Annotated in this window: 94 protein-coding genes, 3 pseudogenes and 1 riboswitch; of the genes and pseudogenes, 41 read left to right on the forward strand and 56 right to left on the reverse strand. The window is 72.1% G+C overall.

The window, feature by feature from the left end:
• Positions 1-255 precede the first annotated feature (255 nt).
• The 4 genes from AB0F82_RS23310 to AB0F82_RS23325 all read right to left on the reverse strand — a co-directional run bounded on the left by AB0F82_RS23310 (position 256) and on the right by AB0F82_RS23325 (position 5,075).
• Positions 256-930: a GntR family transcriptional regulator gene (locus AB0F82_RS23310; protein ID WP_362630957.1), complete on the reverse strand. Its 675-nt coding sequence runs from the start codon at positions 928-930 to the stop codon at positions 256-258.
• 202 nt (positions 931-1,132) lie between these two features.
• Entirely contained in the window at positions 1,133-1,933 is an 801-nt protein-coding gene (locus AB0F82_RS23315) for a M23 family metallopeptidase (protein WP_362630958.1), read from the reverse strand.
• Between the two features lie 13 nt (positions 1,934-1,946).
• A riboswitch (cyclic di-AMP (ydaO/yuaA leader) is annotated at positions 1,947-2,105 on the reverse strand.
• A 214-nt stretch (positions 2,106-2,319) separates the two neighbouring features.
• Positions 2,320-3,687, reverse strand: a complete 1,368-nt coding sequence (locus AB0F82_RS23320) for a M16 family metallopeptidase (RefSeq protein WP_362631132.1) — start codon at positions 3,685-3,687, stop codon at positions 2,320-2,322.
• Positions 3,688-3,707: 20 nt separating this feature from the next.
• Positions 3,708-5,075, reverse strand: coding sequence for a M16 family metallopeptidase (locus AB0F82_RS23325; protein ID WP_356810410.1), 1,368 nt, complete (start codon positions 5,073-5,075; stop codon positions 3,708-3,710).
• Between the two features lie 241 nt (positions 5,076-5,316).
• Here AB0F82_RS23325 and AB0F82_RS23330 point away from each other — a divergent pair, with 241 nt between their 5' ends.
• From AB0F82_RS23330 to AB0F82_RS23340, 3 genes are all read left to right on the forward strand, one after another.
• Positions 5,317-7,773, forward strand: coding sequence for a DNA gyrase/topoisomerase IV subunit A (locus AB0F82_RS23330; protein ID WP_362630960.1), 2,457 nt, complete (start codon positions 5,317-5,319; stop codon positions 7,771-7,773).
• Between the two features lie 107 nt (positions 7,774-7,880).
• Positions 7,881-9,971: a restriction endonuclease gene (locus tag AB0F82_RS23335; protein ID WP_362630962.1), complete on the forward strand. Its 2,091-nt coding sequence runs from the start codon at positions 7,881-7,883 to the stop codon at positions 9,969-9,971.
• Between the two features lie 2 nt (positions 9,972-9,973).
• The gene (locus AB0F82_RS23340; RefSeq protein WP_362630964.1) at positions 9,974-10,495 is read left to right on the forward strand and encodes a hypothetical protein; all 522 of its coding nucleotides are present in this window, start codon (positions 9,974-9,976) and stop codon (positions 10,493-10,495) included.
• Between the two features lie 583 nt (positions 10,496-11,078).
• On the opposite strand, the gene AB0F82_RS23345 is transcribed toward AB0F82_RS23340, so the two are convergent.
• Positions 11,079-12,173 (reverse strand): CobW family GTP-binding protein, encoded by a 1,095-nt coding sequence (locus AB0F82_RS23345; protein WP_390077156.1) that lies wholly within the window; start codon positions 12,171-12,173, stop codon positions 11,079-11,081.
• Between the two features lie 24 nt (positions 12,174-12,197).
• Positions 12,198-13,358, reverse strand: coding sequence for a citrate synthase/methylcitrate synthase (locus AB0F82_RS23350; protein ID WP_436842137.1), 1,161 nt, complete (start codon positions 13,356-13,358; stop codon positions 12,198-12,200).
• 80 nt (positions 13,359-13,438) lie between these two features.
• Between AB0F82_RS23350 and AB0F82_RS23355 the strand changes: the two genes are divergently transcribed.
• From AB0F82_RS23355 to AB0F82_RS23365, 3 genes are all read left to right on the forward strand, one after another.
• Complete coding sequence (locus AB0F82_RS23355; RefSeq protein ID WP_362630968.1) at positions 13,439-14,674, forward strand: citrate synthase; 1,236 nt, start codon at positions 13,439-13,441, stop codon at positions 14,672-14,674.
• Positions 14,675-14,758: 84 nt separating this feature from the next.
• Positions 14,759-16,360: a sensor histidine kinase gene (locus AB0F82_RS23360; RefSeq protein WP_356810417.1), complete on the forward strand. Its 1,602-nt coding sequence runs from the start codon at positions 14,759-14,761 to the stop codon at positions 16,358-16,360.
• A gap of 38 nt (positions 16,361-16,398) precedes the next feature.
• Positions 16,399-17,058 (forward strand): DUF7342 family protein, encoded by a 660-nt coding sequence (locus AB0F82_RS23365; RefSeq protein WP_436840722.1) that lies wholly within the window; start codon positions 16,399-16,401, stop codon positions 17,056-17,058.
• 9 nt (positions 17,059-17,067) lie between these two features.
• Here AB0F82_RS23365 and AB0F82_RS23370 read toward each other — a convergent pair whose 3' ends face one another.
• From AB0F82_RS23370 to AB0F82_RS23380, 3 genes are all read right to left on the reverse strand, one after another.
• The gene (locus AB0F82_RS23370; protein WP_356810419.1) at positions 17,068-18,660 is read right to left on the reverse strand and encodes a solute symporter family protein; all 1,593 of its coding nucleotides are present in this window, start codon (positions 18,658-18,660) and stop codon (positions 17,068-17,070) included.
• Positions 18,657-19,142 (reverse strand): DUF485 domain-containing protein, encoded by a 486-nt coding sequence (locus AB0F82_RS23375; protein WP_362630971.1) that lies wholly within the window; start codon positions 19,140-19,142, stop codon positions 18,657-18,659. Before AB0F82_RS23375 ends, AB0F82_RS23370 begins: the two co-directional genes overlap by 4 nt.
• A 176-nt stretch (positions 19,143-19,318) precedes the next feature.
• Positions 19,319-21,439 (reverse strand): DNA gyrase/topoisomerase IV subunit B, encoded by a 2,121-nt coding sequence (locus AB0F82_RS23380; RefSeq protein ID WP_362630973.1) that lies wholly within the window; start codon positions 21,437-21,439, stop codon positions 19,319-19,321.
• Positions 21,440-21,886: 447 nt separating this feature from the next.
• Here AB0F82_RS23380 and AB0F82_RS23385 point away from each other — a divergent pair, with 447 nt between their 5' ends.
• Positions 21,887-22,120, forward strand: coding sequence for a DUF7455 domain-containing protein (locus AB0F82_RS23385; RefSeq protein ID WP_030028922.1), 234 nt, complete (start codon positions 21,887-21,889; stop codon positions 22,118-22,120).
• A gap of 106 nt (positions 22,121-22,226) precedes the next feature.
• On the opposite strand, the gene AB0F82_RS23390 is transcribed toward AB0F82_RS23385, so the two are convergent.
• The 8 genes from AB0F82_RS23390 to AB0F82_RS23425 form a co-directional block, all read right to left on the reverse strand.
• A complete protein-coding gene (locus AB0F82_RS23390; RefSeq protein ID WP_362630975.1) occupies positions 22,227-23,153 on the reverse strand; it encodes a S1 family peptidase in 927 nt (308 codons plus the stop codon).
• A gap of 136 nt (positions 23,154-23,289) precedes the next feature.
• A complete protein-coding gene (locus AB0F82_RS23395) occupies positions 23,290-24,879 on the reverse strand; it encodes an RNA polymerase sigma factor (protein ID WP_362630977.1) in 1,590 nt (529 codons plus the stop codon).
• Positions 24,880-25,241: 362 nt separating this feature from the next.
• Positions 25,242-26,129, reverse strand: a complete 888-nt coding sequence (locus AB0F82_RS23400) for a FadR/GntR family transcriptional regulator (protein WP_356810424.1) — start codon at positions 26,127-26,129, stop codon at positions 25,242-25,244.
• Between the two features lie 190 nt (positions 26,130-26,319).
• The gene (locus AB0F82_RS23405; protein ID WP_362630979.1) at positions 26,320-28,110 is read right to left on the reverse strand and encodes an ABC transporter ATP-binding protein; all 1,791 of its coding nucleotides are present in this window, start codon (positions 28,108-28,110) and stop codon (positions 26,320-26,322) included.
• Between the two features lie 183 nt (positions 28,111-28,293).
• Positions 28,294-29,040, reverse strand: a complete 747-nt coding sequence (locus AB0F82_RS23410; protein WP_356810426.1) for an NUDIX hydrolase — start codon at positions 29,038-29,040, stop codon at positions 28,294-28,296.
• A 179-nt stretch (positions 29,041-29,219) separates the two neighbouring features.
• Positions 29,220-31,208, reverse strand: coding sequence for a glycogen debranching N-terminal domain-containing protein (locus AB0F82_RS23415; RefSeq protein WP_362630982.1), 1,989 nt, complete (start codon positions 31,206-31,208; stop codon positions 29,220-29,222).
• Positions 31,209-31,417: 209 nt separating this feature from the next.
• Complete coding sequence (locus AB0F82_RS23420; RefSeq protein WP_362630984.1) at positions 31,418-32,683, reverse strand: DUF4192 domain-containing protein; 1,266 nt, start codon at positions 32,681-32,683, stop codon at positions 31,418-31,420.
• Positions 32,684-32,778: 95 nt separating this feature from the next.
• Positions 32,779-33,759 carry a superoxide dismutase gene (locus AB0F82_RS23425; RefSeq protein ID WP_362630986.1) on the reverse strand — a complete coding sequence of 327 codons (981 nt, stop codon included), beginning with the start codon at positions 33,757-33,759 and terminating at the stop codon, positions 32,779-32,781.
• Between the two features lie 448 nt (positions 33,760-34,207).
• Here AB0F82_RS23425 and AB0F82_RS23430 point away from each other — a divergent pair, with 448 nt between their 5' ends.
• Positions 34,208-35,119, forward strand: coding sequence for a nitroreductase/quinone reductase family protein (locus tag AB0F82_RS23430; RefSeq protein WP_362630988.1), 912 nt, complete (start codon positions 34,208-34,210; stop codon positions 35,117-35,119).
• A 63-nt stretch (positions 35,120-35,182) separates the two neighbouring features.
• On the opposite strand, the gene AB0F82_RS23435 is transcribed toward AB0F82_RS23430, so the two are convergent.
• Positions 35,183-36,358: an acyl-CoA dehydrogenase family protein gene (locus AB0F82_RS23435; protein WP_362630990.1), complete on the reverse strand. Its 1,176-nt coding sequence runs from the start codon at positions 36,356-36,358 to the stop codon at positions 35,183-35,185.
• A gap of 460 nt (positions 36,359-36,818) precedes the next feature.
• Here AB0F82_RS23435 and AB0F82_RS23440 point away from each other — a divergent pair, with 460 nt between their 5' ends.
• From AB0F82_RS23440 to AB0F82_RS23460, 5 genes are all read left to right on the forward strand, one after another.
• Positions 36,819-37,589: an AfsR/SARP family transcriptional regulator gene (locus AB0F82_RS23440; RefSeq protein ID WP_356810432.1), complete on the forward strand. Its 771-nt coding sequence runs from the start codon at positions 36,819-36,821 to the stop codon at positions 37,587-37,589.
• Positions 37,586-38,515, forward strand: coding sequence for an MBL fold metallo-hydrolase (locus tag AB0F82_RS23445; protein ID WP_362630993.1), 930 nt, complete (start codon positions 37,586-37,588; stop codon positions 38,513-38,515). The genes AB0F82_RS23440 and AB0F82_RS23445 overlap by 4 nt, the downstream gene beginning before the upstream one ends.
• Positions 38,516-38,679: 164 nt before the next feature.
• A complete protein-coding gene (locus tag AB0F82_RS23450; protein WP_362630995.1) occupies positions 38,680-39,165 on the forward strand; it encodes a nuclear transport factor 2 family protein in 486 nt (161 codons plus the stop codon).
• 50 nt (positions 39,166-39,215) lie between these two features.
• The gene (locus AB0F82_RS23455; RefSeq protein WP_362630997.1) at positions 39,216-39,947 is read left to right on the forward strand and encodes an SDR family NAD(P)-dependent oxidoreductase; all 732 of its coding nucleotides are present in this window, start codon (positions 39,216-39,218) and stop codon (positions 39,945-39,947) included.
• A gap of 14 nt (positions 39,948-39,961) precedes the next feature.
• Positions 39,962-40,996 (forward strand): LLM class flavin-dependent oxidoreductase, encoded by a 1,035-nt coding sequence (locus AB0F82_RS23460; protein ID WP_362630999.1) that lies wholly within the window; start codon positions 39,962-39,964, stop codon positions 40,994-40,996.
• 209 nt (positions 40,997-41,205) lie between these two features.
• Here the strand turns inward: AB0F82_RS23460 and AB0F82_RS23465 are convergent, their stop codons facing one another.
• Both AB0F82_RS23465 and AB0F82_RS23470 read right to left on the reverse strand, forming a co-directional pair.
• Complete coding sequence (locus tag AB0F82_RS23465) at positions 41,206-42,429, reverse strand: nucleotide disphospho-sugar-binding domain-containing protein (RefSeq protein WP_356810437.1); 1,224 nt, start codon at positions 42,427-42,429, stop codon at positions 41,206-41,208.
• A gap of 33 nt (positions 42,430-42,462) precedes the next feature.
• Positions 42,463-43,629 (reverse strand): serine hydrolase domain-containing protein, encoded by a 1,167-nt coding sequence (locus AB0F82_RS23470; protein WP_362631002.1) that lies wholly within the window; start codon positions 43,627-43,629, stop codon positions 42,463-42,465.
• Between the two features lie 286 nt (positions 43,630-43,915).
• Here AB0F82_RS23470 and AB0F82_RS23475 point away from each other — a divergent pair, with 286 nt between their 5' ends.
• From AB0F82_RS23475 to AB0F82_RS23495, 5 genes are read left to right on the forward strand one after another with little or no spacing between them, the layout of a single operon-like run.
• On the forward strand, positions 43,916-45,274 hold the full coding sequence (locus AB0F82_RS23475) for an NDP-hexose 2,3-dehydratase family protein (RefSeq protein ID WP_356810439.1): 1,359 nt from the start codon (positions 43,916-43,918) through the stop codon (positions 45,272-45,274).
• Positions 45,271-46,395, forward strand: a complete 1,125-nt coding sequence (locus AB0F82_RS23480) for a DegT/DnrJ/EryC1/StrS family aminotransferase (RefSeq protein ID WP_362631004.1) — start codon at positions 45,271-45,273, stop codon at positions 46,393-46,395. The genes AB0F82_RS23475 and AB0F82_RS23480 overlap by 4 nt, the downstream gene beginning before the upstream one ends.
• A gap of 56 nt (positions 46,396-46,451) precedes the next feature.
• Positions 46,452-47,204, forward strand: a complete 753-nt coding sequence (locus tag AB0F82_RS23485) for a class I SAM-dependent DNA methyltransferase (RefSeq protein ID WP_362631007.1) — start codon at positions 46,452-46,454, stop codon at positions 47,202-47,204.
• Positions 47,201-47,815 (forward strand): dTDP-4-dehydrorhamnose 3,5-epimerase family protein, encoded by a 615-nt coding sequence (locus AB0F82_RS23490; protein ID WP_362631009.1) that lies wholly within the window; start codon positions 47,201-47,203, stop codon positions 47,813-47,815. The genes AB0F82_RS23485 and AB0F82_RS23490 overlap by 4 nt, the downstream gene beginning before the upstream one ends.
• On the forward strand, positions 47,812-48,819 hold the full coding sequence (locus AB0F82_RS23495; protein WP_362631011.1) for an NAD-dependent epimerase/dehydratase family protein: 1,008 nt from the start codon (positions 47,812-47,814) through the stop codon (positions 48,817-48,819). The genes AB0F82_RS23490 and AB0F82_RS23495 overlap by 4 nt, the downstream gene beginning before the upstream one ends.
• Positions 48,820-48,898: 79 nt before the next feature.
• Here the strand turns inward: AB0F82_RS23495 and AB0F82_RS23500 are convergent, their stop codons facing one another.
• The gene (locus AB0F82_RS23500; RefSeq protein ID WP_362631013.1) at positions 48,899-50,035 is read right to left on the reverse strand and encodes a glycosyltransferase; all 1,137 of its coding nucleotides are present in this window, start codon (positions 50,033-50,035) and stop codon (positions 48,899-48,901) included.
• Between the two features lie 167 nt (positions 50,036-50,202).
• Between AB0F82_RS23500 and AB0F82_RS23505 the strand changes: the two genes are divergently transcribed.
• The 4 genes from AB0F82_RS23505 to AB0F82_RS23520 are packed head-to-tail and all read left to right on the forward strand — an operon-like array spanning position 50,203 to position 53,905.
• The gene (locus AB0F82_RS23505) at positions 50,203-51,468 is read left to right on the forward strand and encodes a beta-ketoacyl-[acyl-carrier-protein] synthase family protein (protein WP_356810445.1); all 1,266 of its coding nucleotides are present in this window, start codon (positions 50,203-50,205) and stop codon (positions 51,466-51,468) included.
• On the forward strand, positions 51,465-52,676 hold the full coding sequence (locus tag AB0F82_RS23510; RefSeq protein WP_362631015.1) for a ketosynthase chain-length factor: 1,212 nt from the start codon (positions 51,465-51,467) through the stop codon (positions 52,674-52,676). The genes AB0F82_RS23505 and AB0F82_RS23510 overlap by 4 nt, the downstream gene beginning before the upstream one ends.
• Positions 52,677-52,711: 35 nt before the next feature.
• On the forward strand, positions 52,712-52,969 hold the full coding sequence (locus AB0F82_RS23515) for an acyl carrier protein (protein ID WP_362631017.1): 258 nt from the start codon (positions 52,712-52,714) through the stop codon (positions 52,967-52,969).
• 3 nt (positions 52,970-52,972) lie between these two features.
• Positions 52,973-53,905 carry an aromatase/cyclase gene (locus AB0F82_RS23520; protein WP_362631019.1) on the forward strand — a complete coding sequence of 311 codons (933 nt, stop codon included), beginning with the start codon at positions 52,973-52,975 and terminating at the stop codon, positions 53,903-53,905.
• Between the two features lie 100 nt (positions 53,906-54,005).
• On the opposite strand, the gene AB0F82_RS23525 is transcribed toward AB0F82_RS23520, so the two are convergent.
• The 4 genes from AB0F82_RS23525 to AB0F82_RS23540 form a co-directional block, all read right to left on the reverse strand.
• Positions 54,006-54,758, reverse strand: coding sequence for a TylF/MycF family methyltransferase (locus AB0F82_RS23525; RefSeq protein ID WP_356810449.1), 753 nt, complete (start codon positions 54,756-54,758; stop codon positions 54,006-54,008).
• A gap of 70 nt (positions 54,759-54,828) precedes the next feature.
• Positions 54,829-55,656 (reverse strand): SDR family NAD(P)-dependent oxidoreductase, encoded by an 828-nt coding sequence (locus tag AB0F82_RS23530; RefSeq protein WP_362631022.1) that lies wholly within the window; start codon positions 55,654-55,656, stop codon positions 54,829-54,831.
• A gap of 111 nt (positions 55,657-55,767) precedes the next feature.
• Positions 55,768-56,961, reverse strand: coding sequence for a serine hydrolase domain-containing protein (locus AB0F82_RS23535; RefSeq protein ID WP_362631024.1), 1,194 nt, complete (start codon positions 56,959-56,961; stop codon positions 55,768-55,770).
• Between the two features lie 143 nt (positions 56,962-57,104).
• Entirely contained in the window at positions 57,105-59,264 is a 2,160-nt protein-coding gene (locus AB0F82_RS23540) for a RecQ family ATP-dependent DNA helicase (protein ID WP_362631025.1), read from the reverse strand.
• Positions 59,265-59,565: 301 nt separating this feature from the next.
• Between AB0F82_RS23540 and AB0F82_RS23545 the strand changes: the two genes are divergently transcribed.
• The gene (locus AB0F82_RS23545) at positions 59,566-60,195 is read left to right on the forward strand and encodes a hypothetical protein (RefSeq protein ID WP_362631027.1); all 630 of its coding nucleotides are present in this window, start codon (positions 59,566-59,568) and stop codon (positions 60,193-60,195) included.
• Positions 60,196-60,401: 206 nt separating this feature from the next.
• On the opposite strand, the gene AB0F82_RS23550 is transcribed toward AB0F82_RS23545, so the two are convergent.
• From AB0F82_RS23550 to AB0F82_RS23560, 3 genes and pseudogenes are all read right to left on the reverse strand, one after another.
• Entirely contained in the window at positions 60,402-61,040 is a 639-nt protein-coding gene (locus tag AB0F82_RS23550; protein WP_362631029.1) for a hypothetical protein, read from the reverse strand.
• A gap of 59 nt (positions 61,041-61,099) precedes the next feature.
• The gene (locus AB0F82_RS23555; protein WP_356810455.1) at positions 61,100-61,810 is read right to left on the reverse strand and encodes a ribonuclease HII; all 711 of its coding nucleotides are present in this window, start codon (positions 61,808-61,810) and stop codon (positions 61,100-61,102) included.
• Positions 61,811-61,925: 115 nt separating this feature from the next.
• A pseudogene (locus tag AB0F82_RS23560) lies at positions 61,926-62,528 on the reverse strand (TetR/AcrR family transcriptional regulator).
• A gap of 75 nt (positions 62,529-62,603) precedes the next feature.
• Here AB0F82_RS23560 and AB0F82_RS23565 point away from each other — a divergent pair.
• A pseudogene (locus tag AB0F82_RS23565) lies at positions 62,604-63,442 on the forward strand (MFS transporter); the annotation flags it as partial.
• Between the two features lie 168 nt (positions 63,443-63,610).
• On the opposite strand, the gene AB0F82_RS23570 reads toward AB0F82_RS23565, so the two are convergent.
• The 5 genes from AB0F82_RS23570 to AB0F82_RS23590 all read right to left on the reverse strand — a co-directional run bounded on the left by AB0F82_RS23570 (position 63,611) and on the right by AB0F82_RS23590 (position 68,692).
• A complete protein-coding gene (locus tag AB0F82_RS23570; protein WP_362631032.1) occupies positions 63,611-65,344 on the reverse strand; it encodes a DUF4153 domain-containing protein in 1,734 nt (577 codons plus the stop codon).
• A 203-nt stretch (positions 65,345-65,547) separates the two neighbouring features.
• Positions 65,548-66,462: an ADP-ribosylglycohydrolase family protein gene (locus AB0F82_RS23575; RefSeq protein WP_362631034.1), complete on the reverse strand. Its 915-nt coding sequence runs from the start codon at positions 66,460-66,462 to the stop codon at positions 65,548-65,550.
• Between the two features lie 11 nt (positions 66,463-66,473).
• Entirely contained in the window at positions 66,474-67,133 is a 660-nt protein-coding gene (locus tag AB0F82_RS23580; protein ID WP_356810458.1) for a histidine phosphatase family protein, read from the reverse strand.
• Between the two features lie 72 nt (positions 67,134-67,205).
• Positions 67,206-67,811, reverse strand: a complete 606-nt coding sequence (locus AB0F82_RS23585; protein WP_030650343.1) for a YdbC family protein — start codon at positions 67,809-67,811, stop codon at positions 67,206-67,208.
• Between the two features lie 32 nt (positions 67,812-67,843).
• Entirely contained in the window at positions 67,844-68,692 is an 849-nt protein-coding gene (locus AB0F82_RS23590; protein ID WP_362631037.1) for an arylamine N-acetyltransferase family protein, read from the reverse strand.
• Between the two features lie 87 nt (positions 68,693-68,779).
• Between AB0F82_RS23590 and AB0F82_RS23595 the strand changes: the two genes are divergently transcribed.
• Positions 68,780-69,739, forward strand: a complete 960-nt coding sequence (locus AB0F82_RS23595; protein WP_362631039.1) for a DUF1152 domain-containing protein — start codon at positions 68,780-68,782, stop codon at positions 69,737-69,739.
• A 110-nt stretch (positions 69,740-69,849) separates the two neighbouring features.
• On the opposite strand, the gene AB0F82_RS23600 is transcribed toward AB0F82_RS23595, so the two are convergent.
• The gene (locus AB0F82_RS23600; RefSeq protein WP_362631041.1) at positions 69,850-72,744 is read right to left on the reverse strand and encodes a vitamin B12-dependent ribonucleotide reductase; all 2,895 of its coding nucleotides are present in this window, start codon (positions 72,742-72,744) and stop codon (positions 69,850-69,852) included.
• Positions 72,745-72,889: 145 nt separating this feature from the next.
• Complete coding sequence (gene nrdR / locus AB0F82_RS23605) at positions 72,890-73,402, reverse strand: transcriptional regulator NrdR (protein ID WP_030821262.1); 513 nt, start codon at positions 73,400-73,402, stop codon at positions 72,890-72,892.
• Between the two features lie 474 nt (positions 73,403-73,876).
• Here nrdR and lexA point away from each other — a divergent pair, with 474 nt between their 5' ends.
• Positions 73,877-74,671, forward strand: a complete 795-nt coding sequence (lexA, locus tag AB0F82_RS23610) for a transcriptional repressor LexA (RefSeq protein WP_356810462.1) — start codon at positions 73,877-73,879, stop codon at positions 74,669-74,671.
• A gap of 72 nt (positions 74,672-74,743) precedes the next feature.
• Here lexA and AB0F82_RS23615 read toward each other — a convergent pair whose 3' ends face one another.
• The 5 genes and pseudogenes from AB0F82_RS23615 to AB0F82_RS23635 all read right to left on the reverse strand — a co-directional run bounded on the left by AB0F82_RS23615 (position 74,744) and on the right by AB0F82_RS23635 (position 81,682).
• On the reverse strand, positions 74,744-76,714 hold the full coding sequence (locus AB0F82_RS23615) for an ATP-dependent DNA helicase (RefSeq protein ID WP_362631044.1): 1,971 nt from the start codon (positions 76,712-76,714) through the stop codon (positions 74,744-74,746).
• 54 nt (positions 76,715-76,768) lie between these two features.
• Positions 76,769-77,073, reverse strand: a pseudogene (locus tag AB0F82_RS23620) (IucA/IucC family C-terminal-domain containing protein); the annotation flags it as partial.
• A 125-nt stretch (positions 77,074-77,198) separates the two neighbouring features.
• On the reverse strand, positions 77,199-77,906 hold the full coding sequence (locus AB0F82_RS23625; RefSeq protein ID WP_362631046.1) for a GNAT family N-acetyltransferase: 708 nt from the start codon (positions 77,904-77,906) through the stop codon (positions 77,199-77,201).
• A gap of 33 nt (positions 77,907-77,939) precedes the next feature.
• Positions 77,940-80,300, reverse strand: a complete 2,361-nt coding sequence (locus AB0F82_RS23630) for an IucA/IucC family protein (RefSeq protein ID WP_362631048.1) — start codon at positions 80,298-80,300, stop codon at positions 77,940-77,942.
• Positions 80,301-80,320: 20 nt separating this feature from the next.
• Positions 80,321-81,682, reverse strand: coding sequence for a diaminobutyrate--2-oxoglutarate transaminase family protein (locus tag AB0F82_RS23635; RefSeq protein ID WP_362631134.1), 1,362 nt, complete (start codon positions 81,680-81,682; stop codon positions 80,321-80,323).
• A gap of 294 nt (positions 81,683-81,976) precedes the next feature.
• Between AB0F82_RS23635 and AB0F82_RS23640 the strand changes: the two genes are divergently transcribed.
• Positions 81,977-83,146 carry a trypsin-like serine peptidase gene (locus tag AB0F82_RS23640; RefSeq protein ID WP_356810466.1) on the forward strand — a complete coding sequence of 390 codons (1,170 nt, stop codon included), beginning with the start codon at positions 81,977-81,979 and terminating at the stop codon, positions 83,144-83,146.
• Positions 83,147-83,256: 110 nt separating this feature from the next.
• On the opposite strand, the gene hflX is transcribed toward AB0F82_RS23640, so the two are convergent.
• The 6 genes from hflX to miaA all read right to left on the reverse strand — a co-directional run bounded on the left by hflX (position 83,257) and on the right by miaA (position 91,218).
• On the reverse strand, positions 83,257-84,762 hold the full coding sequence (hflX, locus tag AB0F82_RS23645; RefSeq protein ID WP_362631050.1) for a GTPase HflX: 1,506 nt from the start codon (positions 84,760-84,762) through the stop codon (positions 83,257-83,259).
• A 132-nt stretch (positions 84,763-84,894) separates the two neighbouring features.
• Positions 84,895-86,382 (reverse strand): M1 family metallopeptidase, encoded by a 1,488-nt coding sequence (locus AB0F82_RS23650; protein WP_362631052.1) that lies wholly within the window; start codon positions 86,380-86,382, stop codon positions 84,895-84,897.
• Between the two features lie 101 nt (positions 86,383-86,483).
• Positions 86,484-88,565, reverse strand: coding sequence for a RelA/SpoT family protein (locus tag AB0F82_RS23655; protein WP_362631054.1), 2,082 nt, complete (start codon positions 88,563-88,565; stop codon positions 86,484-86,486).
• Positions 88,566-88,705: 140 nt separating this feature from the next.
• Positions 88,706-89,581 (reverse strand): diaminopimelate epimerase, encoded by an 876-nt coding sequence (gene dapF, locus AB0F82_RS23660; protein WP_362631055.1) that lies wholly within the window; start codon positions 89,579-89,581, stop codon positions 88,706-88,708.
• A gap of 53 nt (positions 89,582-89,634) precedes the next feature.
• On the reverse strand, positions 89,635-90,147 hold the full coding sequence (locus tag AB0F82_RS23665) for a hypothetical protein (RefSeq protein WP_356810508.1): 513 nt from the start codon (positions 90,145-90,147) through the stop codon (positions 89,635-89,637).
• 132 nt (positions 90,148-90,279) lie between these two features.
• Positions 90,280-91,218, reverse strand: a complete 939-nt coding sequence (gene miaA / locus AB0F82_RS23670) for a tRNA (adenosine(37)-N6)-dimethylallyltransferase MiaA (protein WP_356810471.1) — start codon at positions 91,216-91,218, stop codon at positions 90,280-90,282.
• A 227-nt stretch (positions 91,219-91,445) separates the two neighbouring features.
• Here miaA and AB0F82_RS23675 point away from each other — a divergent pair, with 227 nt between their 5' ends.
• Entirely contained in the window at positions 91,446-91,613 is a 168-nt protein-coding gene (locus tag AB0F82_RS23675; protein ID WP_362631057.1) for a gliding motility protein, read from the forward strand.
• Between the two features lie 23 nt (positions 91,614-91,636).
• Positions 91,637-91,882 (forward strand): antitoxin, encoded by a 246-nt coding sequence (locus AB0F82_RS23680; RefSeq protein WP_030027316.1) that lies wholly within the window; start codon positions 91,637-91,639, stop codon positions 91,880-91,882.
• A gap of 114 nt (positions 91,883-91,996) precedes the next feature.
• On the opposite strand, the gene AB0F82_RS23685 is transcribed toward AB0F82_RS23680, so the two are convergent.
• Positions 91,997-92,719: a class III extradiol dioxygenase subunit B-like domain-containing protein gene (locus AB0F82_RS23685; RefSeq protein ID WP_356810473.1), complete on the reverse strand. Its 723-nt coding sequence runs from the start codon at positions 92,717-92,719 to the stop codon at positions 91,997-91,999.
• A 69-nt stretch (positions 92,720-92,788) separates the two neighbouring features.
• Positions 92,789-94,312, reverse strand: a complete 1,524-nt coding sequence (gene miaB, locus AB0F82_RS23690) for a tRNA (N6-isopentenyl adenosine(37)-C2)-methylthiotransferase MiaB (protein WP_362631060.1) — start codon at positions 94,310-94,312, stop codon at positions 92,789-92,791.
• A 16-nt stretch (positions 94,313-94,328) separates the two neighbouring features.
• Between miaB and AB0F82_RS23695 the strand changes: the two genes are divergently transcribed.
• Positions 94,329-94,454 carry a hypothetical protein gene (locus AB0F82_RS23695; protein WP_362631062.1) on the forward strand — a complete coding sequence of 42 codons (126 nt, stop codon included), beginning with the start codon at positions 94,329-94,331 and terminating at the stop codon, positions 94,452-94,454.
• A gap of 32 nt (positions 94,455-94,486) precedes the next feature.
• Positions 94,487-95,482 (forward strand): TAXI family TRAP transporter solute-binding subunit, encoded by a 996-nt coding sequence (locus tag AB0F82_RS23700; protein ID WP_362631064.1) that lies wholly within the window; start codon positions 94,487-94,489, stop codon positions 95,480-95,482.
• Positions 95,483-95,485: 3 nt separating this feature from the next.
• On the opposite strand, the gene AB0F82_RS23705 is transcribed toward AB0F82_RS23700, so the two are convergent.
• Both AB0F82_RS23705 and AB0F82_RS23710 read right to left on the reverse strand, forming a co-directional pair.
• A complete protein-coding gene (locus AB0F82_RS23705) occupies positions 95,486-96,517 on the reverse strand; it encodes an ROK family protein (RefSeq protein WP_436842138.1) in 1,032 nt (343 codons plus the stop codon).
• A 21-nt stretch (positions 96,518-96,538) separates the two neighbouring features.
• Entirely contained in the window at positions 96,539-97,621 is a 1,083-nt protein-coding gene (locus tag AB0F82_RS23710; RefSeq protein WP_362631066.1) for a LacI family DNA-binding transcriptional regulator, read from the reverse strand.
• Between the two features lie 367 nt (positions 97,622-97,988).
• On the opposite strand from AB0F82_RS23710, the gene AB0F82_RS23715 reads away from it, so the two are divergent.
• Positions 97,989-99,242 (forward strand): glycoside hydrolase 5 family protein, encoded by a 1,254-nt coding sequence (locus AB0F82_RS23715; RefSeq protein WP_362631068.1) that lies wholly within the window; start codon positions 97,989-97,991, stop codon positions 99,240-99,242.
• Positions 99,243-99,340: 98 nt separating this feature from the next.
• Positions 99,341-101,545: an endo-beta-N-acetylglucosaminidase gene (locus AB0F82_RS23720; protein WP_362631070.1), complete on the forward strand. Its 2,205-nt coding sequence runs from the start codon at positions 99,341-99,343 to the stop codon at positions 101,543-101,545.
• Between the two features lie 30 nt (positions 101,546-101,575).
• Here the strand turns inward: AB0F82_RS23720 and AB0F82_RS23725 are convergent, their stop codons facing one another.
• Positions 101,576-102,988 carry a sensor histidine kinase gene (locus AB0F82_RS23725; RefSeq protein ID WP_356810480.1) on the reverse strand — a complete coding sequence of 471 codons (1,413 nt, stop codon included), beginning with the start codon at positions 102,986-102,988 and terminating at the stop codon, positions 101,576-101,578.
• Between the two features lie 12 nt (positions 102,989-103,000).
• Positions 103,001-103,705, reverse strand: coding sequence for a response regulator transcription factor (locus AB0F82_RS23730; protein WP_362631072.1), 705 nt, complete (start codon positions 103,703-103,705; stop codon positions 103,001-103,003).
• 356 nt (positions 103,706-104,061) lie between these two features.
• Between AB0F82_RS23730 and AB0F82_RS23735 the strand changes: the two genes are divergently transcribed.
• The 4 genes from AB0F82_RS23735 (at position 104,062) to AB0F82_RS23750 (ending at position 107,471) form a co-directional block, all read left to right on the forward strand.
• Positions 104,062-104,847: an amino acid ABC transporter ATP-binding protein gene (locus AB0F82_RS23735; protein ID WP_356810482.1), complete on the forward strand. Its 786-nt coding sequence runs from the start codon at positions 104,062-104,064 to the stop codon at positions 104,845-104,847.
• A gap of 118 nt (positions 104,848-104,965) precedes the next feature.
• The gene (locus AB0F82_RS23740) at positions 104,966-105,889 is read left to right on the forward strand and encodes a glutamate ABC transporter substrate-binding protein (protein WP_362631074.1); all 924 of its coding nucleotides are present in this window, start codon (positions 104,966-104,968) and stop codon (positions 105,887-105,889) included.
• 95 nt (positions 105,890-105,984) lie between these two features.
• On the forward strand, positions 105,985-106,632 hold the full coding sequence (locus AB0F82_RS23745; RefSeq protein ID WP_362631076.1) for an amino acid ABC transporter permease: 648 nt from the start codon (positions 105,985-105,987) through the stop codon (positions 106,630-106,632).
• Entirely contained in the window at positions 106,629-107,471 is an 843-nt protein-coding gene (locus AB0F82_RS23750; protein WP_362631078.1) for an amino acid ABC transporter permease, read from the forward strand. The genes AB0F82_RS23745 and AB0F82_RS23750 overlap by 4 nt, the downstream gene beginning before the upstream one ends.
• Positions 107,472-108,285: 814 nt before the next feature.
• Here AB0F82_RS23750 and AB0F82_RS23755 read toward each other — a convergent pair.
• The 4 genes from AB0F82_RS23755 to AB0F82_RS23770 are packed head-to-tail and all read right to left on the reverse strand — an operon-like array spanning position 108,286 to position 111,744.
• Positions 108,286-108,747, reverse strand: coding sequence for a S26 family signal peptidase (locus AB0F82_RS23755; protein WP_362631080.1), 462 nt, complete (start codon positions 108,745-108,747; stop codon positions 108,286-108,288).
• Positions 108,738-110,642 carry an ABC transporter ATP-binding protein gene (locus tag AB0F82_RS23760; RefSeq protein ID WP_362631082.1) on the reverse strand — a complete coding sequence of 635 codons (1,905 nt, stop codon included), beginning with the start codon at positions 110,640-110,642 and terminating at the stop codon, positions 108,738-108,740. The genes AB0F82_RS23755 and AB0F82_RS23760 overlap by 10 nt, the downstream gene beginning before the upstream one ends.
• Positions 110,639-111,178: a TlpA family protein disulfide reductase gene (locus tag AB0F82_RS23765; protein WP_362631084.1), complete on the reverse strand. Its 540-nt coding sequence runs from the start codon at positions 111,176-111,178 to the stop codon at positions 110,639-110,641. Before AB0F82_RS23765 ends, AB0F82_RS23760 begins: the two co-directional genes overlap by 4 nt.
• A 41-nt stretch (positions 111,179-111,219) precedes the next feature.
• The gene (locus tag AB0F82_RS23770; RefSeq protein WP_362631086.1) at positions 111,220-111,744 is read right to left on the reverse strand and encodes a MauE/DoxX family redox-associated membrane protein; all 525 of its coding nucleotides are present in this window, start codon (positions 111,742-111,744) and stop codon (positions 111,220-111,222) included.
• Positions 111,745-112,483: 739 nt separating this feature from the next.
• Between AB0F82_RS23770 and AB0F82_RS23775 the strand changes: the two genes are divergently transcribed.
• The 4 genes from AB0F82_RS23775 to AB0F82_RS23790 all read left to right on the forward strand — a co-directional run bounded on the left by AB0F82_RS23775 (position 112,484) and on the right by AB0F82_RS23790 (position 115,273).
• Positions 112,484-114,085: an FAD-dependent monooxygenase gene (locus AB0F82_RS23775; RefSeq protein WP_362631088.1), complete on the forward strand. Its 1,602-nt coding sequence runs from the start codon at positions 112,484-112,486 to the stop codon at positions 114,083-114,085.
• A 49-nt stretch (positions 114,086-114,134) separates the two neighbouring features.
• Entirely contained in the window at positions 114,135-114,221 is an 87-nt protein-coding gene (locus tag AB0F82_RS23780; protein ID WP_311318651.1) for a putative leader peptide, read from the forward strand.
• A gap of 78 nt (positions 114,222-114,299) precedes the next feature.
• Complete coding sequence (locus AB0F82_RS23785) at positions 114,300-114,845, forward strand: cysteine dioxygenase (RefSeq protein ID WP_356810487.1); 546 nt, start codon at positions 114,300-114,302, stop codon at positions 114,843-114,845.
• A complete protein-coding gene (locus tag AB0F82_RS23790) occupies positions 114,836-115,273 on the forward strand; it encodes a rhodanese-like domain-containing protein (RefSeq protein WP_436842140.1) in 438 nt (145 codons plus the stop codon). The genes AB0F82_RS23785 and AB0F82_RS23790 overlap by 10 nt, the downstream gene beginning before the upstream one ends.
• The last annotated feature ends 70 nt before the right edge of the window (positions 115,274-115,343 follow it).

Here is a 115,343-nt window from a genome sequence, read left to right on the forward strand (position 1 = left end):
CGTGACCCCGGAGACCCCCAGCGAGGCCAGCGCCGCGCGGACCGCGGCCGCCTGGGCGGCCCCTCACGGGGCCGCGGCTTCGGCGTCGATGGGCGGACTCCCCAGGGACACCGGCACTCCCGACCTGGCCGCATAATCGGCCGGAATTCAGAGAATGCGGCTCGACCGCCCGCGCGCCGCTGGAATTCGGCACGGCGAATTACCCCGTCGCCCGCCCCGAATTCCCGCGATTCCACCCTTTGTATACGGCCTCTGTTAATGCGGACCGCCCGACATGTTTACGGCAGGTTGCGAAGTGCTCACCGGCCGCCGCCTCAGCCGGTGCGCGGCAGCCGCGCGATCGGCGTGGATCGCGGCCAGGGTCCGCGCCCGCTCGGCGTCGCCGCGCGCCACCGCGTCGACGATCGCGCCGTGTTCCGCCCAGGACTCCGCGGGCCGGGCCGGCGCCTCGACCACGAACATCCACGCCACCTTGTGCCGCATCTGCGTGAGCAGCGCGATCAGCCCGGGGCTGCCGGAGGCCTGCGCGAGCGTCTCGTGGAACCAGCCCCCGAGCGCCCGCAGGTCCTCGCCCTGACCCCGCCTGGCCCGCTCCTGACCCAGCCTGACCAGCCCCCGCAGCACCTTGAGGTGTGCGTCGGTGCGGCGCCGGGCCGCCCGTGACGCCGCCAGCGGCTCCAGCAGCATCCGCAGCTCCAGCAGGTCCCCGGCCTCCTGCGCGGTCGGCTCGGCCACACAGGCCCCGGCGTGGCGGCGCGTGGTCACGAAACCTTCCGACTCCAGCGTCCGCAGCGCCTCGCGCACCGGCACCCGCGAGACCCCGTACCGGCGGGCCAGCACCTCCTCGGTCAGCCGACCGCCCGGTTCGAACACCCCGGAGACGATGTCGTCGCGAATTGCCGTGCATACCGCGTGCGCAGGAATACGCAAGACCGAACCTCCGCCTATTTCCGTCCGCCAGCCCCCCGTGCGCATCCACGCGCACACAACAACTCTATTGCAGCACAGCAAGATTTCGAGAGCGGGCGGAAATCCGAAACATTGCGCCGGAACGCGAAAACACGAAGACCCCGGCTCGGGAGGCGGGGTCTTCGTGGAGCTGTGCGCGGTGCTCGGTGAGCCGCGGAACGGGTCAGAGGCTGACGCCGTGCGAGCGCAGGTACGCGATCGGGTCGATGTCCGAGCCGTACTGCGAGCCGGCGCGGGCCTCGAAGTGCAGGTGCGGGCCGCTGGAGTTGCCGGTGGAGCCCGACAGGCCGATCTGCTGGCCCGGGGTGACCTGCTGGCCGACGGAGACGTTCAGCGAGGACATGTGGCCGTACTGCGTGAAGGTGCCGTCGTTGTGCTTGATGACGACGTTGTTGCCGTACGCACCGCCCCAGCCGGCCTCGACGACGGTACCGAAGCCCACCGCGTGGACCGAGGTGCCGGAGGCGGCGTGGAAGTCGATGCCGGTGTGGCTGCCGGAGGACCACATGCCGCCGCCCGCCTTGTACTGCGTGCTGACGTAGGAGTCGTCCAGCGGGGAGACGAAGGTGTTGAGGCGCTTGCGCTCCTCTTCGCGGGCGGCGCGCTCGGCGGCCTCGCGCTCGGCCTTCGCCTTGGCCTCGGCGAGGCGCTTGGCCTCGGCGGCCTTCTGCTTGGCGTCGGCCTCGGCCTGCGCCTTGGCGGCGGCGTGCTCGGCGGCGCGGTGCTGGGCCTCGGCCTGGTCCTGGATGTCGCCCGCGAGGTCCTCGGCGACGACGACGGCGCCCAGCCCGTTCTCCGGGGCGGAGCTGCTGTGGTTGTCCGCGGCGAAGGCCGGGGCTGCGAGGGAGCCGACCACACCCGTGGTGGCGATCGCGGCGATACCGGCGTAGCCGGCGGTCTTCTTGCTCAGGCGGCTGGAACCACGGTGCTTGCCGGTACCAGCGGGACGACTGCCAAACGCCATGAAGGGTTTGATCCTTTCCTTCCTTCTCGCCTACCGGGTTAGCTGACGGGTTCGGAGCAGGAAGGTCTCCTACGGGCCTCCTCTTGCGAGGGGGTCCGATTCACCCCAGGGACTGATGTGGGTCCCCGGCTCCCCAGGCTCGCGCCTGACGGGGACTCGGCGATCGCTGTCCGGTGCCGCGGGTGCGGCGGGCACAACTGACGGACAGCACGGATGACGCTAGGCGGATCATCAGTCAATCGCCAAACAGACGCGCCTTTTTGTTGCGTACGCCACACCGCATACAAGCAACCTCACCACTAAACGGACAAAAGGGGCTCCGGCGGAAAACCGCCGGAGCCCCTTGAAAAGTGCGTCAGTTGCCCGTCATGCGGGCGCCTGCGACGTCAGTTGCTGACGACCGTGACGTCACCGATCCCGAGGGCCCGCACGGGCTCCTCGATCACCGCGGCGTCGCCCACCAGGATCGTGACCAGCCGGTCCGCCGGGAACGCCTGCACGACGGCCGTGGTGGCCTCCACCGTGCCCGTCTCGGCCAACTGCGCGTACAGCTGGGCCTGGTAGTCGTCCGGCAGCTCCTGCTCGACCTGGTCGGCCAGCGTGCCGGCGACCGAGGCCGCCGTCTCGAACTTCAGCGGGGCCACGCCCACCAGGTTCTGCACGGCCACATCGCGCTCGGCGTCGGTCAGACCGCCCTCCGCGAGGGTGCGCAGCACCTTCCAGAGGTCCTCCAGCGCGGGGCCAGTGTTGGGGGTGTCCACCGATCCGCTGATGGCGAGCATGGAGGCGCCCTTGCCGTCGGCGGTGGAGCGCAGCACCTGGCCGAAGGCCCGCACGCCGTAGGTGTACCCCTTCTCCTCGCGCAGCACCTTGTCCAGACGGGAGGTCAGGGTGCCGCCCAGGCAGTACGTGCCCAGCACCTGGGCCGCCCAGACGCGGTCGTGCCGGTCCGGCCCGATGCGCCCGATCAGCAGCTGCGTCTGGACCGCGCCCGGCCGGTCGACGATGACCACGCGGCCGGTGTCGTCGGCGGTCACCGGCGGCACGGGGCGCGCCTCGGCGGTGTCGCCGGTCCAGGCGCCCAGGGTGTCGGCCAGCACGGCGTCCAAGTCGATGCCGGTCAGGTCGCCCACGACCACCGAGGTGGCGGTGGCGGGCCGTACGTGGGCCTCGTAGAAGGCGCGTACGGCGGCGGAGTCGATCCGGGCGACCGTCTCCTCGGTGCCCTGGCGCGGCCGGGACATCCGCAGGGACGCCGGGAAGAGCTCCTTGGAGAGCTCCTTGGCGGCGCGGCGCTGCGGGTTGGCCAGCTCGTGCGGGATCTCGTCGAGCCGGTTGCGCACCAGCCGGTCGACCTCGGCGTCGGCGAAGGCGGGCGCGCGCAGCGCCTCGGCGAGCAGGCCCAGCGCCTTGGCCAGCCGGGAGGCGGGCACCTCCAGGGAGACCCGCAGGCCCGGGTGGTCGGCGTGCGCGTCGAGGGTGGCTCCGCAGCGCTCCAGCTCGGCCGCGAACTCCTCGGCGGAGCGCTTGTCGGTGCCCTCCGACAGGGCACGCGCCATGATGGTCGCCACGCCGTCCAGGCCCTCGGGCTCGGCGTCGAGGGGCGCGGTGAGGTTGATCTCGACCGCGACGACCTGCTGGCCGGGGCGGTGGCAGCGCAGCAGGGTCAGCCCGTTGGACAGCGTCGCGCGCTCGGGGGCCGGGAAGGCCCACGGCTGCGGCTCCCCGGCCTGCGGCCGCGGGTGGAAGGTCATCGTGACGGCTGCGGTGTCGCTCACTGCTCCGCCCCCTCGTTCTCGTCGCTGTCGGCGTTCTCTTCGCCCTCTTCGCCCTCGGCCGCGTCCGCCGCGAGGGGCTCGTAGACGAGCACCGCGCGGTTGTCCGGGCGCAGTCGGGCCGCGGCCACGGCCTGCACCTCCTCGGCGGTGATGTCGAGGACGCGCTGTACGGCGGTGAGGGCCAGCTGCGGGTCGCCGAACAGCACCGCGTACCGGCACAGTTCGTCGGCGCGGCCGGCCACCGTGCTCAGCCGGTCCAGCCACTCGCGCTCCAGCTGCGCCTGGGCGCGCTCCATCTCCTCGGCGGTCGGGCCCTCGGCGGCGAACCGCGCGAGCTCCTCGTCGACGGCCGCCTCGATGGCGGGGATCTCGACCCCGCTGGAGGTCTTGACGTCCAGCCAGCCCAGCGACGGCGCCCCGGCCAGGCGGAGCATGCCGAAGCCGGCGGCGACGGCCGTCTGGTCGCGGCGTACCAGCCGGTTGTGCAGCAGCGAGGACTCGCCGCCGCCCAGGATGGTCAGCGCCACGTCGGCGGCGTCGCACTCGCGGGTGCCGTCGTGCGGCAGCCGGTAGGCGGCCATCAGCGCGCGCGCCGGAACCTCCTCGACGATCTCCTCGCGCAGCTGCTCCCCGATGACGTCGGGCAGCGAGCCGTCGCGGGGCGGCTGCTTGCCGTCGTGGGAGGGGATGGTGCCGAAGTACTTCTCGACCCAGGCGAGCGTCTGCTCGGGGTCGATGTCACCGACGACCGACAGCACCGCGTTGTTGGGCGCGTAGTACGTACGGAAGAAGGTGCGCGCGTCCTCCAGGGACGCGGCGTCCAGATCGGCCATGGAGCCGATCGGGGTGTGGTGGTACGGGTGGCCCTCCGGGTACGCCAGGGCGGTCAGCCGCTCGAAGGCGGTGCCGTACGGGACGTTGTCGTAGCGCTGGCGGCGCTCGTTCTTGACGACGTCGCGCTGGTTCTCCATGGACTCTTCGTCCAGGGCGGCCAGCAGCGACCCCATCCGGTCCGCCTCCAGCCAGAGCGCGAGCTCCAGCTGGTGGGTCGGCATCGTCTCGAAGTAGTTGGTGCGCTCGAAGCTGGTGGTGCCGTTGAGGGAGCCGCCGGCACCCTGGACCAGCTCGAAGTGTCCGTTGCCCGGTACGCTCGCCGAACCCTGGAACATCAGGTGCTCGAAGAGGTGAGCCAGGCCGGTACGCCCCTTGACTTCGTGGCGCGAGCCGACGTCGTACCAGAGGCATACCGCGGCGACCGGGGTCAGGTGGTCCTCGGACAGCACCACGCGCAGGCCGTTGGCCAGCCGGTGCTCGGTCGCTGTCAGGCCGCCGGAGCCGGCCTGGGCTGTGGCCGTGTGACCCATGGGCATGTGGTCCCTTCGATCGCGATGCAGAGATTTCCGTCAGACCTGCCACTGTATGCAAGCGCGTCGGCCACCGGATAAGTTCCCGGGCCAGACCTGGGTCGGAGTCGGCGTTGTCGGTCCCCCGGGCCACAATGGTCGGCGTCGTACCCCCTGCCGGACAACGGCAGGACCCAGCCAGACCCCGCCAGACCAGCCAGACACCCAGCACATACATTCTTGGTTAAGGAGCCGCGCAGCGATGGCCCGCCGCAGCACGAAGACCCCGCCGCCGGAGGATTTCGAGGAGAAGATCCTCGACATCGACGTCGTCGACGAAATGCAGGGCTCCTTCCTCGAGTACGCGTACTCGGTGATCTACTCCCGTGCCCTGCCCGACGCCCGGGACGGCATGAAGCCGGTGCACCGCCGCATCGTCTACCAGATGAACGAGATGGGCCTGCGTCCCGACCGCGGGTACGTGAAGTGCGCCCGCGTCGTCGGCGAGGTGATGGGCAAGCTCCACCCCCACGGCGACGCGTCGATCTACGACGCCCTCGTGCGCATGGCACAGCCCTTCTCCATGCGGCTGCCGCTCGTCGACGGCCACGGCAACTTCGGTTCGCTCGGCAACGACGACCCGCCGGCCGCGATGCGCTACACCGAGTGCCGCATGGCCGACGCCACGTCTTTGATGACGGAGTCGATCGACGAGGACACCGTCGACTTCACCGCCAACTACGACGGCCAGGAGCAGGAGCCGGTGGCGCTGCCCGCCGCCTACCCGAACCTGCTGGTCAACGGCGCGTCCGGGATCGCGGTCGGCATGGCGACCAACATGCCCCCGCACAACCTCGGCGAGGTCATCGCGGCCGCCCGCCACCTGATCCGCCACCCGCACGCGGACCTGGAGGCGCTGATGCGCTTCGTACCGGGTCCCGACCTGCCCACGGGCGGCCGGATCGTCGGGCTCTCCGGCATCAAGGACGCCTACGAGAACGGCCGCGGGTCCTTCAAGATCCGCGCGACGGTGGCCGTGGAGAACGTGACGGCGCGCCGCAAGGGCCTGGTCGTCACCGAACTGCCCTTCATGGTGGGCCCCGAGAAGGTCATCGCGAAGATCAAGGACCTGGTCGGCTCGAAGAAGCTCCAGGGCATCGCCGACGTCAAGGACCTCACCGACCGGGCCCACGGCCTGCGCCTGGTCATCGAGATCAAGAACGGCTTCCACCCGGAGGCCGTGCTGGAGCAGCTCTACAAGCTGACGCCGATGGAGGAGTCCTTCGGCATCAACAACGTGGCGCTGGTGGACGGGCAGCCGCTCACCCTCGGCCTCAAGGAACTGCTCGAGGTCTACCTCGACCACCGTTTCGAGGTCGTCCGGCGGCGCAGCGAGTTCCGCCGCACCAAGCGCCGGAACCGGCTGCATCTCGTCGAGGGCCTGCTCGTGGCCCTGATCGACATCGACGAGGTCATCCGCCTCATCCGCGACAGTGAGAACTCCGCCCAGGCCAAGGCCCGGCTCATGGAGCGGTTCTCGCTGAGCGAGATCCAGACCCAGTACATCCTGGACACCCCGCTGCGCCGGCTCACCAAGTTCGACCGCCTGGAGCTGGAGTCGGAGCGCGACCGGCTGACGGGCGAGATCGACGAGCTGACCGGGATCCTGGAGTCCGACAACGAGCTGCGCAAGCTCGTCTCCTCGGAACTGGCTGCCGTCGCGAAGAAGTTCGGCACCGAGCGCCGTACGGTCCTGCTGGAGTCGGCGGGCACCGCGGTGTCGGCCGTTCCGCTGGAGGTCGCGGACGACCCGTGCCGGGTGCTGCTGTCCTCGACCGGCCTGCTGGCCCGTACGGCGAACGGCGAGCCGCTGCCGCAGGACGAGGGCGGCGCCCGGGCCAAGCACGACCTGATCGTCTCGCAGGTCGCGGCCACAGCGCGCGCCGACATCGGCGTCGTCACCTCCACCGGCCGGCTGCTGCGGCTCTCGGTGATCGACCTGCCGCAGCTGCCGGACACGCACGCCGCGCCGAACCTCGCGGGCGGCGCGCCGGTCTCGGAGTTCCTCTCCGCACTGGAGGCGGACGAGAAGGTGATCTGCCTGACCTCGCTGGACGAGTCCTCGCAGGGGCTGGCGCTGGGCACCGAGCAGGGCGTGGTCAAGCGCGTCGTGCCGGACTACCCGGCCAACAAGGACGAGCTGGAGGTCATCACCCTGAGGGACGGTGACCGGATCGTCGGCGCGGTCGAGCTGCGCACGGGCGAGGAGGACCTGGTCTTCATCACCGACGACGCCCAGCTGCTGCGCTACCCCGCGGGCCAGGTGCGCCCCCAGGGCCGCCCGGCGGGCGGCATGGCGGGCATCAAGCTCTCCGAGAACGCCAAGGTGATCCACTTCTCGGCCGTCGACCCGGGCCGGGACGCCGTGGTGTTCACGGTGGCCGGCGCGCACGGGACCCTGGACGACTCCCTGCTGTCCGGGAAGCTGACCCCCTTCGACCAGTACCCGCGCAAGGGCCGCGCCACCGGCGGCGTGCGCTGCCAGCGGTTCCTGAAGGGCGAGGACCTGCTGGTGCTGGCCTGGGCCGGCGCCGCCCCCGCCCGCGCGGCGGCGGCGAACGGCACTCCGGCCGAGCTGCCGGCCCACGACCCGCGCCGGGACGGCTCGGGGGCGCCCCTGCCGGCGGCCGTGGCGGCGCTGGCGGGACCCGCGCTGTAGGAGGTTCCAGACCATTCGGGTGGTACGTCCGGGGGACGTACCACCCGAATGGCGACTAGTGTTTTCCCTCTTGGCACTGTCGGGTGGGGCGGGAGAACACAGAGCTGATGAGTCGTCGGTCGGGCGGTTTGATCGGGGACTGGGCCGAGGCCCAGCGCCGGATGCAGCAGACACAGCTGATCCAGCACCGCGAGGCGGAACGCCGACAGCGGGCGTACGAACGCGAGGCGGCCCGGGGGCAGCGCGAGCAGCAGGCCGCGTACCGCCAGCACCGGGAGGCCGAGGCACGACGGCGTACGGAGCGCATCGAGGCGGAGGTCGCCGCCCTGCAAGGCCTGCTGGCCGCGGGATGCCGGGCACCCGCGTTCCGCACGGCCGCTCTGGTCAGGTCCGAACAGCTTGAGCCCTTCGCCCCGGGCAACCTCGCGCATCCGCTGCCGATGCCGCGCATCGAGCAGTTCCAGCACCAGAACACCGGCTGGACCCTCGGCTCGAACCGCCGGGCGCAGGCGGAGCGCGACGCGCACGCCCGCTACACCCAGGCCTGGCAGGCGGCTCACGCCGCGGAACTGCAGCGTCAGCAGCAACTGGCGGCGTACCGCGGGCAGTACGACCAGTGGGCCGCGCAGCAGCTCGCCGGGATCCGCGAGCACAACAACGGCCTCGCCGAGCTGGGCAGGGCGCTGCGCGCGGGGGACGCGGACGCCGCCGTGGAGTACTTCTCGGCCGCTCTCTACGCTTCCACCGCCTGGCCCGAAGCGCTGCCCAGGCAGCTGACCGCCGCCTACGACCGGGGCGGGCGGGAGCTGGTGCTGGACTGGCAGCTGCCCGGATTCCAGGTGGTGCCCGAGGCCAAGTCGGTCCGGTACATGCCGAGCACGGACCAGGACAAGGAGACGGCCCGCCCTGCCACGCAGCGCCGCGCACTGTACCGGGACCTGCTGGCGCAGTGCCTGCTGCTGGTGGTGCGGGAGCTGTACGCGGCGGACGAGTTCGGCGCACTGGAGTCCGTGGTGGTCAACGGCTTCGTGGACGACCACGATCCGGTGACGGGGCAGGAGGCGCGGATCGTCCTGGGCTCGGTGTCGGCGGCCCGCTCCGCCTTCGCGGGGCTGCGATTGGAGCAGGTCAGCGCGGTGGACTGCCTGGTGGAGGGTTTGCGCGGGCAGCTGTCGGCGCGCCCCGACCAGCTGACGGCCGTACGCCCGGGACGCCGGCCCGACGAGGTCGGCGGAGGAGTCGTCAGCCACGGCGGGCACGCGGGCGGCGACGAGGACGAGCCGGACCTCTTCGTGATGGACCCGATCGCCTTCGAGAACCTGGTGGCGGAGCTCTTCCGGGCGATGGGCATGGAAGCGGTGACCACCCAGCGGTCCGGTGACGGCGGGGTGGACATCGAGGCGAATGACCCTTCCCCGATCACGGGCGGACGCATCGTGGTGCAGGTCAAGCGCTACCGGAACACCGTGCCGCCCACGGCGGTACGGGACTTGTACGGCACGGTCCAGGACAAGGGGGCGAACAAGGGGGTGCTGGTCACCACCTCGTCCTTCGGTCCCACGTCGTACACCTTCTCCAACGGCAAGCCGTTGGAGTTGGTTCCCGGGGACAAGCTGGTGGAGCTCCTGCACCAGTACGGGCTGCGCGGGCGCCTCGGCGGCGGTCCGGCGGGCGCGGTCCCGGCGCAGCGCTCTCCCGAGCCGGCCCCGCCGGCCGACCACAACGTGCTCGGCATGACCTGGTCCGGCCGGGTCGCCCTGGACGTGTGCGCCCTCGTCTGCACGGGCAACCGGGTGCTGAGCGAGGACCACTTCGTGTTCTTCAACAATCCACGCACGCCGGACGGTTCGGTACGGGCCAGGGCGCACGCGGCACCGGACAAGGCGGCGCTGGAGGTCTCCTTCGAGGCCCTGCCGCGCGAGGCGGACCGGCTGGTGCTGGTGGCCGCCGTGGACCCGGAGGCCGATCCGCATGCCGACCTGGCCGGTTTCACCGAGGCCCGGATCCGGCTCCTGGACGCGGCGGGCGCGGAGGCCGGGCAGCTGGAGGTCTCCGACGGCCGGGCCGGCGAGACCGCGCTGGTGCTCGGCTCGTTCCGGCGCCGCCCCAACGGCGACTGGGACTTCGTGATCGGCGGCAAGGGCTACCGTGGCGGCCTGGGGGACCTGCTGCGCGAGTACGGCGTGGAGGTCGCCTAGGGGTGGAGCGGGTGGAGCGGGTGGAGCGGGTGGACGAGTCCGCCGACCGATCGGCGGAGCCGGTCTGGCTGGTGGCCGCGAACGTCGTGGCCTGGCGTCGCTGTGGGGTCGGCGGCCAGGAACTGCGCCCGGGGACGAAGTGCTTCAAGGGCGGGGCGAAGGTGTACGTCGCCGGGGTGTACTGGGGTCCGGGGGGCGACCGGGTCACGGTGGCCGGGCGTGAACGGCACACCGGCCGGTGGATCGTCATCGACACGGCGACGCGCCACCTGTACGGCTTCCGGCCCAAGCTCGTCCACACGCCGCGCGTCCTGGAACGGCTGCGCGAGGAACGCTACGCGCGCGGTTTCGCCACGGAGGAGCACGTGGTGGACACCTCCGCGGTGCTGGAGCGGTACGCGCGCCAGTCCCGTGCCGAGACGGCGCCGAAGAGTCCGCACCCGGACCGCTGCCTGTGCCACGCCTGCCTCACCGGCGAGGCGGAGCACCCGGACGGCTCCGGCGGTCCGGGCGCCGCCGAGTAGGCGCGGCTCGGGCGGGCCCCTGCGGAGCAACCCTTGCCGCCGCCCGTCCCGCGGGTCTCCTCTTGTGTCAGGCGAGTGGGCCGTCACACGTCGGAGGAGACGCGACGCACTGGCTCGACGACGAGTTCGGACAGGGCGGGGAAGGGCCGTCCTTCCGGGCCGCGAGCGCCACCGCCTCCGCGTCCCCCTCGCGTACCGCGGCGTCGGCCTAACCCTCGTCCGGGCCGTTGCGAAGCAGGAGCGGCCCGCGCAGCCGACCCGCGGCCCCCGACCCTCGGGGAGCGGTCCGGTGGGGCCGGACCGAAAGTGCCCGGCGCCCGCACCTCGGCGCAAGGCGTCCAGGCGGCCCAGTCGTCGTCCCTGCAGTTGCTGAACAGCGAACGGGCCACCGTCGGCAGGCCTCCGCTCGTGCTCGAGCAGGACCTCAGCGGCTTCGCCCGCAGTGGGCCGAGCACATGAAGCTCGCGCACCTGGACGGGCGAGAACATCGGCTGGTGGAGCGCGCCTCGATGACCGCCGGGAAGCCGCCTCGGGACCGCACTTGGGGAAGCATGCGGGAAGGCCGCGTCCGGGCGCTGCGTGATCAATACGTCAGGGGCGTCTCGGACGTGTCCGGCCCGGGGGCGTCGCCCTCGTCCTGCGCGGGCCGGTCGACGTACCGCAGGACACCCCACATGCTGTCGGGGTTCGCGTCCTGCGGGGCCTCCTCGCGGCAGGCCTCCAACTCGCGCACCAGCCCCTCACCGTCGGTGCCCGAGCCGATCAGGACCAGCTGCGTCTGCCGTGTCTCGCCCCGCGTCCAGGGCTGCGGGGCGAAGCGGAGGAAGCGGCCGACGGCCTGGAGCTCGTAGCGCTCCTCGTGTCCGGGTACCCCGAACCACACGAAGCCCTTGATCCGGTAGAGCCCGGCCGGGCGCCGGTCGAGGAAGTCCATGAACCGGCGCGGGGAGAGGGCCTGCTGCGAGCTGAACTCCGTGCTCTCGTACGCGGCGTGCGCATGAGCGCAGCGGTCGTGGCCGTCTTCCTCCGCGAGCAGGTCCTCGAAGGAAAGCTGCCCCCGGGTCTCGGTCCAGGGCCGGCGGTCGAAGAGCAGCTCCGGGTCGATGCGGCCGTGGTCGGCGCCCACGACCGGGGTGCCGGGCGCGCAGAGCGCGGCGAGTTCGGTCTCGATCCTGATCCGTTCGCGCGCGTCGACCCGGTCGGTCTTGTTGAGTACCACCAGGTCCGCGACGGCGAGGTGGCGGTCGGTCTCCGGATGCCGGGCCCGGGTCACGTCGAATTCCGCCGCGTCCACGACCTCCACCATGCCGCCGTACCGGACGGCCGGGTTCTCGCTGGCCATCAGCATGCGGATCATCTCCTGGGGTTCGGCCAGGCCGCTCGCCTCGATGACGATCACGTCGATCCTGTGGACGGGAGCGGAGAGCTTCTCCAGATACGCGTCCAGCTCGCTGCCGTCGACGGCGCAGCACAGGCAGCCGCCTCCGAGGGAGACCATGGAGTCCCCGACCTGGCCGGCCACCGACATCGCGTCGACCTCGATCGAGCCGAAGTCATTGACGACGACCCCGATACGGGTGCCCCCACGGCCGGCGAGGAGGTGGTTCAGCACGGTGGTCTTCCCGGATCCGAGGAATCCGGCGAGGACGACGACGGGGATGGGCTGCCTGCTGTTCACCCGGTCGATCGTAGCCATGCCCGGTCAGTCGAGGAGCGGCACCGGCTGCGGCGGGGTGGGGCCCGTGTACCGGGCGGCCGGTCGGATGATCTTCGAATCGGTGGCCTGCTCCAGGATGTTCGCGCTCCAGCCGACGACCCGGGCCGCGCAGAAGGTCGGAGTGAACATCTCGCGCGGCAGTCCGCACAGCTCCATGACCACGCCCGCGTAGAACTCCACGTTGGTGTGCAGTTCCCGGCCCGGCTTGAGTTCGGCGAGGATCTCCTCCACCTGGCGCTCGACCTCGACGGCGAAGTCCACGAGGGGGCCGCCGAAGCCGAGGGCGATGTCGCGCAGCATGCGTGAGCGGGGGTCCTCGGTGCGGTAGACGGGGTGCCCGAAGCCCATGATCCGGTCGCCGGCGAGGACCCGTTCCCGGATCCACGGCCCTATCCGGTCCACGGTGCCGATCGCGTCGAGGGTGTCCAGGGCGCGGCTGGGGGCGCCTCCGTGCAGCGGACCTGAGAGGGCGCCGACGGCGCCGGTCAGGCAGGCTGCGACGTCGGCGCCGGTGGAGGCGATCACCCGGGCGGTGAACGTCGAGGCGTTGAAGCCGTGGTCGACGGTGGACACCAGGTACCGCTCGACCGCGCGGGCCCGGACCGGATCGGGCTCGTCGCCGGTCAGCATGTAGAGGTAGTTGGCGGCATACGGGAGGTCCTCGCGCGGCTCGACCGGCTCCAGGCCCTGGCCCAGCCGGTGCAGGGCGGTCAGCAGGGTCGGCACGGCGGCGCAGGCGGCCAGCGCGTCCGCGGCCCGCCGCTCGGGGGTCAGGTCGTACACCGGCCGGAATCCGGCGGACGCTCCGAGGAGCGAGAGCGCGGTGCGCAGCCCGGCGAGCGGGCCGGAGAGCCGGGTGGCGCGGGCGAGGTCCGGCAGGACGACCCGTACCTCCTCGGGGAGCCGGCGCAGCGCGGCGGCCTCGGCGGTGAAGGCGGCCCGCTCGGCGGCGTCCGCCGGGAGCGTGCCGCGGAACATCAGGTGCCACACGTCCTCGAAGCTGCGGCTCGCGGCGAGCTCCACGGCCGAGTACTGGCGGTAGTGGTAGAAGCCCTCGCGGCCCCGGACGTCACCCAACTCGGTTTCGGTGACCACGACTCCCGCGAGGCCCCGCGGTCCTTCGATGGTGCTGTCGGTGGTGTTCATGCATCGACCATCCATGATGGACTGAATCCTTGTCAATGTTGATTGAATCAATATTGCAAGCAATCTGTAGGGTGTTCCTCATGAGTGACCAGACGGACGGCGGACGCAGGCTCAGCACGCAGGAGGCGGCCCGGGTGCTCGGTGTGAAGCCGGCGACGGTGTACGCCTACGTCAGCCGGGGCCAGCTCGCCAGCCGCCGTGATCCGGCCGGGCGCGGCAGCAGCTTCGACGCCGCCGAGGTGGAGGCACTGGCCCGGCGCAGCCGGCGCGAGGCGGCGGCCCCCGCCGCGGGGGAACTCTCCGTCCGCACGGCGCTCACCCTCATCGAACCCGACCGGTACTACTTCCGGGGCGTCGACGCCGTGGCCCTCGCTTCGCGGTACCGCTTCGAGGAGGTCGCCGAATGGCTCTGGACGGGGAACCTCACCCCCGGGACCCGATTCACCGCTCCCCCGGAGGCGCTGGAGGCGGCCCGGCGGGCGGTGAAGGCCCTGCCGGCGCACAGCGGCCCGGTGGACCGGCTTCGGGTGGCCGTCGCCGCCGCCGCGGTGGCTGATCCGCTGCGCTTCGACCTGTCGGAGGATGCGGTACTGGGCGCTGCGCGCTGCCTGATTCCGACACTGGTCGGCGCCCTGCCCGCGGCGGGCACCGCGTGGGCCGGCGACGGCCGCATCGCCCGCCGGCTGTGGTCCCGGCTGACGCCGCGGGAGCCCGACCCGGACGCGCTCGCCGTGCTGGACCTGGCGCTGGCACTGCTGGTCGACCACGACCTGGCCGCGTCCACGCTGGCCGTACGCGTGGCGGCCTCGGCGCGCGCACATCCGTACGCGGCGGTGTCTGCCGGGCTGGGCGCGCTCGAAGGGCCGCTGCACGGCGCGGCCGGGCGGCTGGCCCACCGGATGCTGGTGGAGGTCCTGGAACAGGGCGGGGCCGCTCCCGTGGTCGCCGAGTACCTGCGGGCCGGGCATCGGGTCCCGGGCCTGGGGCACCGCCTCTACCGGGGCGAGGACCCCCGGGCGGGTGCGCTGTTCGCCCGGCTGGAAGGGCTGGGGCAGGCCGGCCCCGCACTGGCGGCGGCCCGCGAGGTGGCCGCGGTCATGGCCCGCCAGGGCGGGCTGCACGCCAACGTGGACCTGGCCCTGGCGGTCCTGACGGTGTCGTGCGGAATGCCGGCCGAGGCCGGCGAGACCGTCTTCGCGGTGGCCCGCACCGCGGGCTGGATCGCCCACGCGCTGGAGGAGTATGAGGAGCGCCCGCTGCGCATGCGGCCGAGCGGCCAGTACCACGGCCCACGCCCACCCCAGCCGATGCCCTGAGGGGTGTCTCACCGACTAAAAGGGCGCAAGCATTCCGCTTCTGCCGGGGCCGACCTACCGTTGCTGTCCATGCGGTTCCCCCACATGAGCGCTCGGCGCCTCGGGCTGCCCAGACGGGCGGTCTCGCAGATCCTCCTGACCCAGCTGGCCATCGCCGCCGGGGTCGTCGTGCTGGCCACGGGCCTGTTCCTGGCACCTCTCGGCGCCCAGCTCGACGACCAGGCCATGCGGCGCGCCCTGGCCATCGCGCAGAGCACCGCGGCCGACCCCTCGATCGCCGCCGGTCTCCTGAACTCGGCGGCGTCGCCGGACAGCCCGGTGCAGGCCTCGGCCGAGCGGATCCGCCGGGCGACCGGTGCCGAGTACGTCGTCGTCCTCGACCTGGACGGCATCCGCCGCTCGCACCCGAGCCCGGAGCGGATCGGGCTGCCCGTCTCCACCGACCCGGCCGACGCCCTGGCCGGCCGCGAGGTCATGGAGATCGACGACGGAACCCTGGGCCGCTCCGCCCGCGGCAAGGTCCCGCTCGTCGCCGCCGACGGCGAGATCGTCGGCGCGGTCTCCGTCGGCATCGCCTACGACAGCGTCCGCGACCGTCTGCTCGGGGCCATCCCGGGGCTCCTCGCCTACGCCGGCGGCGCCTTGGCCGCGGGCGCCCTCGCCGCCTACCTCCTCTCCCGCAGGATCCAACGCCAGACCCGCGACCTGGCCTTCTCCGACATCGCCGGCCTGCTCGCCGAGCGCGAGGCCATGCTGCACTCCATCCGCGAAGGAGTGATCGCCCTCGCCCCCGACGGCCGCGTCCGCCTCGTCAACGACGAGGCCGCCCGCCTGCTGGGCCTCGCCCCCGACGCCACCGGTACGTTCGCCGGACGCCCGCTGGACGACGTCCTCGGCGCCGGCCGCACCGCCGACGTACTCTCCGGCCGTGTGACGGGCCGTGACCTGCTCACCGTCCAGGGCCCCCGGGTCCTGGTCGCCAACCGCAGGCCCACCGCGGACGGAGGCGCCGTCGCCACCCTGCGCGACCGCACCGAACTGGAGCACCTGAGCCGCGAACTCGACTCCACCCATGGCCTCATCGACGCCCTGCGCGCCCAGGACCACGAACACGCCAACCGCCTCCACACCCTCCTCGGCCTGCTGGAGCTGGGCCTGCACGAGGAGGCGGTGGAATTCGTGACGGAAGTGGTCGGCGTGCACCGCACGACCGCCGAACAGGTCACCGAGAAGGTCCACGACCCGCTGCTGGCCGCCCTCCTCGTCGGCAAGGCCACCGTCGCCGCCGAGCGCGGCATCCCCCTGCGGCTGGCCGCAGCCACCCTCCTCCCCGACCGCCTGGTCGACCCGGGCGGACTCGTCACGATCGTCGGCAATCTGGTGGACAACGCCCTGGACGCCGCCGCCGGCGGAGCCGCGCCCCTGGTCGAGGTGGAGCTGCGCGCGGAGGGCCGCACCGCCGTGCTGCGGGTGCGTGACAGCGGCCCCGGGGTCCCCGCCGCGCGCCGCGAGGAGATCTTCACTGAGGGCTGGTCGACCAAGCAGCCCCGGGCCCACCGCGAGCGCGGGCTGGGCCTCGCCCTCGTACGCCGTCTCGCGGAGCGGCAGGGCGGCAGCGCCCGGGCCGGTGAAGCAGCGGACGGAGGGGCGGAATTCTCCGTCGTACTCCCGGAGGCCCTGCGGTGAACGAGACCCCGATCCACGTATTGGTCGTCGACGACGACATGCGTGTTGCCCGGATCAACGCGGCGTACGTCGCGAAGGTTCCCGGTTTCCGGGTGACGGCGCGGGCCCATTCGGCGGCCGAAGCCCTGGACCTGCTCTCCACCCACCCGGTGGACCTGGTCCTCCTCGACCACTACCTCCCCGACGAGAACGGCCTGGACCTGGTCCGCCGCCTGCGCCAGCGCGGCCACGGCACCGATGTGATCATGGTCACCGCCGCCCGTGACCTGGCCACCGTGCAGTCCGCCATGCGCCTCGGAGCCCTCCAGTACCTGGTCAAACCCTTCACCTTCGCGGGGCTGCGCGCCCGGCTGGAGGCGTACGGCTCACTGCGCCGCACCCTGGACACGGGCGGCGAGGCCGAACAGGCCGAAGTGGACCGGATCTTCGGAGCCCTGGCCGGCGCCGGCTGCGTGAACGAGCTCCCCAAGGGCCACTCCCCCACCACGGCCGAGCTCGTCCGCCAGGTCCTGCGCACGGCCGACGGCCCGCTGTCCACCCAGCAGATCGCCGACCGCGCGGGCATCAGCCGCCAGACCGCCCAGCGCTACCTGAAGCTCCTCGAACGCAACGGCCGCGTCACGCTGGCCCTGCGCTACGGCGAGACCGGCCGTCCGGAACACCGCTACACCTGGCTCCCCTCGGAGGGACCGGTCTGACCCCTCGGCTCAGACCGCTCCGGCGCCGGTCAGGGAGCGGACCTCCGTCTCCGCGTGCTTCGCCTCGTCCGGCTCCTCGTTCGAGGTGGCCGTGCCCAGCCAGCCGGCCAGGAAGCCCAGCGGGATCGAGACGATCCCCGGGTTCTGGAGCGGGAAGAACTGGAAGTCCGCTCCCGGGAACAGCGACTCCGGGCTCCCCGACACCACGGGTGAGACCAGGACGAGCAGCACCGCCGGAACCAGACCCCCGTACACCGACCAGACGGCTCCGCGCGTGGTGAAACCGCGCCAGAACAGCGAGTACAGCAGCACCGGAAGGTTCGCGGAGGCCGCCACCGCGAAGGCCAGCCCCACCAGGAACGCCACGTTGAGGTTCTGGGCGAGCAGGCCGAGGGCGATGGCCACGGCCCCGATGCCCACGGCCGCGCCCCGGGCCACCGAGACCTCGCTGCGCTGCTTGGCCCGCCTCCGCTTGAGCGAGGCATACAGGTCGTGCGCGACGGAGGCGGACGAGGCCAGGGTGATGCCGGCGACCACGGCCAGGATGGTGGCGAAGGCGATTGCGGCGACGAAGGCGAACAGCACCGCGCCACCGGTCGTCTCGGCGCCCCCGCCGAGGAAGGCCGCGAGCAGCGGAACGGCCGTGTTCCCCGAGGCGTTGGAAGCCCGGACCTCGTCCGGCCCGACCAGGGCCGCCGCGCCGAAGCCGAGCACGATGGTCATCAGGTAGAAGCCGCCGATCAGCGCGATCGCCCACACCACCGAGCGGCGGGCCGCACGGGCGGTGGGCACGGTGTAGAAGCGCGACAGGATGTGCGGCAGTCCGGCGGTGCCCAGGACCAGCGCGAGGCCGAGGCTGATGAAGTCGAAGCGGGCGGTCCAGTCCCCGCCGTACTTCAGGCCGGGACTGAGGAACCGGATTCCGTACCCGCTGCGTTCGGCGGCGGTGGTGAGCAGCCGGTCGAAATCACCGTGGAAGCGCAGCAGCACGAGCACGGTCAGGGTGATCGCCCCGCCCATCAGCAGCACGGCCTTCACGATCTGGATCCAGGTGGTGGCCCGCATGCCGCCGAAGGACACGTAGACCACCATCAGGGCGCCCACCCCGATCACGGTGAGGGTCCGGGCCGCGGCGCTGGAGTTCCCGAGCAGCAGCCCCACGAGGCTGCCCGCGCCGACCATCTGCGCGACGAGGTAGAGCACGGACACGGCGACCGAGGAGATCCCGGCGGCGATCCGCACCGGGCGCTCGCTCATCCGGGCGGCGACCACGTCGGCGAGGGTGAAGCGCCCGCAGTTGCGCACCAGTTCGGCGACGAGGAACAGCACCACCAGCCAGGCGACGAGGAATCCCACCGAGTAGAGCAGGCCGTCGTAGCCGAACAGGGCGATCAGACCGGAGATGCCGAGGAACGAGGCCGCGGACATGTAGTCGCCCGCGATGGCGAACCCGTTCTCCATCGGGGAGAAGAGCCTCCCGCCGGCGTAGAACTCCTCGGCCGAACCGTGCCGGTTGCGGCTGACCCAGGTGGTGATCCCCAGGGTCACCGCGATGAACAGGCTGAACAGCATCAGCGCGAGGGTCTGGTGTTCGGTCGTCACCGGCCCGCCCTCCTCGCCCGGGACCGCTCCTGGCCGCGTTCCTGCTCGAAGACCGTCCAGCGCAGGTCGAGCGCGGCCCGGTCCCGGCGCAGCCGTGCGTGCCGGGCGTAGGCCCAGGTGAGCAGGAAGGTGCTGAGGAACTGGCCGAGGCCCGCGAGCATGGCCACGTTGACCGCGCCCAGGACGGGCCGGGCCATCAGGCCGGGCGCGGCCGTCGCGGCGACCACGTAGGCGACGTACCAGAGGAAGAACCCGGCGGTCGCGGGGACGACGAACCGGCGATAGCGGCTCCGGACCTCCTGGAAGGCGGCGCTGCGCTGCACTTCCAGGTAGATGTCGGATGCGCTGGCCGCCGGTCGGCCGGCAGGAGCCGGCTGCGGCGGGGACGGCTCCGCGCCCTCGCCCCAGCCGACGGCCAGTGCGTCGTACCAGGGGTCGTCCAGCCGGATCGTTCCGGCATCACGACCTTCGTGCTTGTCCACCGAACTCTCCTTGTCCGCTGCCGCATTGGCCGCGTGCCCACAAGGATGTGCGGAATGGACGGTTTCCGGACAGGTGTACCGGTGCTCTTCACTCCAACAGGTGATGCAGCGAAGGGCACCGGTGTGCCGTGGCGCCCGCCCGTGTCAGGCGCCGCCGGCCTCCGGTGCCCGCGTGCTCAGGCGTCGATGCGCGAGCGGTCCAGCGTCGCCGCGGAACTCGTGATGAACTCCTTGCGCGGGGCCACCTCATTGCCCATGAGCAGGTCGAAGACCTGCTCGGCCGAGTCCAGGTCGCCGATGTTGATCCGGCGCAGGGTACGGAAGCGGGGGTCCATGGTGGTCTCCGCCAGCTGGTCCGCGTCCATCTCGCCGAGGCCCTTGTAGCGCTGGATCGAGTCCTTGTACCGGATGTTCTTGCGCTGGTACTCCAGAAGGGTCTGGCGCAGCTCGTTGTCCGAGTACGTGTAGACGTACTTGTCCTGGCCCCTCTTGGGCTGGACGAGCTCGATCCGGTGCAGTGGCGGGACGGCCGCGAAGACCCGGCCGGCCTCGACCATCGGCCGCATGTACCGCTGGAAGAGCGTCAGCAGCAGGCAGCGGATGTGCGCGCCGTCCACATCGGCGTCGACGAGCAGCACGATCTTGCCGTAGCGGGCGGCGTCGATGTCGAAGGTCCGACCGGAGCCGGCCCCTATGACCTGGATGATCGCCCCGCACTCGGCGTTCTTGAGCATGTCCGAGACGGATGACTTCTGGACGTTGAGGATCTTGCCTCGGATGGGCAGGAGCGCCTGGAATTCGGAGTTCCGGGCGAGCTTCGCGGTGCCGAGGGCGGAGTCCCCCTCGACGATGAAGAGCTCGCTGCGGTCCACGTCGTCGCTGCGGCAGTCGGCCAGCTTGGCGGGGAGCGAGGAGGTCTCCAGCGCGGTCTTGCGGCGCTGGGCCTCCTTGTGCTGGCGGGCCGCGATCCGGGTCCGGGCGGCCGCGACGATCTTCTCCATCACGGCGCGGGCCTGCTGCTTGTCGTCGCGCTTGGTGGAGGTCAGGAAGGCCTTGAGCTCCTTGGCGACCACGGCGGCGACGATCCGGGTGGCGGCGGAGGTGCCGAGCACCTCCTTGGTCTGGCCTTCGAACTGGGGTTCGGCAAGGCGGACGGTGACGACGGCCGTCATGCCCTCCAGTGCGTCGTCCTTGACCACGTCGTCCTCGGCGACGCGCAGCAGCTTGGCCGAGCGCAGCACCTCGTTGACGGTCTTGGTCACCGAGCGTTCGAAGCCGGTGACGTGGGTGCCGCCCTTGGGGGTGGCGATGATGTTCACGAAGGACTTGACGTTGGTCTCGTAGCCCGTGCCCCAGCGCAGGGCGATGTCCACGCCGAGCTCGCGGGTGACCTCGGTGGCGGTCATGTGGCCGCGGTCGTCGAGGACCGGGACGGTCTCCTTGAAGGTGCCCGATCCGGTCAGCCGCAGCACGTCGCAGGCGGCCTTGTCCTGGGCGAGGTACTCGCAGAACTCGCTGATGCCGCCGTCGAAGCGGAAGGTCTCCTCCGTCTTGCCGGCGCCGTCTATGGCCCGCTCGTCGCGGACGACCAGGGTCAGGCCGGGGACGAGGAAGGCGGTCTGCCGGGCGCGCTGGTAGAGCGTCTCCAGGCCGAGGCGGGCGTCCTTGAGGAAGATCTGGCGGTCGGCCCAGTAGCGGATCCGGGTGCCGGTCTTGCCCTTGGCGATGCGCTTGACCTTGCGCAGGCCGTTCGACGGGTCGAAGGGGCTCTCGGGGCCCTGCTCGGTGAACATGCCGGGGACGCCGCGGCGGAAGCTGATGGCGTGCGTGGAGCTGCCCCGGTCGACCTCGACGTCCAGGCGGGCGGAGAGGGCGTTGACCACCGAGGCGCCGACGCCGTGCAGGCCGCCGGAGGCCGCGTACGAGCCGCCGCCGAACTTTCCGCCCGCGTGCAGCTTGGTCATGACGACCTCAACACCCGACAGGCCGGTCTTGGGCTCGACGTCCACGGGGATGCCGCGGCCGTTGTCCCTGACCTCGACCGAGGAGTCCTCGTGGAGGATCACCTCGATGTGGTCGCAGTAGCCGCCGAGGGCCTCGTCGACGGAATTGTCGATGATCTCCCACAGGCAGTGCATGAGGCCCCGGCTGTCGGTGGAGCCGATATACATGCCGGGTCGCTTGCGGACGGCCTCCAGCCCTTCGAGGACGAGCAGGTGCCGCGCGGTGTAGTTGGAACCGTCCCGGTCTGCTCCGGACAGCAGCGCGCTGGAAGGCACGGACGTGTCGGCGGTCACGCAGTTCGCTCCTCGCTGAATTTCTTTTCTGGCCCGGTCGGGCGCAGGGGTGGCTCGGGTGCCCGTCGAAGGGTACCGAGGCCAGGTAGAGCCGATGCAACGCCACCCTCGCGGTTTCCTCAGCCTAGTGCAGATCCGCACGACTGTTCGATCCCCCGGGCGGGTGAAGGAAACATCACGTTCCCTTCCGCGCATGAACCATTTAGGGTTCGGGCACGTCCTCATGAACAACCTGGCACTCACGCCGGGGAGGATGGAACTGCAACAAGCGCACGAGTGACAACGCGAAACCGTAAAGCAACGCAATACGGCTCCTTCGCCGCCAACCGGCAACAGCCGGCCAGCTTCGGAAGGAAGTTTCGAGGAAAAGCCGCGAGCGGGAACGTTTTCGGCCTGGTTGGATGTTGACCCTGGTACGACAGCTCGTCGAGCTAGAGAAGAGGCGACGTGACTACTGTTCTGACACCCGCGACCCCGCTGACGGCCGCTGACCGATGCGACCGTTGCGGCGCCCAGGCATATCTGCGCGTCGTCCTGCTGAGCGGCGGTGAACTGCTCTTCTGCGCCCACCACGGTCGCAAGTTCGAGCCGGAACTCAAGAAGATCGCCGCGGAAATACAGGATGAGACCGAGCGGCTCACGTCCGCTCCGGCTGCCCACGCCGAACCCGAGGACCGCTGACACACAGGCCGAACCTCGCATCCGACGAGCCAGGACCGGCCAGGCCGGTCGACGGGCGGCACCCCTGAGACCCAGGGGTACCGCCCGTCCTCATGTCTGCGGCCCGCTACCGCGCACGATGCCCCTGTACAGACCCTGCCTGCGTCCCGGAGCCCCCCTGGGGCCCCCACGCGGCGTTCCGGGCCCCCTCCGGCTGCGCGGCCCTCTCCGGAGCCGTCACGAAGCCGGCCAGCGGGGCGATGCGCGTGTACACGCCGGGACTGTCGGCGCGCCCGCAGCCCCGCCCCCAGGAGACCAGCCCGATGAGCCTCCCCTGCGCGACCAGCGGCCCGCCGCTGTCGCCCTGGCAGGCGTCCCTGCCGCCCCCGTCGTCCCCCGCGCACACCATGAATTCGGCCCGGTACTGTCCGTCAGCGTCCCCGGGGTAGGCGCGCCCGCAGACCTCGTCCGCCAGCACCGTCACGGGCGCGGCCCGCAGGGCGTACGCGTAGTCACCGAACCCGCTGGTGTCGCCCCAGCCGTAGACGGCAGCCTCGGTGCCCGGCTGGTACGCGGGGTGTCCCGTCTCCGCCATGGGAAGCACGTTGTGGGCCGGCACGGCCTCCGCCAGCTCCAGCACGGCGAGGTCCCCGGCGTTGCTCTGCGGGTCGTAGTCGGGGTTCACCCGCGCCCCGCGCACCGCGATCTCCCGGCCGTCGGCCGCCCGGAGTTCCGTACGGCCCGCGATCACCCGGAAGTCGGACACGGATTCCACGGGGCCGCCGAGCACCTGCCGGCCCAGGCAGTGGGCCGCGGTGACCACCGTGGTCGGGGCCACGACGACGCCCCCGCAGAACTGTCCGTCCCGCGTACCCCCGAACCGGTCACGGCTGGCCAGGGCCACGACCCAGGGGCTGTCGGCCGCCTTCACCGGCTTCCCCCCGATCACCACACTGTCCGCGACCGCCTGGGGCATCTGGGCGAGCGGTGCCGCGGCCGCTCCCGCCGCCAGGGTCAGCGCGCCCGCCAGGACACGGGAAAAGGGACGACGCATGGGGCCTCCTGACTCCGAGTGTGCATGACTCCACCCAGAGTGGGATGCCCGCCGGCCGAGCGCACCCGCGCGGCCCCCGCCACGGCCGGCAGCGCCGCGGCCGGCGCCCTCCGCCGCCGCGGCCCGCCCGCCCGGCTCAGTCCAGATAGTCGCGCAACACCTGCGAGCGGGACGGGTGCCGCAGCTTCGACATCGTCTTCGACTCGATCTGTCGGATCCGCTCACGGGTGACCCCGTAGACCTTGCCGATCTCGTCGAGGGTCTTGGGCTGCCCGTCCGTGAGGCCGAAGCGCATGGACACCACGCCGGCCTCGCGCTCGCTCAGGGTGTCGAGCACCGAGTGCAGCTGCTCCTGCAGGAGCGTGAAGCTCACCGCGTCGGCCGGGACGACGGCCTCGGAGTCCTCGATGAGGTCGCCGAACTCGCTGTCACCGTCCTCGCCCAGCGGGGTGTGCAGGGAGATCGGCTCGCGGCCGTACTTCTGGACCTCGATGACCTTCTCGGGGGTCATGTCGAGTTCCTTGGCCAGCTCCTCCGGGGTGGGCTCGCGGCCCAGGTCCTGGAGCATCTGGCGCTGTACGCGGGCCAGCTTGTTGATGACCTCGACCATGTGGACGGGGATGCGGATGGTGCGGGCCTGGTCGGCCATGGCGCGGGTGATCGCCTGGCGGATCCACCACGTCGCGTAGGTCGAGAACTTGTAGCCCTTGGTGTAGTCGAACTTCTCGACCGCACGGATGAGGCCCAGGTTGCCCTCCTGGATCAGGTCCAGGAAGAGCATGCCGCGGCCGGTGTATCGCTTGGCGAGCGAGACCACGAGGCGGAGGTTGGCCTCCAGCAGGTGGTTCTTCGCGCGGCGGCCGTCCTCGGCGATGATCTCCAGCTCGCGCTTGAGCTTGGGCGCCAGCTTGTCGGAGTTCGCCAGCTTGTCCTCGGCGAACAGGCCCGCCTCGATGCGCTTGGCGAGCTCGACCTCCTGCTCGGCGTTGAGGAGGGGGACCTTGCCGATCTGCTTGAGGTAGTCCTTGACCGGGTCGGCGGTGGCACCGGCCACCACGACCTGCTGGGCCGGGGCGTCGTCCTCGTCGTCGGAGATGACGAAGCCCTTGTTCTCCCCGCCCTCGTCCTCTTCGTCGCCCTCGGCCTTGACCGCGTCGGGACCCTCTTCCGGGCTCTCGTCGTCGCCGGCCTCGTCGGCGTCCTTCTTGGCCGCGGTCTTCTTCGCGGCGGTCTTCTTCGCAGCCGCCTTCTTGGCGGGCGCGGCCTTCTTGGCGGCCGTCTTCTTCGCGGCCGCCTTCTTGGCCCCGGGCTCCGCGGCGGCTTCCTCGACGAGGGCGTCCGGCGCCTGCGGGTCCGCCGTCTCGGCCCCCGCGGCCGCGGGGGCGGCGGGCTGCGCCGCCGTCGTCCTGGCCGCCGTCTTCCTGACGGGCTCGGTGGCCGTCCGCTTGGCCGGGCTCTTCGCTGCGACGCTCTTGCGGGTGGTGCGCTTGGGCGACTCCGCGGCACTGACCATCAGCGTCACACCCTCTTCCTCGAGGATCTGGTTGAGGCTGCGCAGAACATTCTTCCACTGGGTCGCAGGAATCTGGTCAGCCTCGAAGGCCCGACGCACGTCATCGCCGGCGATCTGCCCCTCGGCCTTGCCCCGCTCGATGAGCGCCATCACAGACTCGGAATCGGCGATCTCCGGCGGGAGCGTACGGGATGTGCTGGCCGACACGAACAACCTCTCGGAACGATGGGAACGGCTTCCGACCCCGGGCCTGGTGGTGCTGGACCGGAGCCGACGACCACCGACCGGGGATGGGCCGGCGGCGCGGGCAGGGGCCGGGGAGCTGCACAGCACCCCCAAGGGCTGCTGTCTTCCCTCCGTCGGCCATCACCTCTTAAGTCATCGCGCGACCTCGCGGAGCGTTACGCCCAATCTTCGTGGCCCGAGTCACACTCCGTTTACGCGGATGCCGGTCATACGGTCACACCCCACGGTTTCCGGAGGTGAAGCGGCGGCTCCGGAAGGGCTCCGCACGCCGGTGTCGCCGGGCCCGGCCGGGCCCGGCGACGTGTCGTACACCCCCGCGCACCCGCCCGTCAGTGCTCGCGCGGGGCGGGTACCACGCGCTCGACCTCCGGGTGAACCGTCAGGAGCTGGCGCATCGCGTTCTCGGCACCCACCGCGTCACCCGCGGCGAGGGCCTCGACCATCCGTGCGTGGTGCGCGACGCAGGTCTCGCTCGGGCGGTCGCAGGAGGTCATCGGGCTGCCGGAGACGTGGAGGGCGGCGGAGACGATGCCGGAGAGGTGCTCCAGCATGCGGTTGCCGGCGACCTGGATGAGGAGCGCGTGGAACTCGTTGTCGGCGCGGGCGAAGGTGATCGAGTCACCCTGGCCGAGGGCGTGGCCCATGATCTCGACCATGTCGGCCAGGCGCTGCTGGATGTCCGGGCGGCCGTGGCCGGCGGCGAGGCGGGCCGCGAGCGGCTCGATCGTCCAGCGGAGCTCGCCGAGCTCGCGGCGCTGGTCGTCGCGCTGTGGCCCGAAGGCCCGCCACTCGATGATGTCGGGGTCGAGCAGGTTCCAGTCGGCGACGGGGCGGACCCGGGTGCCGACGTTGGGGCGGGCGCTGACGAGGCCCTTGGCCTCCAGGACCCGCAGCGATTCGCGGACGACCGTGCGGGAGACCTCGAAGCGCTGGCCGATCTCCTCGGGGACCAGGGGGCGGTCCGCGCCGAGGTCGCCGGAGACGATCATCTGGCCGAGCTGCTGGACGAGTTGGCCGTGCAGTCCGCGGCCGCGGCTGCCTGCCGCGCGGCGGCCCACGCGGCTCAACTCGACGTCGGCGCCGTCCCAGTGGGGTGCTCCGACGCGGTCGGACCCGGGGGCCTCCGCGTAGGGGTAGCGGTCGAGTTCGCCCGCGCCGGCGAGGCCGGAGTCGGCGTGGCGGGCGGCGGTCATCATGGTGTGCGCAAGGGTACTCACGAATCCTTTGTCGGCCGTGCCTCCACGACCCTTGAGGTCTTTGGTGAAAAGCACACGAAAGGGTGATCAGTGCCACCTACGCAATTGACGACTTATCGTAAAGAACCGGGCCTATTGCGTGGAGTTGCGGTCCGCTTGACGCGACATGGACTGCAACGGTCCCGTCCGCACCTGCTCCGGCACCGAACGATCACCAACGGACCCTGCTGCGCAGTCCGGTGAACCCATAGGCGCACAACAGGACCATCAGCGACAACACCAGTGCGGTCGCGACGGGCTGGGTCATCACCCGTAGAGCCGCCACGAGCAGCCGGTCCGCCTCCGGCGGCCACTGCACCCAGGACAGGCCCCGCAGCCGGGGTCCCAGTCCGGTCACCGGGTACGCGGACGAGCCTTCCAGCGCCTTGCGCACCAGCGGAACCACTCCCACGGGTACGGCGAGCACCGCCGCCAGTCCCGCGGTGGCGGACCGGAAGACGCCGGAGGCCAGTACGCCGGCCCAGGCGCAGCCGATCAGCAGGCCGGCCCAACTCGCGGCCGGGGAGAGCCACTCCGCCGGGGTGCGCAGGGGGCCGCTGTCGAAGACGAGCGCCAGGGCGGCGGCGTCGGCCGTCACCACCAGGGCGCCCAGCAGCAATGCGAGGGCGGCGCAGACGCCGAGCTTCGCGGTGAGCAGCCCCAGCCGGCGCGGCACGGTGCCCCGGTCGGCGGCGAGGGCGGGATAGCGGTACTCCTCGCCGAAGGCCAGTGCTCCGAGCAGCCCGGCGCCCAGCGCGGCGGGCGGCAGCGGCAGCAACTCGGGCCAGGCGGCGAGCAGCCGGTTCTGCGGGGTCTGGCCGGCCCGGGCGAGCACGAGGGAGGTGAGGACGGAGACCACGACGACGAGGGTGGCGGTGAGGGCGGGGGTGGCGGTGCCGAAGACGCGGAGCAGCTCGTAGCGCAGTGGCCGCAGCGGTCCGCCCACGCGCCGCACGGCCGAGGCCGGCCGCCGGGAGCGTGCGCCCCGGGAACGGCCGCCGGAGTCGGCGGCGGGACCCGGCGCGGCCCCGGCGGGGGCCGCCTCTGCCGTCGCGGCGGCCCGGGCGTGCGGGACCGGGCCCGGCGACGCGCCGGCGACGCCGGTCTCGTCGGCGAGCTGGTGGACCAGTACGCCGTGGCGGAACGCCGCCTCGCCGACCTCGGCGCAGTTGCTGCCGTACACCGACAGGCGGCTGCCGCTCTCCTCGACGATCTCCACCGTCCGCTGGGCCGCCCGGGCTTCCCGGCCCAGTACGTCGGCCAGCCGGGCCGCGTGCGGGGTGCGCACGGCGACGCGCGGCCTCAGCCGGGTCCGCGCGAAGTCCTCGGCCTCCTGGTCGGCGACGAGGCGGCCCGCCTCGATGCTGACGACCCGGTCGGCGCTACGGGCCGCCTCCTTGGCGTCGTCGGTGGTGAAGAGCACCGCTCCACCGAGGGAGGCATGGCCGCGCAGCAGGCCGTACAGCCAGCCGCGTTCGCGGGGAGAGAGGCCGGCGGCCGGCTCGTCGAGGAGCAGGGTGCAGGGATCGCCGAGCAGCGCCGAGGCCAGGGCGACCCTGCGCTCCATGCCGAGCGACAGCGAGCCGAGGCGCTGGTCCCGCAGGCCGGCGATGCCGACGACCTCGAGCATGGTGTCGGCCCGGGATGCGGGCACCCCGGCGGCGGCACAGAGCATCCGCAGCTGGTTGCGGACGGTCCGGGCCGGGTTGCCGGGGACGTCGCCGAGCAGCACTCCGACCTCACGGCCGGGGTGGGGGATCCGGTGCAGCGGGCGGCCGCGGAAGTAGGTGACGCCGCGGCCCGGTTCGAGTTCGAGCATGAGCCGCAGGGCGGTCGTCTTGCCCGATCCCGGCTCGCCGAGCAGGGCGGTCACGTGCCCCGGGCGGGCCTCGAAGGTGAGGTCGTCCACGAGGGGCGGGGCGTCGGTGCGTGGTTTGCTGGTGAGTCCGATGGCCTGGAGCATCGCTTCTCTCGCGAGGGGTGAGACCGCTCTGCGGCAGGATGATTACCGCAAGCAAGATAACGCGATATGTCCGATTTTCGGCGCAACCGATCCGATGGCATGCCGCTGGTTCCGTCAGGTTCACCCCGAACCGGGGGCCCGGTCGGCGGCGTCTGCAGCACCGGCGGCGTGTGGGCCGCGGCGTCAGACCTCCGGGCGCAGCATCGGGGGATTGAGCAAGGTCGCCCCGCCCGCGCGGAACAGCTGGGCCGGACGGCCTCCCTGACGGGTGGTCGTCCCTCCGGCCGGCACCAGGAAGCCGGGGGTGCCGGTGACCTTGCGGTGGAAGTTCCGCGGGTCCAGGGCCACGCCCCACACGGCCTCGTACACCCGGCGCAACTCCCCCACGGTGAACTCGGACGGGCAGAAGGCGGTGGCCAGCGAGGAGTACTCGATCTTCGACCGGGCCCGCTCCACGCCGTCCGCCAGGATCCGGGCGTGGTCGAAGGCGAGCCCCGCGGCGCTCTCCTCGCCGACGGCCAGCAGTTCGTCGACGGGAGCCCAGCGGGCGCTGTTGGCGTCACCGCCGGCCCGGGGCGCGGGGAGGTCCGGAGCCAGCACCAGATGCGCCACGCTGACGACCCGCATGCGCGGATCCCGCTTCGGATCGCCGTAGGTGGCCAGCTGTTCGAGGTGTGCCCCGTTACCCGCACCCGGCATGGCGGGGTCGTGCGCGCACAGGCCGGTTTCCTCGGAGAGCTCCCGGGCGGCGGCGGCCGCGAGGTCCTCGTCACCGCGGACGAATCCGCCGGGCAGCGCCCAGCGCCCCTGGAACGGCTGCTCACCCCGCCGGACGACCAGCGCGCAGAGCGCGTGGCGCCGCACGGTGAGCACGACCAGGTCGACGGTGACTGCGAAGGGCGGATAGGCCGACGGGTCGTAGGGCGACATGCCGCGATCATAGTCGTCTGCCTGACGATAAACAGCGCTTTGGTGACCTTGAAGGCAATGGCCCGCGGGCCGGCGGGGGTGCCCGGCGGGCACGACGGGGGACGCCCACCGCCTGCGGGCCCGAGCGGACCGGCGCGGCTCGCACGAGGCCCGGCCAGGCGGGACTTTGACGACACGACCTAGACACCCAGTTGGAGCGCATCCGCGGCCTCCTCCACCAGGGCGAGGCCGAGCCGGCTGACCCGGACGGCGAAGGGCGCTCCCGACACCCGCAGCCCCGCGAGCCGGATCGCACCGAGGGGGGCGCCCGGAAGGGGTACCAGGGCGACGGTGCCAGAGGGGGCGTCGGGGCGGATGCCGGCGAGGGCGGTCAGTACGTGGACCCCCGCGGCCGCGGCCACGGCGGCGGGGCGGCAGGCCGCCGGGTGCGGGACGGGAACGCTGCCGGCGGTGCGCTGCTCGGCCGCGAACATCTCCGGCAGCCGGTACCCGAACGCCTCTGCCGCGTCCAGGAGGCCTTTGAGCAGGCCTGCGGCCTCCTTCTCGAAGCCCGCCGCGGCCAGTCCGGACACGGCCACGGCGCTCTCGTACGCCCGTACCGCGCCGGAGCGGTGGCCGTAAGGGTTGTGCCCCGGCTCTTGGCGGGCCATGCTCCGCAGCCCCCATCCGCAGTCCATGGCGGGGGCACCGAGCAGCCGGGCCAGCTGCTCGGTGCGGACCGCGTCGAGGAGCCCGGGGGCGAGCCGGCCGCCGCTGAGCAGCCCGGTGTCGAGCAGATGCGCGGCGGCCCCGGTCAGCCGTGGCAGGGGCCGCCCGTCGGGATGCAGGGCCGATGCCGGCCGGCCGCCGTCCGGTCCGTCGATCCAGAACCCGTCCCGGAACCGCTCGCGCAGCGCGGCCGCCCGCTCCCGCCATTCCCCGGCGCCGGGTCGTCCGCACCCGGCGAGGAGGTCGGCGCCCAGCACGGCGGCCCGGTGGGCGTGGGCCTGGGTCTCGCAGCGCCGCGGCCCAGGATCGGGATCGGCCAGGAAGCCGTCCTTGCCGAAGGCGCCGCGCAGCCAGTCGAGGCACCGTTCGGCGGCCGGGAGCAGTCGGGCGACTTCGTCCTCCGGCAGGCCCCAGAGACGGGCTTCGGCGAGCACCGCGGGGAAGGCGAGGGTCGCCTCGGTGCCGGTGCACGCGGGCGGCAGCTGCGGGCCCGCTCCGCGCAGGGGCCCCGGGATCTTCCCGGCCTCGCCGCCGTGCCCCTCGGCCTGTGTGCGAGCGAGGATGCGCAGGGTGGCGGCGGCGAGCCCGGTCCCCAGCGGCAGCGCCATGCGGGCGGCCCAGAGCGATTCCGCCGGCGCCAGGCCCAGCCGCCAGGGCACCCCGGCCGCCGCGAAGGCGTCACCCGGACCATCCGGGTCCCGCGAGAGCAGCGCGCGCAGGTCCTCGACGCTGGTGCGGAACCATGCCTCGGCCCTCGGGTCGTCCCCCTCGGCCCGGGCGTCGGCCAGCGGGTTCGCCACCTGGCCGGCGGGTGCCCGCACCACCCGGTCCTGTGTGGTGCGCAGCTCGATGGTGCGGGATTCCCCGGGGCCCAGTTCGAGCTGCCAGCGCAGCAGCCCGGCCGAGGCCACGACGTCGTCCGGGGCCGGATCTGCCGTGGTGACGGCTTGAGCTGCGCCGGTGCTCCAGCGCAGGCCGGCGGCATGCACCCCGGCGGGCAGCTCCGGGCCGGCCCGTCCGGCGGCCACCGCGGCCAGTTCCGCCAGGTCGGAGCCGAGCAGCAGCTCCACGGGGAGGCGTACCGGCCGGGCCGTGAAGCTGCGCAGGGTGATCCGTTCGGTGCCGTCCGCGTGGCGGATCCGTTCCACACCGATGTCCGGATCGGGGCCGGGCTCGGCCCCGGTGCGCACCGTGGCGGTGAAGGCGGCCCGGTCGGCACCGAGGCTGCGGCCCTGGACGGCGACCGGGTCCCGGCCGCCGACGCGCAGCACACAGCGGGAGAGCAGCCGGCGCCCGGAGCGGTAGATCCCGTCGATCCCCTGCCCGGTCAGCTGGCCGTGTTCGGGAGAGATGACCAGACAGGGTGCGGCGACGCAGATGACGGCGCCGTGCACGGGCGGCAGCTCGGGCCTGCGGGCCACGGGCACGCCGGTCGGGCGGGGAGGTGCGGGGTGAGACATGTGTCGCCTTGTCTGCGCTCCGGTGGGTTCAGCTGGGCGGCGGCGCGGCCGGGGCGGCACCACCCCCCAGCTGAACGCCCCCGCCCCCGCCCGGGTCACGGGCCCGGACTCCGGACGGGCGCTCCGGGGACGCAGGTCGCGCCGTGATGGCGGCCCCGAGGCGGCGCGGGGCAACCGCGGACGACCGCCGCAGGAGGGCCGGCGCGCGCTCACTGCCCGCTCCCCGCGGTGCGGCGGGATCCGCGGCGCGGGGCCGTCCTGCCCCTCCGTCCGGGCGGCCGGGTGACGGCGGAGGACCGGCTGCGCCTCGGTTCGCGGCGGCGCCGCTCCTCCCTCAGGCACTGGCGCAGCCCCTCGGGGTCGATCCCCTCGTTGCAGGCGTGGTGGAGCAGCTGGGCGAAGCGGTATTCGGCGTCCGCCCTCAGGGCGAGGCCGAGGGCGATCCGGGCGGTGGGCTCGTCACCGGTGGACCAGGAGACCCACCCGGCCAGGGTGAGGGGGGCCGCGGCATGCTCGCCGTAGGCGCCGACGCAGCGGCGGGCCAGGGCACGCCACAGACGCAGGGCGGGGGCCGCCTCCTCCCCTTCCATCCACTCGGCGGCGACGTCGCGGACCTCGCGGTCCTGGAGGCCGAGGATCAGTGAGGCGGCCTCGTCGTGGCCGAGCAGCGCGTCGTCCCAGTCGTCGCCCTGGGGGCCGCTTTCGGCGGGCGGGGCCTGGGTCATGCGCCGCATCAGCGTCTGTGCCAGCGTGATGGTCTCGGCGCCGACCTCCTCCCTGGTGGCGCCGTGGAGGATCCTCGGCACCAGGGCGGCGGCAGCACGGTCGAGGGCCCGCTCCGCCTCCTCGGCCACGGGCCCGCGCAGCGGTGCGAGCCTGCCCTCGATCTCGTCGAGGCAGCCGCGGACCTGGAGCCCGGCGAAGGTGGCTGCAGCGGCCATCACCGAGGTGCCGACCGCGGCCAGCGGGCTGCCCTCGGCCGGGCAGCACCGCTCGTCCGGGCAGACGTAGGACCAGAAGCGGCCGGCTGACAGGCACAGGGCTTCCAGCACCGGCACGTCCAGCCCGCCGCAGGCCAGCCGGACCCGCTGGGCGAACGGCCGCAGCCGGGTCATCACCCCCTGGCCCGTCTCCTCGCCGCGCGGCTCCTGGCACAGATAGACGACGATGCCGTCGGGCTTGGCGCCGCGCCGTTCGCTGCCCCGGATGAGGCAGTCGGCGACCTGTCGGGCAGTGTCCTCCCATTCGGCGGGCGTGGTGGGGATGCCGACGCGGAGGCGGCCGCCGAAGCGCCCGCCCTCGCCGTGCACGGCGACCATGACGAGCGAGTCGGACGGGTGGAAGCCGAGCATGTAGGGCAGCGCATCGGCCAGTTCGGCCGGGCTGCGCAGGGTGATCTGCGGTGCGTCGGCGGCTCCGGCCGGGCTGATGAAGGACCGGTCGGACGGGCGGCGGAATTCGTTGTTGTTCGTCATGTCACGAAGGTCCCGTGCATGATCCGATCCCGAAAGCCCTGTGGATAACTGTTGACGCCTCAACCACCGCGCGCGGGACACCCGGGGCGGCGCCGCTACAGCGGCAGGGTGAGCGCCACCGCGTTGTAGGGGAGGTCCGGCTCCGGGGGCTGCGGGAAGCGGGAGTTGGGCAGGTAGAGGCGGTTGCCGTGGACGGCCGCCGCGCAAGGGGCCTCGAAGCGCGCGTCGGTGACCGTACGGGCCAGGCGGGCGTTGTGGCCGGTCGGATCCAGGCGCATCACCGCGAGGTCGTTCATGCGGGGCGCGTACAGGGTCCGGCCGTGCACCAGGATGCCGTTGGTCGTGGGCAGCGTGACACCGCCCAGGTCGGTGCGGCGGGCGACGCCGGTGACCGGATCGACGCGGAACAGGCTGCCGCCGTGGGCGTGGATGTTGACCACCAGGAGCGCGGATCCGTCGGGGGTGGCCGCGATGCCCGTGGCGGTGAGCCCGTCCGCGGGGCCCTGCGTCCACTCGCCGCCGAGCTTCAAGGTCGTCACCGCGTCGCGCGCCGGGAGCTCCCCGCGCGGACCGAGCGGCAGGCGGAACAGCTGTCCGCTGAAGGAGTCCGTGAACCAGGCGGCGCGCGGTGTGAGCACCACGTGGTCGACGAAGGTGTCGGCGTTGCCGACCTCGTACGTCTCGATCACCTTCCCGGTGATTCCGTCCAGGACGGTGATGAGCCGTCCCCAGCCGCCCGCGACGAAGACCCGCTGCCGTTCGTCCACCTGGAGGCCGACCGCGTAGTACCCCTCTCCGAGGCCCGGGTTGATGACCTTTCCCCGGCCGGTGAGCAGGCACGCCCGGTAGACCGCGCCGCCGAGCAGCGAACCGAAGTAGGCGTAGGGCGCCGGGCCGATGCCGATGCCGGCCGGGTGGAAACCGTTCGGCAGGTTCAGAACGTCGGGCCGGCCCGTCCGGGCCGCCGACGGGCCGGTGCGTTCGGCGGCGACCGCCGTGCCGCCCCAGCGCGCGTCGCCGATCAGCGCTGCGGCGCCCGCCGCCGCGCCGATGCCGAGGAACCGTCGTCGTGCCATGGCCGAGCTGAGCATCGCGCCCCCCTGTGGTGTCGTCGTCGTGCGCGAGTGTGGTGCGGGCCGCCTGGATTCCGCTCGAATCCGGCCAGCGGGCGGCTAGGACCGCGTTGACAAGATCGCGGGGCGGTCGTTCTAATGAGGAACGTGGCGCGTGGCGCCGGCCAAAGAGAACTGGGCCGGCCGGTGACCGGGCGACCACCCGCACATCAGGGACCGTCGCATGCGTTCTCTTCTCACAGGCTCCGCCTGATCCAGGCGCCTCAGCGCGCCCGCACCGCCACTCGAACCGGCCGTGCCGTATCCCCCGCGTCCAGCCGTGTCGCCGTCCGTCCTCCCGCCCGCCGTCGCACGGCGTGCCGTACGGAACGACGTCCGCGCACGCGCCTTCTCCCTTCCCCTCATCGCCCCTCCCCCGCAGATCCCATCACCCGAGGAGTCCCACCCCGCCATGTCCTTCAACCAGTCCGTCATCGACGAGTTCCGCGCCAACCAGGGAAAGGTCGGCGGGTACTTCGAGGGCAGCGACCTGCTGCTGCTCACGGTCACCGGCGCCAAGTCGGGTGAGGAGCGGACCGTCCCGCTCGGGTACGTGCGCCACGACGAGCACCTCCTGGTCATCGGCTCCAACCTGGGCGGGCCGAAGCATCCCGACTGGTACCACAACGTGCTCGCCAACCCGCTGGTCCAGGTGGAGATCGGCGCCGAGTCCTTCGAGGCGGTCGCGGTGCCCGCCGAGGGCGAGCGCCGGGACCGGCTGTTCGCGCACGTCGTGGCGGCGGAGCCGGGCTACGGCGAGTACCAGGAGAACACCAGCCGCGTGCTGCCCGTGGTGGTGCTGGAGCGCAGCGACCCCGCACCCGGCGAGGGCCCGGCCGAGGTCCGGAGCCTGGCCGACAAGCTGGTCGAGGTGCACGTGTGGCTGCGCGGGCAGCTGCGGCACGTGAGCGCAGAGGTGGACGCCTACTTCGAGGCCGTGGCCGCGCACCAGGGCGAGGGGTCCGCACCGGCACCGGGCCTCGGGCTCCAGATCCGCCAGCACTGCCTGGCGTTCTGCCAGACGCTGGAGATCCACCACACCGGCGAGGACGCGCACATGTTCCCCGCCCTCGCGGCGCAGAACCCGCACCTGAAGGACGTCTTCGAGCGGCTGCGGACGGAGCACGTCACGGTGGCGCAGCTGCAGCACGAGCTGAGCGTCCTGCTGGCCGACATCAGCGGGGCGGACCCGGAGCGGTTCCGCAAGGAACTGGCCCGCATGTCGCAGGAGCTGAACGCCCACCTCGACTACGAGGAGGAGTCGCTGCTGCCCCTGCTCTCCGAGATCCCCTTCCCGCCCGGCCCGCCCGCCGCCGCCGCCTGACCACGGGTGCCCCGGCGGGGCTGCCGGCCCGCCGGGGCACAGGAACAGCGGGGGGCGCCGCGGCTACGGCTCGGACGGGCCGGCGGGCAGCGCCTGCGCGGCGTACGCACTCGCGTTGGGCCCGAACTGGAGCACGATGTGGCCGGCGGCGGAGTGCACGTCCCGCCACAGCCGCTGCAGCGGCGAGCTCTCGCTGTGCCCGGCCGTCCCGGAGGCCCGGAACAGCCGGTCCACGGCTCCGACCAGCAAGTCGGCCGCCAGCGCACAGTCCCGCTGGGCCCGCGCCGTCTCCAGCGCGGTGATCTCCCGGCCGGAGTCGGCCACGGCCGCGATGCGCTCCAGCAGCAGGCGGGCGGCGTCGATTTCGCCGCCCGCCCGGGCGAGGGTCTCCTCGTAGAAGGCGCGGCCGGGCCCGGGCACTCCCGGGCGCTCGGCGCGCAGCCGGTCCTGCGCGTACGCCGACCAGTGCGCGAGGGCGCCCTCGGCCGCGCCGAGCATCGGCAGGCAGAAGAACAGCCCGTTCACGGCGGCGAGCGGTACGCCCGGCACGGCTGCGCCGGCCCCGCCGCTGACGCCGCCGTCGGCGGAGGGGCGGCCGGCCATCAGGTCGTCGACCGGGAAGGACATCTCCCCGGGCACGTGGAGGTCGTCGACGGTGAGCGTGTGGCTGCCGGTGGCCCGCATGCCGATGTCGGACCAGGTCCGCTCCACGGCGTAGGCCGAGCGCGGTACGGCGAAGATCCGCCGCTCGGCCGGGGCGTCCGGGGTCTTGGCCAGGCCCAGCACGAGCGCCCAGTCGGAGTGCTCGACGGCGCTGACGTACGGCCAGGTCCCGGTCAACTGCCAGCCGCCGTCCGCCGGCAGGGCCCGGCCACGCGGCGAGACCGAGCCGGCGACCAGGACGTCCGGGCCGTCCTGCCAGATGCGCTTGCGGCCCTCCTCGGGCAGGAATCCGGCCATCCGGGAGAGGCTGAGCGCGATGGAGGCGCACCAGGCGGTGGCCGGACAGGACGCCCCGATCGCGGTGACCGCGTCGGCGAGGGCGCCGAAGCCACCGCCACTTCCCCCGTGGGCGACGGGCACGAAGTGGCGGGCGAAGCCGGCGTCGAGCAGCGCCCGCACGACGTCCGGGTCCAACGAACGGGCGGCCTCGGCGGCTTCGGCACGACCGGCCGCGAGGGCGCCCACTTCCCGGGCGGTGAGGGCCGGTTCGGGCGCTGACTGTGTCTGCTGGGGCATGGGCCGGCTCTCCTTGCGGTCGGTGCGAGGAGACAACGTCGGCCGACCCGATCGGGCACCACTACAGGTCCCCTAGGGCACCGCTACAGCCGCGCTCGAGCCGCCGACCCCGCGTGGGACATATGTCACAGCGCGCGGTGACCGGCCGACGGCGTGGGCGGAGGGCGGGCATGGAGACCGGTCGGTACGGACTGCGAAGGTGCCCGATCACCGCCCCCGCGCGCTTTATCACGACGGCGCGGAAGATGTGAATCCGGCGTGGTCAAAGACCGATCCGGAACCTCTCCGACCGCTCACACTTTACTTGATCTTGGGTTGTCGAAGTCGTAGCCTGGCGAGACGTCGGGCCGGCTCCCCACGCATGGCCCGATCTTGCCATCGGGGGTTTTACAGAATGTCAGAAGATTCCTCTCGACCGTCCGAGTCGCTACCGTTCGCGGAAATCAGCGTTCTTGGATCATTGAGCGTCGAATTCAACGGACAGTCCATCGTGCCGACCGCGGGAAAACCGCGGCAACTGCTCGCGCTCCTCGCCCTGCGCTGCGGCCGGGTCGTACAGGTGCCGACCCTGATGGAGGAGGTGTGGGGTGAGGACATCCCCCGCAGCGGGATGACCACCCTGCAAACCTACGTCCTCCACCTGCGCAGACTCATCGTGGAAGCCCTGCCCGAGGGCTCCGAGCGCACCCCGAAGGATCTGCTGGCCACCCGGTTCAACGGCTACCAGCTCTCCGTCAAGCCGAAGTCGTTCGACCTGATCGAATTTGAGTCACTGGCCGGATCCGGAGACAACGCGCTGGAGCGCGGAGACGCCGAGGCCGCCTCGAAATACCTCCACCAGGCGTTGGAATTGTGGCGCGGTCCGGCATTGATGGACGTACCCGTGGGCCGCGTGCTTGCCATGGAACTCATGGGCCTCAACGAAGTAAGAATGCGTGTTCTGGAACAGCGAATTCTCGCCGATCTTTGGCTCGGTAAGAGCGCAAGTCTCGTTCCGGAACTGCGCAAGCTGGTGGAACAACATCCGCTGCACGAGAAGCTGGCTGCCTGTCTGATGATCGCCCACCAGCGGTCGGGGTCGGGCTGGCGCGCCCTCGAGGTCTTCCGCGACCTGAGGAAGGCCTTGATCAACGAGCTCGGCGTCGAGCCGTCCGGCCGCCTCCAGAGCCTCCACCAGGAGCTGCTGTCGAACGCCACTGACCTGTCGCTGCGCGATTACGTCCTGACGTGAGCGCGGACAGGGCAGGGGTGCTGGGCGAGGTCGCCGACGGGGTGTTCGCCTACGTCCAGCCGGACGGCAGCTGGTGCGTGAACAACGCCGGGCTGATCGTCTCCGAGGGCCGGGCCGTCCTGGTCGACACCGCGGCCACCGAGGCGCGCGCCCGCAGCCTGCGGGCGGCGGTCGTGGCGCAGGGGCGGCCGATCCCGTACGCCGTGGTCAACACCCACTCGCACGGTGACCACACCTTCGGCAACTTCGTGTTCCCGGAGGCAGTCGTGCACGCGCACCACGAGACGCGTCGGGAGATGGCCGCGGCCGGCCTGCACCTGACCGGACTGTGGCCCCAGGTGGAGTGGGGGGCACTTCAGGTGGTGCTCCCCGAGGTCACCTATCGGGACGAACTCACCCTGCATGTGGGAGCGGTGACGGCCCGATTGATCCACCTGGAAGTGGCCCACAGCACGAACGACACCGCCGTGTGGGTTCCCGAGCGGAGGGTGCTGTTCACTGGGGACGTGGTGATGTCGGGGGTGACGCCGTTCCTGCCGATGGGCTCGGTGGCCGGTTCGCTGCGGGCCGTCGCGCGGATGCGGGCGCTCGCCCCCGCGGTGGTGGTGGCCGGGCACGGCGTCGTCGGCGGCATCGAGGTGCTCGACACCACGGAGGCCTACCTGCGGTGGCTGCAGGAACTGGCCCGCCAGGGCGTGTCCGCGGGGCTGACGGCGCCGGAGGTGGCCCGGGAGGCCGACCTCGGGCCCTTCGCCGGCCTGCTCGATCCGGAGCGGATCGTGCCCAATCTGTACCGGGCGTTCGCCGAGGAACGGGGCCGGGCCCACGGCGGGGCACTGGACATGTCGGCCGTCATCACCGAAATGGACACCATGTTCGAGGAGATGGCCGCCTACCGGGGGGCTCCGCCCGTCTGCCACGCCTGACGCGACCCGACGACCGCGGTCGCGGTCGCCGTACGCGGCTTGACGGCGTTTCAAGCGGGCCTTGAGGAACGGCTCGCAGGATCGGCGACGCTCGCGGGCGCCCGGCGCACAGCACCTGTGCCCGGGCGCCCGCTCCGTCATACCCGAGCCGTCTGGAGTACCCGATGACGTCCGCCGCCAGCCGCTTCGCCGACCTCTACGCCGCGGTGGGGCAGCACTACGCCCGCCAGGTCCAGTTTCTCGACGGCGGGAGGTTCGAGGAGTACGCCGGCACCTTCACGGAGGACGGCGAGTTCCAGCACACCCCCGGGGTCACCCCGGCCCGCACCCCGGCCGGCATCGTCGCCGAACTGCACGCCTTCCACGAGCGGTTCGCCGACGACCCGGTACAGCGCCGGCACTGGTTCAACATGATCGACCTCAGCCCGCGCGAGGACGGCGACTTCGACGCCGTGTTCTACGCGCTGGTGCTCACCGTCCGGCCCGGAGTCAAGGAACCGCAGGTCGGCCCCAGTTGCCTGGTCCGCGACGTACTGGAGATCACGGACGGGTCGGTGCGCAACCGCTCCCGCCGCGTCGAGCACGACCAGCACGTCCAGCACGACCAGCACGTCCCGGACACCCGGCCCGCCCGGCCCGCGGCCCGTTGAGCAGCCGCTCCGCGCCCACCGGCCCCCCTCCGAAGGGAGAACCCCCCGCCATGTCCCGCAAGCCCGTCGCCCTGGTGACCGGATCCTCGTCCGGGATCGGCGCCGCCGTCGCCCGCAGACTCTCCGACGAGGGGATGGCGGTGGTGGTCAACGCGGCCAGGAGCGCCGACGCGGGCCGCCGGCTCGCCGAGTCCCTGCCCGACGCACGGTTCGTCCAGGCGGACATCTCCGACGAGGAGCAGGTACGGCGGTTGCTGAACGAGGTGGCCGGGGAGTACGGGGCCCTCGACGTGCTCGTCAACAACGCCGGTGTCACCCGGGGCATCCCCCACCAGGATCTCGAGGCGGCCACCGGGGAGGTGTGGCGCACCATCCTCGGTGTCAACGTCGTCGGCACCTGGCAGACGACGGTGGCCGCGATGCCGCTGCTGCGCGCCTCGGGCGCCGGCCACGTCGTCAACATCTCCTCCGTCGCCGGGGTCCGGCCGGCCGGCAGTTCCATCCCCTACGCGGTCAGCAAGGCCGCCGTCAACCACATGACCCGGCTGCTGGCGGCCGCCGTCGGCCCCGAGGTGCGGGTCAACGCCATCGCTCCCGGGCTCGTCGACACCCCGTGGACGGAGACCTTCACCGAGATCCGCGAGCGGGTGCGCGAGGCCGTGCCGCTGCGCCGCACCGGCACCCCGGAGGACATCGCCGAGCTGGTGGTGGGCCTGTACCGGGCCGCCTACACCACCGGCGAGGTGGTGCTCGCCGACGGCGGCGCCCACCTGCTGATCTGAGAGGACGACAGACCGTGAAGCTTGGCGTGAACCTGAGTTACCAGGGCGCCGCGGAGCTGGCCGTGGCGGCCGAACGGCTCGGCTACGACGTGGCGCTGGCCCCCGAGGGCTACCGCTCGGACGCCGCCAGCGTGCTCGGGCTCGTCGCGGGGCGGACCGAGCGGATCGCGCTCGGCTCCGCCGTGATGCAGATCCCCGCCCGCAGCCCGGCGCTGGCCGCGCTGACCGCCGCGACCCTGCAGTCGCTCTCGGGCGGCCGGTTCCGGCTGGGGCTGGGAGTGTCCAACCCCGATGTCTCCGAGGGCTGGTACGGGGTCCCCTTCGCGGAACCCCTGGTCCGGACCCGGGAGTACGTGGAGATCGTACGGCGGGCCCTGACGGGCGAGCCGGTCCGCTACGAGGGCCGGCACTACCGGCTGCCCCCCTCCGGCTCCGGTGCGGCCCCGCTGCACGTGATCACCGAGCCGGCGGGTACGCCCGTACCGGTGTACCTGGGGGCGGTCGGTCCGGGGAACCTGGCGCTGGCCGGCGAGATCGCCGACGGCTGGATCGGGGTGTTCGCCGCTCCCGAGCAGGTCGCCGAGTCGGTCGCGCACATCGAGGCGGGCCGGGCGCGGGCCGGGAAGCCGATGGAGGGCTTCGACGTGATGCCCTGCCTGGCGACCGCGATCGGCGAGGACACCGACGGCTGCGTCGACCTGCTGCGGGCCCACTACGCCTACCTGATGGGCATCGGGGCGCCGGAGCGGAACTTCTACATCGCGCTCGCCACGCGGCTCGGCTTCGGGGCGGGGGCCGCCGAGGTGGGCCGGCTGGCGGGCGAGGGCGACCGGGCGGGGGCCGCGGCGGCGGTGCCGGCCGGGTTCGTGGAGCTGACCGCGCTGACCGGGCCGGTGGACCGGGTGGCGGAGCGGATGCGGCAGTACGCGGAAGCGGGCGTCACCACGCTCGGCATCATGATCTCCTCGATGGCCGGCAGCACGCAGGAGCGGATCGCGGTCCTGGAGCGGGCGATGGCCGCGCTCGACCGGTCCGGTGTGCGCGGCTGACGCCACGGCCGGCGCCCTCGCGCGGCAACGGAAAACGCGGGCGGGGCACCTGAGGAGGTGCCCCGCCCGCGGGCGTTCGCGCGTGTACCGGAGCCCGGACCGCCGGGACCGGGGCCCGGGCTCCGTGCCATGCGGCGCAAACCCGGCCTGATCGGCGAGACACCCCCTCAGGGCTGTCCCGTCATCCCCGGCGGGCGCACGAGGACGGCTCAGGCAGCCACTCCTGCGGTGATGCGGTCGATCAGCTCGGCGGGGGACGGCTGTCCGGCCATCTCGTGGCGCACCTGTCCGGCCGCGTGCCGGAAGGACTCCTCCGTGAGGAGCCGCGCGGCGGCCGCGGCGATGCGGGCGGCGTCCGCCGTCGCCGGTGCCACGGCCAGGCCCACCCCGCGGTCCGTCACCCGGCGGGCGCACAGCTCGTTGTCCGCGCCGCTGGGGACCAGCAGTTGCGGTACCCCGTAGTGCAGGGCGGCCGCGGTGGTGCCCGATCCTCCGTGGTGGACCACGAGCGCGCAGTCGCGCAGGATCCCGGAGAGCGGTACGAAGCCGGCCGGGACGAGGTTGGCGGGCAGTGGGCCCAGCGTGCTCAGGTCGGTCTCGTCGTCGGCGAGGACCACTTCCGCGTCCAGGGCGGCGAGGGCGTCGATCAGCAGCCGCAGGGCGTCGGTGCCGCCCGGCAGCAGGGGCGCGACGGTACCGAGGGTGAGGCAGATGCGGGGCCTGGCGGCCTTGCGCAGCGCCCAGTCGGGCAGGACGGCGCCGCCGTTGTACGGCACGTAGCGCATCGGCAGCCACGGCACGCCGTCGTACGGGTCGGCCTCCTCGTGCTCCAGGCCGCCCAGGCTGGGGGCGCGCGGGTCGATCCGGCCGAGGAGGTCCGGTTCGCGTTCGCCGAGGCCGAGTTCCTCGCGCAGCCGCAGTACGACGGGGTTGTCGTCGGGGACGACACCGAAGCGGGCATTGGTTCGGGCGGCCTCGCGCACGCCCGGGTCGCGCATCGACCAGGAGACCCGGTTGCCGACTTCCAGTGCGGGCACGCCGAGGGCGACGGCGGCCAGTTTGCCGGCCTGGTGGTCGGAGCAGTAGACGACGAGGTCCGCGCCGAAGTCGCGGCCGGCGTCGACCGTGCCCCGGGTCATCGCGAGGGTGAACAGCTCGAACGGGCGCATGGCGCGGGCGAGTTCCCAGTACCCCTCGGGCAGGCCGGGACCGTCCTCGCAGCCGGGTGCGTCGGGGCCGGCGACGAGGTCCTCGCCGACGTCGCGGAGGGGGAACACGTCGACCACCGGCGCCCCGGCCCAGGCGGCCGCCTTGGCCATGTGGGCGGTGGTGGCGATCAGGATTTCGTGGCCCGCCGCGCGTGCCGCCCAGACGAGCGGTACGAGGGGCAGCATCAGCCCGTATCCCGGTGCGGCCGGGAACAGGATCCGCATGAGGACTCCTTCAGATTCGGACGGTGCGGTGGTTCACAGAATTCGGTCGACGCTGCGGAATACGGCCTCGACAAGCCTGCGGATCCTGCCGTCCATGCTTCCCATCACCGCGGAGCCCATATTCGGGACGTATCCGAATGCCAGCTCGCGCTCGGGGTCGGCGAAAGTGAAGACGCCGTTCGCCCCGCTCAGCCCGAAGGAATTCTTCAGTCCGGCGTCGGCGGGGAATACGGCGCTGTCCGCCAGCTGCACCCCCAGCCCCCAGGTGAGCGGGGTCAGCATGACCTCGCAGGTGCCGCTGGAGTGCGGGCGGGCCAGTTCGGCGGTGAGGCCGGGGCCGATGAGGCGGATGCCGTCGACCTCGCCGACCAGCGCGGCGAAGAGCCGGGCCAGGGCGTGGGCGCTGGCGAGGCCGCCGTACGAGGGGTCCTCGACGGCCGGGTCGGCCGGATCCTGGGACATGCTGCCGATGGTCGCCCGGTAGGTGAGCGTGGTGGGTTCGCGCAGCTCGACGACCTCGCCGGGGTCGGCGCCGGCCATCAGGGCCTCCGCCTTGGACTCCAGCATGGTGGCGAGGTGGGCGCCCGAGCCGGCGGGCAGCCCGATGTACGCGTCGAGGCCCAGGGGTCCTGCCAGGTGGCGGGCGAAGTAGCGGCCCACGGTCAGGCCGGTGCGGCGGCGCACGAGTTCGCTCAGCAGGTGCCCGTAGGTGGTGGCGTGGTAGCCGTGCGCGGTGTCCGGCTCCCACTCGGGGCGGGCCGCTGCCAGTGCCTCGGCGACCGGAGTGTGGGCGCGCAGGGCCGCCAGCGAGAGCGGGGCGTGGTCGAGGCAGACCACCCCGGAGCGGTGGGAGAGGATCATGCGGGGGGTGATGGCCCCCTTGCCGTTGGCGGCGAACTCCGGCCAGTGCGCGGCGACCGGTTCGTCGAGGTCGAGGCCCTGTTCCTGCCACAGGTGCAGGAAGGCCGCGGTGACCAGCGCCTTGGTCGGGGAGGCGAGGACGCCCACCGTGGCGGCCCGCCAGGGGTCGGCGCGGTCGGGGTCGGACCAGCCGGCCCACAGGTCCACCACCGGACGGCCCCGGTGGTAGACGCAGACGGCCGCGCCCACCTCCTCGCCCGCGGCGAAGTTCTCCTCGAAGGCGCGCGCGACGTCGGCGAACGCGTCCTCGGCCAGCCCTGCCTGGGGATATTGCTGCACAGTCTTCCGTCCTTCGCGAGGGAGGTTCGGCCGCTTCGCCCGGGTGGCCCCCGGGGCGGCTTTCGGTCGGCTCCGACCTGTGATGATCCGACCGCCGCTCGGGCCCCGCTCGAATACCGGTCATGTCCCGCTCGCAAGGGAATACAGAAGCCCCGGCAGGGTGACCGGAAGGGAAATCGTCTGGCAGGATCGGCGCCATGCGATTCCACTCAAAGGCTGTTCTCCTCGGAAAGCAGGCATTTCTCTGGGGGAATGGGATGGAATTTTCCGCACGGAAGGTGGCCGCGTGTTCTCCGGCATAGCTGAATTCCAGGACTGGTACGCGGGGCGGCGCCGTGCCCACGGCTACCGGGTGGATCGGATCCCGCTCGACGCCCTCGACGGCTGGCGTACCGACCCCGACTCCGGCAACCTCGTGCACCGCACCGGGCGGTTCTTCACCGTCGAGGGGCTGGACGTGGCGGACTCCGGCCGGGAGGTGGGTGCCTGGCAGCAGCCGATCATCGTCCAGCCGGAGCAGGGCGTCCTGGGCATCCTGGTCAAGGAGTTCGCGGGCGTCCCGCACTTCCTGCTCCAGGTCAAGATGGAGCCCGGCAACGTCAACGGCCTCCAGCTCTCGCCGACCGTGCAGGCGACCCGGTCCAACTTCACCGGTGCGCACGGCGGCAGGTCGGTCCCCTACCTGGAGTACTTCACGGCGCCGCGCTCGGGACGGGTCCTGTCGGACGTCCTGCAGTCGGAGCAGGCGTCCTGGTTCCTGGCCAAGCGCAACCGCAACATGATCGTGCAGGTCGACGGGGACGTCCCCGTGCTGGAGGACTTCTGCTGGCTGGACTTCGAGCAGATCGCCCTGCTGCTGCGCGAGCCGAACCTGGTCAACATGGACACCCGTACGGTCCTGGCCGGTGCCGCCTCGTGGCGGGACCGCGACGCCGACCTGGTCGCGGACACCTTCCGGGGCGCGCTGGCCCGCTCCTGGGCCCCCGGCAACGTGGCCCTGCACGACACCACCCACCTGCTGAGCTGGTTCACCGAGGCCAAGAACCGCTGCACGCTGACCCGGCAGCTGATCCCGCTCACCAAGGTCGAGGGGTGGAGCCGGCGCGACGGTGCCCTGGTCCACGACCGGGACCAGCACTTCGCCGTCATCGGGGTGTCCGTCGAAACCGACAGCCGGGAGGTGGCGCGCTGGCACCAGCCCATGTTCGAACCGCGCAGCCAGGGCGTCATCGCCTTCCTCGTCCGCCGTATCGGGGGCGTGCTGCACGTCCTGATGCAGGCCCGGACCGAGACGGGCGGCTTCGACGGCGTGGAGATGGCCCCGACCGTGCAGTGCCAGCCCGACAGTTACCGCGGCCTGCCCGAGGAGCGCCGGCCGCGGTTCCTCTCGGAGGTGCTGGAGGCTCCACCGGAGCGGATCCGCTTCGACCGGGTCCATTCGGAGGAGGGCGGCCGCTTCTACCACGCGCAGAACCGCTACCTGCTGGTCGAGGTCGCGGACGGCTTCCCGCTGCAGGTGCCCGACGACTACGCCTGGATCACCCTGCGCCAGCTCACCGACTTCGTGCGCTACGGCAACCACCTGAACGTCGAGGCCCGGAGCCTGCTGACGTTCGCGGGCTTCTACAAGGAGGACGACGAGTGACCACCCATGTCTGGGACTACCTTCCGGAGTACGAGGCGGAGCGGGAGGACATCCTCGACGCCGTACAGCAGGTCTTCGCCAGCGGCCGGCTGGTGCTGGGCGAGAGCGTGCGCGGGTTCGAGGCCGAGTTCGCCGCCCGCCACGGCCTGCCGTACTGCGTCGGCGTCGACAACGGCACCAACGCGGTCCAGCTGGCGCTGGAGGCCCTCGGCGTGGGCCGCGGAGACGAGGTCGTCACCGTCTCGAACACCGCCGCCCCGACCGTCGTCGCCATCGACGCGGCGGGCGCCGTCCCGGTCTTCGTCGACGTCCGCGCCGAGGACCACCTGATGGACACCGACCAGGTGGCCGCCGCGATCACCCCGCGCACCAAGGCGCTGCTGCCGGTGCACCTGTACGGACAGTGCGTGGACATGGATCCGCTCCGGCGCCTGGCCGACGAGCACGGACTGGCGATCGTGGAGGACTGCGCGCAGGCCCACGGCGCCCGGCACCACGGGGCGCCGGCCGGGACCATGGGCGACGCCGCGGCGTTCTCCTTCTACCCGACCAAGGTGCTGGGGGCGTACGGCGACGGCGGGGCCGTCCTGACCGGCTCCGCCGACACCGACCGCGCGCTGCGCCGGCTGCGGTACTACGGCATGGAGGAGGTGTACTACGTCGAGCGGACGCCCGGCCACAACAGCCGGCTCGACGAGGTCCAGGCCGAGATCCTGCGCCGCAAGCTGACCCGGCTCGACGCCTACGTGGCAGGCCGGCGCCGGGTGGCGCGCCGCTACGCCGAGGGGCTCGCCGGGCTGTGCGGGCCGGGCGGGCTGACCCTGCCGGCCACGGCCGCGGGCAACGAGCACGTGTACTACGTGTACGTGGTGCGCCACCCGCGCCGCGACGAGATCATCAGCGCCCTCAAGGAGCGCTACGACATCTCCCTCAACATCAGCTATCCGTGGCCGGTCCACACCATGCGCGGCTTCGCCCACCTCGGTGTGGAGGCCGGCTCGCTGCCGGTCACCGAGCGGCTGGCCGGGGAGATCTTCTCGCTGCCCATGTACCCGTCGCTGCCCGAGGCCGTGCAGGACAAGGTCATCGAGGCGCTCCACGAGGTCCTGCGGACGCTCTAGGCCGACTCTTTCGGATCTTGCCGCCGCCCCAACCGCCCGATCGAAAGGCCCACACCATGCTTACCAGCACGGACACGCTCATCTACCGCCGCGCCGACGTCTACCACGACTTCTACCACGGCCGCGGCAAGGACTACCGGGCCGAGGCGGCCGTGGTGCGCGAACTCGTCGAGCAGCGCGCCTCGGTGTCCCCGGCCGACGGTTCGCTTCTGGACGTCGCCTGCGGCACCGGCTCCCACCTGGCCGAGCACACCGGCTTCTTCGGCCACGTCGCCGGGGTGGACCTGTCCGCCGAGATGCTCGCCGTCGCCGCCCGCAACAACCCCGGGACCGCGCTGACGGAGGGCGACATGCGCGACTTCCGACTCGGCCGCACCTTCTCCGCCGTCACCTGCATGTTCAGTTCGGTCGGGTACCTGGAGACCGCCGCCGACCTGGACGCGGCCGTCGCGAACCTGGCCGGGCACCTCGAGCCCGGCGGCGTCCTCGTCGTCGAACCCTGGTGGTGCCCGGAGAGCTTCCTGCCCGGCTGGGTCGGCGCCGACGTGGTCCGCTCCGGGGAGCGGACCATCTCCCGGGTCTCCCACACCGTCCGCGCCGGACGGACCAGCCGGATGGAGGTGCACTACACCGTCGCGGACCCCCGCACCGGCATCGAGCACTTCACCGACACGCACGTCATGAGCCTGTTCGAGCGCACGGAGTACCGGGACGCGTTCCTGCGGGCCGGGCTGGAGCCCACGTACGTGCGGCACGAGCTCTACGGCCCGGGGCTGTTCGTCGCCACCCGCCTCGGCGGTGCCGCGTGAAGGTCCGCGAGCTGGCGGTCGAGGGTGCGTACGCCTTCGAACCCGAGGTCTTCCACGACGAGCGCGGCTCGTTCCGCTCGCCGCACCAGGAGGCCGCCTTCGGAGCCGCACTGGGCGGCCCGCTCTTCCCCGTCGCCCAGGTCAGCACCAGCCGGTCGCGGCGCGGGGTGGTGCGCGGGGTGCACTACACGGCCACGCCCGGGTCCATGGCCAAGTACGTGCTATGCACCGGCGGCCGTGCCCTGGACGTGGTGGTCGACCTCCGGCTCGGTTCGCCCACCTTCGGGCGCAGCGAGCGGGTGGAGCTCTCCCCGGAGGCGGGCACCGCGCTCTACCTGCCGCTGGGTGTGGGGCACCTGTTCGCCGCGCTGGAGGAGGACACCGTGATGGTGTACCTGCTGTCGGCGGCCTACCGGGCGGACAAGGAGCGGGCCGTGCACCCGCTGGACCCCGCGCTGGGCCTGGAGCTGCCCGGCGGGCACGATCCGGTGCTGTCCGAGCGCGACCGGGCGGCGCCGACCCTGGCCGCTGCCCGCGAGGCCGGGCTGCTGCCGTCGTACGCCGACTGCGTGCCGGCCGGCGGCGGCGCCCGCGGTGGAGGCGGGCGGTGAGCGCGCCGCGGCAGGTCGTGGTGCTCGGGGCGTCCGGCTTCCTCGGCTCGGCCGTGGTCCGGGAGCTGGCCGCCGACCGCACCGTGCGGGTGCGCGCGGTCTCCCGGCGGCCGGTCGTGCTCCCGGAGCGGCTCGCCGGGCGGGTGGAGGTGCTGACCGGCGACCTCACCGAGCGGGACGTCCTGGCCCGGGCAGTGGCCGGCGCCGACGCCGTACTGCCCTTCACGGCCCGGATCCGCGGAGCGTCGGGGTGGCGGCTGTCCGAGGACGACAAGGAGGCGGAGCGGGTCAACGTCGGCCTGGTCCGGGACCTGGTGGCGCTGCTCGCCGAACGGCCCCCCGGCCCCGGGGGCCCGCCCGCGGTCGTGTTCCCGGCCAGCAACACCCAGGTGGGGCGGGTCAACGCCGAGCGCATCGACGGCTCCGAACCGGACCGCCCCGAGGGGGTGTACGACCGGCAGAAGCACGCCGCCGAGTCCCTGCTGAAGCAGGCCGCGGCCCGCGGCCTGGCCCGGGCCGTCAGTCTCAGGCTGCCGCCCGTCTTCGGCCCGGGCTCCCCGACGGCCGACGACCGCGGGGTGGTGTCCACCATGATCCGGCGGGCACTGGCCGGGGAGCCGCTGACGATGTGGCACGACGGCACGGTCCGCCGCGACCTGTTGTACGTGGAGGACGCCGCCCGGGCGTTCACGGCGGCCCTGGTGCACGCGGAGTCGCTGTCCGGCCGCCACTTCCTGATCGGTACCGGCCGGGCGCGGCCGCTCGGCGAGATGTTCGGGGCGGTGGCGGGCGCCGTGTCGCGCCACACGGGGGCCGAGCCGGTGCCGGTGGTGTCGGTGGAGCCGCCCCCGCACGCGGACCCGACCGACTTCCGCAGCCTGGAGGTCGACCCTTCGGCCTTCACGGCCGCCACGGGCTGGCGGGCACGCACCGCGCTGTACGAGGCCCTGGACCGGACGGTCGGCGCCGTGGCCCGCGAGGCCGGGGCGGCGTCCCGGCCCTGACACGGGCGCCGCAGCACGGGAGAGCACACGACGGCCCCGCCCGGTCCGGGCGGGGCCGTCGTCGTGCGCGCGGGGCGGGTCATGCCCGCAGCGACTCCAGTACGGAGACCACCCGGGCCGGAGCCGGCTGCGCGGCGATCTCCGCGCCGATCTCCGCAGCCCGCTCGCGGGGGCCGGAGCCCGCCAGCAGGGCGGCCGCCGCGCCGGCGATCCGGGCGCCGGACTGCTCGCCGTCGGCCAGCACCACGGCCGCGCCACGCGCCTCGATGCGGCGGCACGGCTCCAGCATCTTCGGGATCGTGGGCACCAGCAGCTGCGGCACGCCCGCGTGCAGGGCGGTCATGGCGGTCTGTCCGCCGCCGTGGTGGACGATGAGGTCGCACGTGGCCAGCAGGGTGTCCAGGGCGAACCAGCCGGCCCGGACCCCTGGCACCGCGGCGGTCAGCGCGTCCGCCACGTCCTGCGGGGCGGCGACGACCAGCTCCCCGTCGAGGCCCTCCACCGTCCGGGCGAGTTCGACCAGTTCGGCCACCCCATCCGGCCCGGCGACCCGGCTGCCCGCGGTGACGCACACCCGGGGCCGGTCCGGCCTGCGCAGCATCCACGGCTCCAGCGGCCGGCGCAGGTTGGCGGGGACGAACCGCATCGACTGCCGGGGGCCGACGGCCAGGTCCGCGGCGCGCAGCCCCGGCGGGCAGATGTCCACCCAGAGCCGCGGCACGGGCAGTCCGTCCAGCCCGGCCCCGCCGAGTTCGGCGGACAGCTCGGCGGCGGCCCCGGCATCCATCCCGGGCGGCTCGCCGAGGTCCCAGGTGTGCCGCACCCACGGGACGCGGAGCTCGTGGGCGAGCAGCGCCGCCGCGTAGCAGAGCGATCCGCCGACCACGAGGTCCGGGCTCCAGTCGGCGGCCAGGGTGCGCAGCCGGGGCAGACAGGCGGCGGCCAGCCGTCCGAACCCCTCCCCGTTGAAGCGGATCCGCTCCTGCGGGTCGCCGGGGATGGACAGTTCGCGCCCGGCGCGGTCCTCGAACATGAACCGGCGCATGGTCCCGTCGGTGACGGGCAGGACGGGCAGCCCGGTGCCCGTGACGTACGGGGCCATGTCCTCGGGGGACGCGACGAGGACGTCATGGCCGGCGAGACGGGCCGCCGAGGCGAGCGGGGCGAGGGCGAAGACGGTCGCCGGACTCCCCCCGGTGATAAAGAGGATCTTCATCGCACGGACGGTGCACCGCGGCACTAGAGAACCACTGGACCCCCGTCCGTCCTGAGCGCACATCGAGCGCCTCTTGAGCCGAGGTTGACCGCCTCCGCCTACCAAGGGACCCGGCCGGGTTTCTCCCGGTCCTACCGAGTCACCTCTTCGAGAAGGAAACCGATTCGATGTCCCGTCGTGTCGTGATAACCGGTATGGGGGTGCGCGCACCGGGAGGAAGCGGCACGGAGGAGTTCTGGTCCCTGCTGGCCGCGGGTCGTACCGCGACCCGCCGGATCACCTTCTTCGACCCCACCCCTTTCCGCTCCCAGCTCGCGGGCGAGTGCGACTTCGACGCGGGGGCCGAAGGGCTCACCCCGCGGGAGGTCCGCAGAATGGACCGGGCGACGCAGTTCGCCGTGGTCTGCGCCCGCGACGCGGTGTCGGACAGCCGCCTCGACTTCGGGGCGCTCGACCCGTCCCGGGTCGGCGTGAGCCTCGGCAGCGCCGTCGCCGCCGCGACCAGCCTGGAGCGCGAGTACCTGGTGCTGTCCGACGCCGGACGGCAGTGGGAGGTCGATCCCGGCTACCTGTCGCCGCACATGTACGACTACCTGACTCCGGGGAAACTGCCCGCCGAGGTCGCGTGGACGGTGGGTGCGGAGGGCCCGGTGGCCCTGGTGTCCAACGGCTGCACCTCCGGGCTGGACGCCGTCGGCAACGCCGTCCAGCTGATCGCGGACGGCACCGCCGACGTCATGCTCGCCGGAGCGGCCGACACCCCGGTGACCCCGGTCGTGGTGGCCAGCTTCGACGCCATCAAGGCCACCACCAACCGCAACGACGACCCCGCACACGCCTCCCGCCCCTTCGACGCCTCCCGCAACGGCTTCGTCCTGGCCGAGGGCGCGGCCGTCTTCGTCCTGGAGGAGCTGGAGCGGGCGCGGGCGCGCGGCGCGACGGTCTACGCCGAGGTCAGCGGGTATGCCACCCGCCTCAACGCCTACCACATGACCGGTCTGAAGACGGACGGCCGGGAGATGGCCGAGGCCATCAGGGTCGCGCTGGACCAGTCCCGGCTGAACGCCGACGCGATCGACTACGTCAACGCCCACGGCTCGGGCACGGTGCAGAACGACCGGCACGAGACGGCCGCGTTCAAACGCGCTCTGGGCGACCACGCCTACCGCACCCCGATCAGCTCGATCAAGTCCATGGTGGGCCACTCGCTGGGGGCCATCGGCTCCGTGGAGATCGCGGCGTGCGCGCTCGCCATGAAGCACAACGTGGTGCCGCCCACCGCCAACCTCTACCGGTCCGACCCGGAGTGCGACCTCGACTACGTGCCGCTGACCGCCCGCGAGCAGCGCGTGGACACCGTGCTGACCGTGGGCAGCGGGTTCGGCGGTTTCCAGAGCGCGATGCTGCTGCGGCGGCCGGAAGGAGTGTCATGACGACCACAGTGTTCACGGGGCTGGGTGTCGTCGCCCCCAACGGACCGGACGCCGAGGAGTTCTGGTCCGCGACCCTGGAGGGCCGCAGCGGCATCGCCGACATCACCGCGTTCGACGCTTCCGGATATCCGGCCGGGCGGGCCGGCGAGGTGCGGGGCTTCGACCCGGCGGCACACCTGCCGAACCGGCTGCTGCCCCAGACCGACCGGTCCACCCGGTTCGCGTTGACCGCTGCGGAGCTGGCCCTGGCCGACGGCGGCGTGGACCCTGGGGCGCTCGTCGACTACGACATGGGTGTGATCACCGCCAACGCGTTCGGCGGCTTCGAGTTCACCCACCGCGAGTTCGCGAAGCTGTGGTCCAAGGGGCCGCAGTTCGTCAGCGTGTACGAGTCCTTCGCCTGGTTCTACGCCGTCAACACCGGCCAGATCTCCATCCGCCACCAGCTGCGCGGCCCGGGCAAGGCGCTCGTCGCCGAGCAGGCCGGCGGGCTGGACGCGCTCGGTCATGCCCGGAGGGCGCTGCGCCGCGGCGAGGCGAAGCTGGTCGTCACCGGCGGCGCGGACTCGGCGCTGGACCCGTGGGGCTGGGCCGCGCAGTGGTCGGGGGGCCGGGTGGCCGCTTCCGGGGAGTACCGGCCGTTCGCCCGGACGGCGAGCGGGCACGTGCCCGGGGAGGGCGCCGCGATCCTGGTCCTGGAGGACGCGGAAGCGGCCCGCCGGCGCGGCGTGTCCCGCGTGTACGGCGAACTCGCCGGACAGGCCTCCACCTTCGACCCGCCGCCCGGCTCGCCGAGGCCTCCGGCCCTGCGCCGCGCCGTCGAGCTCGCACTGGCCGAGGCCGGGGCCGCCCCGGCCGAAGTGGACGTGGTCTTCGCGGACTCGGCGGGCCTGCCCGCGCTGGACCGGGGCGAGGCCGAGGCCCTGCGCGAGGTGTTCGGCGCCCACGGCGTCCCGGTGACCGCGCCCAAGGCGCTGACCGGGCGGCTGCAGTCCGCGGGCGGACCGCTGGACGTGGTGGCCGCGCTGCTGTCGCTGCGCGACGGGGTGATCCCGCCGACCGCGAACACCGACGACGTACCGGAGGAGTACGGCATCGACCTGGTCCGCAAGGCTCCCCGCGAGGCACGGCTGTCCACGGCCCTCGTCCTCGCCCGGGGTACGGGCGGCTTCAACTCGGCCGCTGTCCTGCGGACGTACGACCACTGAGGCAACGAGCAGTAACGATGAAGGAGATTTCAACGATGAGCGACCCGACCACCACCACGATGACCCTGGACGACCTGCGCCGGATCCTGTCGGACTCCGCCGGCAGCGAGGGCGGCCAGCTCGACGGAGACATCCTCGACACCGCCTTCACGGAGCTGGGCTACGACTCGCTGGCACTGCTGGAGACCTCGGCCGTCATCCAGCGCGAGTACGGCGTGGAGATCCCGGACAAGGTCGCCACCCCGCGCGAGCTGCTGGACGCCGTCAACGGCTCCCTCCCCGCGGCGGGCTGAGGCATGCGTCGGCACACCCGGCACGCCCTGACCTCCACCGCCCCGCCGCAGGCGCTGTACGACCTCGCCACCGACGTCGGCCGGTGGCCGGCCGTGTTCGCGCCCAGCGTCGCCGCGCACTATCTGGAGCGCGGCGAGCTCTCCGAGCGGTTCCGGCTGTGGGCCACGGTGGGGGGCGAGGTCAAGACGTGGGTATCGCGCCGCACCCTGGACCCGCTGAACCTGCGGATCCGCTTCGATCAGGAGGAGAGCGCTCCGCCCATCGCCTCCATGGGGGGCGAATGGATCTTCGAGGTGCGTGAGGACGGCGGTACGGACATCGTGCTGCTGCACGACTTCACGGCGGTCGGCGACGACCCCGACACCGTGGACTGGATCAACGCCGCGCTGGACCGCAACAGCCCGCTGGAACTGGCGGCCCTGGCCCGGATCGCCGAGCTCGGCGCGGACGCGGGCGACCTGGTGTTCTCCTTCTCCGACACCGTCGCCCTGGACTGCACCGCGCAGGAGGCCTACGCGTTCGTGCACCGCGCGGACCTGTGGCCCGAGCGGCTGCCCCACGTGGGCCGGGTGGAGCTCACCGAGGACGCCGCCGGGGTGCAGGAGATGGAGATGGACACCGTCACCGCCGACGGGGCGGCGCACACCACCCGCTCGGTGCGCGTCTGCCGGCCCGGGGAGCGGATCGCCTACAAGCAGCTGGTGCCGCCGCGGCTGCTGCTCGGACACAGCGGTGTATGGGAGTTCACCGACTCCGGGACCGGGGCGGGCGCCCGGGTCACGGCCGAGCACACGGTGGTGATCGACCCCGCCGCCGTGGAAGAGGTCCTCGGTGCGGGGGCCACGGTGGCCGACGCCCGCCGGCACCTGCGCGAGGTGCTCGGCAGGAACAGCCGTACGACGCTGGAGCTGGCGGACCGCACCGCCGCCGCCTGACCGTCCGAGGCGCCACCGGCACACGCCATCGGCCTCCGGGATCCTGGGAGATCCTGGAGGCCGATGGCGTGTGCGGACGGTCGGGCGGTCGGCGGGCGGCTCAGGCGGAGCGGCGCCAGAAGACGCTGTACTCGTCGATGGCCTCGATCTCGTCCGTGATGCCGTGCTTCTCCCGGAACTCGTCCACCGCCTTGCGGCAGGCCGGGATGAAGTAGTCGTCGATCACGACGAAGCCGCCGGTGGAGAGTTTCGGGTAGAGGTTGTCGAGCGCGTCGAGGGTGGACTCGTACAGGTCGCCGTCCAGGCGCAGCACCGCGAGGCGCTCGACGGGAGCGGTCGGCAGTGTGTCCTTGAACCAGCCCGGAAGGAACCGGACCTGGTCGTCGAGGAGTCCGTAGCGGCCGAAGTTCTCCCGCACGGTGTCGGCGGTGACGCCGAGCACGCCGTTGCAGCGGTGCAGGGCCATCTCCCGGTCCATGGGGTGGCCGTCCTCGCCGGTGTCCGGGATGCCCTCGAAGGAGTCGGCGAGCCAGACGTTCCGGTCGGTTATCCCGTGGGCCTTGAGGTACCCGCGGGCGAAGATGCAGACGCCGCCGCGCCATACACCGGTCTCGATGAAGTCCCCGGGCACGCCGTCGGCGACGACCCGGTCGAGGAGGGTGCGGATGTTGCGGACGCGCTTGAGGCCCACCATGGTGTGCGCGACGCTCGGCCAGTCGGTGCCGGTCTCCCGGTTCTCGGGGCGGAACTCCCGCTCGGGGAACCACTCGTTGGGGATCGGGGCGTCCTCGTAAACGAGGTTGGTGACGACCTTTTCCAGCAGGTCCAAGTACAGCTCGGCCGTGTTCTCCATGAGGAGGGCATGTCCTTTCGGGTCTTCGGGCGGCGCGTGCGCGCCGGGACTGCGGCGGGGCGGCGGCCGGTCAGTAGTTGCCCAGGCCGCCGCAGACGTTGAGGGCCTGCGCGGTGACGGAGGCGGCGCCCGGGCCGACGAGGTAGTCGACCATCGCGCCGACCTCCTCGGGGAGCACGTACCGGCCCACCGGCACGCGAGCGCTGACGCGGGCGTGGGCCTCGTCGACGGTGACGTCCCACAGGCCGGCGTACGTCTCTCGCACCCGGGCGGCCATCGGCGTCTCGACGAAGCCGGGGCAGACGGCGTTGACGGTGACCCCGGTCCGGGCCAGTTCCAGGCCGAGGGACTTGGAGAAGCCGACGACTCCGTGCTTGGAGGCCGAGTAGGGGGCGCCGTGCAGGACGCCCTGCTTGCCGCCGGTGGAGGCGATGTTGATGATCCGGCCCCAGCCCTGCTCCAGCATGCCGCCGTGGTTGAGGACGTCCTTCGTCATCAGGAACACGCTGTTCAGGTTGGTGTTGATGACGTCGAGCCAGAGCTCGTCGGGGACCTCGCGGGTCACGCCGCCGCCGGAGCGGCCGGCGTTGTTGACGAGGATCCCCACCGGACCGAAGCGCTCGGTGGCGGCCCGGACGAAGGCGGTGATGTCCTCGCGGGAGGTCACGTCCAGGCTCCGGCCGTCCACGTCCAGTCCCTCGGACCGCAGTGCGGCGACGGTGTGCTCGACACGGTCGGCGGTGCGGGCGCCCAGGAAGACACGGTGGCCGGCGCGGGCCAGCCGGGTGGCGATCTCCAGGCCGATACCGCTGGTGGCTCCGGTGACGAGGGCGGTGCGTGCGTCTGCGTGGGCAGGGGCGTCGGCGTGGGCGTTGGCGTTGGCGTTGGCGTTGGCCATGTTTCCTCCGCGAAGGGTCGGCTGGGAGGCGTCACGCTCGCAGCGGCCGCTCAAAGCACCCTTCACGAGCCCTGGAAAACCGCTAGAGCCCGCGCCGGGGTGCCCTCTGCCTCACGCCCCGCGCACGCTCCCCCCGAGCGACCGGTACACGGCCGCGACCAGGCGGTGCGCCCGGTCGTTCATGCGGCCAATGGTGCGCGAGCCGGCGTTCTGGACGTATGCGAAGGCCAGTTCGTGGTCCGGGTCGGCGAAGACGAAGGTGCCGTTGGCGCCGTCGAAGCCGAAGGCGCGCGGGCCGAGGCCGGCGGAGGCCGGGAAGACCGGGCTGTCCGGGAGCATGAAGCCGAGGCCCCAGGTGCTGGGCAGCAGCACCACCTCGCACGTGCCGCGGGAGTAGGGGCGGGCCAGTTCGGCGGTGCGGTCCGGGCCGATGAGGCGGATGCCGTCGACCTCGCCGACCAGGGCGGCGAACAGCCGGGACAGCGAACCGGCGCCGGCCAGGCCTCCGTACGAGGGGTCCTCGACGGACGGGTCCGGGGCGTCGTGCAGCCGCATGCTGCCGATCATGGCCCGGTGGGTGAGCGACCCGGGTTCGCCGAGGGCTCGGAGCATGTCCAGCTCCGTACCGGGGTCCGCGCCGTCCATCAGGGCCTCCGCCTTGGACTCCAGCATGGTGGCGAGGTGGGCGTCCGTGCCGGCGGGCAGTCCGATGTACGCGTCGAGGCCCAGGGGTCCCGCTAGGTGGCGGGCGAAGTAGCGGCCCGCGGTGAGCCCGGTGCGGCGGCGGACCAGTTCGCTCAGCAGGTGCCCGTAGGTGGTGGCGTGGTAGCCGTGCGCGGTGTCCGGCTCCCACTCGGGGCGGGCCGCTGCCAGTGCCTCGGCGACCGGAGTGTGGGCGCGCAGAGCGGACGGGGTGAGGGGCGCGTGGTCCAGGCAGACGATGCCGGAGCGCTGCGTGAGGATCATGCGGGGGGTGATGGCCGCCTTGCCGTTGGCGGCGAACTCGGGCCAGTGCGCCGCGACCGGCTCGTCCAGGTCCAGCCGCTGCCGGTCGGCCAGGTGCAGGTAGGCCGCGGTGACCAGTGCCTTGGTCGGGGAGGCGAGCACCGCCAGCGTGTGCGAACGCCACGGATCGGTGCGCGCGGGGTCCGCCCAGCCGCCCCAGAGGTCCACCACCGGGCGGCCCCGGTGGTAGACGCCGACGGCCGCGCCCAGCTCCTCGCCCGCCGCGAAGTTCTCCTCGAAGACGCGCGCGACCTCGCCGAACGCGTCCGCCGCCTGCCCTGCCTGGGGGTATTCCTGCACAGTCTTCCGTCCTTCGCGCCGGGAGAGCGGCCCTCCTTCCTGACGGCCGACTGCCGTCTCTCTACGAACCGCCGCTCGGGCATCGCTCGAGCGGCGGACGGGCAACGGGGCGTCGGGGGCGCGGCCGGGCTCCCGCCGTCGGGTCAGCCCGCCGAGGCGAGGACCAGGGGGAGGACCTGGTCGGCGCCCGCCCGGCGCAGGAGCCGGGCGGCGACCGCGAGGGTCCAGCCGGAGTCGGTGCAGTCGTCCACGAGCAGGACCGGGCCGGAAGCGCCGGCCAGCGCAGCGGCCAGGTCCTCGGGCACGGTGAACGCGTCGGACAGCGCCCGCAGTCGTTGGGCGGAGTTGCTGCGGCGTGCCGCGTGCGCTCCGCCCGGTCCGGTGTACGCCAGCGTGCCGAGGAACGGGAGCCGGCCGACGGCCGCGATCCCCTGGGCCAGGGAACCGACCAGCTGCGGGCGGGTCATGGAGGGGACGGCGACGACCCCGACCGGCCGGGCGGAGGGGTCCGCGACGTTCGGCGCCCAACCGCCGGGCGAACGCGCCCAGTCGGCGAGGACGGCCACTGCGGCGTTCAGGACGTCGTCCGGGACCTGCACGTCGGGGGCGTTCTCGGCCAGCAGGGGCCGCAGCCGGTTTCCCCAGCCGATGTCCGAGAGCCGGCCCAGGGCGCGGCCGGTGGAGCACTGCTCGCCGGCGGGGATCCGCCCCTTGAGGTTGACGCCCAGGGCCGGCATTCCCGTCGGCCACATGCGGCGCGGTTCGACCTCCACGCCCGGACGGTCCAGTTCCTTCGCCGCCCCGGTCAGCATCTCCGCCGAGACGGCGGATTCGGCCCAGGGCCCCGCGCAGTTGTCGCAGCGGCCGCACGGGGCGGCCCCTTCGTCGTCGAGCTGCCGGCGCAGGAACTCCATGCGGCACCCCGTCGTGGTCACGTAGTCGCGCATGGCCTGCTGTTCGGCGGCGCGCTGCCGGGCCACCCACGCGTACCGCTCGGAGTCGTAGGTCCACTGCCGGCCGGTGGACGCCCAGCCGCCCTTCACCCGCTTGACCGCGCCGTCCACGTCGAGGACCTTCAGCATGGTCTCCAGCCTGGTGCGCCGGAGGTCCACCGCCGCCTCCAGCGCGGGCACGGACAGCGGCCGTCCCGCGTCGGCGAGGGCCGAGAGGGTCTGGCGGACCTGCGCCTCCGGGGGGAAGGCGGTGTCGGCGAAGTAGCGCCAGATGGCCTCGTCCTCCTTGCCGGGCAGCAGCAGCACGTCGGCGTGCTCGACGCCGCGGCCGGCGCGGCCCACCTGCTGGTAGTAGGCGATCGGCGAGGACGGCGAGCCGAGGTGGACCACGAAACCGAGGTCCGGCTTGTCGAATCCCATGCCGAGCGCGGATGTCGCGACCAGCGCCTTGACCCGGTTCTCCTGCAGGTCGGTCTCCGCCTGCAGGCGGTCGGCGTTCTCCGTGCGCCCCGTGTACGGGGCCACCTTGAAGCCGCGCTGCCGCAGGAAGGCGGTGGCCTCCTCGGCCGCGGCGACGGTGAGGGCGTAGACGATCCCCGAGCCCGGCAGCTCGTCCAGGTGCTCGGCGAGCCACGCCAGCCGGTGGGCGGCGTCCGGCAGCCGGACCACGCCCAGCCGCAGGCTCTCCCGCTCCAGCGGGCCGCGCAGCACCAGGGCCTCGCCGGCGCCGGTGCCCAGCTGTTCCGCCACGTCCGCCGTGACGCGCGCGTTCGCGGTCGCCGTGGTGGCCAGGACCGGAACACCGGGGGCGAGCTCGGCCAGCATGGCCCGCAGCCGGCGGTAGTCGGGGCGGAAATCGTGGCCCCAGTCGGAGATGCAGTGGGCCTCGTCGACCACCAGGAGACCGGTCGTGGCCGCGAGTTCGGGCAGGACCTGTTCGCGGAAGTCCACGGAGTTGAGTCGTTCCGGGCTCACGAGGAGGACGTCGGTCTCGCCGCGCTCCACCTCCTTGTAGATGGCGTCCCACTCCTCCGGGTTGGCGGAGTTGATGGTGCGGGCCTGGATGCCGGCCCGCGCCGCCGACTCGACCTGGTTGCGCATCAGGGCCAGCAGCGGCGAGATGATCACGGTGGGACCGGAGCCGCGACGGCGCAGCAGGGCGGTGGCGACGAAGTACACCGCCGACTTCCCCCAGCCGGTGCGCTGCACCACCAGGGCCCGGCGGCGCTCCTGGACCAGGGCCGCCACCGCCTGCCACTGGTCCTCCCGCAGCCGGGCCGACCCCCCGGGGTCGCCGACCAGCTCGGCGAGGATCGTGTCGGCTTCGATGCGCAGCTCCTGGGTGTCCATGCCCCCATGCAACCCGATGGCTACGACACTCGGCCACTTCACCCCGCGACGGAGGCGTTCTTGCTGGTGCCGACGCTCCGCGGGGGCCGGATGCGTCATTCTCGGCGTGGCGGGGCAAGGATATGAACGGCATACCGGCGAATTCCGGTCGGCGTCGTCAATTGCTCGTTGCCGCATGCTCGCAAGCCACGCGAGAATTGGAGTGCTCCCGCTCGGCTCCTCGGCACCCTCCTGGGCCGCGCTGCGGCGCGCCCCGACTCCAGCCGTGCCCGTCCGCGGGCGTGTACCCGAAGGGAGGAACGTGACCTTCGGATTCACGCCGCCTTCGACATCGTCCCTGGCAACGGCCACCGGTGGCGCGAGCCGGCACGGCAGACTGCTGGAACCGTCCGAGTGGACGTCGGCGGGCATTCCCCTGCTGCGCGATCCGCGCGAGGTGGTCAGCGGGCTGCACTCCCGGCACAGCCCGGTGCCCTCGACCGCGGTGATCGCCGTCCTCGGCCCGGAGGAACAGCTCGTGGCGAGCGCCTCCTTCGTGCAGCGCTCGGCGTCGGCCGACGGCTGGGAGTACCGCAACGCCCTGCTGTCCCGGCTGCGCCGGGTCCTCCCGCACGACCTGCGGCGACGGACCCCGGTACGCACGGCCGTGCTGCTCTACTGCCGCGAGGGCGACGAGCGGTGGACCCCGGAGGACGGCGCGTGGATGTGGGGGCTGCGGGACGCCTGCACCCTGCACGGGCTGCGCTGCGGCGCGTACATCACGCTGACCCGCGGCGGCTGGCAGGTGCTGGGCGAAGGCCGTGGCGGGCGGAGGCCCAGCTCGCAATCGCGGCCCCAGCGGCTCGGTGACACCGTGGCCGAGTTCGCTCCGCTCGCCCTGCACACCGGCGGCGGCGCGGCCGAGGCCCTGCGCCGGACCGCCGCGCGCTGACGCCCGCACCCGGTGCGCGGCCTCCTCGCGGGCGAGGCCTCACGGCCGTGCACCCGGGACCGGGCGTACGGCGGATCAGGCGTCGGGCACCCTGGCGGGTGTCGGCTCGGGCCACGGCTCGGACCTCGGCCCGGGTCCGGGGCCGGGCTTCAGCGGGGCCGGCTCAGCGCCCGCCCCGCCCCTCGCCCGTGCCGGGGTACAGGGCGTCAGACGCCCGCACCCAGCACGGAGTTGATCTGCTGCGGGTCACCGCACACGATCAGCAGCGCACCCGCCCGGGTGAGCGCCACCGGCAGGGAGCCCGCGACGGTGTCGACCGCACCGCCGTTGGCCGCGAAGACCACGACGGGACGGCCGGCGGCACGCTGGACCTGCGCCGCGTCCGCGTAGAAGACGTCGTCCCCGGCGTCGTGCAGGGCCCAGTACGCGGCCTCGCCGAAGGACAGCTCGTGGGCGGCCCACGGGTGCGGGTCGCCGGTGGTGAGCACCAGGATGTCGCCGGGCGCGCGCCCGGTGTCGAGCAGCAGGTCCACGGCCTCTTCGGCCGCGTCCAGCGCACCCTCGGCGGACGCCGGGATCAGCTGGATCTGCGGCACCGCCGCGGAGACGGACGGTGCGGTGGGGGCAGGGGCTGCGGGAACGGGTCCGGGGGTGGCCTGCGCCGCACGCTGCGCGGGAGGTGCGGGCCGGGCGGGACCGGGGCGTCCGGGCCGCGGGACGGCGACGGGACGCGGACCAGGTACGGGGCGGGGGGTCTGCGCGGTGCGGCTCGCGGCCGGCGTGACGCGGGGACCCTGGGCACTCTCGTGAATCTGAGGCTCCTCGATGGCGGGGGTGAGAGGCATGAGTTGACATCTATCAAACACCGGTACGAAACGTACCGGTCGGTGGCACATGGGTGCGATCAGAAATCGAAGCCGAGTTGGCCTCCGTTTTCCAGTTCCATCGACTCCTCGCTGCGGCGCACCTTCTTCAGGTGACGCCATCTGGGCAGCGCGTCGAGGTACGACCACGAGAGCCGGTGGTAGGGGGTGGGCCCCCGCTCCTCCAGAGCCGCGCGGTGTACGGGCGAGGGGTATCCGGCATTGGCGGCGAAGGCGAAGTCCTCGATCCCACCGCCCTGTTCGCCGAGCTCGGCCATCATCCGGTCGCGGCGGACCTTGGCGATGACCGAAGCCGCGGAGACGGCGATGCAGGACTGGTCGCCCTTGATCACCGTACGGACCCGCCAGGGCGGGCCGAGATAGTCGTGCTTGCCGTCGAGTATCACCGCTTCGGGCCGCACCGGCAGGGCTTCCAGGGCGCGCTCCGCCGCGAGCCTCAGGGCGGCGGTCATCCCGAGCTCGTCGATCTCCTCGGGCGTGGAGTGCCCGAGCGCGTACGCGGTCACCCAGCCCTCCAGGACGTCGAGCAGGGCGTCGCGCCGCTTGGGGGTGAGCAGTTTGGAGTCGGTGAGCCCGGTGGGCGGCCGGCGCAGGCCCGTGATCGCCGCGCACACGGTGACGGGACCGGCCCAGGCCCCTCGTCCGACTTCGTCGACCCCGGCGATGACCTTGGCGCCGGTGGTTGCACGGAGGGAGCGCTCGACGGTGTGGGTGGGTGCTTCGTACGGCATGGCGCCAGCAAGGTTACGCCGCCCCGAGCCCACTGCACACCCCCGCCCGGGTCCGACGGGCCCGGGATCGGCCACCAGCCCCTCTCGTCCCCGCCCGCGGCCGCCCCCGCCCGCCTCACACCCTGAGCAGCGGCACCATCACCTCGTCGATCAACACGGCGATGTCCGAGTCCCCCCATTCGCTACCGCACACCTTGGCGCGCTACATCAGCATCGCCGGAACGACATCCACGACAAACGGACCAGTAGCGTCCGGTCGCACGTCCCCCCGCTCGATTCCACGCAGGACAAGCTCCCTGATCAGACGCTGGGCGGGCTCCTGCAGCCCCGACCCGATGACCTCGTGGAACCGCTCCGCAGTCTTGTGATCGCATTCGTGAAGCACCGACCAGAGGGCCTGCCCGGCGCGCGAGTGCATGACCTCCCTCGTGCGCACGCACAGCAGGCAAAGGTCCTCGCGGATCGAGCCGGAGTCGGGAATCTCACCGATCCGGGGCAGTGCGGAGCGCAGCGCGTCGGCCACCAGGTCCGCCTTCGAGGGCCGGCGCCAGTAGAGCGCGGCCTTGCCCGTCTGCGCGCCGGCGGCGACGCCCTCCATGGTGAGCGCGTTCCAGCCGACCGTACTCACCTGCTCCAACACCGCGTCGAGAATCGCCCGTTCGAGTTCGCGACCCCGCCTGTGCCCCGGCGACGCCGACGACCGGCGCGAACCCACCATCTCCCCACCTCCGACCGGCCCGAGACGCCGGCGCACACATCTTCAGCCTTGGTGAACGATGACGTTCACTATTTCGGCGGCCGGGCCGGTGACATCCTCGGCCGGCGGTGGGTGTTCCTGGCCGGAATCCTGCTCTTCACCCTGGCCTCCCTCCTCGGCGGCTTCGCCCAGGAACCGTGGCAGCTGCTCGCGGCCGGGCCCTCCAGGGCGTCGGCGGCGCGATCGCCTCCCCGACCTCGCTCGCCCTGGTCACGACGACCTTCGCCGAAGGGCCCGAGCGGAACAGGGTGTTCGGGGTGTTCGCCGCCGTCTCCGCGGGCGGTGGCGCGATCGGCCTGCTGGCCGGCGGCATGCTGACCGAGTGGGTCGACTGGCGCTGGGTCCTCTTCGTCAACGTGCCGTCGGCGTGCTGATCTTCTTCATCGCGTCACCGCCGCCGGCCTCTCGCAGCGCTTCCTGCCGCGCTTCGGGCCCAAGCCCTTCATGGTCACCGGGTCCGCGCTCACCGGCACCGGGCTGGCCCGGCTGACCCTGCTGCGGACCGACAGCACCTACCTCTCCGGCGTGCTCGGACCGATGCTGCTGTTCGGCTTCGGCATGGGCCTGAACTTCGTGACGCTGACCTTGACGGCCGTCTCGGGGGTGGGCGCGAAGGAGGCCGGCGCGGCCTCCGGGCTGCTGAACGCCCGCCAGCAGGTCGGCGGCTCGCTCGGCCTGTCCATCCTGGTCACCGTCTTCGGTACGGCCAGCCGCGAGGAGGCCACGAAGCAGGTCCCGGCCTTCTTGCCCCAGGCGGATCCCGAGGCCGCGGCCGCCTTCGAGGAGACCGCCGACTGCCCGACCCCTGGGGGGATCTCGTCCTGGCCCAGGGCATCTCCACCTCGTTCACGGCCGCCGTGGCGATGGCCGGGCTGGCCCTGGCCACCGCCCTGCTGGTGATGCGGGTGGGCAAGAGCGACCTGAAAGCCCTGGCCGGCGCCGCCGCGAAGGCCGGTCCGGCCGCCTGCCCAGGCTCCCCCGCGTACGCACGGGGCCGGGCACGGGAACCCTCCCCCGCGCCCGGCCCCGCCGGGTCGCCCGTCCTACTCGACGCGGCTGCCGAAGGTGCCCAGGCGGGAGCAGAGCTCGTACGACGCCGTCACCGGGCGCTCGCGCAGCACCTCCCGGGCCCGGTACTCGCCCATGCTCATCGCGTACCAGGGCACGTCGCCGGCCCTGGCCATGTCGTCGTTGATCCCGCGCAGGGCGCAGGACCGCTGGGGCTCGGGCAGCCGGTCCAGGGCGGGGACGGCGTCCGCCGAGAGGGACTGGAAGTAGGCCAGGTCGATCTTCTTGTCCTTCTCGAAGCGGGCCACGTTCTGCTCGGCGACCATCCCGTCCGGGGACAGCAGGCCGAAGGCCAGGACCGCCGCCGCCGCGCTGCCGGCGACCGCGCGCGGCAGCCGGCGCGCGCCGAACACCCCGGCAGCCATGATCAGTACGATGACCAGCCCCAGCCACAGCTCCATCGCGGCCACCGACACCCGCAGCCTGGTCAGGCCGTACGCGTCCACGTAGAGGTCCATGCGGCGCAGCGCGGCGGCCACCACGACGAGCGTCAGCGCACACAGGGATCCGAGGACGATCCGCACGAGGCGCCGGTCACCGGCCCCGTCGCGCGGTGCCCAGCGCAGGGCAAGCGCGATCACGGCGAGGGTGAGCAGGGTGGCCCAGAGCAGCTGCCAGAAACCCTGGCGGGCGTATTCGGCATAGGTGAGGTCGGTGCTCTCCAGGACCTTGTCGTAGCCGCCGAACAGCACGGCCAGCTGGACGGCGTTGAAGCCGGCGAAGAGCAGGTTGAGCACGACGAGCGGAAGGGCCCACTCGACGCGGGAGCGCGGCTTGCCCGGGGTCACCTCGATGCGGTCCCAGCGCAGCGGTGCGGCCGCGGTGCGGGCCGCCGCGATGGCGATCACCGCGCCGAGGACGAAGAGCATGAAGCGGATGGGGCCGTCCTCGACCGACACGTCGGGTATCAGGCCACCCAGGAGATCGGCGAAGGCCGCGTCCGCGGAGGCGAACAGCGCGCCGAAGAGCACGAGCAGGGCCACGGCCACCGCGGCCGCCTTGGCGACGGGCAGCCAACGGTCCTTGCCGATCCCTCCGCGCGAGCGCAGCCCCTTGAGCATCCAGGCGATGCCGGACACGGTGGAGTCGACGAACCCGAGCGGACTGAGGAAGACCCCGGGCCAGGTGCGGCTGCCGTGGAGGGCGAGCGCGCCCAGCAGTACGGCGGCCAGGATCGCGAGCGTGGCCGGCCACGCGGAGTCGCGCAGGGCGGGTACGACGAGGAGCGCGAGGCAGCCGACCACCCAGGCCAGGGTCCAGGGCCGGGCCGTACGGCCTGCCGCGCGGGCGGCGACGTACGCGGCGACGGCGGCGGGCACCACCGCGAGCAGCAGGCCGGGGCCCATGCCGTCGGCCAGGAGGAACGCGGCCGCGAGACCGGAGGCGAGGACGGCGACGAGGGCCGCGGTCCGTACGGGGGCGGCCTCGGCGGGGCGCACCAGCGTGGCCCAGGAGGGCTTCACGGGTGAGTGCGCGGCCGGGGCACCCCAGGGACGCTGTTGCTGCTGTCGCTGCTGGTGCTGCTGTTGTTGCCAGGCCGTCCGTGCGGCGGCCTCGGCCGGTGCTCCCGGCTGCGGCCGGGCCGCGTCGGCGGGCGCGCCGCCGGCCGGGGCCGGCGCCGGACCTGTGGGCGAATCCCCTGTCACGGCCTCTGCGTTGGCCGCTGCCTTGGGCTGGGCTTCGTCCGCCCCGCCGGTGTTCTCTGACATCGGGTCCCCTCCCCTGTCGGCCGCCCCGACGTTCAGGCTGGGGCGGCGATGGGGACAGGGTAGGCAGCAGGCACAAGGTTTTGAACAGGATCAAAAGCTTGCTGTGGCAGGACCGTGACAATCGGAACGCGGGGGCGGAGCCAGGCCGTCCCTTTCGGATCGTGGCGGGCAGCGCGGGCCCGGCACGGTCCGGAAGAGACGGGCTACGCCGCCGTCCGCGGCAGCCAGGCCGGCAGCGCCTCGGTGCGCGCCACCCACTCGGCGGGCAGCACGGCGTCCCCGCGCGCGCCCAGCACTCCGCCCACGATCGCGCACGTCGTGTCGACGTCCCCGCCCACCTGCGCCGTGGTCCAGAACGCCCGCTCGTAGTCGTCCAGGGCCCGCGCCGCCGACCACAGGGCGAACGGCACGGTGTCGTGGGCGCTCGTGCGCCGCCCGCAGCCCAGCACGGCCGCGACCGTGGTCGCGTCGCCGTAGTCCAGCATGTCCCGAGCGCGCCGCAGCCCGGCCCCGACCGCACTGCGGGGCACGAGCGCGATCACCCCGTCCAGCAGATCGGCCGCCTTCGGCGGGGCCTGCGTACCCGCGGCCAGCGCGGCCGCCGCGGCGACGGCCATCGCCCCGCACACGGCCTCGCGGTGCTGATGGGTCGTGTAGGCGGAGATCTCCGCCTGGTGCGTGGCCTGCTCCGGGTCGTCGGCGTACCAGGCGCCGAGCGGTGCGATCCGCATGGCGGCGCCGTTGCCCCACGAGCCCTGCCCGTTGAACAGTTCGGCGGCCAGCGTGCGCCAGTCCGCGCCCTCCCGCACCAGGCGCAGCATCCGGTTCACCGCGGGCCCGTAGCCCCGGTCGAAGTCGTGGTGCTGGGCGAAGGACATCGCGAGCGCGTCCTGGTCGATCCGGCCGTGCCCGGCGAGCACGGCCACCACCGAGCAGGCCATCTCGGTGTCGTCGGTCCACTGCCACGTCTCGGCGCCGGAGGGCACCTCGCGCCGCTTGAGCAGCGGGTAGTTCACGGGGACGAAGTACTGGGAGCCGAGGGCGTCACCCAGCGCCAGCCCGCGGAGGCTGGCCATGGCGCGTGCGTAGCGCCGTTCGGGAGTGGAGTCAGGCGTCATCGCGGGTCACTCTAGCCGTCCAGGTCATAAGGCTCCGGTGTGGTCCACCGCTCAAACGGGCGGTCCATCCGGTACCGGCCGTCGGGACCCAGCAGGAGCATCCGGAAATCGCCGTTCGGGGGGTTGGACAGGGCCTCGAATTCGGCCACCGACCAGTGGAACCAGCGCATGCAGAACAGCCGCATCGTCAGCCCGTGCGTCACCAGCAGCACGTTCTGGGGATGGTCCGGGGCCTCGAAGCTGCGGTAGAGGCTCTCCAGGAAGGACCCGACCCGGTCGTACACGTCGGCCCCCGACTCGCCCTGCGCGAAGCGGTAGAAGAAGTGCCCGTAGGCGTCCCGGTACGCCTTCTGGAGCCGTACGTCCGCCCGGTCCTGCCAGTTCCCCCAGTCCTGCTCGCGCAGCCGCGGCTCTTCCCGCATCCGGACACGTGTGGGGTCGAGCCGGAGCTCGCGGAAGGTCTGCAGGGTCCGGCGGTAGGGGGAGACGTACGCGCTGATGGTCTCGTCGCCGAAGATCTCGCGCAGCCGGACCCCGGCCGCCGCGGCCTGCTCGTGGCCGTTGCGGGTCAGTCGCAGGGCGTGGTCGGGTTCCCTCTCGTACACCGAGTCGTCGGCGTTTCCCTCCGATTCCCCGTGTCGGACAAGGACGATGCGCCGTGGTCGAACCATGCCACGACCCTATTCGGCCACAACCGGGCCGGCCCACCGGGCACGCCGGTCGGCCTGGCGCTCGTCATACGGTCACACCGTCCAGGACGGTTCGAGGTCGACGACGTCACCGGTGAGGGCTTCCACGTCCGCCTGGATCTGGGCGCGCAGGGACAGCCGCTCGACCCGCTCCTGCCGGTACTTGCCGTGCTCGGCGGCGGCGTGCCACATGGAGAGCACCAGGAACTCCCGGCCCGGGGCCTCCCCGAAGAGCCCCCGGATCATCCCGGGCGAGCCCGCCATGGCCGGGTTCCACACCTTCTCCTGCATGAGGGCGAAGTGGTCGACCCGGCCCTCCCGGACCCGGGTGTGCGCGACCCGGACCACATCGGCATCGGTGAAGCGCGGCTCGAAACCGGTCTTCACGTCGAAGCGGTGGTCGAAGAGGGTCACCCGCAGATCGGTGTAGGTGCCGTGCTGGGCGGCGGCCAGCCTGTCGTGCGAGCGCGCCATGAAGGAGTCGTAGAAGGACCGGCTCTCCCAGAACGCGAAGACGTGCGCGACCCCCTGCCGGCCTCTGCTCCAGCCGCCGCCCTGCCCCCGGAATCCCGGTTCGCCCGGCAGCCCCGCCCATTTTCGCTGCCCGCGCTCGAACCCGCGTCGGTCCGTCACCGTGCAGCGAATCCACTTGACCAGCACTGCGCCATCGTACGGGCCAGGCGCGGCCCCGGTCAGTCCCCGGCGCGGTACATCCCCACCAGTTCCGCCGCGTCCCGATCGGGCAGCCGAAGACCGAACTCCCGGTCGAGCACGGTGAGGAGTTCGTCCGGGTCGACGAGCCGCCGCTCGGTGCCCCCACCGGGGTGCAGGGTGGTGAGTTCCCGTCCGACGAGCGCCCGGCGGACGTCATCGCCCGGACGCTGGACGACCACCCGTCCGACGAAGGAGGAGCGGGGGTGACCGGAGCTGTAGTGGTGGAGCACGACGTAGTCGGCGGGGTGGTAGCGCTGCGGGGAGAAGGCGTACAGGTCCCGCCAGGTCTCCCCGCGCAGCATGCACAGAGCGAGGACCCCGTCCGCCTCCTCGCGGATGCGGTACGTCCACTTCCCCTGCTGCACCTCGGCACCGGGGCGCCCCAGCGGAACCGGCTCGCAGGGCCCCTGGTGGCCGAACCCGGCGTCGCACAGCCATTCCTCACCGTCGACGGTCACGACGAGCACCGCATGGGTCACCGCCGGCAGCGAGTCCCCGCGGGTGCGGTTGCGGGCCCCGCGCCCGATGACCTCGAAGCCGATCCGCTCCAGGGCGGCGGCCAGCAGCGAGTTCTGCTCGTAGCAGTAACCGCCGCGGCGGCCGTGCACGAGCTTCTCCTCGATCGACGGGACGTCCAGCGCGACGGGGCGGCCGAGGAGGACGTCCAGGCTCTCGAAGGTGATGGCGGCGGTGTGGGCCCGGTGCACTGCGTACAACGTGGGGAGGTCCGGCCGGAGTTCCCCCACCGCCCGGGAACCGTCCCCGAGGCCGATCCGCGTCAGATACGCGTCCAGGTCCAGCTCGTCACCGCTCCACATGTTCCCCATCTCCCCTGCGCCCCGGCTGCCTTCCGGCGTCGCACGGCCCGGGAAATCCCGGGCATGGGCACGTCCGCGCCCCGCACAATGATCGCCATGACCGCCTTGCACACCAACCCGCTCTTCGCCCGCCTCGCCGATGCCGAACGGATCCTCGTGGCGGGGGCGGGCGGCGGTTTCGACATCTACTCCGGCCTCCCCGTCGCCCTCTCCCTCCTCCACCAGGGCAAGGAGGTGCATCTGGCGAACCTCTCCTTCAGCCACCTCGCGGGACTGCCCCTGGAGGACTGGGCCGCTCCCGACCTCGCCGTCATCACCCCCCACACCGCGCCCCACCAGGCCTATTTCCCCGAGCGGACCCTGGCCCGATGGCTGGAGACGCACGGCTACCCGTCCACCGTGTACGCCTTCCCCCAGACCGGGGTGCAACCGCTGCGCGACGCCTACCGCACCCTGGTCGACCTCCACCGCATCGACGCGATCGTCCTGGTCGACGGCGGCACCGACATCCTGATGCGGGGTGACGAAGCGGGGCTCGGCACCCCCGAGGAGGACATGACCAGCCTCGCGGCGCTGGCCGCGCTGGACGACGTACCGGAGCGCCTCGTCGTGTCGGTCGGCTTCGGCGTGGACGCGTACCACGGGGTCAGCCACGCGCTGGTGCTGGAGAACATTGCCGCGCTGGAACGCGAGGGTGCCTATCTCGGCGCGTTCTCCGTACCGCGCGCCACCCGCGAGGGCGCGCTCTTCCTCGACGCGGTGGCCCATGCCCAGGACCACACCCCGGAGCGGCCCAGCATCGTCAACGGCTCGATCGCCGCTGCCGTGCGGGGCTCCTTCGGCGACGTCCGGTTCACCTCCCGCACCAGCGGCAGCGAGCTCTTCGTGAACCCGTTGATGGCGCTGTGCTTCGCCTTCGACCTGCCGGGCCTGGCCGCGCGCTGCCTCTACCTGGACCGCATCGAGGACACCCACCTCCTGCGCCAGGTCCATTCCCGGATAGCGGAGTTCCGCGAGGAGCTCGTCACCCGTCCCGCCCGCCGCATCCCCCACTGACGGCCGACGCACGAAGGGGACCGGCCACAGGCCGGTCCCCTTCGTGAACCACAGGTCAGCTACGGGCGCGTACTACGTCGGACGCCGTGTCCGCACCGCTGCGCCCTCTGTCAGCTGCAGCCGCTGGTGGAGCCGCAGCCCTCGCAGATGTAGCAGGAGCCGGCCCGCTGCATCTTCGTGCCGCAGGAGAAGCACAGCGGGGCGTCCGCGGAGACGCCGAGCTGCATCTCGACCAGTTCGGCGCTGCTGTGGGCCGTCTTCCGCTCGGGCGCCGGGACGGCGACCGGGGTGGACTGCTTCGGGGCCGACGGCACCGCGGCGAGCGGGGCGGACTGGGCCAGCGCCTCGGTGTCCACCTCGTCCTCGAGCGGCTCGTAGGAGCCGGTCTCCAGGTGGCGCTGACGCTCCTCGGCGGTGTGGATACCGAGGGCCGAGCGGGTCTCGAAGGGCAGGAAGTCCAGCGCCAGGCGGCGGAAGATGTAGTCGACGATCGACTGCGCCATCCGCACGTCCGGGTCGTCCGTCATGCCGGCCGGCTCGAAGCGCATGTTGGTGAACTTCGAGACGTAGGTCTCCAGCGGCACGCCGTACTGGAGGCCGACCGAGACGGCGATCGAGAAGGCGTCCATCATGCCCGCGAGGGTCGAACCCTGCTTGGACATCTTCAGGAAGACCTCGCCCAGACCGTCGTCCGGGTAGGAGTTCGCGGTCATGTAGCCCTCGGCGCCGCCCACCGTGAAGGAGGTGGTGATGCCCGGACGGCCCTTGGGGAGGCGCTTGCGGACGGGCCGGTACTCGATGACCTTCTCGACGGCGGCGCGGATGGTCTCCTCCGTCTTGGCGGTGACCTCCTCCTTCTCCTCTTCCTTCTTCTTGGCGGAGAGGGGCTGGCCGACCTTGCAGTTGTCGCGGTAGATCGCGAGCGCCTTGACGCCCAGCTTCCACGCCTCGAAGTAGATCTCCTCGATCTCTTCGACGGTCGCCGACTCCGGCATGTTGACCGTCTTGGAGATCGCGCCGGAGATCCAGGGCTGGATGGCGGCCATCATGCGGACGTGGCCCATCGCGGAGATGGAACGCTCGCCCATGGCGCAGTCGAAGACCGAGTAGTGCTCGGTCTTCAGACCCGGGGCGTCGACGACCACGCCGTGCTCGGCGATGTGGGCGACGATGGCCTCGATCTGCTCTTCCTGGTATCCCATGCGGCGCAGGGCCTGCGGGACGGTGCCGTTGACGATCTGCATCGAGCCGCCGCCGACGAGCTTCTTGAACTTGACCAGGGCCAGGTCCGGCTCGACACCGGTGGTGTCGCAGGACATCGCGAGACCGATGGTGCCGGTCGGCGCGAGGACGGAGGCCTGGGAGTTGCGGAAGCCGTTCTTCTCGCCGAGACGCAGGACGTCCTGCCAGGCCTCGGTGGCCGTTGCCCAGATCGAGTTGTCCAGGTCGTCGGTGCGCGGCGCGACGGCGTTGGCGTCGGCGTGCTGCTTCATGACGCGCTTGTGCGCCTCGGCGTTGCGGGCGTAGCCGTCGTACGGGCCGACGATGGCGGCCAGCTCGGCGGAGCGCTTGTACGCGGTACCGGTCATCAGCGAGGTGATCGAGGCGGCGAGGGTGCGGCCGCCGTCCGAGTCGTACGCGTGGCCGGTGGCCATCAGCAGGGCGCCGAGGTTGGCGTAGCCGATGCCCAGCTGGCGGAAGGCGCGGGTGTTCTCGCCGATCTTCTGGGTCGGGAAGTCCGCGAAGCAGATGGAGATGTCCATCGCGGTGATGACGAGCTCGACGACCTTGGCGAAGCGCTCGGCGTCGAAGGACTGGTCGCCCTTGCCGTCGTCGTTCAGGAACTTCATCAGGTTCAGCGAGGCGAGGTTGCAGGACGTGTTGTCCAGGTGCATGTACTCGCTGCAGGGGTTGGACGCGGTGATGCGGCCGGACTCGGGGCAGGTGTGCCAGTTGTTGATCACACCGTCGTACTGGATGCCCGGGTCGGCGCAGGCCCACGCGGCCTCGGCAAGCTTGCGGAAGAGCGCCTTGGCGTCGACCTTCTCGATGACCTCGCCGGTCATGCGGGCACGCAGGCCGAACTCGGTGCCGTTCTCGACGGCCGTCATGAACTCGTCGTTCACTCGGACGGAGTTGTTGGCGTTCTGGTACTGGACGGACGTGATGTCGTCGCCGCCCAGGTCCATGTCGAAGCCCGCGTCGCGCAGGGCGCGGATCTTCTCCTCCTCCTTCACCTTGGTCTCGATGAAGGCCTCGACGTCCGGGTGGTCCACGTCCAGGACGACCATCTTGGCCGCGCGGCGGGTGGCGCCGCCCGACTTGATCGTTCCGGCGGACGCGTCGGCGCCGCGCATGAAGGAGACCGGGCCGGAGGCGTTGCCACCCGAGGAGAGGAGCTCCTTGGAGGAGCGGATGCGGGAGAGGTTCAGGCCGGCGCCGGAGCCTCCCTTGAAGATCATGCCCTCTTCCTTGTACCAGTCGAGGATCGACTCCATGGAGTCGTCGACGGACAGGATGAAGCAGGCTGAGACCTGCTGCGGCTGGGGCGTGCCGACGTTGAACCACACCGGGGAGTTGAAGCTGAAGATCTGGTGCAGGAGGGCGTAGGTCAGCTCGTGCTCGAAGATCTCCGCGTCGGCGGGCGACGAGAAGTAGTCGTAGTCCTCGCCGGCCTTCGTGTACGTCTTCACGATCCGGTCGATCAGCTGCTTCAGACCGGTCTCGCGCTGCGGGGTGCCGACCGCGCCGCGGAAGTACTTGCTGGTGACGATGTTGACCGCGTTCACCGACCAGAAGTCGGGGAACTCGACGCCGCGCTGCTCGAAGTTGACCGAGCCGTCGCGCCAGTTGGTCATGACGACGTCACGGCGTTCCCAGTTCACCTCGTCGTAAGGGTGCACGCCGGGGGTGGTGTGGATGCGCTCGATACGCAGGCCGCCCTTGGCAGCCCTGGTCCCCTTGGCGCGGGAACCACGTGCCGAGCTGCTCGCCGTCTCTGTCATGCCGCTGCCTCCCATATGCGGGCAAAAACGCCCTAAAGTGCCAGCGATATTCCGCGGCACAGTGCTGTGTCTCTGTATCTACGTCTCTTCGCACGGCCGACCGGCCACGACCCGGTGCACGAGCACCACGCCGCGGGCAGCCCGGTCAGTCGGCGGCGGAGGCGGGCACGGGGACCGAACCGGTCCCGCCGTGCTCGCACTCTTCAGGGTGAGGCCGCGGCACGCGGAGCTCCGCGATGGCGGTCTCGAAGTCTTCGAGGGTGTCGAACGCTTTGTAAACGGACGCGAACCGCAGGTACGCGACCAGGTCGAGTTCCTGCAACGGGCCGAGTATGGCCAGACCCACGTCGTGGGTGGTCAGCTCGGCACTGCCGGTGGCGCGCACCGCCTCCTCGACCCGCTGGCCGAGCTTGGCGAGGGCGTCCTCGGTGACCGGCCGCCCCTGGCACGCCTTGCGCACGCCGGAGATGACCTTGGTACGGCTGAAGGGTTCGGTCACCCCGCTGCGCTTGATCACCATCAGCGAGGCCGTCTCCACCGTCGTGAAACGACGGGAGCAGTCGGGGCACTGACGGCGCCGGCGGATCGACGTGCCGTCGTCCGTGGTGCGGCTGTCGACGACGCGGCTGTCGGGGTGCCTGCAGAAGGGGCAGTGCATGGTTCCCTCACCCTTCCTTCTCGGCACGACTGAATCACCCCACAGAGCCCCTGAACGACGGAGACGGGCTCTGTCGGGGGCTCGCGGAGCAGCCCCCAGCATATGCGATCCCAGGCGCCTCAGCGGACCCAGGGACCACAACTTCTGGGCGGCCGCGCTCATCCAACCACTAGATCTTGGGTTGCGGCGGATTTGGACGCCTCTGCGTGTCGCGGCGTCCGATAGCCGGATGAAGGGCCTTGCGGTGCCACACTGGGGGCAGGGCCGGACGGCGGCGACCCGACCGGGAAGGGTACCGTAAGCAGCGGGAGACGGACCGAACCCGCGTTCGTCGATCCGATCGTCCATACACCCCGCGATTTACCCACGCAGGGCGATCTGCGATTTTTCACTCGAACGTGTGTTTGGCGCAACCTTTCGAAAGCAACTACCGTTGTCCAGCTAGGGAGAACATTTCGAGAGGGGCCGACCGACGTGACCACCACCGCAGACAGTGCCGCCATCACTGCCCAGAACCGCTCCCAGAGCCGACTTGAGCCGGTGCATGCCATGAACGACGCAAACCTGAACCCGGACGCGGACGCCGCAGTGCGCCCCGCACGCTCGCTGCCAGGTCGACCTCCAGGCATCCGCGCCGACAGCTCCGGGCTCACGGACCGGCAGCGGAGGGTCATCGAGGTCATTCGCGACTCCGTGCAGCGCCGGGGCTACCCGCCGTCGATGCGGGAGATCGGCCAGGCCGTCGGCCTGTCCAGCACGTCGTCGGTGGCACACCAGCTGATGGCCCTGGAACGCAAGGGCTTCCTGCGCCGCGACCCGCACCGGCCCAGGGCCTACGAGGTGCGCGGCTCGGACCAGCCCAGCTCGCAGCCCACGGACACCACCGGGAAGCCCGCCGCCTCCTACGTTCCCCTGGTCGGCCGGATCGCGGCCGGCGGTCCGATCCTCGCCGAGGAGTCGGTCGAGGACGTGTTCCCGCTCCCCCGCCAGCTCGTCGGCGACGGCGAGCTCTTCGTCCTCAAGGTCGTCGGCGACTCGATGATCGAAGCCGCCATCTGCGACGGCGACTGGGTCACCGTCCGCCGCCAGCCCGTCGCCGAGAACGGCGACATCGTCGCAGCGATGCTGGACGGGGAAGCCACCGTCAAGCGCTTCAAGCGCGAGGACGGCCACGTCTGGCTCCTCCCGCACAACGCCGCCTACCAGCCGATCCCCGGTGACGAGGCGACCATCCTCGGCAAGGTCGTCGCGGTCCTGCGCCGCGTCTGACCCCGCCGCTCCCTAGCCAGCCCCCGGGACCCACTGCGCCGGTCCCGGGGGTTGTTCTGTTCCTTGCGAGTACTACGTGCCGTCGGCCTGGGCCGTGGCGTCGATCGCGGCGAGCGAGCGGCGGACCTGGTTGCGGTCCGTGGTGTACCAGAAGTCCGGCAGCGTGGCCCGGAGGAAGCTCCCGTACCGGGCGGTGGCCAGGCGAGGGTCCAGGACCGCGACGACGCCACGGTCCCCCGTCGCCCGAACGAGTCGGCCCGCGCCCTGCGCCATCAGCAGGGCGGCATGCGTGGCGGCGACGGCCATGAAGCCGTTGCCCCCGTGCTCCTCCACCGACTTCTGGCGGGCGCTCATCAGCGGGTCGTCGGGGCGGGGGAAGGGGATCCGGTCCATGACCACCAGCTGGCAGCTGGGACCGGGCACGTCCACTCCCTGCCACAGCGACAGCGTTCCGAACAGGCAGGTCTTCGGGTCGGCGGCGAAGGCCTTGATCAGCTCGCCCAGCGTCTCCTCACCCTGGAGCAGGATCGGGTTGTCGATCCTGCCGCGCAGCTCCTCGGCGGCCGCCTTGGCGCCGCGCATGGAGGAGAACAGCCCGAGGGTGCGGCCTCCCGCCGCCTCGATCAGCTCGGCGAGCTCGTCCATCATGTCGCCGCGGGTGCCCTCACGGCCCGGCGTGGCCAGGTGCTTGGCGACGTAGAGGATGCCCTGTTTCGGGTAGTCGAAGGGCGAGCCGACGTCCAGGCCCTTCCACAGGGGCACGTCGTCGCCCTCGACGCCCTCCGGGGACAGCCCCAGGGACGCGGCGACACCGTTGAAGTCGCCGCCGATCTTCAGGGTGGCCGAGGTCAGGACCACCGAACGGTCCTCGAAGAGCTTCTCGCGCAGCAGCCCGGACACCGACAGCGGGGCGACCCGGAGGGTGGCGCCGAAGCGGTCGTGGCGCTCGTACCAGACCACGTCGTACTCGGAGCCGTTCGTGATCCGCTCCGCCACCGCGTGGATGCTCTCCACCGCCGCCAGGGCCTGCTTGCGGACCGCGTCCTCGTCGTGGACGGATTTGTCCCGGGTGGCGCCGATCGCCGAGATCACATTGCGCGCGGCGTCCCGCAGGGACATCAGGGCGTAGCCGAGGTCCTCGGGGATCTGCTCCAGGCGGCCCGGGAGCGCCAGCTCCATCACGCGCTCGAAGGATTCGGAGGCGGTCTGGAGCGCGTCCGCGGTCTTCTCGTCGACCAGCTTGGCCGAGCGCTTCACGGCCCGGTTGACCTGGCCGGGAGTGAGTTCGCCGGTGGCGACCCCGGTCACCCGGGAGACCAGCTCGTGGGCCTCGTCCACGATCAGCACCTCGTGCTGCGGCAGCACCGGCGCGCCCTCGATGGCGTCGATGGCCAGCAGCGCGTGGTTGGTGACGACCACGTCCGCGAGCTTGGCCCGCTCGCGCGCGGCCTCGGCGAAGCACTCGGCTCCGTACGCGCACTTCGTCGCGCCCAGGCACTCGCGGGAGGAGACGGAGATCTGCGACCAGGCCTTGTCCGACACACCCGGCGTCAGGTCGTCGCGGTCGCCGGTCTCCGTCTCGTCGGCCCAGTCGCGCAGGCGCAGCAGGTCCTTGCCGAGCTTGCTCGTGGGGGTGGCCGCCTCGAACTGGTCGAAGAGGCCCTCCTCCTCGTCCTGCGGAGCGCCCTCGTGCAGGCGGTGCAGGCAGAGATAGTTGGACCTGCCCTTGAGCATGGCGAACTGCGGCCGGCGGCGCAGCTGCGGATGCAGTGCGTCCACCGTCCGGGGCAGGTCACGCTCGACGAGCTGCCGCTGGAGGGCGAGGGTCGCGGTGGCCACGACCACGCGCTCGCCGTGGGCGAGGGCCGGCACCAGGTAGCCGAGGGACTTACCGGTGCCGGTACCCGCCTGGATGAGCCGGTGGGAGTTGTCGTCGATCGCTTCGGCGACGGCTTCGGCCATGGCCACCTGGCCGGGGCGCTCCGTGCCGCCGACGGCGGATACGGCGGCGTGCAACAGGTCGGGGAGGGAGGGCTTCGTCATAGCACTGCCAACCCTACGGGGCCCCGCTGACACCGGGTGCACACCGACGGGGATTCATGGCCGGTGGAGGGGGTTGGGCACGGTGCCGTACTGCACGGCGTGCGGGCGGTCGGGGCGGTCACGGCACCCGTCCTCGTACAGCCGGTTCCTGTTGGGACACAGCCTTGTGATGCGCTCGCCGAGCAGGTCGAAAAGCTCGTAGCGGTCCTTCCGCTCCGGGAAGCGGGCCTGGTGGCGCAGGGCCTCGGCCCGTACGAGCGACCAGAAAGCGCCCTCCGGGACGCCGAGGCGGTCCTCGCAGAGGCCGATCGATAGCGGAAGACTCCGATGAACAGACCGCAGTGGATGAATTGCGGCAGGAGTCGGCGGGCTCGGCGAGCATCGGCACGAAACGCCTCGAAGATCGGGAACTTTGCTGCGCGACGCAGAGTTTTCCAAGGGAGAGGTGCGGACGACGAGGCGGTCGGGGCGTGCGGGGCGGCGATCAGAGGAGGTTGCGCAGCACCCGCTCCCGGACCATCAGGGCGGCGCGCTTCTCGGGAAGGTCGATTTCCGCATGGCAGCGGAAGCCCGAGCCGAGGAAGGCCGATACGGAGGGGGTGTTGCGGATGTCCGGTTCCGCGACGACGCGTGTGCAGCGGGGGCGGTTGCCGAGTACCAGGTCGGCGACGGCACGGAGCAGGGCCGTGCCCAGCCCGCGTCCGCGGTTCGTGCCGTCTCCGATGAGCAGGTGGATACCGGTGTCGTGGGGGCGCGCCGGGTAGTGGCGGGAGAGCGGGTCGAGGTCGGCCCTGTAGATCTCCCAGTAGCTCATCGGCGTGCCGTCCAGGAGGCCGAGGCAGGGGATGCTCCGGCCGTTGCCGTCGATCTGCGACCGCAGGTGGGCCGCGGTGACCTCGGCGGGGCCGGCGAGCTCCCAGTAGGCGGCCACTTCGGGATCGTTCATCCAGGCGGTGAGGAGCTCCAGGTCTCGGCCCGGCCGTACGGGTTCGAGGCGGAAGGCTCCGGCCCGGGTGGCGACGCTCCCCCACGTGGCCGGTGAGTCGAGCAGGTCGGCCTCGGCGAGCAGGGGCAGCAGGTCGGCGTTGAGTCGTTGTGCGTTGGTGTGCCGGCGCGCGCCGAAGGCGTTGGCCGCGTCAGCGGCGTCGAGGCCGGGTGCGGCGGGATCGGCGGCGGTGTCCGTGAGGCGCATCGGGGGCTCTCCTCCGCGTCGGGCGCCGACGCGTCAATCGTGAAGGGGGTTGGTGATGGTGACGTAGACGGACTGGGTGTCGACGGGGCCGACCAGTTCGTCGAGACCGCCCAGGCGGGTGAGCAGGTTCGCCTTGCAGCGCAGGGTGGGCGAGTCGAGCAGCCGCGTGGGGAGCGGGCCGAGGCCCGCGGCCTTGGCGAGGAAGCGGCGGAAGGCGGCGAGGAGGACGCGTTCGTCGGCGAGGCGCTGGGAGCCGAAGGCACCGATCAGGCCGAGCACGTTGTTGATGCCGAGGTAGTAGGCGAAGCGTTCGTCGGTGACGGAGTCGGAGACGAAGGTGTCGCTGCGGCCGCCGATACCGGGCAGCCGTTGCTCCAGCTCCGCGCGGCGGGATTCGCGGAAGTAGTAGCCCTGGTTGTCGCGGTAGCGGCCGCCGGTGGGCCAGCCGGCCGGGTCGAGGAGCACCAGCGTGTTCTGCTGGTGCGCTTCGAGGGCGATACCGGCGAGGGCGTCGAAGGCGAGGACGGGCAGGACCACGTGGTCGAGGTAGCGCAGGAACCACTCGGCGGCGACGGCTGAGGTGGTGTGTCCGGTGGCGGAGGCGAGACCGGTGACGATCTCGGCGAGCCGGGAGCTCATGGTGGTCCGGCCGGGCCATGGGCGGGGAGAGGTGAGCGCGGCGACGCAGACGGCGTCGTCGCCCGAGCGGAAGGGGTTGTGACGGAGCAGGGCGTCGAGACCGGCGACGGGGGTGCCGTCCGGGGCGTCCACGGCCACCCAGGCCGGGTCGCGGACGATGTCGAAGCCGGGGTGGGCCGCCTGCCACTGCTCGGCGAGGCCGGTGCGGAGCAGCCGGTGCACTTCCACGCCTCGGTGGAGTTCCTTGCGGAGGTTCTCGCGGCGGGAGTTGGTGATGCGCAGGGCCAGGGAGAGCTTCAGCATCGCGGGGGCGCCCGGACGGTGGACGGTGCGGACGGAGGAGGTCGGGTACCAGGCCTCGCCGTGCGGGCCCAGGTCGTGCAGGAGTCCCGCGTCGTGGAGGGCGGTGACGGAGGGGCGCTGGAGGAGCTCGCGGGCCTGCCAGGGGTGCAGGGGAAGGGGGGTGGTGCCGTCGGGCAGCGGAAGTCCGGGGGCGAGTCGGCCGAGGAGTTGCGGCGCGGAGACGGGGCGGCCGCGCTCGGTCCAGGCGGATTCGGTGGCGAGTGCGGAGGGGTCGACCGCGAACCAGTGCAGGGGGAAGGAGCCGTGGAGTTCGGGTGAGTAGTGACGGGCCTCGGTCTCGGAGAGTCCTTCGCGGCTCTTCGGGTCCGGCTGGAGGGGGTGGCCGAGGAGAAGTGACTGTTCGGCGGTGAGGAAGCGGTCCCCGCAGGCGGGGGCCGGGGCGGTGGGACGCTCTCGCCGGTCGGCGATGAACTCGGTGGTACGGCGCACCGAGTCGGCGACCCGGCCGACGAGGTCGGAGCTGCCGCGGCCGTCGCCCGCACCTTCACGGGCGATGAGGGCGGCGAGGGTGACGGCGTCCAGGCACGGCGCGGTGGCGGCGGTGCCTTCGAGGCGGGCGGGGCCGAAACGGTGCCAGCCCGCATGGGACCAGTGGCGGACACCGACCAGCACGGCGGTGCCCGATGCGGGAAGGGGGATGCGCAGGGGGCTGTCGGCGGGGCCGTCGGGGCGGTGGAGTCCGGATTCGCGGACCCAGCACCTCAGGAGGTTCTCCACCGCCGCGGCTTCGGCGGCGAGGGCCGGGTCGGGGTGGTCCAAGGGGTCGGGTCCGGCGGTCGGTTCCGGTCGGACGAAGCCCGGCCAACCGGTGCGGGCTCTGGGGGTGCCGTCCTTCTGCCGCGGCACGGTGGCGGTCGCCGCGGTGTCGGCGGCGGGCTGCGGGGACGGCACCACTGGGGTCGACTCGGGCGTCGGGGGGTGAGCGGCCGTGATCCCGTCGGCGTGGGCGTCGATGTGGGCGTCGGCGGCGGCGCGGTGTCCGGTGGCCGGCTCGGCCACCGGGCTGTGCGGGTCGGTGGCCTGGACGTGCTCCCCGCGCCCGGGGGTGGGGGCGGCGGGTGATGCCGTCGCACCGGCGGCCGGGGCGGGCGCGGTGGGCGGCTGCGCCGGGGCAGGGTCCCGCACGGGGTCGGCGGCGGGCGCGGGTGCGGCGGCGGGCGCCGGGGCCGGCTGTCCCGGGGCGGCGGCTGCGGGCTCGGGGTGCGTCGGCGCCGTACGGACCGGGTCGGGCAGTGGCTGCGGGTCGGCCGGCCCTTCCGGGGCGGTCGCGGGCACGGAGATGGCAGAAGCCGCGTTGTCCACAAGGGGGTTGGGGCGGACCGGTGTGCTCGGCGTGAAGGGCGCGGTCGGGGTGAGGGGAGTGGTCGGGGTGGACTGGTGCGGCTCTGGCATCACGGGTCCTCCGGTGCGGGTCAGCGGGTCCGGCGGGCGGCGGCCGGGAGGGCGTCGGCCAGGCGGTCGAGGACCGCCGCGGCCTGCTCGTCGGTCAGGGTGAGTGGGGGGAGCAGGCGGACCACGGCGCTGTGGCGGCCGCCGAGTTCGACGATCAGGCCGCGTTCCAGGCACTCCTGGCGGACGGCCTCTGCGAGGGCGGGTGCGGCGGCCCCGGTGTCGGGATCGACGAGTTCGAGGCCGATCATCAGGCCGCGGCCCCGGACGTCCCCGATGCAGGGGTGGCCGGCGGCCAGGCCGCGCAGCGCCGCCGTCATCCGGTCGCCGAGGACGGCGGCGCGTTCCGCGAGCCGGTTCTCGCGGACGAAGGCGAGCGTGGCGGTGCCTGCGGCCATGGCGAGCTGGTTGCCGCGGAAAGTGCCTGCGTGGGCGCCGGGTGCCCACACGTCCAGGCCCGACCGGTACACGATCACCGCGAGGGGCAGGCTGCCGCCGATCGCCTTGGACAGGACCATCACGTCGGGCACCACCCCTGCGTGGTCGACGCCCCAGAAGGCTCCGGTCCGGCCGACCCCCGTCTGGACCTCGTCTGCGATGAGGGGGATCCCCCGCGACGCGGTGATCTCCCGCATGCGGCGCATCCAGCCGTCCGGGGCGGGGTTGACCCCGCCCTCGCCCTGCACGGGTTCGACGATCAGGCCGGCGGGCAGGGGGATGCCGCCCTTGGGGTCGTCGAGAAGGTTCTCCGTCCAGCGTGCGGCGAGTTCGGCTCCCTCGGGGCCTCCGACGCCGAACGGGCAGCGGAAGTCCTGCGGGTAGGGAAGCCGGGTGACGCGTCCCTCGGTAGCGCCCCCCGAGGCTTCCAGGGCGCCGGCGGTCATGCCGTGGTAGGCCCCGGTGAAGGCGAGCAGTCCGGAACAACCGGTTGCGGTGCGGACCAGTTTGAGGGCGGCTTCCACGGCGTCCGTGCCGGCGGGTCCGCAGAACTGGATGCGGGCGTCGGCGGCCAGCGCCGGCGGCAGGTTGGCGAACAGCTCGGTGGTGAAGGCGTCCTTCACCGGTGTCGCGAGGTCCAGGACGTGGAGCGGCGCACCCGAGTCGAGGACACCACGGACGGCTTCCAGCACCACCGGGTGGTTGTGTCCGAGGGCGAGGGTGCCGGCGCCGGAAAGGCAGTCGAGGTAACGCCGGCCGTCGGCACCCTCGATGGTCAGCCCGCGGGCCCGCACCGGGACGATGGGCAGGGAGCGGGCGTACGTCCGGGCTGCGGACTCCCGCTGCGCCTGCCTGCGCAGGATGCCGTCGTGACCTGCTGCGCGGCCGGTCTGCGGCGGTACTTGCGGCGGCACTTGGGGGGTTGCTTGCGGCACTGTCCGCGGCATTCCCGGCGGCGGGGTCTGTGTCGCGGCCGCCGCCCCGGCCGGCTCGGTGTGTGCCACGAGTGTCGCTCCTCCCGCACTGACTTCACTTACGGATTGCGCTTCGAACACCAACGCTCCCCCCTCCCCCGTACGTACCAACGACGGTGACGGCGACGGATCACGGGTGGGCGCAAGATCCTTGGTACTCAAGAAATGAGCAAAAGGAACCGCTGACCCGGGCTGTGTCGTCCTCGGCGGCAGCGGCATAGTGGGGGGCTCCACTCCACGCCTCGAACCTCCAGGGGGACGAACTACATGCGACCGAACCGACCGGTCACCGCGACGCTGTGCGCGGCCGCCCTCGTGCTGACCGCCGCTGCCTGCGGCCCCGGCGACGGGGAGGCCGGCGCCGACGCCAAGCCGACCGTGGCGGCGAGCCTGCCGAACACGGACGGGATCAAGATCCCGGACCAGCTCAAGCAAAAACTCAAGGAACGCGGCATCGACCTGGAGAAGTGGAAGGGGGGTGAGTGGAAGAACTGGAAGCAGGAGGACTGGCTCCGCGAGGCGGGCGACTACATAAATCCGGTCATCGAGGACCTCTGGGACCCGGACCGCATGCGTGACGCCGAGCAGCCGCAGCGCCCGTCGGTCGACCCGGACGCGGGCAAGGACCAGGGCGTCACCGACCCGACCCCGGCGCCGGTGGCGGCCAAGCCGGCCAACGCGCCCTACCACAAGAGCGTTCCGGAGTCCGGCAAGGTCTTCTTCGACGGCCCCGAGGGCTCGATGGTCTGCTCGGCGACCGTCGTCAAGGACCCCGCCCACCCCGGCAAGTCCAACATGGTCTGGACCGCCGGGCACTGCGTGCACGCGGGCAAGGCGGGCGGCTGGTACCGCAACATCGCCTTCGTGCCCTCCTACAACAACGCCGGCAAGCCGTCGGCGCAGCTCAAGGGCGCGCCCCGCGAGCAGGTGGCCCCGTTCGGCGTGTGGTGGAGCGACTGGGCGCAGACCTCCGACCAGTGGATCGCGACCGGTGGTCCGACCGGCGGCGCGGGCGCTCCGTACGACTTCGCCGTGCTGCACGTGACGCCTGAGAAGGGCAGTGGCAAGTCCCTTGAGGAGACGGTCGGTTCGGCACTCCCGGTGGAGTTCGCCGCGCCCGCCGTGCCGAAGGTCGCGAGCCTGACGGCGACGGGTTACCCGGCGGCGGCCCCGTTCGACGGCCAGAAGGCCTTCCAGTGCACGGACAGGCCGGGACGGCTGACCCTGAGGGCGAACGAGCCGGTGATGTACCGCATCGGCTGCACGATGACCGGGGGCGCCTCCGGCGGCGGCTGGGTCGCGGCGGGCGCCGACGGCAAGCCTGCGCTGGTGTCGAACACCTCGATCGGCCCGGCCAAGGCGGGCTGGCTGGCCGGACCGCGGCTGGGTCCGGAGGCGAAGGGCATCTTCACCGCGGTCAGCAACAAGTTCAAGTAGGCGGCAGCCGGTAACCGGCAGCCGCCGGCGGCGGACCGCCCGGAGCGATGACGAACGGCTGAGGGCCCCCTGCACACCGCAGGGGGCCCTCGGTCTTCAGAAGCCCGGGACTACTGCTTCGCCAGCGCGTACGGCGCCAGGTCCGCTGCCAGTTCCTGGTGGACGCGCGCCTTGAGCAGGGTGCCCTCCGGGGTGTGCTCCTCGGAGATCACCTCGCCCTCGGCGTGCGCCTTGGCGATCAGAGAGCCACGCGTGTACGGCACCAGGGCCTCCACCTCGACCTCGGGCCGCGGCAGCTCGGAGTCGATGAGCGCGAGGAGTTCCTCGATGCCCTGGCCCGTCCGCGCCGAGACGGCGATGGAGTGCCGCTCGATCCGCAGCAGCCGCTGCAGGACGAGCGGGTCCGCGGCGTCGGCCTTGTTGACCACCACGATCTCGGGCACGTTGACCGCGCCGACCTCGCGGATGACCTCGCGGACCGCCGCCAGCTGCTCCTCCGGCGCCGGGTGCGAGCCGTCCACGATGTGCAGGATCAGGTCGGAGTCGCCGACCTCCTCCATCGTGGAGCGGAAGGCCTCGACGAGGTGGTGGGGCAGGTGCCGGACGAATCCGACCGTGTCGGCCAGGGTGTAGATGCGGCCGCTCGGCGTCTCGGCCCGGCGCACGGTCGGGTCAAGGGTGGCGAACAGCGCGTTCTCCACCAGCACGCCCGCGCCCGTGAGGCGGTTGAGCAGCGAGGACTTGCCCGCGTTGGTGTAGCCGGCGATGGCGACCGAGGGCACCTTGTTGCGGCGCCGTTCCTGCCGCTTGATGTCACGGCCGGTCTTCATCTCCGCGATCTCCCGGCGCATCTTCGCCATCTTCTCGCGGATCCGTCGCCGGTCGGTCTCGATCTTGGTCTCACCGGGGCCTCGGGTGGCCATGCCGCCACCGCCGCCGCCGCCCATCTGCCGGGACAGCGACTGACCCCAGCCGCGCAGTCGCGGCAGCATGTACTGCATCTGCGCGAGCGCGACCTGCGCCTTGCCCTCTCGGGACTTGGCGTGCTGGGCGAAGATGTCAAGGATCAGTGCGGTCCGGTCGACCACCTTGACCTTGACGACGTCTTCGAGGGCGATGAGCTGGCCGGGGCTGAGCTCACCGTCGCAGACGACGGTGTCGGCGCCGGTCTCCATGACGATGTCACGCAGCTCGCGGGCCTTGCCCGAACCGATGAAGGTGGCCGGGTCCGGCTTGTCGCGGCGCTGGATCACGCCGTCGAGGACGAGGGCACCAGCCGTCTCGGCGAGGGCCGCGAGCTCCGCGAGGGAGTTGTCCGCGTCCTGCACCGTGCCGGAGGTCCAGACACCTACGAGGACGACGCGCTCCAGGCGGAGCTGTCGGTACTCGACCTCGGTGACGTCTTCGAGCTCGGTGGAAAGGCCGGCCACGCGGCGCAGGGCCGCGCGCTCGGAGCGGTCGAACTGGTCGCCGTCCCGGTCTCCGTCGATCTCGTGGCTCCAGGCGACGTCCTCTTCCATCAGGGCGTCGGCCCGAAGGCCCTCGGTGAAGCTCTGCGGGTCACGCACGTCCCGTGCGTCCCGCTCGTCCTGGGAAGGGGAAGAAGAGGAGGTCATTGGATCCTTACGTCGATTCGAATAGCGGTGTCACGCCTGGCGGGACACGTTGGCTGTCTCGTCCAACGTGTCACACGGCCCGGGGATTCCCCGAACGGACCCGTCGATGGTGACATGCCCGTTCCTCGGCGGTCACACTCTTTTCCCGGCGGGCGCGGTCTTGCCCGGGGCCGTCCTGTCCGCCGCCGGCGGCGCGCTCCACTCCGGGTGCCCCGGCATCGGCGGGGTCTTCGTCCCGTACAGCCACGGCTCCAGGAAGTCTCCGAGGTCGCGGCCGGCCTCCAGCGAGGCCAGGCGTACGAAGTCGGCCGTGCCCGCGATCCCGTCCCGGTACTGCGCGACCCAGCGCCGCTGGATGCGGTCGAAGGCCGGGGCGCCGATCTCCTGCCGCAGCGCGTAGAGGATCAGCGCGGAGCCGTCGTAGACCACCGGCCGGAACAGCCCGATCTTCTCGCCGGGCGCGGCGGCCTTCGGGGCGGCCGGGGGGCCGCCCGCCGCCCGCCACTGGTCGGAGCGCTGGTACGCCTCGCGCATGCGCCGCTCCAGGGAGTACTTGCCGAGCCCGTCCGCGTACAGGGCCTCGTACCAGGTGGCGTGTCCCTCGTTGAGCCACAGGTCGGACCAGGTGCGCGGGGTGACGCTGTCGCCGAACCACTGGTGGGCGAGCTCGTGGACCATCACCGACTCGACGTACCACTCCGGGTAGCCGTCGCCGGAGAACAGGCTGCTCTCGAAGAGCGAGAGGGTCTGCGTCTCCAGCTCGAAGCCGGTCGTTGCCCGTGCGATCAGCACCCCGTAGTTCTCGAAGGGGTAGCGGCCGACCCGCTCCTCCATCCACTCGATGTGGCCGGCGGTCTTCTTCAGCCAGGGGTCGAGCCGCTGCCGGTCGGCGGCGGGGACCACGTCGCGCAGCGGCAGCCCGTGCGGTCCGGTCCCGTGCACGACGGCGGAGCGGCCCACGGAGACCTGGGCCAGCTCGGTGGCCATCGGGTGCCTGGTCCGGTACGTCCACGTCGTCGAGGGGCCCGTGCGCAGGGCCGGGGCCACCTGGTAGCCGTTGGCGACGGCCGTCAGCCCGGCGGGGGCGCTGATGCGGAAGGTGAAGAGGGCCTTGTCGGCGGGGTGGTCGTTGCAGGGGAACACGCGGTGGGCGGCGTCCGCCTGGTTGGCCATGGCCAGACCGTCCTCGGTGGGCACCCAGCCGCCGTCCGCGCGGCCGCGCGGGTCACTGGTGTGCCGGACCGTGATGCGCAGCGGGCCGCCGTCCGCCACCGCGCGGCGCGGGGTCAGCACGAGGTCCTCCCCGACGCTCTCGTACCGTGCGGGTTCCCCGTTGACCTCGGCGGACGCCACCTTGCCGTGCGTGAAATCGAGGTTGATCCGCTCCAGCGGCGCCGTCGCCCGGGCGTCGATCACGGTGACCGCATCGAGGGGGCTCTTGTTGTCCTTGTACGTGAAGGACAGGTCGTACGAGAGGACGTCGTAGCCGGGGTTCCCCAGCTCGGGGAAGAGCCGGTCGCCGATGCCCAGGGGCTTCGGCGGGGGCAGTACCGCGGCGACGAGGGTCAGGGAGGCCGCGGCGAGCAGGGCGGCGCGCAGGCGGGGGGAGGAAAGCTGCATCCACCACCGCTTACCAGCGCACGCGGCGGGGCCGGGTACGGCGCGCGACGGATCCACCCGAACGGGGTCTTCCGAACGGGACCTTCCGGCGCCGTACCGGTCTAGGCGCGGCTGACGTCGTACACGCCCGGTACGTCCCGCATGGCGCGCATCAGGGCGGGGAGCCCGGCCGCGTCGGGCAGCTGCAGGGTGTAGGTGTGCCGGACCCGGCCCTCGACCGGGGGTTCCACGGTCGCGGAGACCACCTCGACGCCCTCGTGTGCGATGGCCTCGGTCAGGTCCGCCAGCAGATGGGGGCGGCCGAACGATTCAGCGAGCAGGGTGACCCGGCAGTCGGCGGTCGCCCGCCAGTGCACGGCGACGGAGGTGCGCCCGACGGCGCGCATCTGCGCCACGGCCGCGCAGTGGATGCGGTGCACGGTGACGGCTCCGCCGCGGACCAGGAAGCCGGCGACGGCGTCCGGCGGCACCGGGGTGCAGCACCCGGCCAGCCGTACGGTGGCGTCCGGCAGGTCGGCGACGGCGTTGGCCCCGCCGCCCCGGGCTCCGACCACCGACAGCGGTGCCCGCGCGGCCGTGGTGGTGGCCATGGCACGGTCGGGGTGGGTCTCCAGCCAGCTGCTGATGGCGATGCGGGCGGCGGGTGTCCGGGCGTGGTCCAGCCATTCGGCCGCCGGTCCGGAGGAGGCGTCCTGGGCGAGCAGCAGCTGGACGGTGTCGCCGTCGGACAGCGACGAGGACAGGGAGGTGAGGCGCCCGTTGACGCGGGCGCCGATACAGCTGTGGGCCGCTTCGCCGTGCTGCGCGTAGGCGGCGTCGATACAGCTGGCTCCGGCCGGGAGGCCCAGGGTGCCGCCGTCGGCCCGGAACACGGTGATCTCGCGGTCCTGTGCCAGCTCGGCGCGGAGCACGGTCCAGAAGGTGTCGGGGTCGGGGGCGGACTGCTGCCAGTCGAGCAGCCGGGACAGCCAGCCGGGCCGGGTGGGGTCCACCCGCTCCTCGTCCGGGTCGGCGGCGGCGTCCGGCGTGGCGGTGGCGTACGGGTTGCCGAGCGCGACCACGCCGGCCTCGGCGACGCGGTGCATCTGCCGGGTGCGCACGATGACCTCGGCGACATACCCCTCGGGGGTGGCGACGGCGGTGTGGAGGGACTGGTACAGGTTGAACTTCGGGGTGGCGATGAAGTCCTTGAACTCCGATACGACCGGGGTGAAGCAGGTGTGCAGCTCGCCGAGCACGCCGTAGCAGTCGGCGTTCTCGCCGACGAGTACCAGGATGCGGCCGAAGTCGGAGCCGCGCAGCTCGCCGCGCGAGCGGGCGATGCGGTGCACGGAGACGAAGTGCCGCGGCCGGACCTGCACTTCGGCGCTGATGCCCGCCTCCCGCAGGACGGCCCGTACGGAGTCGGCGATGCCGGGCAGCGGGTCGCGTTCGCCGGCGTGGGCGGCGATGAGGGCGCGGGTGCCCTCGTACTCCTCGGGGTGCAGGATCGCGAAGACGAGGTCTTCCAGTTCGGTCTTGAGGGCCTGCACGCCGAGCCGTTCGGCCAGCGGGATGAGGACGTCGCGCGTGACCTTGGCGATGCGGGCCTGTTTCTCGGGGCGCATCACGCCCAGGGTGCGCATGTTGTGCAGCCGGTCGGCGAGTTTGATGGACATCACGCGGACGTCGTTGCCGGTGGCGACGAGCATCTTGCGGAAGGTCTCCGGTTCGGCGGCGGCGCCGTAGTCGATCTTCTCGACCTTGGTGACGCCGTCGACGATGAAGCAGACCTCGTCGCCGAACTCGGCCCGGACCTGATCGAGGGTCACGTCGGTGTCCTCGACGGTGTCGTGGAGCAGAGAGGCCGTCAAGGTCGTGGTCTCGGCGCCCAGTTCGGCGAGGATGAGGGTAACGGCGAGCGGATGTGTGATGTACGGCTCACCACTTTTCCGCATCTGGCCGCGGTGGGAGCTCTCCGCGAGGAGGTAAGCGCGCCGCAGAATGGACATATCGGCGTCCGGATGGTGGGCGCGGTGCGCCTCCGCGACGTGGCCGATCGCGTCCGGGAGGCGGTCCCGGGACGTCGGCCCGAGCAGCGCCGCGCGCCCGAGCCGGCGCAGATCGATCCTGCTCCGGCCCCGTCTGCGGAGCTCAGGGCGCGCTTCGGGGTGTGCTTCGGGGTTCGTGGCCTCTGCACTCATGGGCACCTCCGGCGGCTTCGACCGGCGGTGGCGGGCATGGGGTGCGCCCTCAGGGCCGGTGCCTGATGTTACCGACCCCACCACGTGGCGCAGTCCACCTCTCGCACAGCGTGAAACGGATCACCCATTAGAGGGAAGCTTCAGGAGAAAGCCGTTTCGGTGAGCCAGGCCGCGTCGAACTCACCGGCGGCCACGATCACGGCCGGGCCGGTCATGTCGATCCGGCCGTCGGGGTGTTCGGTGATGACGAGCGTTCCGCCGGGGAGGTCGACGGTGTACGTGGCCGGTTCGCCGGTGGCTGCGGGGTCCGCGCCGTCACGGCGGATGGCGGCCACGGCGACGGCGCAGGCGCCGGTGCCGCAGGAGCGGGTCTCGCCGGAGCCGCGCTCGTGGACGCGCATGGCGACGTGCCGGGGGCCGCGGTCGACGACGAACTCGACGTTGACACCCGCCGGGTAGGCGGACGCCGGGCTGAACGGCGGGGGGGTGAACAGGTTCCCCGCGTCGTCGAGGCTGTCGACGAACGCGACCGCGTGCGGGTTGCCCATGTTCACGTTGCGGGCGGGCCAGCTGCGCGGTCCGACGCTGACGGTGACCTCGCCCTCGGGGAACGCGGCACGGCCCATGGAGACGGTGACGTCGCCCCCCTTGTCGAGGTGCACGCGCTTGACGCCGCCGCGCGTGGCGACGGCGAGGTCGCCCGGTTCGACGTGGCCGGCGTACTGGAGGTAGCGGGCGAAGACGCGCACGCCGTTGCCGCACATCTCGGCGACGGAGCCGTCGCTGTTGCGGTAGTCCATGAACCACTCCGCCTCGTCGGCCAGGTGCGCCGCCTCCGGGTGCGCGGCGGACCGGACGACGTGCAGCACCCCGTCACCGCCGATGCCGGCGCGCCGGTCGCAGAGCTTCGCGACGGCGGAGGCGGGCAGCTCGATGGCGTTGTCGGGGTCCGGGACGATCACGAAGTCGTTCTCGGTGCCGTGGCCCTTGAGGAAGGAGAGGGTGGTCTGCGTCACCCGCCCATCGTACCCAGCCGCAGCTCAGAGGGGCCGGAGCGTCCGAGGGGCGGTCAGCGGAGCCGGGCCACCCGGTACACAGCGAGGCCTACGACGACCAGTGCGACCGCGGCGTACAGCGCGGCCATGCGCCAGTCGGGGCGGCGGCCGCTCCCCCGGGCCGGAAGCCCGGGCCAGGTGTAGCCGACCCGTCGGGCGGCCATCATCCCCCAGCCTCCGGCGCAGCAGCTGATGAGGAAGCCGAGCATGGCGACCACGGCTCCGCCGTCGCCGAACTCGAAGGCGAGGGGGAAGGCGAACATCAGCGAACCGGCGGCGGCGAGCATCACGATGGGGGCGATCTGCCACACGCGCAGGCGGCGCTGCGGCCGCAGTTCGACCTCGAACTCGGGTCCGGCGGCCGCCTCGGCCTCGGCGGTGTCCGGGGCGTCCGGGCCGTCGGGGGTCAGCCGCGCGGGGTCGGCGGGCAGCCCGAGGCCCGCGGGTCCGTCCGCTCCGCCGAGAAGCATCGGGTCCGCTTCCCGCCGGGTGTCGTCCCGCCCGGTGTCGCGAGGGCCGGCCTCCATCGCCACGCGCCCTCCCCACTCGGACTCAGTACGCCGCCATGCTTCGCAGGTGATCGCACCCGCTGGAGTTTGATGATGGCACGCCCTCAGCCCCGCTACGGGCGCCCGGAGCGTCCCGATGCCATCACGTGATCAGGCTGTAACCGCTCGTTCGACCAACGACTGCGCGAGTCCGGGGAGTTCCGCCCGGTCGGCGGCGGCCCCGCTGAGCCAGTGGACCCGCGGATCGCGGCGGAACCAGGAGTCCTGCCGGCGGGCGAACCGCTTGGTCGCCCGCACGGTCTCCGCCCGGGCCTCGTCCTCGGTGCACTCGCCGGCGAGCGCGGCGAGCACCTGCTGGTAGCCCAGTGCCCTGGAGGCGGTGATCCCGTCGCGCAGCCCGCGGGCCTCCAGCTCGCGGACCTCGTCCACGAGGCCGTCCTCCCACATCCGGTCGACGCGCAGGGCGATCCGCTCGTCGAGCTCGGGCCGGGCGACGTCGACGCCGATCTGGACGGTGTCGTAGACGGACTCGTGGCCGGGCAGGTTCGCGGTGAACGGCTTGCCGGTGATCTCGATGACCTCCAGCGCGCGGACGATGCGGCGGCCGTTGCTGGGCAGGATCGCCCGGGCTGCCTCGGGGTCGGCGGCGGCGAGCCGGGCGTGCAGGGCGCCGGGGCCGCGCAGCGTGACCTCTTCCTCCAGCCGGGCGCGGACCTCGGGGTCGGTGCCGGGGAACTCCATGACGTCCAGAGCACCGCGGACGTACAGGCCGGATCCGCCGACGAGGACGGGGGTGCGGCCCTCGGCGAGCAGTCTGTCGATCTCCAGCCGGGCCAGCCGCTGGTACTCGGCGACGTTGGCGGTGTCGGTGACGTCCCAGATGTCGAGGAGGTGGTGCGGGACACCGCCGCGCTCCTCGGTCGTCAGCTTGGCGGTGCCGATGTCCATCCCCCGGTAGAGCTGCATGGAGTCGGCGTTGACGACTTCGCCGTCGAACCGGCGGGCCAGGGCTACGCCCAGGTCGGACTTTCCTGCCGCGGTGGGACCGACGACGGCGATGACCCGCGGGGCGGGGGCTGCATTCCTCACGGCCCCAGTCTCGCAGCCCCCGGTCAAGACACGCTCATGTACCCGATCGAGCTACGTGACGGGGTGGGGGCGAGGTCGTTGCCCTGGCGAGGTTCCGGCCGGGCGTACGCCGTGCGTACGCCCGGCGCAGGCCGGTTCGGTGAACGCGGAACTTCATTCACACGCGTAACGTTACGGGAGTAGACATGGGCGTTTTTGATCGGTTTTTTCGTCGTAAGGGCGAGGCCGTGACCGAGGAGGTCGCGGCCGCGGCTCCGGCGGCAGAGTCCGGTGCGGCGGACGAGGCCGAGCCTGCTGTCGCGGAGGGCGAGCCGGCGGAAGCCGCGGAGATCCCGAAGCAGCAGTCGGCCGAGGTGGCCGCGGACAGCGAGGCCGGCGAGGGCGCCCGTACGTAGCGAACGCCAACGGAAGGTGACCCATGGGCCTGCTGGACAATCTGAAGGCCAAGCTCGCTCCGGCGAAGGACAAGGTCGGCGACCTCGCGCACCAGCACGAGGGCAGGATCAGCGAGGGTCTGGACAAGGTCGCCAAGGCCGTGGACTCCAAGACCAAGGGCAAGTACAGCGGCCAGATCACGAGCGGGACGGGCAAGGCGAAGGACGCCCTGGGAAAGATCGCGCACAAGGACGCCCCCGGCGGCCAGACGCCGCCGGCCGCCTCCTGACGCGCTACGGGAACGCCGAAGGGGCGCGGAACCAGCTGATCCTGGTTCCGCGCCCCTTCGGCGTTCCCGGGCCCGTGGGCCGCCCGTGCGGCCTGCCCCGGGCCTGACCGGACGCTACGACCAGGCGGCGACGAAGTACCCCACGCCGTACGGGGCGTCCTCGTACAGCAGCCGTCCGGCGAGGTCCGCGCCCTCGGCGGCGCCGGCCAGCACCTGCCAGGGGGCGCGCCCGGCGGCCTGGAGTTCGGCGGCGAGCCCGGCGTCGATCGCGGCGAGCGCGGCCACGTCCGCGGTGCCCAGGGCGCGGGCGGCGGCCGCGTCGAAGCCCGCGGCGCGCTCGTCCAGGTAGCCGGGGGCCTTGAGGGTGCGGCAGGCACTGCCGTCCCCGACGACCAGCATGGCCACGCGTTCGGCGGAACGGCCCAGGTCCGCTCCGAGCAGGCCGCAGCCGCTGGGCGGGAGGTCCTCGGCGACGGCCACTCCGGCGACCGGGGCGGCCGCCCAGCCGGCCCGACCGAGCAGCCAGCCCGCGACCGCGAGGGAAGCCGGGAGGGCGGCCCCGGTGGCGTGGCCGCTCGGCGGTTCGCCCAACTCGGGGCCGAGGGTGACGGTCAGGTCCACGCCGAAGCCGGCGAAGCTGCCGGGCGTGCCCTGGTCGTACCCGCCGCCCTCCTCCGCGGCCCCGACCACGACCAGCAGGTCGGGCCGGGAGGCGGCGAGCACCGCGAGCGCGTCGGAGCAGGCGGTGCGGGCGTCGGCGAGTTCGGCGGCGGCGCCCGCGGCGACCTCCGGCACGAGCAGCGGCGGGGCGGGACAGACGGCGGCGGCTACGAGCATGATCCGCAGCCTAGCCGGACCGCGGCACCGGAGCCTCGGGAGGACCGGGCCCTCAGGAGCACCGGAGCCTCAGGAGGAGGCGGGCACCGAGCAGCCCGAAGCGACGGCCGGCAGGGGCGTCGGGACGCCCAGCGTCGGGATGCCGAGCATGACGCCCGCCGGCTGGGCCGGGGCGGCGTTGCGCTTCTCCCAGGCGTCGCCGGCGCGGGTGCGCCGCACCGTCAGCGTCGGGCCCTCGGCCAGCAGGTGGTGCGGGGCCGCGTAGGTGATGTCCACGGTGACCACGTCACCGGGGCGGACCTCCTGCTCCGGCTTGGTGAAGTGCACCAGGCGGTTGTCGGGGGCGCGGCCGGACAGGCGGTGCGTGGCGCCGTCCTTGCGCCCCTCGCCCTCGGCGACCATCACCTCCAGCGTGCGGCCGACCTGCTTCTTGTTCTCCTCCCAGGAGATCTCCTCCTGGAGGGCGACCAGGCGCATGTAGCGGTCCTGCACGACCTCCTTGGGGATCTGCCCGTCCATGTCGGCGGCGGGGGTGCCGGGCCGCTTGGAGTACTGGAAGGTGAAGGCGTTCGCGAAGCGGGCCTCGCGCACCGCGTGCATCGTCTGCTGGAAGTCCTCCTCCGTCTCGCCGGGGAAGCCCACGATGATGTCCGTGGAGATCGCGGCGTGCGGGATCGCGGCGCGGACCTTCTCGATGATGCCGAGGAAGCGCTCCTGGCGGTACGAGCGGCGCATCGCCTTCAGGATCGGGTCCGAGCCGGACTGCATCGGCATGTGCAGCTGCGGCATCACGTTCGGGGTCTCGGCCATCGCCGCGATCACGTCGTCCGTGAAGTCGCGCGGGTGCGGCGAGGTGAAGCGGACCCGCTCCAGGCCCTCGATCTGGCCGCAGGCGCGCAGGAGCTTGCTGAAGGCCTCGCGGTCGCCCAGGTCGGAGCCGTAGGCGTTCACGTTCTGGCCGAGCAGGGTGATCTCCGAGACGCCCTCGGCGACCAGCGCCTCCACCTCGGCGAGGATGTCGCCGGGCCGGCGGTCCTCCTCCTTGCCGCGCAGCGCCGGGACGATGCAGAAGGTGCAGGTGTTGTTGCAGCCGACGGAGATCGAGACCCAGGCGGCGTACGCGGACTCGCGGCGGGTCGGGAGGGTGGAGGGGAAGGCCTCCAGCGACTCGGCGATCTCGACCTGCGCCTCCTCCTGGATGCGGGCGCGCTCCAGCAGCACGGGGAGCTTGCCGATGTTGTGCGTACCGAAGACGACGTCGACCCAGGGGGCCTTCTTGACGATCGTGTCGCGGTCCTTCTGGGCGAGGCAGCCGCCGACGGCGATCTGCATGCCGGGCCGCTTCGTCTTCATCGGGGCGAGTCGGCCGAGGTTGCCGTACAGCTTGTTGTCGGCGTTCTCGCGGACCGCGCAGGTGTTGAAGACCACGACGTCGGCGTCGCCGTCGGAGCCCTCGGGCGCGCGGACGTAGCCGGCGTCCTCCAGCAGACCGGAGAGCCGCTCCGAGTCGTGCACGTTCATCTGGCACCCGTAGGTGCGCACCTCGTAGCTTCGCTTCTCGTCCACTGCCTGGCTCCGGTCGCTGCTGGTCATGCAACAAGGGTAGGTGGTGGACGGGAGCCCTCAGGCCGCCGTGCGCCCGGTCACCCGGCGGGACCCGGCCGAACCGGCCGAGCCGCAGGTCAAGGGCTCGGCGGCGGTCGCGGGCGGGGGCCGCGGACGGCCCGCGCCGTGACAGGACGGCGGCCGGGTGGCAGGATCGCGCGCATGCCTCTCGTACCGCCCCGGATCAGCAGGCGCCACGCCCTGCGGGTCCTGGTGGCCGTACTCGCCGTGCTCGGCGTCCTCACGTGGTGGCTGAAGCCCTTCGGGAAGCCGGAGCTGCAGGGCGAGCTGACCGTCAGCACGGGCGCGCGGACCGGGGTCTACCACCGGTACGGGCAGCTCCTGCAGCAGGCACTCGGACAGGACATGCCCGGGGTGGACGTCGAGCTGGTGACCAGCGAGGGATCGCAGGAGAACCTGAAGCGGCTGGCCACCGGGGAGGCGGACTTCACCGTGGCCACGGCGGACGCGGTCGCCCAGTACCGGCTCGACGGGAAGCCGGGCGCGGACCTGCTGCGCGGATGCGCGCGGCTCTACGACGACTACGTGCAGCTGGTGGTGCCGGCCGGATCCCCGGTGCAGTCGGCGCGGGACCTGCGGGGCAAGCGGGTGGCGATCGGCCAGCCCGGTTCCGGCGTGCGGCTCGTCACGGAGCGGCTGCTCACCGCGGCCGGCATCGACCCCGTCCTGGACCTCACGCCGGTGTCCATCGGCATCGACACCATGCCGACCGAGCTGGAGGCGGGCCGGATCGACGCCTTCTTCTGGTCGGGCGGCCTGCCGACGAACGCGGTGCGCGAGCTGTCCGAGCGCTTCGACGTCCGGCTCGTGCAGCTCGGCGACCTCGTGGAGCAGCTCCAGGGGAGCGGGAGCCCGGCGCGCTACTACCGGACGGCCGTCATGCCGCAGGACGCGTACAGCCGGGCGCGCAACACCAGCGCGGTGACCACCCTGGCCGTGCCGAACCTGCTGGTGACCACGGCCAGGGCCGACCCCGGGCTGACCGAGCAGCTGACCCGGACGGTGATCGCCAGCCGCGACAAGGTCGGGCGCGCGGTGCACGCGGCGCAGCTGGTGGACCTGCGCACGGCGATCTACACCGATCCCCTGGAGCTCCACGAGGGAGCCGGCCGGTACTACCGGTCCGTCAAGCCCTGACGCTCACGCCGTGGGCGCGGGGGCGGCCGGGGACAGCAGCATCGTCGCCGCAGCGGCCGCGCCGATCAGCCCCGCATGGGTGCCCAGCGTCGCCGGCACCACCTGGAGCTCCTGGACGAAGGAGAGCGTGGCGTACTGGGCGAGGTGGGAGCGGATCGGGCCGAAGAGGGTGTCCCCCGCGGCGGCCACTCCGCCCCCGATGACCGCGATGTCCGTCTCCACGAGGGTGGCGCTGGCCGCGATGGCGGCGGCCAGGGCGCGGCCGGCGCGGTCGAAGGCGGCCAGGGCGATCGGATCGCCCTGCGCGGCGGCTGCGGCCACGCCCGCCGCCGTGGCGTCGTGCGCGGCGCCCCGGCCGGAACCCGCCGACGGCTTCCAACCCTGGTCGAGGGCCCAGCGGGCGATCGCCGTGCCGGAGGCGATCGACTCGACGCAGCCGCGGCCGCCGCAGGCACACGGCTCACCGTCGAAGGCCACGCTGATGTGGCCGATGTGGCCCGCGTTGCCGGTGGGGCCGGGGTGGAGCTGGTTGTTCAGGATCAGCCCGCCGCCGACGCCCGTGGAGACCACCATGCACAGGGCGTTCGCGTATCCGCGGGCCGCACCCAGCCAGTGCTCGGCCGCGGTCATCGCCACACCGTCGCCGGCCAGTACGGCCGGCAGTTCGGCTCCGCGCGCCGCGAGCTCCGCCGCGACCCGCTCCTGGACGGGAAAGTCCCGCCACGCCCCGATGTTGACCGGGCTGACCGTGCCCCGGGAGGTGTCCACGGGGCCGGCGCTGCCGATCCCGCAGCGGACCGCGGAAGGCCACAGCGGTGACTCGGACAGGTCGGCGACGACCTCGGCCACCGCCGCCATGACGCCTTCGGCGTCCACTCCGCGCGGGGTGGCCCGGCGGGTGGTTGCCGACATCGTGCCGTCGGGGTGCACCAGCGCCCCGGCGATCTTCGTGCCGCCGATGTCGATCGCCACCGTCGGTCCGGTGGCCGCTGCGGCGGCACGCGGTGTGGGCGACGGGGCGGTGGGGGTGATCACGGTGGCGGCTCCAGGAAGGGTTCAGGAATCAGTATGCGCGGGGGCCGGCGCCGTGCTCTCGCGAGGCTCCAGCCGCGGCCGCTCGCTCTCTCGTACTCCGGTCGGAGCGCCGGCGAGTACGGACAGGAGTTCCTCGGCGGCCAGCCGCCCGAAGCCGGCCGTGTCGCGGACGAGGGCGGTGAGCCGGGGGTGGGTGACCCGGCACAGCGCGGAGTCGTCCCAGGCGACGATCGACAGCCGGTGCGGCACGGGGATGCCCAGCTCGGCGGCGACCGCGCTGCCGGCGACGGCCATCACGTCGTTGTCGTAGACGAGCGCGGTCGGGGGCTCCGGCTCGGCGAGGACCCGGCGGGTGGCGGCGGCGCCCTCCGCGTCGGAGTAGTCGGTGACCACCGAGCGGACGTGGTCCGGGCCGAGGCCGCGGCGCTCGGCCTCGGCCCGCAGGGACTCCATCCGGCGGACGGTGTGGGCGAGACCCGGCAGCCCCGCTATGTGGACGATCCGGCGGTGGCCCAGCCCGTGGAGGTGTTCCACGACTTGCGCCATCGCACCGGCGTCGTCGGCCCGGACCGAGGAGACCGGCGGGGCTCCGGTGCCGGCCTGGGGCCCGGAGGCCACCGGGGGGCCGTCCGGCGGGCCGGGCTCGCCGATGGTGACCGCGGGCAGGCCCAGCTCCGCCAGGAGCGCCGGGCGCGGGTCGCCCGTACGCGGGTCGACGACGAGCACGCCGTCGACTCGCCGCTCGGCCCACCAGCGGCGGTAGACCGCGCATTCGGCGTCCACGTCCTCGACGACCTGGAACAGCAGCGCGGTCCGGGCGGCGGAGAGGACCTCCTGGACTCCGGAGACGAGCTGCAGGAAGAAGGACTCGACGCCGAGGGTCTGCGCGGGCCGGGCCAGGACGAGCCCGACGGCGCCGGAGCGTTCACCGGACAGGGCGCGGGCCGCACTGTTGGCCTGCCAGCCGAGTTCCTCCGCGACGCGGCGGATCCGGGCCCGGGTGTCCCGCGAGACTCCGGGGCGGTCGTTCAGCGCGAAGGAGACGGCGCTCTCCGACACTCCGGCCCGTCGGGCGATGTCCTTGATCGTGGGTCTGCGGGCCATGGCCTGCCTCATTCACTACGGGGTGCGGACGACGGGGTACGGACGACGGGCATCGGACGACGGGGTACGGATGACGGACGGCACGTGCCGGACCGTACGCGACCCGGCCTCGGCGGACGACCCGTCAACCACCGCTCCCCGCAGAGGCCTGGCCGGAAAACCGCTGTCCATTTGCGCACACTTCCCAGGACGACGCCACCACTGAACCGCATTAGCTACTGAAGGACTTGGCAGCGGAGCCCTTGGGGTGACTGGACTGAAGCGCTTAAGTAGCCCCGCCGGAGGCGCTGTTGACTTTCCGCATCGGCACCGGCATTTTGTGGCCCGCCCGGTGAATTCGTGCAGACTCCAGAACCCAGGACGCCTCGTGCAGGACGACCCGCTCCGCTTTGGTGCCAACTACACGCCGGCCCAGGGCTGGTTCCACCACTGGCTGGACTTCGACCTCGACGAGGTCAGGGCCGATCTCGACGCGATCGCCGCGCTCGGGTTGGACCACGTGCGCGTCTTCCCGTTGTGGCCGGTCTTCCAGCCGAACCGCACGCTGATCCGGCCGCGCGCCGTCGAGCAGCTCGTCGCGCTCGCGGACGCGGCCGCCGAGCGCGGGCTCGACGTCAATGTGGACGGCCTGCAGGGGCACTTGTCGAGCTTCGACTTCCTGCCCGCGTGGACCCGGACCTGGCACCGGCGCAACATCTTCACCGACCCCGACGTGGTCGCCGGGCAGGAGGAGTACCTGCGCACGCTCGCCGCGGCCCTCGCCGACCGCCCGAACTTCCTCGGCATGACCGTCGGCAACGAGATCAACCAGTTCTCCGGCGCCCCGCACCCCGACCCCGACCGCATCACCCCGGCACAGGCCGCCCGCTGGCTGGAGCGGATGCTCGCCGCCTGCGAGCGGGGGGCGCCCGGCCGCCTCCACCTGCATGCCGAGTACGACGCCGTCTGGTACCGGGACGACCACCCCTTCACGCCCGCCCAGGCCGCCGGGCTGGGGGCGGCCACCGCCGTCCACTCCTGGGTGTTCGACGGCACCGCGCAGCGCCACGGGGCGGGCGGTACGGCGACCGAGCACCACGCCGCGTACCTCATCGAGCTCTCCAAGGCCTGGGCCCTGGACCCGCACCGGCCGGTGTGGCTCCAGGAGGCCGGCGCCCCGGCGCCGCTGATCGGGCCGGAGCAGGCGGCGCGGTTCACCGAGGCCACCGTCGTGAACGCGCTGGACTGCCCGGACCTGTGGGGGGTGACCTGGTGGTGCTCGCACGACGTGTCCCGGGACCTCGCCGACTTCCCGGAGCTGGAGTACGGCCTCGGCCTGCTCACCAACGACCGCAGGACCAAGCCCGCCGGCGCCGCCATCGCCCGGATCGCCGCGCAGTGGCGCGGCCGCGCGCACCGTCCCGCTCCGCGCTCCACTGCGCTCGTCGTGGACGTGGGCGGGGCGGAGCGGGCCCCGGTCCGTTCCGTGTGCGCCCCGGGCGGCACGTTCTTCGACGCCTGGACCGTGCTGACGGCCCAGGGGGCGCGGCCCGCGGTGGTGCTGGCGGAGCGCGCCGAGGACCCGGTCCATCTGGCGGCGCGCGGCATCACCGAGGTGCTGCACGTTCGCGACGTCTGGTGAACCGGATCGCCCCGATCCGCCCCGACCGGATCCGACCCGACCCGGATCCCGACCCGACCGGATCCCGATCCGGTCCGACCGCTCGTGAGGAGCCCCTCATGTCCGAGACCGACCACGGCGTCGACCGCCGTACGCCGCCGGTACCGTTACGGCCGCTCCCGTCAAAGCCGCACCCGCTGCGGCCGCACCCCTTATGGCCCGCCCGGCGCAGAGTCCTGGCCGCCGGGGTCGGCGCCGCCGCGCTGCTGGGCGTGGCCGGGCGCGCGCGGGCCGCCACGGCCGGGGAGCCGGCCGTGCCCGCGTCGGTCGCGCCGGAGCCGGGCGGCCTGGCCCCGTACGCCTCCTACTGGTTCCCGGACTCCCTCCCGGAGGGCACCCCCGGCCCGGGGATCGTGTGGCGCTCGCTCAGCCGGTGGCGCCCCGAGGACGACCCGGATCTGGCCCACAACACCGCGACCGTGCCGCTCGCGGAGCGGTTCACCCCCGTCCCGGCCAACGGGACGGCCCGCGCCGGCCAGGCCCGTATCGCCTCCCTCGTCTCCTTCGCGCCGACCGCGGGCAACCCTTCGCAGGGCTCCCCCACCGCCGACTACTACGCGCTCACGCACTGGGCGTACATCGACGAGCTGGTCTTCTGGGGCGGCTCCGCGGGCGAGGGGATCGTCCTGGCCCCGAACGCCCCCGTGGTCGACGCCGCCCACCGCAACGGGGTGCGGGTGCTGGGCAACGTGTTCCTGCCGCCGGTGGCGTACGGCGGCGACCTGCGGTGGACCCGCGACCTGGTGCGGCGCGACTCCCTCGGCCGCTTCCCGATCGCGGAGCAGCTCGTCCGCGTTGCGCGGACGTACGGCTTCGACGGCTGGTTCGTCAACGCGGAGACCGACGGCGGCGACAGCGCCCTCGCCACCCGGATGCGGGAGTTCCTGCGCGCCCTGCGGGCGGCGGGCGAGCCGCACGGGCTGCGGATCACCTGGTACGACGCCATGAACAGCACCGGCCGGGTCGGCTGGCAGGGCGCGCTCAACGCCCTGAACCAGGAGTTCTACGAGGACCGGGCCGGCAAGGTCGCGGACACGATGTTCGTGGACTTCCGCTGGACCCCGGACACGCTGGCCGCCTCGGGTGCGCTCGCCGACCGGCTGGGCCGTTCCCGCCACGAGCTGTGGGCGGCCGTGGACACGGAGTCCCGGGGCTGGGACGCCGACGTCCGCTGGGACGCGATCGTCCCGCGGACCGGCGACCACGTCGTCAGTTACGGCTTCTACCGGCCCGAATGGACCCGCAACCACCTGGCCGACCGCTCCCCGGGAGCCTTCCACCACGCGGACGACCGGTTCTGGACGGGCGGGTCCCTGGACCCGTCCCGGCCCGCGCCCGCAGCTTCCTGGCGGGCCCCCGCGACGGTCGTCGCCGACCGGTCCACCGTCGCCGGACTGCCCTTCGCCTGCACTTTCAACACCGGACACGGGCTGCGGTGGCACGAGAACGGCGAGGTCACCTCGGACGCTCCCTGGAACCACCTCGGGCTCCAGGACCGGCTGCCGGGCCGCCGCTGGGTGGTGTACACCGCCGGAATGCGCCCGTCCGTCACCCTGGACTTCGCGGACGCCTGGCGCGGCGGCTCCAGCCTGCTGGTCTCGGGCACCCTGACGGCGCCGGTGGCCGTCGGTCTGCACTCCACGCGGCTGCCGCTGACCCGCGGGAGCGTCGTGGAGCTGGTGCACGCCACCTGTTCGGGTCCGGTGACCGTCGAGGTGGGCGTGGCCACCCGGGAGCCCTCCGCCCCGGGGGAGCCGGTCCCGTACACCTGGCTGCGGACCGGGAGCACGGGCGCCGGGGCGGCCGGCGCCGCCGGCTGGTGCACGGCGCGGGCCGCGCTCGCGCCGCTGGCGGGCAGGACCGCGTACGCCCTCGCCGTGCGGATCACCGCGCCCGGCCGCACTGCGGTGGTGTGGCGGCTCGGCGCCCTGTCGGTGCACGACGGCGCCCGCACCCGGTGCCCGGCCCCGCCCACCGCGCCGGCCGTGGACGCTGCGGCCCGCCAGGACGGCAGGGCCTGGCTGCGCCTGTCGTGGCGGGCGGCGGTGTCCGGTCCGGGTGGGCGGCCGCGCCACTACGAGGTGCACCGGTGGCTGCCCGGCGGCGGGCGCCGCTTCCTCGGCGGCACCTGCGGCACCGCCCTCTACCTCCCGGGGGTCCCGCGCGCCGGCCGGGAGCGGGCGGCCGTCTTCGAGGTGCGGGCCGTCGACGAGCTGTATGCGGTGTCCGCGCCCGCCAGCACGACCCTGCCCTGGGAGCCGTAGGGGCTGTCAGAGGCGTTGTGCCGGTCAGGGTCAGGGGGCCTCGGGGCTCGTGCGCGGGACGGTCACGGTCACCCGGAGGCCGTGCGGCGTGTTCGTCGCGTAGGAGAGGGTCCCGCCGCCCCCGGCGAGCAGGGTCCGGGAGATCGACAGGCCGAGTCCGGAGCCCTTGACGTTCTGGTGGCGGCCGCTGCGCCAGAAGCGGTCGCCCACGCGCAGCAGCTCCTCCTCGGTGAGGCCGGGGCCGCGGTCGGCGACGACCACGCGGACCGAGCGGCCCTCGGCCGAGACCGACACCTCGACCTCCTCACCCGCGGGGGTGAACTTGAGGGCATTGTCTATGACTGCGTCGAGCGCGCTGGACAGGGCGATGGGGTCGGCCCAGCCGGTGACGGCGGTCCGGCCCGTCTCGGTGAGCCGTACGCCCTTCTCCTCGGCGTACGGCCGCCACGCGGCGACCCGTTCCGCGGCCAGCGCGCCGATGTCGGTGAGGCTGATCTCGGCGGAGGCGTGCTCGGCCAGCGCCAGGTCCAGGAGGTCGTCGAGGACCTGCGTCAGGCGCTTGCCCTCGGTGCGCACGGACGCGATCTCCTCGTTGCCCTCGGGCAGTTCGAGGGCGAGCAGCTCGATGCGCAGGAGCAGTGCCGCGAGCGGGTTGCGCAGCTGGTGCGAGGCGTCGGCGACGAACGCCCGCTGCTGCTCCAGTGCCTCTTCGACGTTGTCGGCCATCTCGTTGAACGAGTGCGCCAGACGCTGGAGTTCCGGCGGACCGCTGGCGGCCGCGACGCGGGAGTTCATCCGGCCGGTGGCGATGCCGTGGGCGGCGGTGTCAAGTGTCCGTACGGGCTTGAGCACCCAGCTGGTGAGCCGCAGGGCGGCGCCGAAGGCGACCAACATGGCGGCGGTGAGGCCGCCCGCGATGAGCAGCCAGCCCCTCAGGATCCGGCCCCGCATGAGGTCCGTCGGCGATTCGGTGGCGACGACCGCGACCACGTCGCCGTCGAGGACGACCGGGGAGGCGACGAGCAGCTTGCCGTGTGTCTGCCAGGGCCACACCTGGGGCGGATCGTGGCTGCGGCGCCCTGCGAGCGCCTCCTCGAAGGCCCGGCGGCCCTCGCCGGCCTCGGGGAGCTGCCACCAGCCCGGGGAGCGGACCATGGCGGCGTCGTCGCGGTTGAAGATCCCGACACGGATGCCGTACAGCTCGTGGTAGCGGCCGAGTTCGTGCTGGAGGGTCTGCTCGCGCTCGTCGGCTCCGGTGGAGCCGGAGCCCCGGGCGTCGATGACGAACTGGGCCAGGGCGGCGAAGCGGGCGCTGTCGTCGATGCGGTCGACGACCACCCGCTGCTGCTGTCCGGCGGCCAGGCTCACGGCGAGCGGAAAGCCGAGGGCGAGCAGCGTGCCCGCCATCAGGATGACGAGCAGGGGGAGCAGGCGGGCGCGCACGGCAGGAGGCCCCTAGGGGGCGGCCGGGGCGACGAGCCGGTAGCCCACCCCGCGGACGGTCTCGATGAGGGCGGGCATGCGCAGCTTGGAGCGCAGCGAGGCGACGTGGACCTCCAGGGTGCGCCCGGTCCCCTCCCAGCTGGTGCGCCAGACCTCGCTGATGATCTGCTCGCGGCGGAAGACGACGCCGGGCCGCTGCGCGAGCAGGGCCAGCAGGTCGAACTCCTTGCGGGTGAGGGGTACGTCGGTGCCGTCGACGCTGACCCGGCGGGTGGGCAGCTCGATGCTGACGGGGCCGAGGCGGACGGTGGTGGGCGCCCCGGTGCCGGTGGCGGCGGCCTCCTCGGAGGTCCCGGTGCGCCGGGCGACGGCGTGGATGCGGGCGAGGAGCTCGCCGGTGTCGTAGGGCTTGACGACGTAGTCGTCGGCGCCCATGTTCAGGCCGTGGATGCGGGAGCGCACGTCGGCCCGCGCGGTGACCATGATGACGGGCGTGGCGGTGCGCTTGCGGATCCGGCCGCAGACCTCGTAGCCGTCCTGGTCGGGCAGGCCGAGGTCGAGCAGGACCACGCCGTAGGGCGGGGCGCCGGCGGGCAGCAGTGCCTGGAGGGCTTCTTCGCCGCTGCGGGCGTGGGTGACCTGGAAGCCGTGCCGGGCGAGGATCGCGGACAGGGCGGCGGCGACGTGATCGTCGTCCTCGACGAGCAGCAGTCTCATGTCGTCCCCCTCTCCTTCTTCTCTCTCGGTCTCCCGGGCGGCCCCGCGCCCGGGCCGCGGTCCGCCTCGTACGGCCCGCACCCTCCCGCGCGGCCGGTCGGTGCCGCGCGTACGGCCGCAGGAATGGCCACCCTGCATCCACGCCCATGCGGAGTCCCACGTCAAGAGCGTTCCGCCGCGGCGCGCCTACCGTTATGCACCCGGTACGAGTACATGATCGACCACGCCGGTGCCGCGCACGGAGCGTATCCGGAAGAGGCCGGATCGTTATGCTCAATTCTCCCTCAGATGTGATGACGTTGTGCGCGAGTCGTCACTACTGTCCTCCCAACCGAGGAGGACGGAGCTAGAAGCCGATGAGCGGAGTATCAGTGACCAAGGACGTTCAGGACGCGGCCGGTGCCGCGGACGACCTGGTCGTGCTGAGCAACGTCAACAAGCACTTCGGCGCGCTGCACGTGCTTCAGGACATCGATCTGAGCATTGCCCGCGGTGAGGTAGTCGTGGTGATCGGTCCTTCGGGATCGGGCAAGTCCACGCTGTGCCGGACCATCAACCGCCTGGAGACCATCGACTCGGGCACCATCACGCTCGACGGCAAGGAGCTGCCCTCGGAGGGCAAGGAGCTCGCCCGTCTGCGGGCCGACGTCGGCATGGTGTTCCAGTCGTTCAACCTCTTCGCGCACAAGACGGTGCTGCAGAACGTCATGCTGGGCCAGCTCAAGGTCCGCAAGACCGACCAGGCCGCGGCCCACGCGAAGGCGCTGTCCCTGCTGGAGCGGGTCGGTGTCGGGTCGCAGGCCGACAAGTACCCGGCCCAGCTCTCGGGCGGCCAGCAGCAGCGCGTGGCGATCGCCCGGGCGCTGGCGATGGAGCCCAAGGTGATGCTCTTCGACGAGCCCACCTCGGCGCTCGACCCGGAGATGATCAACGAGGTGCTGGAGGTCATGCAGCAGCTCGCCAGTGAGGGGATGACCATGGTGGTCGTCACGCACGAGATGGGCTTCGCCCGCTCCGCGGCGAACCGGGTCGTCTTCATGGCCGACGGAAAGATCGTCGAAGAAGCCACCCCCGAGCAGTTCTTCAGCAACCCGCGCAGTGATCGCGCCAAGGACTTCCTGTCGAAGATCCTGCACCACTGAGGGTCTCGTCTGGTAGTCATCCGTATGCGGATCACCGCCGGAACGGTTCCTGTCGGCCGTGCGTGCGCCGTAGGCGTCGCTCGTCGATCAACAACGTCTCATCCGAGGGAAGTTCACCATGAAGATCTCCAAGGCCGCCTCGGCCGCGGCCGTCGCCGTCGCCCTTGCCCTGACCGCGACCGCCTGTGGTGGCAAGGAGGGCTCCGCAGGGGACCCTCAGTCCGTCAAGCCCGGCCAGTCCGACGCCCCCGCCCTCCCCACCTACACGGTCGCGAGCGACGTCACGCTGGACTCGCCGGTCTTCGCGGAGGCCAAGAAGCGCGGCAAGATCGTCATCGGCTCCAAGGCCGACCAGCCGTACCTCGGCTTCGAGGACCAGGCCACGAAGAAGCGCTCCGGTTTCGACATCGAGATCGCGAAGATGATCGCGGCCGACCTCGGTTTCGGCGAAGACAAGATCGAGTGGAAGACCGTTGACTCGGGCGTCCGCGAGACGGCCATCTCGACCGGGCAGGTCGACCTGTACGTCGGCACCTACACGATCAACGACAAGCGCAAGCAGCTCGTGGGCTTCGCCGGCCCGTACTACAAGGCCGGCGCCGACCTGCTCGTCCGCAAGGACGAGACCACGATCACCGGCCCCGACACACTCCAGGGCAAGAACGTCTGCTCGATCGTCGGTTCCACCCCGCTCCAGGAGATCAAGAAGCCGCAGTACGGCGCCAAGACCACTGAGCTCGCCAAGTACTCGGACTGTGTGCAGCAGCTGCTGACGAACCAGGTCGACGCAGTGACGACGGACGACTCGATCCTCAAGGGCTACGCTGCGGCGAACCCCGGCAAGCTGAAGGTCATCGGCAAGCCCTTCACCCAGGAGCCCTACGGCGTCGGCATGAACAAGGACGACAAGGCCCTCCGTGACTTCGTGAACACCTCCCTCGAGAAGCACGTCGGGGACGGCACGTACAAGAAGATCTATGAGGGCACGCTCGGCCTGTCCGGCTCCGCGTACGTCGAACCGCCGGCCGTCGTCCGCTACTGACCCGGCACACCAAGGGCGTCCCGTGATACGCGCGCGGGACGCCCACCGGCCGCGCCCCTTCCGATGATCAAAGACCCTGCCGCCGCGGAGACTTCATGAACGTACTGCTCGATAACTTCCCAGCCTTTCGCGACGGCTTTCTCGGGACGTTGTCGATCACCGCAGTCAGCAGCGTCATCGCCCTGCTGCTCGGATTGTTGATCGCCAGCTTCCGAGTGTCACCTGTGCCTCCCTTGAGGTTCATCGGGACAGCCTGGGTCACGCTGCTCCGCAACACCCCGCTGACACTGCTGTTCCTTGTCTCGTTCTTCGTCATCCCGGAAATCCTTGTCCCGGGTATGAGCCCCTTCGTCCTCGGATCCCTCGCCCTGGGCTTCTACACGTCCAGCTTCGTCTGCGAGGCCGTACGGTCGGGAATCAACACGGTCCCGCTCGGGCAGGCCGAGGCTGCCCGGTCCATCGGTCTCACGTTCATTCAGACTTTGCGGCTCGTCGTCCTGCCGCAGGCCACTCGGACCGTGCTGCCGCCCCTGAGTTCCATCTTCATCGCGCTGACCAAGAACTCTGCGATCGCTGGCGCCTTCAGCGTTTCCGAACTGTTCGGATGGCAGAAATTGATGAGCGATCAAGGCTACGACATCGTGCCCGTCTTCATCTGGGTCGCTCTCGGCTACCTGTTGATCACGTTTACCATCAGCGGCATCTTCAAGGTGCTGGAGCGTCGCATGGAGGTGGCCCGATGAGCGCGAACGTACTTTTCGACGCACCGGGACCGAAGGCGATCCTTCGCAACCGCATCTACGCCGTCATAGGCACCCTGATGCTGGTCGGCCTGATCGGTGTCAGTGTCATGCGACTCGCCGAGAAGGGGCACCTCGCCCCCGAGATGTGGGACATCTTCAACTACGCGGGGATCCGCCAGAACATCCTCGACGGCCTGATCGCCACTCTGAAGGCTTTCGGCATCGCCGCGGTGGGCTCGCTTGTCCTCGGTGTGCTCCTGGCTCTGGGAAAGCTCTCCGACATCCGCCCTGTGAGGTGGGTCGCGACGGCGTTCGTCGAGATCTTCCGATCGGTCCCGCTGCTGATCACGATCTACGCGGTATGGGTCGGTTTCCTCACCGACTACTCCATGTGGGCGCTGGCCATCGGACTGTCGATATACAACGGCTGCGTCCAAGCTGAGATTCTGCGCGCCGGCGTCAACTCCGTGCCTCGCGGGCAACGCGAAGCGGCCTATTCGCTCGGCATGACGAAGAGCCAGGTCATGGCGAACGTACTGCTGCCTCAGGCAGTGCGTGCGATGCTTCCGACCATCATCAGCCAGCTGGTCGTCACCCTCAAGGACACTTCTCTCGGATTCATCATCCTCTATCCAGAGCTCCTCCAGACGGCAAGGCTTATCGCCGGCAACACCCAGGTCAACGGGCAGTACCCGTATGTCTCGACCATCGTAGTGATCGGCACCATCTACATCTTGCTCTGCCTCGCGCTGTCGAGTCTGGCGACCTGGATCGAGAAGCGCGGCCGCCGAGTGACGAAGAGCGTCGAGCCGGAGGCAACGGCACTCACCGCAGCGTGATCCTGAGCGATAAACAGAAGGGCCGTCGGTACGATCCGGCGGCCCTTCTGTCATGCACTCGGCGCCCGTCACACACGTTCAAACGCCACAGCATGACGCGGACCACGTGGCGCCGGGTACGGAGCGGGGCCAGCCCGCCTCGGGCTCCGCGCCTGCATGAAGGCCGGCGCGCGGCCGAGGCGACCCGCAATCCCCAGCGGGACGCCTCGCGACATCCAAAGCCGGCATCGGTGCAGCAGACCACCGGACTATGGCTGCACAAACAGAGAGGGCTCCGGTTGCCACTGGATTACCAGCGACAACCGGAGCCACACGGACTCAGCAGCAGCCGTTCCTCGTCCACGAGCCGTAAGTCGGCCCGTTGAAACCAGCGCAAACGTATCGGCGGAGGCGCAGTCGGCGCCCGCCACAGAGGGGGGAGTCGGAGGCACACGCGTACTGGTAGGTGCAGTCATCCTGGTCCGCGTCCGCGATTCCATTCCGCAGCACGCTCGCCAGCACCTTGTCACCAAGCCGACTCACGACTCCGTTGAAAAACATCAAGAACTCCTGGTTTATATCTGACGACTCGACCACCCGAATGCGATCGAGTTCATAACAAGCATCACGAACTTAACAAGACCCATCAAGTATGGCCATCGAATATCGACCAACCGGATATTTGGAGCCATCAGTTGACCGAAAAACGGCCGCATGAATTCGGATGTCAATTCACGGAATGCTTCATTCAGAGTTTCACATAAGGGCAGACGAGCGAGGGCCGGCGGTCTACGACCGACGGCCCTCTTCGACATCTCGGCGGCCTATCTCCCCGTCAGCTGGCGCGACGCAACCGCAACAGCATGACGCCGAGCACCTGATGCTCAGGACAGGGACCGTATTGTTTTGAATCCACGCTGACCGGATTGTCGCCGATGAGCGCGATATGGCCGGGAGGAACCAGGTCGGTGCGCCCGACGCCGAACGGGTACGCGTCACCCGCCACGGCGGTAGCCCGTTTGATGTACCAACGGCCGGCGGCAAGGTCGCGCTTCCCGATGGGCTCGGCCTCAGCCCATCCCGCATCGGAATCCGGCCGGGCGACGACTACGATCCGCCCCCGATGCAACCCCCGGGTACCAAGCCGTACCAGCACCCGGTCACCAGTGGTGAGCGTCGGACTCATGCTGTGTCCACTGACCGTGATGGCCGCAAGGCTCTGGCGCGCCCACCGGGCGGAGGCAACTGTCAGCGCCGACACCAGGACACCTGCGGTCACCGTCCAGATCACGCCCACGGTGCCGCTCCCGTCCCGCTGGTTTGGACGTAATCCGAGGCCTGCATGCTGAACAGCCGCGCGTATTCCCCGTCCAGTGCAAGCAGTTCTTCATGCGTGCCCTCTTCGGAGATACCACCGTCCTTGAGGACCGCGATGTGATCAGCATGCCGGACGGTTCCCATCCGGTGCGAGATCAGCACACTGGTCGCGCCCGCCCGGTACTCCCGCAGTTTGTCATGGACCGCCTGCTCCGCGTCGGCGTCGAGACCGGCACTGGGCTCGTCGAGGATGAGCAGATCCCGATCCCCCCGGATCAGAGCGCGAGCCAGCGCAATGCGCTGCCACTGGCCGCCGGACAGGGTGACCCCCTGCTCTTCGTCGGCCTCGTCGTCGTTTTGGAAGAACATCCGGGACAACATCGTGTCGTAGCCCCTGGGGAGCTCTTCCACGACCTCGCTCACCGCCGCCAGTTCGGCGGCGCGGCGAATCTCGGGGATGTCGCCGATGTGGTCGACGTCACCGATCGCAATGTTCTCGGCCGCAGTCAAGTCGTAATCCATGTAGTCCTGGAACACCGCGCTGATGTGATTCCGCAGATCGGCTGGTGTCGCGTTCCGTATGTCGACGCCGTCCCAGGTGATGCGTCCACGGGTGGGGTCGTAGAACCGGCACAGGAGTTTAACGATGGTGCTCTTGCCCGCTCCGTTCAAGCCGACGAGAGCGAGGGACGCACCGAGCGGAATGTCCAGCGAGACGCCCCGGAGCACCCATGGGCCGTCATCCGTGTAGCGGAACCACACGTCCTCAAGGCGAATGCGCTGCCGCAGTTCGGGCAGTTCCACCACTTCGGCCGCCGACGGCAGGTCCGGCTGGCCATTCGTCGCGTCCACGTAGTGCCCGAACATGAGCAGTGCGTGGTAGCCCCCGATGGTGCTGGCGACAGCCATGGTCATGGCCGACTGAATTCCGGCGACGGCGGCTATGAAGGCCGAGACATCACCGATCGTGAACTCACCACGCAAAGTGGCGCCGATCATCCACACCAGCCCGCCGGCTGCGACCATGGCCCCTAGGAGGGACAGCGGACCCTGCAGGATGAGGACCTTCGCGTCCAGCTTTTCCTCAGCACGGTTGATCCGCTTGAGCTCTCCTTGCATCCGTCCCAACAGGAAGTCGCCCGAGCCGAAGAGGCGGGTCTCCTTGATGGCGGAAAGATCCAGCATCAACTTCTGATAGAAGATCTGACGCCGGGCACGGGAACTCATCCGCCACATCATCCCGGACTGCTGTCGACTGATCGAAAGCTGCACGATGAGTGCTGGCACAGCCGCTGCGACCGTGATGAACAGCACCAGGGGGCTGATGACGGCCAGAACACCGAGGAAGCTGGAAATCGTCAGGACGGCCTGAGCCAGTCCCAGGGCGGAGGAGATGACCTGCTCGGGGGCTCCGGTCGCGCCCTGCTGTGCGAGCCGCAGACGGTCAAGGAATGCAGGATTCTCGAACTGCGCCAAGCCCTCTATCCGGTTGATCGCCGAGTACAACCGGCGTTGCACGAGCAGGCCGATACCTCGCTGAAGCCGCGACTTCAAGTAGTCCTGCACGAACGGCAGAATCGCGAGCAACGCGCCGGCTGCCCCGATGAGCACGACGAGCGATACGGGCGTGAGATCCGGCCCGGACCGGATGGGTGAGGACGCATCGTCCGACGACGCGCCGAGCCGGATACCGTCGATCAGCCACTTCGTCAACAGTGCTACGCCGGCAGGTATGACGCCCTGTAGGAGCGTCACCAAGATCGACAGCACCACTTCGACCCGCCCGGCATGCCAAGCCAGCTTGGCGCTGCTGGAGGTCCGCGTCCAGAACCCCCGCATTCCGCCGAGAGTCGTGGCAGTGACCTCTGGAGTCATACCCTGGTCCTGGGATTGAGACCGGTCTTGGTGTTCCCGGAACGCACGATTACACCGTCGCCGTCCACGATGCAGTACGCGGGCACGCCGTGGAGAGAGAAGGCAGTCGTGACCGGCCCCATGCCCTCCTCCGTAATGACCGTGGCCACTCCGTTCAGGCCCTCCAGGTAGAACAGGGCGTCGGTGGCGTTCCCGCCAATCACGCCGATGACTTGCTCCGGCCGCATGTTGTGTGCCCGCGCGTACTTGACCACCTCACCGACGGCCGGTTTGCATGCATCGCAGTTCGTGTCAAAGAAGGCGATGATCGCTTCGGACCCCGCAAGAACCGCCGGATTCACGAGTGAGCCCGAGACGGACTCGGCGTGGAACTCGGGAACGCGCATGCCCGGCGGGAGTTCTTCGAGATCCACATTGAAGTCCCCGAGAGCGTCCGAGGGACGCTTCCGAAGCTTGCGGATCACCGCAGTCGTGAGCAGCAGGTTCAGGAGACTAAGCACGCCTAGCAACACGACGGCAGCAACAAGGTACGGCATGGGTCAGATAGTCCGTTTCGAATCGATAAAAGGTGACACGCCTACCAGTTGTCGCGCAGGATGTGAGCGATCTGATCAAAGAAGGCGGCCAGCGCAGTGACGGTCAGCGCGGCAGCGACTGCAATGACTATGCCGTCCATGGCCAGACTGCCGTCAGCATCCGCACCCGCTGTGACGAGTGCGCCGACTGCGATGGTTAGAAGAACAAGATTGCGCCAGACGTGGCGCCATCCGAGCTCCGCTTTAGCAGAGCCGAAGCAAGCACATTTGACATCCAGCAGGGAAAGCGCGGAGATGATCGCGACGACCGTGAAAGCGGCCATCAGTGGTGCGGCGACTGCCGTTCCGAGCATCGCAACCGGACCTGGGACGAGCAGAGCGACCCCGGTAACCGTCTCGATGGACACGAGCGCCCACGCCAGCCCTCGGTCCAGGATTCTCCCCTGTGGCCGGAATCGCTTCCGGAGGGTCGCCCACATCTCGACCGAATCGTCGATCGCGCGACCCTTGCTGATCCCCGACACCAGAAACACCCCTGCCAGGGAGAGTCGCAGAGCCAGTTCCACGTAACCCATCAAACGCTCCCCAGCGCCCATCCCTCAACGATTTCTCCCAGGCCTGTCGACCAGGTTGCCGCCGGCAGCGCCGGCGGCAACCTGACTCAATTCCTTAGCAGCAACCCACGGACTTCCAGGGGCCGTAGTGCGGGCCATTCATACCGGCACAGACGTACCGGGTGTACTTCCGCAGGCGGTAGCCCGTGCAGTACGGGAAACCGCACTCCGACTCATAGGTGCAGTCGTCGTCCATCGCAGCTGCCTCCGCGACGCCATTCGGCAGCACCTTGGACAGAACCTTGTCCCCGACTGAATCAAGGATTCCCTTGAGAGACATCCAGCATCCCCTTGCCTTGAAGGAAGGTCTCGCCGCTTCACGCGGTCGAGTTGATCAACACAAATCCCGAACATAGTCAGCGCGGTCGATCACGGTCAACAAATATTAACAGCATTGACATTTTCAGCCACAGGATGGCTAAAAGTCGCCAAACCGGAAGAAAGTACTCCCATTTTATGCGCGAGAGAAAGCATCCAATCACGGAACGTCGCCATAACCGCATGGCGAAATAACTTGAACGAGAAAGCCTGACACCCCGGGAGGGAATTTCACATTCGGAGTTAAGCGTTCCTTTATCGGTCGACGCTGGGCAACCTTGGGCGGCCCCCGCGGCCGGCGTCACTTGACGCAGGCACCTCCAGTGGGTTGCATACGTTCTGTGATCACATACCGGACATCGGGAGCCGCGCCATGGACCCGGTGATCGTCGTCGGCGCGGGGCCCGTCGGACTGTCCCTGGCCCTCGCCCTCGCGGGCGCGGGCGTGCCCTCCGTCGTGCTCGACGAACGGCCCGGCAAGGAGGAGGTACGTCCCGCCCGTACGGTCGTCCTGCACGCGGACACGGCGGCCATGGCGCACCGGCTGGGCTGTACGACGACCCTGCGCGACGAGGGGGCGTACTTCGCCGCCTGGCGCACCATGCGGCGCAGCCGCGACACCCACCGGATGACCTTCGAGGACCATCCGGCCCCCCTGCACGTCCCGCAGCACGCCCTGGCCCGCGCCCTGCGCGACTCCGCCGCCGCGCACCCCCTCGTCAAGCTGGTCTTCGACAGCAGGCTGGACTCCCTGGAACAGGACGACCGGGGCGTCACCGCGCACACCCAGGGGGCGGAAGCCACCTGGTGGCGCGGGAGTTACCTGGTCGGCTGCGACGGAGCCCGCTCCACCGTGCGCAAGCTGCTCGGCATCCGCTTCCCGGGCCGTACTGCCGTCGAGCGCCATGCCGTGGCCGCGCTGCGCACCGAACTGCCCTGGCCCGGTGAGGCCCTGCTGCACCGCGGCGCGCAGCAGGAGGTCACCTCGCGGCCGCTGGCCGACGGGGTCTGGCGGCTGGACTGGCTGCTCCCGGCGCGCGGCGATCTGGTGACCCCCGACGCGCTGGTCTCCCTGATCCGCGACAGCCTCGCGCAGTGGTGCGGCGGCACGACTCCCCCCTACGACCTGCTGGACACCGGCGTGCACACGCTGCACCACCGGCTGGCCCGGCGCTGGCGCGACGGGCGGGCCTTCCTGGCCGGGGACGCCGCACACCTGATGGGCGCCCTCGGCACCCAGGGGGTCGAGGAGGGGCTCCGTGACGCCGAGAACCTGGCGTGGAAGCTCTCCCTGGCCTGGCACCAGGGTGCCTCCGAGGCGCTGCTGAACGGCTACGAGGACGAGCGGCGCACCGCGGTGGCCTCCCGGCTGCGCGCGGCCGACCAGGCGCTGCCGACTCTGCGGTCCGGCGGCGGGCTGCGCACCTACCTGCCCGGCGCCTCGCGTTCCGCCGAGTCCCTGCTCACCGACGGCCATCTGGGGCGGGGGCCCCTGGGCGGGCAACCGGCGTACGCCCCGCCCGTCGCCGTACGCGAGGTGCCGACGGCCACCGAGCCGGGGGGTCCGGTGGCGAACGTCCCCGTCACCGCCCCCGACGGGGCGACCGTGCCACTGCGCGACCTGCTGGGGCAGGGCCGGCTGCTGGTGGTCCTCGTGGCCCCCGGCACCGGGGTCTGGGACCGGCGCCACTGGCTGGGCGCCGGCCTGATGCCCCGCCTGGCTGCGGCGGTCAGCGCTCTGCCGGTCCGCACCGACCTGCTGGTCGCGGACAGCTACCCGGGTGCCCCGGCGCACACCGTGCTGCTGGTGCGGCCGGACGGACATCTGGCGGCGACCTTCGCGGGGGTCCGCCCGGCGGAGTTGTACGAGGCGGCGGACGCCGTCCGGACCGGTGCGCCCGGGTCCCGGGTGCCCGCGCCTTCGACGTCGGCTTCGGCTTCGGCTCCCGCTTCGCCGACCGTGGTGATCGACTGACCGTGGTGATCGATTGACCGTGCGCGGGCCCGCGTGGTTCACTCGCGAAATGACCGGCAACGACGTACGCCTGTGGCGGAGGGTCCATATGGACCTGCTCCGCTACGCGGGCTGCGTGTGTCGCCCTTCCTGCTGATTCGCCCTTCTCTCCGCGCGCCCCGTGCCGTCCGCCGGTCTGCGCGCACTTCCGCGAACCCAGGAACGGTCCACTTCCATGTCTGCACCCGCACCCGCACCCGCGTACATCCCTGAGTCCGTACCCGCCGGGGGCCCCACCGCAACCGAGCTCCTCGACTTCGCCCTGCGCACCGCGTCCGACCCCGAGATCGTGGCCTCGCTGCCGCTCGATCCCGAGGGCCGCACCTGGATCCGCCTCGACGGGCCCGGCGGCAGCGAGGCCTGGCTGATCGGCTGGCCGCCTGGCACCGGCACCGGTTGGCACGACCACGCCGAATCGCTCGGCGCGTTCGCCACCGCGCGCGGCCGGCTCACGGAGCGCTCGCTGGCCGTACGCCTGCCCTCGGAGGGCTGGCGGTCGCTGGAGCTGGCCCCCGGCGTCGACCGCAGCCGCACGCTGGCGGCGGGCGGCGGACGGGCCTTCGGCCGCCACCACGTGCACGAGGTCCTCAACGAGTCCCCGGAGGAGCACGCCGTCTCGGTACACGCCTACTACCCGCCGCTGCCGCTGATCCGCCGGTACAGCCGCAGCGGACCGGTACTGCACCTGGAACACGTCGAGCGTCCGGCGGACTGGCAGTGAGCGCCCCGGTCGGCATCGACGAGCTGCTGGAGCGCGTCCGGGCGGGATACACCCGCGTCGAGGCACAGGAGGCGTACGCGGCCACGTCGGCCGGGGCGCTCCTGGTGGACATCCGCTACCAGACCCTGCGGGACCGGGACGGGCTCATCCCCGGAGCGCTGGTGGTCGAGCGCAACGAGCTGGAGTGGCGACTGGATCCGACGGGCAGCCACCGCGCCCCCGAGGCCACGAGCCACGACCTCCGCGTGGTGGTGATCTGCAACGAGGGCTACGCGTCCAGCCTCGCGGCGGCCTCGCTGCACGCCTTGGGCCTGCACCGCGCGACCGACCTGACCGGCGGCTTCCAGGCGTGGAAGGCAGCCGGCCTCCCCGTCGTTCCGGGTGCCGGACCCACGGCGCCGCCGCCGCAGCCGCATCCGCATCCGTGAGCGTGCCGGGGCCGCACCCCCGTTGCGGTGCGGCTCCGGGCGCCGGCCCGGGTTGGTTCACCCTTTCCCC

The sequence above is a fragment of the Streptomyces virginiae genome (genome assembly GCF_040638905.1).
GTDB lineage: Bacteria > Actinomycetota > Actinomycetes > Streptomycetales > Streptomycetaceae > Streptomyces > Streptomyces virginiae_B.

Excerpts from the sequence above, each read along its gene's own strand:
- AB0F82_RS23405 (WP_362630979.1), bottom strand. The coding sequence starts at position 28,110 with ATGCTCCAGGCCATCGGACTCACCAGCAAACCACGCACCGACGCCCCG.
- AB0F82_RS23500 (WP_362631013.1), bottom strand. The coding sequence starts at position 50,035 with ATGAAGATCCTCTTTATCACCGGGGGGAGTCCGGCGACCGTCTTCGCC.
- AB0F82_RS23740 (WP_362631074.1), top strand. The coding sequence starts at position 104,966 with ATGAAGATCTCCAAGGCCGCCTCGGCCGCGGCCGTCGCCGTCGCCCTT.
- AB0F82_RS23780 (WP_311318651.1), top strand. The coding sequence starts at position 114,135 with ATGACCGGCAACGACGTACGCCTGTGGCGGAGGGTCCATATGGACCTG.
- AB0F82_RS23625 (WP_362631046.1), bottom strand. The coding sequence starts at position 77,906 with ATGCGCCTCACGGACACCGCCGCCGATCCCGCCGCACCCGGCCTCGAC.
- AB0F82_RS23600 (WP_362631041.1), bottom strand. The coding sequence starts at position 72,744 with ATGACAGAGACGGCGAGCAGCTCGGCACGTGGTTCCCGCGCCAAGGGG.
- AB0F82_RS23775 (WP_362631088.1), top strand. The coding sequence starts at position 112,484 with ATGGACCCGGTGATCGTCGTCGGCGCGGGGCCCGTCGGACTGTCCCTG.
- AB0F82_RS23575 (WP_362631034.1), bottom strand. The coding sequence starts at position 66,462 with ATGACGCCTGACTCCACTCCCGAACGGCGCTACGCACGCGCCATGGCC.
- AB0F82_RS23520 (WP_362631019.1), top strand. The coding sequence starts at position 52,973 with ATGCGTCGGCACACCCGGCACGCCCTGACCTCCACCGCCCCGCCGCAG.
- AB0F82_RS23320 (WP_362631132.1), bottom strand. The coding sequence starts at position 3,687 with ATGACCTTCCACCCGCGGCCGCAGGCCGGGGAGCCGCAGCCGTGGGCC.
- AB0F82_RS23335 (WP_362630962.1), top strand. The coding sequence starts at position 7,881 with ATGAGTCGTCGGTCGGGCGGTTTGATCGGGGACTGGGCCGAGGCCCAG.
- AB0F82_RS23325 (WP_356810410.1), bottom strand. The coding sequence starts at position 5,075 with ATGGGTCACACGGCCACAGCCCAGGCCGGCTCCGGCGGCCTGACAGCG.
- AB0F82_RS23700 (WP_362631064.1), top strand. The coding sequence starts at position 94,487 with ATGCCTCTCGTACCGCCCCGGATCAGCAGGCGCCACGCCCTGCGGGTC.
- AB0F82_RS23735 (WP_356810482.1), top strand. The coding sequence starts at position 104,062 with ATGAGCGGAGTATCAGTGACCAAGGACGTTCAGGACGCGGCCGGTGCC.
- AB0F82_RS23415 (WP_362630982.1), bottom strand. The coding sequence starts at position 31,208 with ATGTCTCACCCCGCACCTCCCCGCCCGACCGGCGTGCCCGTGGCCCGC.
- AB0F82_RS23550 (WP_362631029.1), bottom strand. The coding sequence starts at position 61,040 with ATGCCTCTCACCCCCGCCATCGAGGAGCCTCAGATTCACGAGAGTGCC.
- AB0F82_RS23525 (WP_356810449.1), bottom strand. The coding sequence starts at position 54,758 with ATGGAGAACACGGCCGAGCTGTACTTGGACCTGCTGGAAAAGGTCGTC.
- AB0F82_RS23455 (WP_362630997.1), top strand. The coding sequence starts at position 39,216 with ATGTCCCGCAAGCCCGTCGCCCTGGTGACCGGATCCTCGTCCGGGATC.
- AB0F82_RS23595 (WP_362631039.1), top strand. The coding sequence starts at position 68,780 with ATGACCGCCTTGCACACCAACCCGCTCTTCGCCCGCCTCGCCGATGCC.
- AB0F82_RS23410 (WP_356810426.1), bottom strand. The coding sequence starts at position 29,040 with ATGTCGCCCTACGACCCGTCGGCCTATCCGCCCTTCGCAGTCACCGTC.
- AB0F82_RS23350 (WP_436842137.1), bottom strand. The coding sequence starts at position 13,358 with ATGAACACCACCGACAGCACCATCGAAGGACCGCGGGGCCTCGCGGGA.
- AB0F82_RS23665 (WP_356810508.1), bottom strand. The coding sequence starts at position 90,147 with ATGGAGGCCGGCCCTCGCGACACCGGGCGGGACGACACCCGGCGGGAA.
- AB0F82_RS23425 (WP_362630986.1), bottom strand. The coding sequence starts at position 33,759 with ATGGCACGACGACGGTTCCTCGGCATCGGCGCGGCGGCGGGCGCCGCA.
- AB0F82_RS23390 (WP_362630975.1), bottom strand. The coding sequence starts at position 23,153 with ATGCGTCGTCCCTTTTCCCGTGTCCTGGCGGGCGCGCTGACCCTGGCG.
- AB0F82_RS23330 (WP_362630960.1), top strand. The coding sequence starts at position 5,317 with ATGGCCCGCCGCAGCACGAAGACCCCGCCGCCGGAGGATTTCGAGGAG.
- AB0F82_RS23430 (WP_362630988.1), top strand. The coding sequence starts at position 34,208 with ATGTCCTTCAACCAGTCCGTCATCGACGAGTTCCGCGCCAACCAGGGA.
- AB0F82_RS23360 (WP_356810417.1), top strand. The coding sequence starts at position 14,759 with ATGAGCGCTCGGCGCCTCGGGCTGCCCAGACGGGCGGTCTCGCAGATC.
- AB0F82_RS23530 (WP_362631022.1), bottom strand. The coding sequence starts at position 55,656 with ATGGCCAACGCCAACGCCAACGCCAACGCCCACGCCGACGCCCCTGCC.
- AB0F82_RS23640 (WP_356810466.1), top strand. The coding sequence starts at position 81,977 with ATGCGACCGAACCGACCGGTCACCGCGACGCTGTGCGCGGCCGCCCTC.
- AB0F82_RS23355 (WP_362630968.1), top strand. The coding sequence starts at position 13,439 with ATGAGTGACCAGACGGACGGCGGACGCAGGCTCAGCACGCAGGAGGCG.
- AB0F82_RS23435 (WP_362630990.1), bottom strand. The coding sequence starts at position 36,358 with ATGCCCCAGCAGACACAGTCAGCGCCCGAACCGGCCCTCACCGCCCGG.
- hflX (WP_362631050.1), bottom strand. The coding sequence starts at position 84,762 with ATGACCTCCTCTTCTTCCCCTTCCCAGGACGAGCGGGACGCACGGGAC.
- AB0F82_RS23655 (WP_362631054.1), bottom strand. The coding sequence starts at position 88,565 with ATGAGTGCAGAGGCCACGAACCCCGAAGCACACCCCGAAGCGCGCCCT.
- AB0F82_RS23555 (WP_356810455.1), bottom strand. The coding sequence starts at position 61,810 with ATGCCGTACGAAGCACCCACCCACACCGTCGAGCGCTCCCTCCGTGCA.
- AB0F82_RS23635 (WP_362631134.1), bottom strand. The coding sequence starts at position 81,682 with ATGCCGCGGACAGTGCCGCAAGCAACCCCCCAAGTGCCGCCGCAAGTA.
- AB0F82_RS23730 (WP_362631072.1), bottom strand. The coding sequence starts at position 103,705 with ATGAGACTGCTGCTCGTCGAGGACGACGATCACGTCGCCGCCGCCCTG.
- AB0F82_RS23760 (WP_362631082.1), bottom strand. The coding sequence starts at position 110,642 with ATGACTCCAGAGGTCACTGCCACGACTCTCGGCGGAATGCGGGGGTTC.
- AB0F82_RS23485 (WP_362631007.1), top strand. The coding sequence starts at position 46,452 with ATGCTTACCAGCACGGACACGCTCATCTACCGCCGCGCCGACGTCTAC.
- AB0F82_RS23750 (WP_362631078.1), top strand. The coding sequence starts at position 106,629 with ATGAGCGCGAACGTACTTTTCGACGCACCGGGACCGAAGGCGATCCTT.
- AB0F82_RS23510 (WP_362631015.1), top strand. The coding sequence starts at position 51,465 with ATGACGACCACAGTGTTCACGGGGCTGGGTGTCGTCGCCCCCAACGGA.
- miaB (WP_362631060.1), bottom strand. The coding sequence starts at position 94,312 with ATGACCAGCAGCGACCGGAGCCAGGCAGTGGACGAGAAGCGAAGCTAC.
- AB0F82_RS23720 (WP_362631070.1), top strand. The coding sequence starts at position 99,341 with ATGTCCGAGACCGACCACGGCGTCGACCGCCGTACGCCGCCGGTACCG.
- AB0F82_RS23630 (WP_362631048.1), bottom strand. The coding sequence starts at position 80,300 with ATGCCAGAGCCGCACCAGTCCACCCCGACCACTCCCCTCACCCCGACC.
- AB0F82_RS23465 (WP_356810437.1), bottom strand. The coding sequence starts at position 42,429 with ATGCGGATCCTGTTCCCGGCCGCACCGGGATACGGGCTGATGCTGCCC.
- AB0F82_RS23745 (WP_362631076.1), top strand. The coding sequence starts at position 105,985 with ATGAACGTACTGCTCGATAACTTCCCAGCCTTTCGCGACGGCTTTCTC.
- AB0F82_RS23765 (WP_362631084.1), bottom strand. The coding sequence starts at position 111,178 with ATGCCGTACCTTGTTGCTGCCGTCGTGTTGCTAGGCGTGCTTAGTCTC.
- AB0F82_RS23540 (WP_362631025.1), bottom strand. The coding sequence starts at position 59,264 with ATGGACACCCAGGAGCTGCGCATCGAAGCCGACACGATCCTCGCCGAG.
- nrdR (WP_030821262.1), bottom strand. The coding sequence starts at position 73,402 with ATGCACTGCCCCTTCTGCAGGCACCCCGACAGCCGCGTCGTCGACAGC.
- AB0F82_RS23685 (WP_356810473.1), bottom strand. The coding sequence starts at position 92,719 with ATGCTCGTAGCCGCCGCCGTCTGTCCCGCCCCGCCGCTGCTCGTGCCG.
- AB0F82_RS23680 (WP_030027316.1), top strand. The coding sequence starts at position 91,637 with ATGGGCCTGCTGGACAATCTGAAGGCCAAGCTCGCTCCGGCGAAGGAC.
- AB0F82_RS23515 (WP_362631017.1), top strand. The coding sequence starts at position 52,712 with ATGAGCGACCCGACCACCACCACGATGACCCTGGACGACCTGCGCCGG.
- AB0F82_RS23785 (WP_356810487.1), top strand. The coding sequence starts at position 114,300 with ATGTCTGCACCCGCACCCGCACCCGCGTACATCCCTGAGTCCGTACCC.
- AB0F82_RS23650 (WP_362631052.1), bottom strand. The coding sequence starts at position 86,382 with ATGCAGCTTTCCTCCCCCCGCCTGCGCGCCGCCCTGCTCGCCGCGGCC.
- AB0F82_RS23570 (WP_362631032.1), bottom strand. The coding sequence starts at position 65,344 with ATGTCAGAGAACACCGGCGGGGCGGACGAAGCCCAGCCCAAGGCAGCG.
- AB0F82_RS23420 (WP_362630984.1), bottom strand. The coding sequence starts at position 32,683 with ATGACGAACAACAACGAATTCCGCCGCCCGTCCGACCGGTCCTTCATC.
- AB0F82_RS23505 (WP_356810445.1), top strand. The coding sequence starts at position 50,203 with ATGTCCCGTCGTGTCGTGATAACCGGTATGGGGGTGCGCGCACCGGGA.
- AB0F82_RS23365 (WP_436840722.1), top strand. The coding sequence starts at position 16,399 with ATGCGTGTTGCCCGGATCAACGCGGCGTACGTCGCGAAGGTTCCCGGT.
- AB0F82_RS23580 (WP_356810458.1), bottom strand. The coding sequence starts at position 67,133 with ATGGTTCGACCACGGCGCATCGTCCTTGTCCGACACGGGGAATCGGAG.
- AB0F82_RS23315 (WP_362630958.1), bottom strand. The coding sequence starts at position 1,933 with ATGGCGTTTGGCAGTCGTCCCGCTGGTACCGGCAAGCACCGTGGTTCC.
- AB0F82_RS23450 (WP_362630995.1), top strand. The coding sequence starts at position 38,680 with ATGACGTCCGCCGCCAGCCGCTTCGCCGACCTCTACGCCGCGGTGGGG.
- AB0F82_RS23615 (WP_362631044.1), bottom strand. The coding sequence starts at position 76,714 with ATGACGAAGCCCTCCCTCCCCGACCTGTTGCACGCCGCCGTATCCGCC.
- AB0F82_RS23590 (WP_362631037.1), bottom strand. The coding sequence starts at position 68,692 with ATGGGGAACATGTGGAGCGGTGACGAGCTGGACCTGGACGCGTATCTG.
- AB0F82_RS23710 (WP_362631066.1), bottom strand. The coding sequence starts at position 97,621 with ATGGCCCGCAGACCCACGATCAAGGACATCGCCCGACGGGCCGGAGTG.